Here is a 115,343-nt window from a genome sequence, read left to right as displayed (position 1 = left end):
TGGCTCGATGTCGGGACTGGCTGCCTACGCCGCCAGCAAAGCCGCGCTGGATGCAATGATGCGCACCGTCGCGCAAGAAGTGGGGCCGCAGCAGATCCGGGTCAATAACGTCTGCCCAGGCTTGATCGCAACGCCAATGGCCAGTGATGTCCTGGCCAACGAACGGTTGGCGTTACCTTTCATCAAGCACACGCCCCTGCAGCGCGTCGGCCAGCCGGAAGACGTCGCCGATGTCGTCGCCTGGCTATTGAGCGAGGATGCGCGCTTCGTGACAGGGCAAAGTCTGTTGGTCGACGGTGGATTCACCCTGGGCGGACTGCGGCCCTGGTTCAATCAGTTGGTGGTCGAGCACACCTGAGAGCCCGGCATTCGGTTTTCCGAACGCGACTCACCGGTCTATTCGGTTAACCGGATTAACTAATTCAAAAAAACACGCCATAAATATTTAATATCCTTATAAATCAATAATTTATCCTCAGCCGACTGGTCTGGCACGAGTCATGCTCTACACTCTTGGACGAATGCTTGTTGCGCGGACCTTGAGAAGCCGACAGACATTCGAAGCACAAAAGGGCCGATGAACTGGCTCCATAAAAAAAACAATGTCGAGGAAAATTTGATGCGCATCGTTCCCCATATCCTGGGCGCAGCCATTGCTGCCGCTCTGATTACCACTCCAGTTTTCGCTGCCGAACTCACCGGCACACTGAAGAAGATCAAAGAGTCCGGCACCATCACCCTCGGGCATCGTGACGCTTCCATTCCGTTTTCCTATATCGCGGACGCTTCCGGCAAACCGGTTGGCTACTCCCACGATCTGCAGCTGAAAATCGTTGAAGCGATCAAGAAAGACCTGGACATGCCTAACCTCCAGGTCAAATACAACCTGGTCACTTCGCAAACCCGTATCCCGCTGGTGCAGAACGGCACCGTGGATCTGGAATGCGGTTCCACCACCAACAACGTCGAGCGTCAGCAGCAAGTTGACTTCTCCGTCGGCATCTTCGAAATCGGTACTCGCCTGCTGTCCAAGAAAGGCTCGGCGTACAAGGATTTCGACGACCTGAAAGGCAAGAACGTCGTGACCACCGCGGGCACCACGTCCGAGCGCCTCCTCAAGTCGATGAACGCCGACAAGCAGATGGGCATGAACGTCATCTCCGCCAAGGACCACGGCGAATCCTTCCAGATGCTGGAATCGGGTCGTGCCGTCGCGTTCATGATGGACGACGCGTTGCTGGCCGGTGAAGCGGCCAAGGCCAAGAAGGCCGATGACTGGGCCGTCACCGGCACTCCACAGTCCTACGAAATCTACGGTTGCATGGTCCGCAAGGGCGACGAGCCGTTCAAGAAGGCTGTAGACGACGCCATCGTGGCGACCTACAAGTCGGGCGAGATCAACAAGATCTACGACAAATGGTTCATGCAGCCAATCCCGCCAAAAGGCCTGAACCTGAACTTCCCGATGAGCGACGAGCTCAAGGCCCTGATCGCCAATCCGACCGATAAAGCGGCTGACGACAAGAAATCCTGATTTCTGACTAACCTTACCTCCTGAGAGGGCCACTGCCCTTTCAGGAGGTTGTCACTCCCTGCTGGCATTTTTGGAAACACTCGAACCGGTGGCTGTCGAGCCGATCGCGTGTGCCTGACCGTCAAGGTCGGGCGGGAAAGGATCTCCCCAGGCGGGCACTAGTACATCGATCGAATCCGAGGGGAGACCCTAATGAATTACAACTGGGACTGGGGCGTGTTCTTCAAGTCCACCGGCGTGGGCAGCGAAATTTATTTCGACTGGTACCTCACCGGTTTGGGCTGGACCATCGCCATCGCCATCGTGGCCTGGATCATCGCCCTGACGCTGGGCTCGATTCTGGGCGTCATGCGCACCGTACCGAATCGTATCGTGTCGGGCATCGCGACCTGCTACGTCGAACTGTTTCGTAACGTACCGCTGCTGGTGCAGCTGTTCATCTGGTACTTCCTGGTGCCCGACCTGCTGCCGCAAGACCTGCAGGACTGGTACAAGCAGGACCTGAACCCGACCACCTCGGCGTTCCTCAGCGTGGTTGTCTGCCTGGGTCTGTTCACCACGGCTCGCGTTTGCGAACAAGTGCGCACCGGTATTCAGGCGTTGCCGAAAGGCCAGGAATCCGCCGCTCGCGCCATGGGCTTCAAGCTGCCGCAGATCTACTGGAACGTGCTGCTGCCCCAGGCCTACCGGATCATCATTCCGCCGCTTACCTCGGAATTCTTGAACGTATTCAAGAACACCTCCGTCGCCTCGCTGATCGGCCTGATGGAGCTGCTCGCACAGACCAAACAGACCGCCGAGTTCTCCGCGAACCTGTTCGAAGCGTTCACCCTGGCGACCCTGATCTACTTCACCTTGAACATGAGCCTGATGCTGCTGATGCGCCTGGTCGAGAAGAAAGTGGCCGTACCGGGCCTGATCTCCGTAGGGGGTAAATGATGGAATTCGACTTCTCGGGCATCATCCCGTCCCTGCCGGGCCTGTGGAACGGCATGGTCATGACCCTGCAACTGATGGCGCTGGGCGTCGTCGGCGGGATCATCCTCGGCACCATCCTCGCGCTGATGCGCCTGTCCCACAGCAAGCTGCTGTCGAACCTCGCCGGCGCCTACGTCAACTACTTCCGTTCGATTCCACTGCTGCTGGTTATCACCTGGTTCTACCTGGCGGTGCCGTTCGTACTGCGCTGGATCACCGGCGAAGACACACCGATCGGCGCATTCGCCTCGTGCATCGTGGCGTTCATGATGTTTGAAGCGGCGTACTTCTGCGAAATCGTCCGCGCTGGCGTGCAGTCGATTCCCAAAGGTCAGATGGGCGCTGCCCAGGCCCTGGGCATGTCGTATGGCCAGATGATGCGTCTGATCATCCTGCCGCAAGCGTTCCGCAAGATGACCCCGCTGCTGCTGCAACAGAGCATCATCCTGTTTCAGGACACCTCGCTGGTCTACGCCGTCGGCCTGGTGGACTTCCTCAATGCCTCGCGTGCCAGTGGCGACATCATCGGCCGCTCGAATGAGTTCCTGATCTTCGCAGGTCTCGTGTACTTCACAATCAGCTTTGCCGCCTCGCTGCTGGTCAAGCGTCTGCAAAAAAGGTTTGCCGTATGATCTCTATCAAGAATGTCAACAAGTGGTATGGCGACTTCCAGGTACTGACTGACTGCAGCACCGAGGTCAAAAAAGGCGAAGTGATCGTGGTGTGCGGGCCGTCCGGCTCCGGCAAATCCACCCTCATCAAATGCGTCAACGCCCTGGAACCGTTCCAGAAAGGCGACATCGTGGTCGACGGCACGTCCATTGCGGACCCGAAGACCAACCTGCCGAAGCTGCGCTCTCGCGTGGGCATGGTGTTCCAGCATTTCGAGCTGTTCCCGCACCTGACCATCACCGAAAACCTGACCATCGCGCAGATCAAGGTGTTGGGCCGCAGCAAGGAAGAAGCCACCAAGAAAGGCCTGCAACTGCTGGAGCGCGTCGGTCTCTCGGCGCACGCTCACAAGCATCCGGGCCAGCTCTCCGGTGGTCAGCAACAGCGTGTGGCGATTGCCCGTGCGCTGGCGATGGACCCGATCGTCATGCTGTTCGACGAACCGACTTCGGCGCTCGACCCTGAAATGGTCAACGAAGTGCTCGACGTGATGGTGCAACTGGCCCACGAAGGCATGACCATGATGTGCGTGACCCACGAAATGGGCTTCGCCCGTAAAGTGGCGGACCGGGTGATTTTCATGGACGCCGGCAAAATCATCGAAGACTGCAAGAAAGAGGAGTTCTTCGGCGACATCAGCCACCGCGCCGAGCGTACCCAGCACTTCCTCAACAAGATTCTGCAACACTAAAAAAACACCGCTCCCCTGTAGGAGCCGGCTTGCTGGCGATCGCATCACCGCGGTTTACCTGAAACACCGCGTTATCGTTGATCGCCAGCAAGCCGGCTCCTACGGGGGTCGGTGGTGGTTTTGAGATTTGTGTTGTGGTTGACCCAAGGCATCTGTGATGAAATGCGACCCCACTCTCTATCGCGCAGCGCCGCCATCACTCGTCGTGAAACCCCGTCTGATCCGCCATTTGTTCCTGCCGCCGCTGGTCATCGCCCTGATGATCGGATTGGGTTACCTCGGCTTCTGGGTCAGCGAGCACTACGGGATCCGCAGCCTCAGCGAGAACGGCCAGCGTCAGCTCGAACTGCACGCCCGCGCCGTCGAGAGCGAGATCAGCAAGTACACCTACCTGCCCAGCCTGCTGGAACTCGAAACCAGCGTTTCGAAGCTGCTGGCCGACCCGTCGCCGGAACACCGGCAAACGGTCAATGAATACCTCGAAGGCCTGAACCGGCGCAGCCGCAGTCGGGCCATCTACGTGATGGACACCACCGGCCGCGTCATGGCCACCAGCAACTGGCGCGACGTCGACAGTTACCTCGGTGAAGACCTGTCCTTTCGCGCCTACTTCCAGAACGCCGTGCGCGGTCAGCCGGGCCGCTTCTATGGCATCGGCAGCACCAACGGCGAACCCGGTTATTACCTGGCCCATGGCCTGGAAGAACACGGCAAGATCATCGGTGTCGCGGTGGTCAAAGTCCGCCTCGAAGCCATGGAAGAACGCTGGCAGCGCGCGCGCCTGGAAGCCTTCGTCAGCGACGAAAACGGCATCATCATTCTCTCCAGCGATCCGGCGCGACGGCTGAAATCAGTCGTTCCATTGAGCGACGAAACCAAGGAAAAACTCGCCCGCAGCCTTCAGTACTACTGGTTTCCACTGAACGAGCTGCAACCGCTGGCCCGTGAAAGACTGGCCGAAGGCGAGGAAAAACTGACCTTCCCGGCCAACAGCGAAGTGGAGTCCGACCAAGAGGACATCAGTTACCTCTCGCAAACCCGTCCCTTGAGCGACACTCCGTGGAATTTCACCCTGCTCACGCCGCTGCAGGATTTGCGTCGCGAAGCGATCAATCAAGGGATTCTGGTGGCCGTGGCGTTTGCCCTGGTGGCGTTCCTGCTGATCGCGTGGAACGAGCGCCGCAAGGTGATCGCCACCCGACTCGCCGCCCGGGAGGCCTTGCAGGAAGCCAACAATCAACTGGAGCGTCGGATTACCGAACGCACCACCGACCTGCGCGCCAGCAACGAACGGCTCAAGGGCCAGATCCGCGAACGCCGTCAGGCCGAGGAGACCTTGCGCCGCGCCCAGGATGAACTGGTGCAGGCCGGAAAACTCGCAGCCATCGGCCAGATGTCCACCAGCATCGCCCACGAATTGAACCAGCCGCTGGCGGCGCTGCGCACCTTGTCCGGCAACACCGTGCGCTTTCTCGAGCGCGGGCAACTGGATGTGGCCAGCACCAACCTCAAGACCATCAACGAACTGATCGACCGCATGGGCCGGATCACCGCAAGCCTGCGCTCCTTCGCCCGGCGCGGCGACGACAAAGGCCAGGCCTGCCTCGGCAAAGCGGTGGACGCCGCGCTGCAACTGCTCGGTGGACGCGTGGAAAGTGTCCCTCTGCACTTGCATCGCGAGTTCGCCGACGTGCAGGTGCAGATTGACCAGACCCGGCTGGAGCAGATTCTGGTCAACCTGATCGGCAACGCCCTCGACGCCATGCAGTCGCAGCCCCAACCGGAATTGTGGCTCGAAGGCGAAGCGTTCGATGGCAAGTATCGCCTGCGAGTACGCGACAACGGCCACGGCATCGATGCCGAAGCGCGCAAGCATCTGTTCGAACCGTTCTTCACCACCAAACCCGGCGAGCAAGGCCTGGGCCTCGGCCTGACCCTGTCCGCCAGCCTGGCCGCCGCCACCGGCGGACACCTGGGTGTCGAACACCCGGCCAGCGGTGGTACCACCTTCGTCCTCAGTTTACCGTTGGTAAGCCCCCTTCAAGCCGAGCCAATATGAACAACGACCTTAGTGTGCTGATCGTCGAAGACGACCCTCATGTGCTGCTCGGCTGCCAACAGGCGCTGACCCTGGAAGACATTCCCTGCGTCGGCGTGGGCAGCGCCGAAGAAGCGCTGGAGCGGGTCGGCGATAACTTTGCCGGCATCGTCATCAGCGACATTCGCCTGCCGGGCATCGATGGCCTGGAATTGCTGACCCGGCTCAAGGCCCGTGATCGCAGCCTGCCGGTGGTGCTGATCACCGGCCACGGTGACATTTCCATGGCCGTCGGCGCGATGCAGAAAGGCGCCTACGACTTCATGGAGAAACCTTTCTCTCCCGAACGCCTGGTGGATGTCGCCCGTCGCGCGCTGGAGCAACGTAGCCTCGCCCGGGAAGTCTCTTCGCTGCGCCGGCAATTGGCGGAACGGGATTCCCTGGAAGGCCGGATCATCGGTCGTTCGCCAGCCATGCAGAACTTGCGGGAATTGATCGCCAACGTCGCCGATACTTCGGCCAACGTGCTGATCGAAGGCGAAACCGGCACCGGTAAAGAACTGGTCGCGCGCTGCCTGCACGACTTCAGTCGGCGTCACACCAAACAGTTCGTCGCCCTGAACTGCGGTGGCCTGCCGGAGAACCTGTTCGAAAGTGAGATCTTCGGCCACGAAGCCAACGCCTTCACCGGCGCCGGCAAGCGGCGGATCGGCAAGATCGAACACGCCGACGGCGGCACGCTGTTCCTCGACGAGGTGGAAAGCATGCCGCTGCCGTTGCAGATCAAACTGCTGCGGGTGTTGCAGGAACGCACCCTGGAACGCCTCGGCTCGAACCAGAGCGTGGCGGTGGATTGCCGGGTGATCGCGGCGACCAAGTCCGATCTCGACGAGTCGAGCAAGGCCGGCGAATTCCGCAGCGACTTGTATTACCGATTGAACGTGGTGACCCTGGAACTGCCGCCGCTGCGCGAGCGCCGCGAAGACATCCTGCAACTGTTCGAATACTTCCTGCAGCAATCGTCCTTGCGCTTTGACCGTGCCGTGCCGGAGCTGGACAACCAGACCGTGTCGAACCTGATGAGCCACGACTGGCCGGGCAACGTCCGCGAACTGCGCAACGTTGCCGAGCGGTATGCCCTCGGTCTGCCGGCCTTCAAGAAGTCCGGCGCCAGCGGCAACAATCAGGGCCTGGCCTTCGCCGAAGCAGTGGAAGCCTTCGAGCGCAACCTGCTCGGCGACGCCTTGCAACGCAGCGGCGGCAACCTGACCCAGGCCAGTCTGGAACTGGGCATGGCCAAAACCACGCTGTTCGACAAAGTGAAGAAGTACGGACTGAGCCACTGATGGACCTGATGCTCAAGGCAACCCTGGGCGCAGCGGTGGTGCTGATCCTCGCTGCCCTGGCCAAGACCAAAAACTATTACATCGCCGGCCTGGTGCCGCTGTTTCCGACCTTTGCGCTGATTGCGCACTACATCGTCGGCAAGGGCCGCTCGCTGGATGACTTGAAGACCACGATTGTGTTTGGCATGTGGTCGATCATTCCGTACTTCATCTACCTGGCGACGTTGTACGTGATGGTCGATCGGATGCGGCTGGAGGCTTCGCTCGCGGTGGCGGCGGTGGCGTGGTTGATCGCGGCGACGATCCTCGTCAGCGTCTGGGTGCGCTTCCAGACCTAAACACCCCAATCCTGTAGGAGCGAGGCTTGCCCGCGAAGGCGTCGTGTCAGTCGATATATGCATTGGCTGGTACACCGCCTTCGCGAGCAGGCTCGCTCCCACAGGGGATCACTACAGTTGCCGATGGCTGGCCCGCCCCTTGCATTTACCCCCAAAAGCCCCCTCGGCCGGCCTTCATGATGGATGGAGCCGGTGTCTGGGAGGGTCTGCCAAGGGTGAATTGCGACCTTGAACATTTTAGATCTCGACCACAGCCTGACTGCCCAGGCCCCCATCGCACGGTTGCTCGACAGCGGCCGCGCGAAACGCCTGGACCTGCTCGACCTCGGCCCGAAATTGCGACTCTGGTCCAGCGAACGCACCTGGCGCCGCTTCGTCGAACGCCTGCAACAACGTCCACGCCACAGCGGTCCGCAACCGGAAATCTTCTTCGTCGGCTCCGGTGATTACCACCACTTGACCCCGGCCTTTCTCACTGACTTGCCGGTGCCCACAAGCCTGATCCACTTCGACAATCACCCCGACTGGGTCCACTTCGCCCCGCGTCGGCATTGCGGTTCGTGGGTCAACCAGGCGCTGAAACTGCCGAACGTCCAGCGCATCGTCACCCTCGGCCCGTGCAGCGATGACCTGCAAAATCCACAGCTCAAGGGCGGCAACCTCAGCGCCCTGAAACGCGGGGTCTTGCAGCTGTTTCCGTGGCAGCATCCGCCTTCGAAAGTCTGGGGCCGGGTCGGCGATGGCGCCGGGCATCAGCAACTGGAAAACCAGCTGCACTGGCGCAACCTCGCCGAGCTGGATTGGCCGGTGTTTCTCGATCAGTTGATCACCAGCCTGCCCACCGAGGCGGTGTGGATCACCATCGACAAAGACGTCCTGGCCTGCGAAGACGCGGCGACCAACTGGGATCAGGGCGGCATGCGCCTGAGCCATCTGCTGCAAGCGATACGCGTGCTGGCCGCGAACAAGCGGATCCTCGGCATCGACATCTGCGGCGAATACGCCCGCCCCGCCTTCAGCAACGCCTTCAAACGCTGGGAAGCCAAGGCCGACCAGCCGCCGGCGGAACGCTGGAGCGCAGACGATCTGCTGCGAAACTCGGCCACCAATCAGGCACTGATCGAGCTGTTCGAGGAGCTGTTCCCATGACCATTACCGTGATTGTGCTGGTGGCGTTTTCCATCGTGCTGGACGTCATTGGCCAGCTCTGTTTCAAGCTCGGACTCGACCGTTTGCCGGAACTTGAAGGCGGTTTTCGCCTGAATGCGTTCTGGGGCCAGGTATTCAACGCGCCGCTGCTGTGGTGCGGGATCGGCGCCTACGTGATCGAGTTTTTTGTCTGGCTGGAAGCTCTCTCCCGCGCGCCGCTGAGCCTGCTGTTTCCGGCTGCGGCGCTGGCGTATTGCGGCGTGGTGCTGGCCGGCAAACTGATCCTTGGCGAAACCGTGAGTCGTCGGCGCTGGCTCGGCACCTTAGTGATTACGGCGGGCGTGATGCTCGTGTGTGTCGCCCATGCATGAGGCTCAATCGATGATCAGAGGCAAGACCGACTGGCTGCATGAGCGCCTCGGCACCATCGTGCTGTGGGCGCTGTTGATCGCTTTTGAAAGTGCCGGGCAGATCGCCACGAAGGTCGGCGGCGATCAACTGGGGCAGATGGATTTCAACCTGAAGTGGCTGATGGCCGTGGCGGTGAATCCGGGGGTGTGGCTGGCGATTGCCTGCTACATCGGGGCGTTTTTTGTTTGGATGCTGATATTGCGACGCAGCAGTCTGTCGCTGGCGTTTCCACTGAGCTCGCTGGTGTTTGTCGGGGTTTTGCTTGGGTCTTGGCTGGGGCTGGGCGAGCAGATCAGCGTGCTGCATTGGGTGGGGGTGGCGGTGATCATGGGGGGGATTGCGTTGCTGGCTGAAGGTGAAGAAACCTAGATTTCTGTGATCTCAAGGGCCCCATCGCGAGCAGGCTCACTCCTACATTGGACTGCATTCCCCTGTAGGAGTGAGCCTGCTCGCGATGGCGTCAGACAGGCCAACCAAGAACCTTCAGTTGAATTTATAGGCCACCGCAGCCTGCACCTCCCCCTGGTTGGTATCCCCAACCGCTTTGACAATGCTGCTATCCGCCGCCGACCCTGTCAGGTGAATCCAGCTCGCGCTCGTCAGCAGTGACCACTGCGGCGCCAGGGGAAATTCGAAGCTCTGGGTCAGCGCCACGTTCTGCAAGCCACCGCCGGCGTTGTACGGGCGGATCCCCGAGGATTGAGACTCGTCGGCACTGACGCCGAAGAACGTCTGGTTCTGCCGGGCATCGGCAAAATGCGCGGTCAGGTTTGAGCTGCCGATCACCCCGCCACCCAGTGGATAACCCACCTCCCCACCCAGCCGCCCCAACACCCCGCCCTGCCCGCCTCGCCCGCCAACCGCCTGGCCAACCGAGGCAAATACCCGCCAGAAGTCGGCCGGCGCGTACTGCACAAACCCGCCCACTTCGCCCATGTCCGGTACATCGCGCAAGCCTTGCAGCTCACCGTTGGAGGTCCGTCCCGGCAGGTAATTCAGGAACGGCCCGGCGCTTAAGCCGCTTGCCTTGAACGCGTCCCAGGTCAGCCCGTCATCGGTGCTCAGGCTGACATCGCCCCAGTCCAGATCGAGGTACGGCACGGGCCGGGTTTCGTAACGGCTACCGGTTGGGTCGTGCGGCTGATAGCTGAGGCCAACCCCTGCTTCGCCGGTGATGCCGTCTGCTGAAACGTTGGCCGAAAGGCACGTCAGCGCGGCGAATAGAGCAACAGTAATCCTCGACATGAGGCAATTCCTTGAACGGGACATGCGCGCATCAATCCCCGGATCGCGCTCCCGGCGCAAGCACTCATGTTGTTTGTAGCGACCTACAAAAATTGTAGCTTCGAAGACACGAACACACGCCAGAACCCCGGCCCCGCTGGGCCAAACCCGGTTGGCACAGTCCCTGCTCTACCCCCTGTGCAGCGCAGACAGCACACCCGGCGCACACTTTTTACAAGATAGGTAACGCAGATGATTGACTGGCATATCGTGTGTGATTTCGACGGGACCATCACCCGCACCGACGTGATCGACAGCATCCTCCAACGGTTCGCCGACCCGAGCTGGGAAGCGATCGAAAACGAGTGGCTGGCGGGCGACATCGGTTCCCGTGAATGCCTCAGCCGCCAGCTCTCGCTGGTCAAGGCCACACCGTCCGAGCTGCTCGGGTTCTTCGACACGGTCGAGATCGACCCGGACTTCCCCGACTTCGTCGACCACGTGATCGGCCTCGGCGCTTCCCTCGAAGTGGTCAGCGACGGCATCGAGCAAGGCATCGCACGGATCCTGGCGCGCAACTACGTCAGCCTCTTGCCGATCCTCGCCAATCGCCTGCGCCAGCTCGATCACGACAGTTGGCGCATCGACTTCCCGCATGCCAGCGACGCCTGCCGCGCCGCCTCCGGCAACTGCAAATGCAAATCCACCCCCAGCGCCAAACGGGTGCTGGTGATCGGCGACGGCCAGTCCGACATGTGCGTGGCCGCCACCGCCGATTTCGTGTTCGCCAAGGATCGCCTGGCCGAGCACTGCGAGCGCAACGGCATCGCCTATGCGCGCTTTGACAGCTTCGCCGAACTGCCTGCGTTGCTGGCGCAGCTGCCAAACGCCAGCGCCGCCAACGCCACCTCTTTCAATGTAGAAACACAGGAACTCCTCCACCATGTCTGATATTCGAATCGCCACCGCAGAAGACCAGATCCTCCTGGATAAAGAAGCCAAGTACTGCTCCTACGGCGACACCGTTCACTACATCGACCCGCCGCGTATCTTCAGCCGATGCGAAGGCTCCTACGTCTGGGACACCGAAGACCAGGCCTACCTCGATTTGCAAATGTGGTACTCGGCGGTCAACTTCGGCTACGCCAACCCGCGCCTGAACAATGCGCTGAAACAGCAGATCGATACGCTGCCGCAGATCGCCAGCCAGTACCTGCACAAAGGCAAGATCGAGCTCTCGGAAATGATCGCGGTCGACGCGAAGAAAAAATTCGGCCTCGACGGTCGCGTGCACTTCAACGTCGGCGGGTCGCAGTCCATCGAGGACTCGCTGAAAGTCGTGCGTAACGCCACCAACGGCAAGAGCCTGATGTTCGCGTTCGAGGGCGGTTACCACGGGCGTACACTCGGCGCCTCGTCGATCACCTCCAGCTACCGCTATCGCCGCCGCTACGGCCACTTCGGCGAGCGCGCCAATTTCATCCCGTTCCCATACCACTTCCGTGGCCCGAAAGGCATGACCAAGGAAGAATACGGCAGCCATTGCGTGCAGCAATTCGCCCGCCTGTTCGAGACCGAATACAACGGCGTCTGGGACCCGAAAGTCGGCCAGAGCGAATACGCCGCGTTCTACGTCGAGCCGATCCAGGGCACCGGCGGCTACGTGATTCCGCCGATGAACTTCTACAGCGAACTCAAGCATGTGCTCGACCAGCACGGCATTCTGATGGTGGTCGACGAAATCCAGATGGGCTTCTATCGCACCGGCAAGCTGTGGTCGATCGAGCACTTCGACGTCAAACCCGACGTCATCGTCTTCGGCAAAGCGCTGACCAACGGCCTCAATCCGCTGGGCGGCATCTGGGCAAAAGAAGAGCTGATCAACCCGAAAATCTTCCCGCCAGGCTCGACCCACTCGACGTTCGCCTCCAACCCGTTGGGCACGGCGGTGGGCCTGGAAATGTTCAAGATGACCAGCGAAGTCGACTACGGCGCGATGGTCATGAACAAGGGCAAGTACTTCCTCGAAGGCTTGAAAGACTTGCAGAAACGCTACCCGATCATCGGCGACGTCGACGGCCTGGGCCTGGCGCTGCGCTGCGAAATCTGCGGCCCGGACGGTTTCACGCCAGACAAGGCCACGCTCGATTTCATGGTCGATGAAGGCATGAAGGGCGACATCGAAATCGACGGCAAACGCCTGGGCCTGATTCTCGATGTAGGTGGTTACTACAAGAACGTCATCACCCTCGCGCCGTCGCTGGAAATCAGCTATCCGGAAATCGATTTGGGCATCGCCCTGCTCGACCGCTTGCTGCATCGGGCGATGACACGATGAACGAGCATGAGATCGACATGGGCGAAGGCAGCGCCGGTTTCGTTCTCGGCAACGGGGAGGTCGCGGTGCTGTTGATCCACGGCCTCACCGGCACCCCGACCGAGTTGCGTCGGGTCGCCATGGGCCTGGCCAAGGCCGGCTGCACGGTGTACGTGCCGACGCTGGCCGGGCACTGCGGAGACAACGCCGACCTGCAAGCCACCGGTTGGCGTGACTGGTACGAGAGCGCACGCAACACGTTCATCGGCGTGCGGCGCAAACACGAGCATGTGTTCGTCGGCGGTTTGTCGATGGGCGCGGTGCTGTCGATGTACCTCGCCGCCGAACATCCGGGGCAGATCGAAGGCTTGTTGCTGTATTCGACGACCCTGCGCTACGACGGCTGGAACATGCCTTGGGTGGCGAAATTAAGCGGCCTGGTCATGTCGATTCCGTTTGGCGTGCACCTGTGTCGCTTCAACGAAAAATCACCTTTTGGCATCAAGGACGAACGCTTGCGAGCGATCGTCGAGCGGCAGATGAAGGCTGGCGAGAGCAGCAATGCCGGGCTGCTGACCATGTCCGGAGTGAGTGTCCGGGAACTGCATCGACTGGTGGCGACGGTGAAAAAACGCATGCCGCAGATCACCACGCAAACGCTGGTGCTGCACTCGCGCGAAGACGACATCACCAGCCGCTGGAACGCCGATTATGTGGAACGCAAACTCGGCGGTCCGGTGGTGAAGGTTCTGCTCGACGACTGCTACCACATGATCACCGTCGACCTGCAATACCGCCGCGTGGTGGAGCTGAGCGCGGACTTCATCCAGCAACGTTTCATTCAACAGCGCCGCGCCCCCAAACCCATGCGCCAGGACTATCGGCAACTGGCCTGACCCAAGGAAACGATGTGATCACAGCCCTTGCCTTTTCGACGATCGAGGCCATCGACCGCGATGCCTGGAATGCCTGTTTCCCTGCCGAGCTGGAAGATTGGAATTACTACCGGGCGGTTGAACGGGCCGACATCGCAGACTTTCAATGGCGCTATCTGGCGCTGTACGAAGATGAGGTATTGATCGCGGCGGCCGTGGCGTTCACCACCGCTTACTCGCTGGACACCACCGTTCAGGGGCTGGGCAAACGCATCAGCGAACGGCTGCGCCGCGTGTGGCCGGGGCTGTTCGACGTGCACCTGTATGCCCTCGGTTCGCCGGTGGCCGAGCAGTGCCACGTCGGGACCGCACCGCACATCGACCCGGCCCGGCGCGTGGACCTGCTTCAGCAATTATTACGGCTGGCGCGCCACGATGCCGATCAGGCCGGGGTCGGTTTGCTGGCCGTCAAGGATGCTTCTCACCGCGACCCGCAATGGTTGCAGGTGTGTCAGGACGCGGGTCTGCAAAGCATGCCCGGCCTGCCCAGCGCCGAACTGCCGATCAGCTTTGGCTCGGTGGACGCTTACCTCGGCACGCTCGGCAAATCCACCCGCAAAGACCTGCGCCGCACCCTGCGTGGCCAGGGGCCGCGCATCGAGTGGCGGCGCTCGGTCGATGACCTGCTGCCGCGCATGATGGCGCTTTACGAGGCCACGCTGAGCCGCAGCGACCTGACCTTCGAACGCCTGCCGCCCGGCTACTTCCGCCAGGTCCTGGAACACCTCGATGAACGTGCCGCGTGCGTGCTGTATTGGGTCGGCGAAGAACTGGTGGCGTTCAACCTTGTGCTGTTCGACGAACAGCGACTGGTCGACAAGTTCTTCGCCCACGACCTGGCCCGGACCCGTGAACACAATCTCTACGTGCGCAGCTGGCTGGCCAATGTCGACTACTGTATTGAGCACGGCATCCCGATCTACGCGTGCGGCCAGGCCGGTTATGCCAGTAAGCTGCGCCTGGGTTGCTTGTTTACCGGCAACACTGTGTTTTTCCGCCATCGCAACCGCTTGCTCGATAGCCTGTTGCGTGTGGTGAAACTGTTTATCCGACCGGACCGTTCCGACCCTGCCATGGCAGCCGCCATCAGCGAGCAGCAATAAGCGAAGCACAATGACCAAAGACTCACGCACCAACGCTCGACCTTTCGCCCTCTCCGGCTGGAGCCTGCAGCGCAAACTGGTGCTGGCGTTCTGGCTGGTCAGCGTCATTCCGACGATGATCGCCGCCGAACTGGCGGCCACCACGCTGTCGCAGATTTTCGACAGCAACGTGCGCATCTGGCTGCAGGAATCGACCAAGATCGTCGAAGACGAGATCAGCGAAATCCTGCGCGACAACGCCCGGGTCGCGCAGCTGTTCCTGCGTTACACGCGCCCACCCACCGATCGGTTGGCAAACAAACACGACAAGCTGACCACCGACATCGCCGACTCCATGGGCATCGACGTCGTGGCGCTGGTGCGCGCCAGCGATCACAAAGTGGTGTTCAGCACCGCCGCCGACGACATCGTCCGCCAGATCAGCACCGCCCCCAAGGCGGTGCTGCAAACCCTGCAAGTCGGTGGCGTGGCGACCGGCACGGTGGTCTCGACCTTCGAAACGGATCAGGACGGCGTCGAGTACAAACTGGTGATTGCCACCTACCTCGACAGCAGTTTCCTCACCAGCGTGGCTGACGTGCACTCGCTGGACCTGCGCCTGTATCTGGCCAAGGCCAATGACTTCTCGGAGATTTTCTCCACCCAGCGCTTCGAGGATCACCCGGCGGCCGTGCCGGAAAAAATCGAGCAGATCCTGCGCAGCACCAAACAGCCAATCGAACAATTCACCAACCGCTACAGCGGCATCTACCGGCCGATCCTCAACGAGAACGGCGAGCTGCAAGGGGTGATTTTCAGCGGCCTGCTGCGCCACTCCAGCCTGGTCGGGCTGGTCAATCAGAGCAACCTGTTCATCCTGATTTTCCTGCTCAGCTCGGCGGCGTCCCTGGCGGTCGGCTGGCTGGTGTCGCAGCGCCTGACCAAGCCGTTGCGCGGGTTGTCCAAAGGCGTGCAAGCGGTGATCGCCGGGGATTATCGCCAACGCCTGCCAGTCACCGGCGGCGACGAACTGGCGGAACTGAGCAGCACCTTCAACCACATGAGCGAACGCCTCGGCGAGTTGCAGCATCTGGAATCGCAACTGCGTCGGCGTGACCGCCTGCATGCGCTGGGCGAAGTCGCGATGGGCCTGGCCCACGAAATCCGCAACCCGCTGGGCATCATCAAAACCGCCACGCAACTGCTGCACCGGCGCGCCGATTTGCCCGAGACCGACAAGCGTCATCTGGAGTACGTGGTCAGCGAAGTCAGCCGGATCAACGACCTGATCACCGACTTTCTCGACTTCGCCAAACCCAGCGCGCCGATGCGCTCGACCCAACTGGCACGCCCGCTGGTGGATGAACTGGTCGGCTTCTGCGCGCCGGAACTGGCCAGCCACAACATTGATGTGCAAATCGATGATCAATCGCCCACCGCGACGCTTTACGCCGACGCGCGGCAAATCAAGCAGGCCGGCCTGAACCTGATCGTCAACGCCATCGACGCCATGCCCGACGGCGGCCGATTGACCCTGGGAATCAGCAGCGACCGGCACTTCACAGTGATCAGCATCAGCGACACCGGCCAAGGCATCGAACCGGACATGCTCGAACGGATCTTCACACCGTTCGTCACCACCAAGGCCTCGGGCACCGGGCTGGGTCTGGCCAAGGTGTTCTCGATCATGGAGAGTCATGACGGGCGCATAGAATGCGTCAGCGAAAAAGATGCCGGGGCCACATTCACCCTGTACATTCCGGCCAACGGTGAAGACTTCGACGAGGGCAGCGATGACACATAACGTACTGGTGGTCGACGACGAGCCCAAGCTCTGCGACCTGCTGGCCTCGGCGCTCAGTCAGAACGACATTGTGGTGTTCACCGCCGGCAACGGCCTGCACGCACTCAAGGTGCTGGAGGCTGAAGACATCGACCTGGTGATCAGCGACTGGCGCATGCCCGGCATGGACGGCCCGCAACTGCTGGCGGAAATCAAAAGCCGTTTTCCGCAGTTGCCGGTGATCGTCATGACGGCCTACAGCACGGTGAAAAACGCCGTGCAGTCGATGCGCAACGGCGCCTTCGACTACATCGCCAAGCCGTTCGACATCGATGAGCTGGACATCACTGTCAACAAGGCCCTGCAATTTCGCGACATCCTCAAAGACAACCAGCGCATGCGCGCCGAGCTCGACGAACACCGGCAGATCGACAGCCTGATCGGCGACAGCCCAAGCTTTCGGCGGGTGCTGCACGCCATCGACTCAGTGCGCGAAAGCAACGCGACCATTCTACTGACCGGCGAAAGCGGGACCGGCAAGGAAATGGTCGCCCGGGCGATCCACACCCACGGCAATCGCGCCGACAAGCCTTTCGTCGCGGTGAACTGCGCGGCAATCCCCGAAGGGCTGCTGGAAAGCGAAATGTTCGGCCACCGCAAAGGCGCGTTTACCGGCGCGGTGGCGGATCGCGTCGGGCGCTTCCAGCAGGCCGACAAGGGCACGCTGTTTCTCGATGAAATCGGCGAAATGCCGCTGGCCTTGCAGGCAAAAATCCTTCGGGCCTTACAGGAGCGAGTGATCGAACCGGTGGGCGATCCCCGCGAGCGCAAGGTCGATGTGCGGGTGATCGCGGCGACCAACAAAAACCTGCTGGACGCGGTGGCCAACAAGGAGTTTCGCGAAGACCTTTACTACCGCCTGAACGTCTTCCCGATTCCGCTGCCGGCCCTGCGCGAACGGGTTGAAGACATTGCGCCGCTGGCCCGGCATTTCGCCCACACGCTGGGGGCTGCGGCCGGTAAACGTTTCAGCGGTTTCAGCCCGCAGGCGTTGCAGGCCATGGCCCGGTATTCGTGGCCCGGGAATATTCGCGAACTGCAGAACTGCGTGGAACGGGCGACCATTGTCGCCTCGGGCGCGGTGATTGAAGAGGAAGACCTGCCGGCGTATCTGTTTGCTTCAAGTGCCAACGGCGGCGGCACTTTGATCGCTGAGGGCAGCGTGCCGGCGGACCTGGAAGCGGCGCTGGCGGAGGTGGAAAAAACCTACATTCTGGCGGCGCTGGCACAGAGCAACGGCGTGCAGGCAGCCGCAGCGCAGCTGATCGGGATTTCTGAGCGCAGCTTCTGGTATCGGCTGAAGAAGCTGGGGATTCATGTGGACAAAATTGTCCGCTAATCCCTGCTTGTGGGAGCGCAATGCTGTTCACTTGGGCGCTAACCGTGGGTTTTGAATGGGGCATATCCGTTGCTGCGGTAACGGCGGCTATTGGTTTCGCCCTTACGGCGAGTCACTTTCGAAAAGCGCGAAAGTAACCAAAGCGCTCTTGCCCCTTTCGTTCGGTGGCTCGCTAATGCTCGCCATGCCCTCGCTCCGGTCCTGCTCCGTGGGCCCGCCGCCATCGGCCATCCATGGCCGGGGGCGGCTAACCCGGCATCCATGCCGGGTTGCCCACTGCGCAGAACCTCCACTCGGCCTCTCGAGGGGGCGTGTACCGCCACAGCCGCCGAGGCGGCCTGAAAGCCGACCTGGCTCTTTGGTCGTGCGCGCGCTCCCACACTGTGGTGGCCCCACCCATTTTGGATGTTTGCACATTCCCCTGTAGGAGCCGGCTTGCTGGCGATAGCGGTGGGTCAGACACCTGCTTGTTGACTGAACGGACGCCATCGCCAGCAAGCCGGCTCCTACACGGGATCGGGTTTACAGGGTTCAAAATTGTAGGAGCTGGCTTGCCGGCGATGGACGTCAACGAAAACGCGGGCTGTCTGAATGAACGCGTTGCCCAGACGATTTTCGCCAGCAAGCCGGCTCCTACAGGGAATCGCATACGCTTTTGCTTTTCACCACTCATCAGGCCGAGCGTTAGCTCGCCTTCAGCTTTTGATCTGAGCGCCCCCTCGAGAGGCCGAGCGCAGGTTCTGCGCAGTGGGCAACCCGGCATGGATGCCGGGTTAGCCGCCCCCGGCCATGGATGGCCGATGGCGGCGGGCCCACGGAGCAGGACCGGAGCGAGGGTATGCCGAGCCACAGCGAGGCACCGAACGAAAGGGGCAAGAGCGCTTGGTTACTTGGCGCTCTTCCAAGTGACTCGCTGTAAAAGCGAAACCAATAGCCGCCATTACCGCAGCAACGGATATGCCCCCAATCCAATCCAAAAAAATTCTTAATTGAACAGCATTACCTGTGGGAGCAGGCTCGCTCCCACAGTAATTCGGCGACCCCGCGATCAGCTTACGGTCCCGCCTTTTGTTTCGCTCATGATCTGCCGAATCGCTCCCACGAACGTCTCCACCGGCTGCCCGCCACTGACCGCATATTGCCCGTTGAACACCACCGTCGGCACCGAACTCACCCCGCGCGACAGCCACAACTGCTCTTCCTCGCGTACCTCTTTAGCGAACGCGTCCGAGGCCAGAATCGCCTCAGCCCGCTCCCGGTCCAGACCAACGCTTTGCGCGATCTGCGCCAACTGAACATGGTCGGACGGATTGCCGCCCTCCGTGAAATACGCCTTGAACAACGCCTCTTTCAGATTGAACTGCAACCCTTCCAACCCCGCCCAGAACAACAACCGATGCGCATCAAAAGTGTTGTAGATGCGACTGTTGCCGTCGGTGCGAAAGGCGAACCCGACTTCGGCGCCACGCGCACGGATCATTTCGCGATTCTTCTGCGACTGCTCGGGGGTCGAGCCGTATTTCTCGGTGATGTGTTCGGTGATGTTCTGCCCTTCCGGGCTCATCTTCGGGTTCAGCTCGAACGGCTGGAAACGGATCTCGGCCTGGACCTCGTCCCCCAGCAGATCCAGGGCACGGGTCAGGCCGTACAGACCGACAACGCACCAGGGGCAGGACACGTCGCTGACGAAATCGATTTTCAGGGGGGTACTCATCACTCACCTCGCAGGCTGGATACGGCCGGAAAGGTTGAACGATACACCTGTGGAACTGGGTATATCTGCCAGAAATTGGTCGGCTGTCAGACCGTCATCGCTGGCAAGCCAGCTCCTACAAGGTTCGGCGTATCAACCCGGTCTGTAGGAGCCGGCTTGCTGGCGATGGGGCCTTCAATCCCTGCGTCGTTGTCGAGGCCGCCTTCGCGGGCAAGTCGGATCGCCGCACCGCTCGCTCCTACAAGGGTTGGGGGTTACAGGAGGTTGTGTTCGACCACCGGATCGATCTGCGCCCAATGCGAAGTGTCCTCGCGGTGAGCCTGCAAATAGGGCAGCACGGCCGCGAGCAATGGCGCTTTGAAGGCTTCCTGAAAACGATGGGCCAGCCCCGGAATCAGCTTCAACTGGCTGCCACGAATATGCGCCGCCAGGTGCACGCCATGCATTACCGGCAACAGCGGATCGGCAGTGCCATGTACCACCAGCGTCGGCACCCGCAGTTGATTGAGCAATGCCACCCGGCTCGGCTCGGCGAGGATCGCCATGATCTGGCGCTTCACGCCCTCGGGGTTAAACGCACGGTCATAGGACAGCGCCGCCTGATGCAACAGCGCCTGCCGATCATCACTCACCGACGGGCTACCCAGCGCCGCCAACAAATCAGCCTGCTGCTCCAGCGCCACTTCACGATTCGGCGCGCCACGCCGCGAAAGCAGTTGCACCAGCGCCGCGTTCGGCGCCGGCAAGCCTTCGGCGCCGGAGCTGGTCATGATCAGCGTCAAGCTCTCGACCCGCTGCGGCGCCATAGCCGCCATGTGCTGGGCGATCATCCCGCCCATGCTCGCGCCCAGCACGTGGAATTGCTCGACGTGCAAGGCATCCATCAAACCCAGCGCATCGTCGGCCATGTCGGTCAGGGAATACGGCGCCGATACCGGCAAGCCGAGTTTGTAGCGCAGCACTTCGAAGGTCAGATTGGCGTCGGCAGGCGATTGCCGCCAGGTGGACAGGCCGACATCGCGATTGTCATACCGAATGACCCGAAAACCCTGCTGACACAGCGCGACCACCACCTCGTCCGGCCAGTGAATCAACTGCCCGCCCAAGCCCATCACCAACAGCAACGCCGGATCGGAGGCACGGCCGATGCTCTGGTACGCCAGGCTCACCTGCGCCAGATCGACCCGTTCGGTCGGAACATTGACATCGCATCGAGACGCCGCAAAGGACGGAAGGCCAAAGAACAACGCGGCCAGGAAGACCGCCGTTGATAAAAATCGTGCACGCATGAAAAACACCGAAACGCAGAACCCCAGTAGAGCGCGAGTCTGATGAAGTTTGTTCAAGCGCGCTGCCACAGTTACGTGACAGTTTGATGAAGAGTGCTGAACGGTCGTATTCGTCGCGGCAGGCAACGATCTGTAGGAGCCGGCTTGCCGGCGATGAACGATAACGCGGTGAGTGCGAATCATCGCGGTGCGGCCATCGCCGGCAAGCCGGCTCCTACAAGGACGGTGTCAGGCCAACTGACTGCGCAGTTGCCGCGCCGCCGCCACCATGTTCACCAATGCCGCTTCAGTTTCCGGCCACGCCCGGGTCTTCAATCCGCAATCCGGATTCACCCACAACCGCTCTGCCGGAATGCGCTTCACGGCCTTGCTCATCAACTTGACCATCTCGGCCGTGTCCGGCACGCGTGGCGAGTGAATGTCGTAGACGCCCGGACCGATGTCATTCGGGTAGTCGAACGCTTCGAAGGCTTCCAGCAATTCCATGTCCGAACGCGAGGTTTCGATGGTGATTACATCGGCATCCATGTCGGCAATCGCCTTGATCACGTCATTAAATTCGCTGTAGCACATGTGCGTGTGGATCTGGGTTTCATCGCGCACGCCGGAGGCGCTCAAGCGGAACGCTTCCACCGCCCAGTCGAGGTATTCCTGCCATTGCGCCCGACGCAGTGGCAAGCCTTCGCGGAACGCGGCTTCGTCGATCTGCACGATCTTGATGCCGGCGTTTTCCAGGTCGACCACTTCGTCACGCAGGGCCAACGCCAACTGCTGCGCCTGGACTTTGCGCGAAACGTCTTCACGCGGGAACGACCACATCAGCATGGTCACGGGACCGGTGAGCATGCCTTTCATAACCTTGTCGGTCTGGCTCTGCGCGTAGCTGATCCAGTCGACCGTCATGGCTTTCGGACGGCTCAGGTCGCCATAGATGACTGCCGGTTTCACGCAGCGCGAGCCGTAGCTCTGGACCCAGCCGAAGCGGGTGAACAGGTAGCCGTCCAGTTGCTCGGCGAAGTATTCGACCATGTCGTTGCGTTCGGCTTCACCGTGTACCAGCACATCCAGCCCCAGACGTTCCTGGACCTGCACGGCGTGGCGAATTTCGTGGTGCATGGCGTCGGTGTAGTCGTTGGCAGACAGCTTGCCTTGCTTGTAGGCCTGTCGCGCCAGACGGATCGAACCGGTCTGCGGGAACGAACCGATGGTGGTGGTCGGGAACGCCGGCAGTTTCAAGCGCGCACGTTGTTGCTCGATGCGTTTGGCGAACGGCGATTGGCGTTGGCTGTCCGCTGCACTGATGGCATTGATGCGTGCCTGCACTTCGGTTTTATGAATACGCGGCGACTCGGCACGGCTGGCCTGGATCGCTCGGCTTTGCGCCAGCGCGGTTTGCACTTTGGGCGATTGCGGATCGTTGAGGGCATCGCGCAGCACGGCGATTTCGCCACACTTCTGCACCGCAAACGCCAGCCAGCTTTTCAGTTCCGGATCGAGTTTGTCTTCGCGTTCCAGGTCTACCGGGCTGTGCAGCAGCGAGCAGGAACTGCTGACCCACAGGTTGTCGCCGAAACGTTCCTGGGCCAATTGCAGTTGTGCGAGCACCGGTTCCAGTTCGCAGCGCCAGACGTTGCGGCCGTTGACCAGGCCCACCGAGAGAATCTTGTAGGTCGGTAGACGGTCGAGCACGTGCAGCAGTTGGTCAGGGGCGCGCACCGCATCGATGTGCAAGCCTTGTACGGGCAAGCCAACGGCCAGGCCGAGGTTGTCTTGCAGGCCGCTGAAGTAGGTCGCCACCAGCTTTTTCAGCGGCGAATACTGGAGGATGTGGTAGGCGCGTTCGAAGGCGTTTTTCCATTCTTGCGGCAGGTCGAGAGTCAGGATCGGTTCGTCGATCTGCACCCACTCCACACCTTGTGCCGCGAGGCGACCGAGGATTTCACCGTAGATCGGCAGCAGGCGTTCCAGCAGGTCGAGCTTGTCGAAGTCGTTGCCTTTGGCCTTGCCCAGCCACAGGTAAGTCAGCGGGCCGATGATCACCGGTTTGACGTTGTGGCCGAGGGCCTTGGCTTCGTCGACTTCGTCGAACAGCTGTTCCCAGCTCAGCTTGAACTGCTGGTCAGCGCTGAATTCCGGGACCAGGTAGTGGTAGTTGGTGTCGAACCACTTGGTCAGTTCCTGGGCGTATTGCGCTTTGCTGTGTTCGCCACCGCAGCAAGTGGTGGTGGCACCACGGGCCATGGCGAACAGCGTGTCGAGCGTCGACAGGCCCCTGGCATCCTTGGTGCTGTCGAAACGCTCCGGGATCACACCGAAGGTCAGGGAATGCGTCAGGACCTGGTCGTACCAGGCGAAATCGCCAACCGGCAGCAGGTCGATGCCGGCGTCTTTCTGTAATTGCCAGTGGGTGGCGCGCAATTGGCGGCCGACGCTTTTCAGCGCGTCCTGATCGAGATCGCCCTTCCAGTAGGATTCGAGGGCTTTTTTCAGTTCGCGGTCAGCGCCGATGCGCGGAAAACCAAGTGTGTGGGCCAGAGCCATGGTGAGTTCCTCCTTGTAAAAGATGGCGCTATTGTCGACAGCCAACCCAACATGAGACAAACTCAACCTTTTCGTGTTGATCACAAGTTTTCCTCATGGAGCCCTCCGGTGCTTGAAATCCGTCACTTGAAGACCCTGCACGCCTTGCGCGAAGCCGATAGCCTGGTCGATGCCGCCGACCGCCTGCACCTGACGCAGTCGGCGCTGTCCCACCAGTTCAAGGAGCTGGAAGAGCGCATGGGCATGCCGCTGTTCGTGCGCAAGACCAAACCGGTGCGCTTCACCAGTGCCGGTTTGCGCCTGCTGCAACTGGCCGACGCCACCCTGCCGCTGCTGCGCGGCGCCGAGCGTGATATCGCGCGGCTGGCCGGTGGCACCGCCGGGCGTTTGCACATGGCGATCGAGTGCCACAGCTGTTTTCAGTGGCTGATGCCGACCATCGACCAGTTCCGCGATGCCTGGCCGGAAGTCGAGCTGGACCTGGCCTCGGGCTTCTCTTTCGCACCGCTGCCGGCGTTGGCCCGTGGTGATCTGGATCTGGTGGTGACCTCCGATCCGCTGGAACTGGCCGGGATCACGTATGTGCCTTTGTTCACTTATGAAGCCATGCTCGCGGTTGCCAATCAGCACCGTTTGGCGAACAAGGCGTACATCGTTCCGGAGGATTTGCTCACGGAAACCCTGATCACTTACCCGGTGGAACGTGACCGGCTGGACATCTTCACCCGCTTCCTGGAGCCGGCCGACATCGAACCGGCCCAGGTCCGCACCTCGGAACTGACGGTGATGATGATGCAGTTGGTCGCCAGCGGTCGTGGCGTGTGTGGCATGCCGCACTGGGCGCTGCATGAATACAGTTCACGGGGTTACGTGAAGGCCAAGCGGCTGGGCGAGAAGGGATTGTTTGCGACGTTGTACGCGGCGGTTCGTACGGACATGCTGGATGCGCCGTATATGCGCGACTTCCTGCTGACGGCCAAGGACACGTCGTTCTCGACACTCGATGGTGTCAGCGCCGTCCGTTAGCACAACACGGACTTGTAGGAGCGAGGCTTGCCCGCGAAAGGAACGATGCGGTTATTTGGACAGACCGCGTTATCGTTCTTCGCGGGCAAGCCTCGCTCCTACAGGGGATTCGGTGATCTTTAGATTTCGCGCCACATATGAATCTTGTCGAAGTAGTCCTCGCCCACCCGTACCGCCAGCGGTTCGAGGCCGAACTGGATGAAGCCGCAACGCTGGTACAGGTTGAACGCCGCGTCATTGCCGGCGGTAACGGTCAGTTGAATCAGCCTCAAGCCCGGATGGGTTTGCGCTTCGGCCAACACCGCCTGCACCAGTTGATAACCGAGCCCGCGCTGGCGGACCTGACCGGATACGTACATGCCAAACAGCGTCGCCTTGTGCCGGGCCTTTTCCCGAGGATCGAAAGCAAGGCCGACGATGCCCGCCAACTTCCCTTCCTCAAACGCCCCGAACACCACATCGAGTTTGTTGTTCAGACGCGATTCCCACCAGCTCAGCGGCATCGTGGCGCGTTCGCGCACGGTGGAGGTAAACGCCTGCGGATGCAGGTCGTAGGCTTCGAGCATCAACGCCCGATAGTCCAAGGCATGGCTGGCATCAAGCCGTTCAATCCACATGTTCACGCCGTCCGCCGTTGCTCAAGCATCAGCCGCACGGCCAGCGCAGCCAACACAAACCCCATGAAGTAGCGCTGCACCGCCAGCCAGGTCGGGTTGTTGACGAACCACGACGCGATGCCGGCGGCGAACAGCGCGATCAACAGGTTGACGCAAAAACTGACGCTGATCTGGGTCAAGCCGAGGATGACACTTTGGGTGAACACCGAACCGTGTTCAGGGGTGATGAATTGCGGAAACACCGAGAGGTAAAACACCGCGATTTTAGGGTTCAGGGCACTGGTCAAAAAGCCCATGGTGATCAGTTTGCGCGAGGAATCCGGCGGCAACTGCTGTGCTTCGAACGGCGAACGCGCGCCCGGTTTGACCGCCTGCCAGGCCAGCCAAACCAGGTACAGCGCACCGGCCCACTTCAACACTTCATAAGCCATCGGCACCGCGAGGAACACCGCGGTCAAACCCGCTGCCGCGGCGAACAGGTGCACAAAAAAACCCGCCACCACACCGAGCAACGAAGTGACTCCGGCCTTGCGCCCCTGGCAGATCGAACGAGAGATCAGGTAGATCATGTTCGGCCCCGGCGTCAGTACCATCAGCAACGCGGCAGCGGCGAAGATCAGCAAGTCTTGAAGCGGGATCATGGCGGTTCCTTGGCATGAATGATCAGGCGATTGCGTTCAGCGAGGCTCGATAAAACGGCAGGATCAGGTCGCGTGTCAATGGCGCCAGCGTCACATCGCCATCGGTGGCGGGGTCAATCCAGCGCACCTCTTCGATTTCCGCCGCAGGCGATACGTCTGAATCGATGGTCAGTTGAAAGAGTTCAGCCTGTACGACAAATCCCGGCTCGTTGGCGGCCGGTGCCGAAAACTGCCCCAGATAAGTGGCGTGCGCCGGATCGATGGCCAATCCCAATTCTTCTTCCAGCTCACGCGCCAGGGCGTGAACCGGTTGTTCATGGGCTTCGATCTTGCCGCCCGGTTGCATGAAAGCTTCAGTGTCGCGCTTGCGCACCAGCAGCGTACGACCGTCGGGGCCGATCAACAGGGCGGCGGCGATGTGGAGGATGCGGGGGGAAGTGGCGGATGCAGGCGTCATGGGTGAGGCGTGGCCTTGGCTAAAAGGTGCAAGCATCACATGTGTATCGGTAGGTCGTCACGCCGAAAAATTCTCTGCAAAACACAGCCCCCTGTGGGAGCGGGCTTGCTCGCGAAGCTGTGTGTCAGTCGCCTCTATGTCGGATGTGACGCCGCCTTCGCGAGCAAGCCCGCTCCCACAGGGGGATCAGTGCTGAGCCTGGGGAATCTGCTCCATCTCGAGAATCGCGCCGTTCACTTCTTCCGGCACCTTCACGAAAATGCTGTATTTCGCGCCCTCCATGGCCTCGAAAGCGATCAGCTTTTCCACCAGCGGTCCGTTCAGCTCCTTGCCGGCGTTGAGCAACAGCATGCCGTTGTCGGCGTTGAGGTTGCGCGCCAGGACCATCCCCGCTGCCAATTCCCGGGTGGTCATGACCTTGACCATCGGATCGGCCAGGGACACATCACTCAGGTACGCGGCGCACACCTTGATGAAATCCTCCACCATCTCGGGGTCGTAGAGTTTTCCGGCATAGCTGCGGATATACACCAGCGCCTCATCACTGTTCATCTGCCGTTCCAGGATCAACCCGCGCTGCAACTCGATGAAATCCACTGCCAGTTTCAACAGCCGGGAACCGACCGGTATCGCCTCGCCCTTGAGCCGGTCGGGAAAACCGCTGCCGTCCCAACGCTCCTGATGGTGAAGAATCAGACGGGCGGCGTCCTTCATCGGATCGAGCGTCATCAACAGGGATTCGCTCTGCTTCGGGTAATTGCGATAACGCTCGCGATCATTGTGATGCAACAGGTCCGCGGGGGCGGTCATCATGCTGTCGGTCCAGCTCAGCTTGCCGATGTTGTAGAGCGCCGCCGCCATGGTCAGGTCGCGGCTGGTGCCTTCGTCCAGGTCATGAAGTTTGCAGTACACCCGCACCAGCTCGATGATCTGGCGGTTGGTCTGCTTGGCCGGCGGCATGCGCAGGTTGGCCAGCAGCGAGAACATTTCGGTGCCGGTGACGTAGCTGTGCTTGAGCTCTTCGTAGGCCAGGTCGAGCATGTCGGCGGTTTGCTGCAGCTCAGCGGTACGGGAGGCGACGCGTTTGTCCAGGGTGATGTTGAGCAGCTTCAATTCCTGGTTCTGATCCCACGTTTCCTGGACCAGACGCAACCGTTCACGTTCGGAATGCTGATACGCGAGTGATTGTCGCAGTACCAGCAGCATTTCCTCATCGTGCCAGGGTTTGCTGATGTAACGGTGAATCTGCCCGTCATTGATGGCTTTGATAATGGCTGACGGATCGGCATAACCGGTCAGCATGATGCGCACGGTGTCGGGATAACGCTGGTGGATGAGGGCCAGCAGCGTGGCGCCGTCCATGTTGGGCATGCGCGCGTCGCTCATCACCAGGTCGATGGGCTGCTGCGCCATGATTTCCAGGGCCTGGGCGCCGCTGGTGGCCAGCAACACGTCGTAGGGCTGGCCGCGCAACAGTCGACGCAGGCTGTTGAGGATGGACTCCTCATCGTCGACCAGCAGCACTTTGGGTTTATAGGTCGTGGGGAGTTGCTCTTCCATGGCATAACCTCGGGCGAAAACGGTTACAGCGATATGTCGGGAACCGGGCAAACATCCCCTATTGCCGGATCCTGACCTACAGGCTAGATGATTTTCGACCCACCACTGCAATGATTCGTTTCAGTCAGTTGCGCGAAGTTTGATCAGGGCGACTATGCTCACGTCACTCGGATCCACAATCTGCACGTTCGGCCAGGTGGTCAGGGAAAGGATGCCCCTTATGAGCACGGTGAACCAAATCGCCGCCGGTCCCGGTATATGGCGATGAATACGCTCCTGTCGCGGACCAATCGTCGGATTCTTATCGTCGACGACACCGCTTCAATCCACGAGGATTTCATCAAGATCCTCAGCCCGCCTTCGTTTGACGACGACAGCCTGACCAGCGCTGAAAATGCCCTGTTCGGCACCACGGCGGCCGTCACGTTGCAGAGTTTCATCCTTGACTCGGCGTTTCAGGGCCTTGAAGCGCTGAACAAGGTCGAGGCGGCCCTGGCCAACGACCTGCCTTATGCGATGGCCTTCATCGACATGCGCATGCCGCCGGGCTGGGACGGCCTGGAAACCATCGAACGGCTGTGGCAGGTCGATCCGAAGCTGCAAGTGGCGCTTTGCACCGCCTACTCCGATTACTCCTGGGAGGACATCGACGAGCGCCTGGTATTGGGCGATCGCCTGCTGATTCTGAAGAAACCTTTCGACGCCATCGAAATCCGTCAGATGGCCAGCGCCCTGACCGCCAAGTGGCAAATGACCGAAGACGCGGCGCTGAAGATGTCGCTGCTCGAACAAGCGGTCGAGGAGCGTACACGGGAACTGTCCGATGCCAACATCATCGTGCAGAACAGCCCGACCATTCTCTATCGGCTGCGGGGCGAGCCGTCGTTTCCACTGATGTATATCTCGCACAACATCACCAAATACGGGCATGTCGCGGCGAAACTGGTGGCCTCGGCCAACTGGGCCCGGGAGCTGATTCATCCCGACGATCAAGCGAAAGTCGACACGGCGATGGCGCGGGTGCTGGACCGTCATGCCGCCGGTGCTTCCATCGAGTTTCGGATGCGCACTGGCGAAGGTGCCTGGCGCTGGGTGGAAAACCGTTACATCCCGGTGCGCGACGATGAAGGCCGCCTGCTGGAAGTCGAAGGCATCATCATCGACATCACCGAGCGCAAACTGGCCGAGGAGAAAATCTTCCTGCTGGCGCGCACCGACGGGCTGACCGGACTGGTCAACCGCGCGACGCTGATCGAACGGCTGCACCAGGCCTTCGCCGCTGCGCGTCGCGGCGCGACCCCGTTTGCCATCTTTTATCTGGACCTGGATCACTTCAAACGCATCAACGATACCCTCGGGCACCCGGTGGGCGATCTGTTGCTGCAAGAAGTCGCCCGGCGGATCAAGGCTTGCGTTCGTGAGAACGATATCGTCGCTCGTCTTGGCGGCGACGAGTTCGCGATCCTGCAACTGGATGTCAGCGAACCGACCCACTCCGCAGCCCTGGCCACCAAGGTCCGCGACGCGCTGGTGCTCCCCTACTCCCTGGCCGGTAACGATGTCCGGGTGTCGGTCAGCATCGGCATCAGCAGCTACAGCCCGGCCAGCACCAGCGCCGACGGCCTTCTGAACCAGGCCGACATGGCGCTCTATCGCTCCAAGGAAAAGGGCCGCAACCAGTACCACTTCCACTCCGAAGAGATCAATCAGGAGATGGTCGAGCGCATGACCATCGCCAGCGAGTTGAGAGAGGCCATCGAGCACGATGAACTCGAACTGCGTTACTGGCCGGAAGTGGACCTGAGCAGCGGCAAGATCCTCGGGATGGAAGCGCAGGTCACCTGGAATCACCCCGGGCGCGGCTTGCTGGAAGCCCCCGCGTTCCTGCCCGCCGCCGAAAAGACCGGCACCATAATCGCCCTCGGTCACTGGGTGCTCAATCGCGCCTGCCAGCAAATGCGCCAGTGGCGGGATGAAGGTGTCGCGCCACCGGTGATTGCGATCAAGCTGTCCCTGGCCCAGCTCAAGAGCGGCCCGGAGCTGATTTATGACGTGCTGCGCACCACCGCGCGCTGGGAGCTCTGCGCCTGGGACCTGCGCTTCGACGTCACCGAGGCGACGCTGGCCCAGACCAAATGGACCCACAACGATGTGCTGCCGCGCCTGCGGGAGCTGGGGGTGAAGATTGCCATCGACGACTTCGGCACCGAGTATTCGTCGTTCGATTACCTCAAGACCTACCAGGTCAATCACCTGAAGCTCGCTCAACCTTTCATCGATACCGCCGCCCGCGACCCGGCCAGTGCCAACACCTTGCGCGCCATTATCAATTTTGCTCGGGACGTAGGGATCGGAATCATCGCCGAAGGTGTCGAAACCCAGGAACAGCGCAGTTCATTGATGGCCACCGGGTCGCCAATGAACGCCCAGGGTTACTTCTTCAGCAAAGCGGTCAGCAGCCAGCAGGCCGCCGAGTTGCTGAAAGCCGGAAGCATCGTGCCGACAAGGCACGACATCGGGCCGATCCGGGACAACCCGAACCGGTCCACGGAGGACAAAGGATGAAAGTGCCTTTCGTGCGGACCAACCGGCGCATTCTGATCGTCGACGACACGCCTTCGATTCATGATGATTTTCGCAAGATCCTCGGCCCCGAAACCGACGATGAACAGACACTGGCCGGCACGGAGGCCGCACTGTTCGGCACGCCGCAGATGGGTCGGCTGACCTTTCAGCTGGACTCGGCGTACCAGGGGCAGGAAGCCCTCGAACTGGTCAAACGCGCATTGGCCGAAGGTCGCCCCTATGCGCTGGTGTTCACCGACATGCGCATGCCGCCCGGCTGGGACGGCCTGGAAACCATCGAGCAACTGTGGCAGGCCGACCCGCACCTGGAAATCGCGCTGTGCACCGCTTTTTCGGATTACACCTGGGAAGCCATGACCGAACGACTGGAGTTCGGCGACCAGATGCTGGTGCTGAAAAAACCCTTCGACAGCCTGGAAATCCGCCAGATGGCCAGTGCCCTGACCTGGAAGTGGCAGATGGCGCAGGACGCGGCGATGAAAGTGCTGAGCCTGGAGCAAACCATCGAGGCGCGGGTTCACGAGCTGCTCAAGGTGTCGCATCTGCTGCAGTACGACGTGTTGACCGAGTTGCCCAACAGCACGTTGCTGGGTGACCGGTTGAACCAGTCGCTGGCCCTTTCGCGACGCAATGACAAACAACTGGCGGTGATGTTTCTGGGGCTCGACCGCTTCAAGCGCATCAACAATGCGCTCGGCCATCCGGCCGGTGACGAGATGTTGAAACAGGTCAGCCGCAATCTGGTGGCCACTGTGCGCGAGTCGGATTCGGTGTTTCGCTATGGCTCCGACGAATTCGTGGTCATCCTCGCCGACATTCGCCACCCCCAACAGACCAGGGGCATCGCCGAAAAACTCTTGAACGCCGTTCGCACACCCCTGCATATCGCTGGCCACGACTTGAGCGTGACCGCGAGCCTGGGCATCAGCATTTATCCCGATGACGGCTTCGAAGCCATCGAGCTGATCAAAAAAGCCGAGACCGCGATGCGCAACATCAAGGAAAGCGGCCCGAATGATTTTAGCTTTTTCATCGATGAAATGAACCAGCGTGCCAGGGATCAGCAAAGTATCGAAACCGGTATTCGCCTGGCGCTGGAGCGCAAAGAGTTTGTCCTGCACTACCAACCCAAACTGGACCTGAACAGCGGTCAGGTGGTTGGCGCCGAGGCGTTGATCCGCTGGCAGAAACCGGGGCACGGGTTGATCTACCCCTCGGAGTTCATCGGTGTGGCCGAAGACAGCGGTCTGATCGTGCCGCTGAGCAAATGGGTGCTGGCCGAGGCCTGCCGACAGGCCTGCGCCTGGCAAGCCGAAGGGCTGCCAAAAATATGCATGTCGGTGAATATGTCGGCCATCGATTTCCGCCAGCGCGACTTTGTCGACGGCATCGGACAGACCCTCGAGCAAACCGGCCTGGAACCGGCGTTGCTGGAACTGGAAATCACCGAAGGCGTGTTGATGCAAAACATCGACACCACCGTCACCGCCCTGACCCGACTCAAGGTCATGGGTATTCGGCTGGCCATCGATGACTTCGGCACCGGCTTCTCCAGCCTCAGCTACTTAAGGCGTTTTCCCATCGACGTGCTGAAAATCGACCAGTCGTTCATTCGCGGCTTAAGCACCGACAGCAACGACGCCGCCCTGGTCAGCGCCATCATCAGCCTGGGCCGCAGCCTCAAGCTGACCATCATCGCCGAAGGGGTGGAAACCCTCGAACAGCTGGATTTCCTCAAGGCCCATCAATGTGAAGAAGGCCAGGGTTACTACTTCAGCAAAGCCGTCGAACCGGACGCCTTCGCCCGATACCTTGAGTCGGTGAAACCTGCTCCATTTACCGCCACGTGAACGATGCGCAACGACACATGGGCTATCAGCCAAGGAATCATCAGATGTCGCCGTCCATTCACTACCTGCTCCTGGTGCCGCTGCTCGGGTTTTGTCTGAGCACCATCGCCGCGCCGCTCGATGAACCGCTCAAGCCACTGCCTGAGGCGCCTGCACAGAATCCTCTGCGCGTCGAACTCGGTCGCCAGTTGTTCAATGAAACGCGGTTGTCGGTCAACAACACGCTGTCCTGCGCCAGTTGCCATCGCCTGGAAAACGGTGGGGCCGATACCCAGGCGTTTTCCATCGGCTTCGCCGGTCAGCCAGTGACGATCAACACCCCCAGCGTGTTCAACGCCACCCTGAACTTCCGGCAGTTCTGGAACGGGCGCGCCGACACCCTGGAATCCCAGGTCCATGAAGTGGTGAAAAGCCCCAGCGAAATGGGCAGCAACTGGGAGCACGTGGTGCAAGTGCTGTCCGCAGACACGGGTTACCGCAGCGCATTTACTGACGCCTACCCGGACGGCGTGACCATGAACAATGTGCAAAACGCCCTGGCCACCTACGAACGTACGCTGCTCAGCCGCAACTCAAGATTTGATCAATACCTGCTGGGTGACACCGACATCCTCACGACCGAGGAAAAGTACGGCTACCAACGCTTCAAGGATTATGGCTGTATCGCCTGTCACCAGGGCGTGAACATCGGCGGCAACATGTTCCAGAAGTTCGGCGTCATGGGGGATTACTTCAAGGTTCGCGGCAACCCGACCGACTCCGACCTGGGTCGCTATCTGGTGACCAAGGATGAAGAGGACCGCAACGTGTTCAAGGTACCGAGCCTGCGCAATGTCGCGGTGACTGCACCGTATTTTCACGACGGCTCGGCCAACACGCTGGAAGAGGCGGTGGACGTGATGTTCAAGTTCCAGCTCGGCCGCATTCCTTCCGCCGAGGACAAAACCCTGATCATCAAATTCCTCAAGACCCTGACCGGTGAATGGGGAGGCAAACCCTTATGAAAATGTCCCACCGTCGCAGCCTCGCACTGCTGGGCGCCGTCGCTTTGTTACTGGCCTCGACGCTGTTGTTCCTGTACCTCAAATCGAATTCGAACGAGACGTCGACCTACGCCGAATCCCGGGACCTGATCGGCCGGATCAAACAGCTCAACGCGCAATGGGAAACCGAGATTCTCAAGGCCAGGATCGCCACCAACCACAACTACGATCCGTTGGTCACGCCGCTGACCGAGATAACACAGCTGTGGGAGCGGTTCGACACGATGGAGTCGAACCACGGCCGCAACGACTCGCCGATCTGGCGCGCCAGCCATGATGCGTACCTGGCTGCCATCGAGGAAAAGACCCGGCTGGTGGAGCAGTTCAAGTCCCACAACGCACTGCTGCGCAACTCACTGGCGTTCCTGCCCACTGCCGAGGACGACATTCAGGAGCAATTGGCCCGGTTGGTCGATGGCGACAAACTGCAACTGCAGAACATCGCCACCGACACTTACGATTTGCTGCTCAGCAGCCTGGAATTCGCCCAGGTCACTTCCGACGACAGAGCCGCCGACATTCTGCTCGGGCTGAACAAGCTAGCGGTAAACAAGCTGCGCCTGCCCGAGCAGTTTCACAGCCCGATCGATATTCTGAGCACCCACATTTCACTGATTCTGCGCGAACAACCGGTGGTCAACCGCTTGCTGGGAAATATCGAAGCGATTCCCGTCGCCAAGCGTCTGGACGACATCACCAGCCTGTTGAACAAGGACCAGCAACAGGCCGATGCGGTCGAGCAGCGCTATCACTTTTACATGCTGGTGTTCTCTGTGCTGCTGGTCCTGTTGCTGGTGTACCTGGCCATTCACTTGATGCGCAGTTTCACCATCATCAATCGCGTCAACAAAGCCCTGAAAACCGCCAATGACGACCTGGAATTGCGCGTAGAAGAACGCACCCGTGAACTCAAGGATACCCAGAGCGAGCTGCTCGACACTGCGCGCCAGGCCGGCATGGCCGAGATCGCTACCAACGTGCTGCACAACGTCGGCAACGTGCTCAACAGCGTCAACATCTCGGCCGACCTGGTCAGCCGCAAACTGCGCGCCAGCAAGGCCCAAGGGTTGGGCAAAGCCATGCAACTGATCAACGAACACCCCGGCGACCTCGGCACCTTCCTGACCCAGGACGAGAAAGGCAAGTTGCTGCCCGGCTACCTCAACCAACTGGTCGAGGCCATCGCCCTCGAACAGCAAGGCATGAGCGACGAACTGGCCCAACTGACCAAAAGTGTCGACCACATCAAGGACATCGTCGCCACCCAGCAATCCTACGCGGGCGCCAACAGCCTGATGGAGCCGCTGCACATCAGCGAATTGCTGGAGGATGCCCTGCGCATGAATTCCGGCGCGCTGACCCGGCATCACGTCACGGTGGTCAAGGAGTACGGCGAGGTGCCGCAGGTCATGGGCGACAAGCACCGGTTGCTGCTGATCCTGATCAACCTGATCAGCAACGCCAAGTACGCGATGTCCGACCTCAGCAACCGCCCGCGACAGATGACCCTCGGGGTCAAAGTCGTCGACGACGCCACGCTGCAAGTCAGCGTCAAGGATGACGGCGAAGGCATCGCCCCGGAAAACATGACGCGCATCTTTGCCCACGGTTTCACCACCCGCAAAGAAGGTCACGGCTTTGGTCTGCACAGTTGCGCACTGGCGGCCATCGAGATGAACGGCCACCTCACCGCCCACAGCGACGGGCCGGGCAAGGGCGCACTGTTCACCCTGCAGATCCCGCTGAAAACCGTCATGGAGGAGGCATGAGCGAACTGTCGAACCGTCGCATTTTGCTGATCGATGACACGCCGTCCATTCATGTGGATTTCCGCAAGATCCTCACGCCGACGCCCGTGCAGACCGTCGAACTGGACGAGATGGAGGCCGCGCTGTTCGGCAGTGAAGTGAAATCCACCCGCGCGCTGTTCGAGCTGGATTCGGCGTATGGCGGCCAAGAGGGTCTGGGCAAACTCAAGGAAGCCTTGCAGCAAAACCTGCCCTACGCGCTGGCCTTCGTCGACATGCGCATGCCCGAAGGCTGGGACGGCGCACAAACCATCGAGCATCTGTGGCAGGAAGACCCGCGCCTGCAAGTGGTGGTGTGTACCGCCTACTCCGACTATTCCTGGGATGAACTGCTGGACCGTTTGCAGGCGCACGACCGCCTGCTGATTCTGAAAAAGCCGTTCGACAACATTGAAGTCCAGCAGATGGCCAATACCCTGCTGACCAAATGGGACATGACCGAACGGGCCCTTGTGCAGATGAGCCATCTGGAGCATCTGGTGGACCAGAGAACGACACAGTTCAAACAGGCCAGTGAGGCATTGCAACGGGAAATCGACGAACGCAAACAGCTTGAGTCGCAACTGGTGCAGTCGGAAAAACTGGCGTCACTGGGGCAACTGGCGGCCGGCGTCGCCCATGAAATCAACAACCCCATCGGTTTCATTTCTTCCAACCTCGGCACCCTCGATGGTTATTTCAAACAGCTGCAGGAAATGCTCGACGCTTATCGGGATGCGGAAGAGGCGATCGGTTCCGGCGAGCTGGTCGAACGCTTGCAACAGCTGCGTGACCGGATCGAACTGGAATTCCTGCGCGACGACATCCCGTTGCTGATCAAGGAATCCAAGGACGGCATCAGCCGCGTCGGGCAGATCGTCAAAGACCTGAAGGACTTCTCGCGAGTGGACTCCAATCAGGAATGGCAGTGGGCGAATCTGCAGCAAGGCATCGAATCGACGCTGAACATCGTGGCCAATGAACTGAAGTACAAGGCCGATGTGGTGAAGGACTATCAGCCCCTGCCCGACATCGAATGCCTGCCCTCGCAGATCAACCAGGTGATCATGAACCTCATCGTCAACGCCTCGCAGGCCATCGGCCCGGAACGCGGCACCCTCACCCTGCGCACGGGGACCGACGGTGAAACGGCGTGGATCGAAGTCGCCGACACCGGCACCGGCATCCCGCCGGACAGCCTGCAGAAAATTTTCGACCCGTTTTTCACCACCAAACCGGTGGGCCAGGGGACCGGGCTGGGGTTGTCCCTGTCCTATGGCATCGTGAAGAAACACCGGGGGGATATTTCGGTGGTGAGTGAAGTCGGCGTTGGCAGCACTTTCCGCGTCGAATTGCCGATCCACCAATCAAAACCCGCAGCCTGAACACAGCCCCCTGTAGGAGCCGGCTTGCCGGCTCCTACAAAGGTGTTCGGTATGCGTTACGTGGCTTCCTGGAAATCCATCTCCGGCGGCTGGCGACGGAATCCGCCGGTCAGCACCGCCAGGTACACCACGCCAATCGCCAGCCAGCTCAGGCCCAGGTAAATCGCCAGGTGATCGAGGCTGACCATCAGCCACAAATCTGCTGCCAGGCCAATGAACGGGAAGATCAGGAACAGCACCAACTCACGCAGCCCCTTTTTCTCGCCGCCAATCCAGTAATGAAAGATCACCGACAGGTTCACCAGGCTGAACGCCAGGAACGCGCCGAAGTTGATGAACGAGGTCGAGGTGGTGACGTCCAGTTTCAGCGCCAGCAACGCCACCACTGCGCACAGCAGGATGCTGTTGATCGGCGTCCCGAAGCGCTCATGCAACGTACCGAAGAAGGATTTCGGCAGCACACCATCGCGGCCCATGGCGTAGAGCAGGCGCGAACCGCTGGCCTGAGCCGACAGCCCCGAGGCAAATTGACCGACGATCAAGCCGATCAGGAAGATCGACACGAACAGGTCGCCACCGATGTTGCGGGCAATTTCATAGGCCGCCGAATCGACGCTGTCGAACTGGAACGACGGGTGCGCGATCTGCACGAAGTACGACACGCCGACGAAGATCAGCCCGCCGATCAGGGTGATCAGCATGATCGCCCGCGGGATGGTGCGGCGCGGGTCGCGGGTTTCTTCGGTCAGGGTACTGACCGCGTCGAAACCGAGGAACGAGTAACAGGCGATGGCGGCACCGCTCATGATCAGTGGCATCTGCATGTCGCCGTTGAAGAACGGTTTCACCGACCACAATGGCGTGCTCGCATCGCCACCGACGTAATGCACGCACAGCGCCACGAAGGCAATCAGCACCAGAAACTGCACCAGCATCAGCAAGGCGTTGATGCCGTTGGCCAGTTTCAGGCCGACGATGTTGATCGCGCTGGTGATGCCTATGAACGCCAGCACCCAGATCCATTGCGGCACCGCCGGGAATGCGGAGTTGAGGTAAGCCGCGCCGATCAGCCAGATTGCCATCGGCAGGAACAGGTAATCGAGCAGCACCGCCCATCCGGCGATGAAGCCGAGTTTCGGGCTGATCGCCTTGCGCACGTAGCTATAGGCCGAGCCAGCGACAGGGAATGCCGAGGCCATCCGGCCGTAACTCATGGCGGTGAAGAACATCGCCACCAGCGCCGCGAGGTACGCGGCCGGTACCATGCCAGCGGTGGATTGAGCGAGGATGCCGAAAGTGCCGAGCACAATGATCGGCGTCATGTAGGCGATGCCAAACAGCACCACCGACCCCAATGACAGGGTGCGTTGCAAACGAGCCATGAGCGACTACTCCGAATTTTATTGGATTTATGGCAGAGCCGAGTTCGGCGCAAATTACGGGTGTTGCGTTTGTTGTTTTGGGTGAATCGTCAAACAGTTATGTTGTTTGCAATGGCCTCTTCGCGAGCAGGCTCGCTCCCACATTTGATTTTTGTCGTTCACAAATTCTGTGTTCGCCGACGATCCCCTGTGGGAGCGAGCCTGCTCGCGAAGGCGTCAGCCCGAACGACACATAAAACGGATCAGCCCTGAGGAATCAGCAGCTCCCGCAATCCAGAAGCATGCTCAACCATCTCCCCCGGCAACTTCAGCCGCTGATCATCCAGGTACCGATAATCCTGCCGTGCGGAGGTCAGCTGATTCAGATCCAGCTCAACCGCAAACTGCCCTTCCTCCCGCCCGGCCTCGAACAACAGCGTGCCCAGCGGATTGACCAGCGCACTGCCGCCGGCAAACAACAACCCGCCATCGCCCTCTTCCACTCGGTTGACCATCAGCGCAAACGCCTGGTTTTCCTGGGCGCGGGCCATGATCGCGGTGCGGTGCGTCGGGCCGTACGGGTCCATGTTGCCGTTGGTGACGATCAGCAGTTCGGCGCCCAGTTGCGCCAGGGCGCGGGCGGTTTCCGGGAATTCGATGTCGTAGCAGATCAGCAGGCCGACCCGCACGCCGCTCCACAGGCACGTGGCGTAGCGGTCGCCCGGCTCGTACACGCCACGGTCCGACGCCCACAGGTGCGTCTTGCGGTATTTCAACGCGATGCCTTCGGGGGTGATCAGCAGCGTGGTGTTGAAAAAACGACCGTTGTCGTTTTCCGCCGTACCGATCACCACGGCGATGTTGCGCTCGCGGGCCGCGGCGACGATTGCGCTGACGGTCGGACCGTTCAGCGGTTCGGCAACCGCTGCCACGGTCTCGGCCGACGGGAAGCCCATCAAGTGGCTTTCGGGAAACATGATCAGCTGCGTGTCGGCGGCGCAGGCCGCAATCGCCGCCAGCGCGCGTTCGAGGTTGTAAGCCGTGTCGTTGTCACGGCCCGCCAGTTGGGCGAGTTCGACCTTCATGGGTAGTCCTTGTTCTAGTGGCCGGGCGGCAGAAAGATTGCCCGGTCGTTGTCTGTGCGCCAGTATGCGCAGCAAGCAACCGGCCAGGGAATCACGCGGCTGGGGTAACCCGATAGGGGTAGATGCATGACACTTTCGTTAGACGACATCGCCTGGCACCGTTCGGTCGGGCAACTGATCGACGCCCTCGACAAGCCGAATTTCTGGACGCAGCTTGTCCGGTTATTGGATCAATACGTCACCTTCGACAGTTGGGTGGCGCTGCTTTTCAGCGCCGATCAGCATCCCCAAGTGTTCGCCGAATGCCCGGGTGAAGACGGCAGTCCGGATCAGTTGTTCCAGGATTACCTGCGCGGTTTGTACCTGCTCGACCCGTTCTACATTGCCTGCCGCGAGCAATCGCGCACCGGGCTGTATCGCCTGTCGGAAGTGGCGCCGGAGCACTTTGAGCTGACCGAGTATTACCAGCGCTACTTTCGTCTGAATGTGGTGGCCGATGAAATCCAGTTCAATTGTCAGCTCGAAGGCGACCGCACGTTGTGCCTGTCGCTGGGCAGCAAACAGCGTTTCAGCGGCCAGCAGATCGCGTTGCTGTCGTTGATCCAGCCGTGGGTGCTGGGTTTGTTGCGTCAGCGCCTGCCCTACGAAATCAACGAAGTCGTGGCTCTCGCGCCGGCACCGGTCCAAGGTGACTGGCGCGTTCAGCTGGAAGCCTCGGTGCAACAACTCAAAGGCGCGCAACTGACCGCCCGGGAGCTGGATGTCGGGCGTTTGATGCTCAGCGGTTGCTCCAGTAAAGAAATCGCCCGTAAGCTGGAAATCTCTGTCGAAACCGTGAAAGTCCATAAGAAACACATGTACAGCAAGCTGGGGATCAAGTCCCAGTCCGAGCTGTTTTCGATTTTCCTCCAGGCGCAGAATGCCTGACATAGCACGGTCCCGTAGGAGCGAAGCTTGCCCGCGAAGAGGCCATCACATTCAACATTGATGTTGGCTGAAACGTTGCTTTCGCGAGCAAGCTTCGCTCCTACAGGGATAGGTGTGCCGAACACAACCGAGTCCGAACCCAAGGAAACCGTATGAGCCTGTCACTCCTGAGCCGCTACGCCTTCTTTGCCGTCTGTGTGATTTTCACCCTCGCCAGTCTGCCGTTCCTGGAACACGACTGGCTCTGGCCGATCACCGCAGTCACCGGCGTCCTGAGCCTCGTGGGCCTGTTTGATCTGCTGCAAAGCCCTCACGCCGTACGCCGCAACTACCCGATCCTCGGCAACATCCGCTATCTGGTGGAGGGCATCCGTCCGGAAATCCGCCAGTACCTGCTCGAATCCGACAGCGACGCCCTGCCCTTCTCCCGGGCCCAGCGTTCGCTGGTCTATTCCCGCGCCAAGAACGAAAGCGCCGATAAACCCTTCGGCACGTTGATCGATGTGTATCAATCGGGTTTCGAATTCATCGGCCACTCGATGCGCCCGGCACCGTTGAGCGATCCGGGCAGTTTCCGAACCCTGGTCGGCGGCCCGCAGTGCACCCAGCCGTACTCGGCATCGGTGTTCAACATCTCGGCCATGAGTTTCGGCTCCCTCAGCGCCAACGCCATTCGCGCCTTGAACCAGGGCGCCAAGCTTGGCAACTTCGCCCACGACACCGGTGAAGGCAGCATCAGCGCGTATCACCGGGAAAACGGTGGCGACCTGACCTGGGAGCTCGGCAGCGGCTACTTCGGTTGCCGCACCGCAGACGGTCGCTTCGACCCGGAACGCTTCGCCGCCCAAGCGCAAACCCCGCAGGTGCGGATGATCGAAATCAAGATGTCGCAAGGCGCCAAACCCGGCCACGGCGGCATCCTGCCCAAGCACAAGGTCACCAAGGAAATCGCCGAAACCCGCGGCATTTTGATGGGCGAAGACTGCATCTCGCCGTCGCGGCACAGTGCGTTTTCCACACCGATCGAACTGATGCACTTCATCCAGCAATTGCGTGAACTGTCCGGCGGCAAACCGGTGGGCTTCAAGTTCTGCCTCGGCCATCCGTGGGAATTCATGGGCATCGCCAAGGCCATGCTGGAAACCGGCATCCTCCCGGACTTCATCGTCGTCGATGGCAAGGAAGGCGGCACGGGGGCCGCGCCTGTGGAGTTCACCGACCACATCGGCGTACCGATGCGCGAAGGTCTGCTGTTCGTGCACAACACGCTGGTGGGCCTGAACCTGCGGGACAAAATCAAACTCGGCGCCAGCGGCAAGATTGTCAGCGCCTTCGACATCGCCAGCGTGCTGGCCATCGGCGCCGACTGGGCCAACTCGGCGCGCGGCTTCATGTTCGCCATCGGCTGCATCCAGTCGCAGTCATGCCACACCAACAAATGCCCGACCGGCGTCGCCACGCAGGACACCCTGCGCCAGCGCGCCCTCGTCGTCCCGGACAAGGCTCAGCGGGTGTTCAACTTCCACCGCAACACCCTCAAGGCACTCGCGGAAATGCTCGCCGCCGCTGGCCTGGAACACCCGTCGCAGTTGTCGGCCAAGCACCTGGTGCGGCGCATGTCGGCAACCGAGATCAAGCTGTTCTCGCAGTTGCATGTGTTTTTGAAACCGGGGGAATTGCTCACCGGCGAGGTCAACGGCGAGTTTTACTCACGCATGTGGCAGATGGCGCGGGCGGACAGCTTTGAGCCAAATGAGTTGGCTGTGGCGTAAACACTGTTTGAACGCCAGTCTCATAGGAAGGCTGGCTTTACATCAAGGAAGAACATCATGCTGAAAGTAATCGCTCAGGACTTCATCAAACCCGAATACATTGAAACGGTTCGCCCGTGGTACACCGAACTGGTCGAGAAGACTCGACTGGAGCCCGATTGCATCGCTTACGACCTGTTCATCGATCAAAAAGACCCCGGCCACTTTATCTTCGTCGAACAATGGCCGAATCAGGCGGCACTGGATGCTCATTGCCAGTCTGAGCACTTTCGGCGGTTGGTGCCGCAGATCAACCGTTTCCAGGCCCGGGATTGCATTATCGTGCTGATGGATGCGTTCTGACGCCCATCGTCACCAGCGAAGCGCCTTGATCGGGGCCGGCTCTTTGATGACGATAAAGCCGTAGTCCCCCAGCAAGTAAATCCGGTAGTGCGGGCGCTCCAGCAGCGCCGGATACCCCAGATAACCCACCCGCGTCGCATTGCGGCGCTCCTTTTCCGCAACCACGTTGGTGATGCCGAGCTTCGGCAGATTCTCGGCCAGCATGAAAAAGTCGATGTTCAGCAGATAGTGCAACACCGGCATCTGCTTGAACGTACCTGCGGCCCCTGACAACCAGTGATCGGAATACGTCACCGACATGTAAATCCGCTTGGCCTCGCGCAATTCTCGATGCGTCGAAATGTCGTGCTCAAGGCTGAACAGCGCGCTGGTGCTGAAGGCTTTCTGCACCGTCAGCACCCGACCGTAAGCGAACGACAGCGACAGCATCGCCAGCAGCGGAACCGCCAACAACAGCGGCAGTCGCTGATGGATCCGCGCCAGCGCCAGATGGCTCAAGTAGAACAACAGCATCAGTAAAACCGCGAAGCCCATCAGGGTTCGAGCGCCCTCGTTGAAGTCGCGGAAAAACAGCGCGACGCCGGACACCAGCAGCGTCACGACCGGCAAGGTCAGCAGACACAACAGGCCGATCAACGCTTTCGTCGGCCCGCTGTCCTGACGCTTCCACACCTTCAGCCCCAATTGCACAGCGCCGGCGAGGGCGCACAGCAGCAGCGTGGCGAACACCCAGGTCAATCCGCCATGAAACAGCAGCACGACTTTTTCCAGCACTCTGCCGATGTTGATCTGCAGTTGCAGCAGCGGCGCGGCGGTCCAGTTCAACAGCAGCGCGCGATCCTGCGCCATGAACATTACGGCGCTGACGCAATACATCAACCAGCCCATGGTGACCTGCGCCAGTTTCCAGCCGATCAACCCGTACAACTGCGGCCAGGTCCATCTCTCATTTGCGCCTCGCAGCAGTTCCAGGCAACACAAGCCCACAAACACATTGAGGCTGATCTGATACAGCCCCAGCGCCAGTGCAATCAGGAGCGAAGGCACCAGCCATTGCAGGCTGCGCGAAGGATGACGAAAGGTGATCGCGTAGATCACCGCCACCAGGCTCAGGGCCATGGCGGGACCGTCATATTGATAAGACAGGTTTTGCAGAAAAAACGGGTTGTACCAGAGTGGCAAGGGCACCAGGCAACAGGCGAGCGTCGGTTGCGTAAAGTAATGAAACGTCAGCCGGGTCAGTGCCGAGGCCATGGCCAGCGTGGCGATCAATAGCGGCAATGGAAAGATGTTCGGCGCCGCGTTGCCGAAGGTCAGCAGGTTGTAGAACAGCTGGGTAAACAGGCGCCCCTGCTCCGCCCAGGCCATGCCCGCCGACAGGGATCGCCAGTTGTCATCGATGTACGGGTAGTCCGCGATAATCAGCGGCAGCACATACAGCAACGTCGCGAGCAGAAAAAACAGCCAGACCTGTCGGCCGCCGAGTTCCTTGCCGAGCACATCGCTGAATCGGCCCATGCTAAAGCCCGAGCCGGTCTTTGCCGCCGACGATGTCTTTGACCACGTAGCGCGGCCGGTGCTTGGCCTCGATGTAGATCCGGCCGACGTACTCACCGAGGATGCCGATGCCAATCAGCTGCACGCCGCCGAGAAACAGAATGGCGGTCATCAACGACGGATAACCGGGTACGCTGTTGCCGAAGAAAATCTTGTCCAGCACCATGTACACCGCGTAAAGCACCGCGAAAATCGAAATGCCGCCGCCGACGTACGTCCACAAACGCAACGGCACGGTGCTGAACGACGTCACCCCTTCGAGTGCCAGGTTCCACAGTTTCCAGCCATTGAACTTGCTGCTGCCGGCCACGCGCCCGGCGCGTTCGTACTCCACCACCGCGGTGGTGAACCCGGCCCACGACAACACGCCTTTCATGAACAATTGATGCTCGGGCAGTGCGCGGATCACGTTGACCACCTTGCGATCCATCAACCGGAAATCACCGACGTTCTCTTCGATCCGGGTGTACGCGATACGGTTCAGCACGTGGTAGAACAGCGCCGCGCTGTGGCGTTTGAGGTAACCGTCGGTGGCCCGGTTGCGGCGTTTGGCGAGCACCACGTCTGCGCCCTTTTGCCACTCGTCAATCAACAGTGGAATGACGCTGATCGGGTCCTGCAAATCGACGTCCATGGGGATCACCGCATCGCCAGAAGCGTATTCCAGGCCGGCGAACAACGCCGGTTCCTTGCCGAAGTTGCGCGAAAAGTTGATCAGCAACACACGCTCGTCGACCTGCGCCAGTGCCTTGACCTGCTCGGCCGTCCGGTCGGAGCTGCCATCGTTGATGAATACGATCTCGACTTCGTCGCCGCCCAGCCTCAACTCGCGCTGCACCGCCTGATAAAACAGGCTGATCGCTTGCTCTTCGTTGAAGACCGGAACGATCAGCGAAACCTTCACGTTTCACGCTCCTGAAGCATGCTCGGTAAAGATTCGACAGCTGCCGTGCACCATTATTCGGGCGCGCCATCGAGCTGGCAGACCAGTGGATGGTTTCTTTCAGCCAGTCACATCTGAGACATTCAGTAATAGCGTGTTTTTTGCAATTGTCGTCGAATCGCGCCACCCTGCGCGCCGCCGATGCGCGGCGCGCACCTTTTGCCGCGCTGACCACTCTTTATTCAACACCCGTTCACGAGCCCGCTGTCATGACGTTTGAACGCGATCACCGAATCGACTTTTTTCGAGGCCTGGCGCTGATCTTCATCTTCTGGGATCACGTGCCTCACAACCCCCTCGGTCAAATCACCCCGCGTAACTTCGGTTTCAGCGATGCCGCGGAAATTTTCGTGTTTCTCGCCGGTTACGCGGCCGTCCTGGCCTACGGGAAAATCTTCCGACGGGACGGTTATCTGATTGCCTGCGTGAAGATTCTGCGCCGCGCCTGGGTGCTCTACGTGGTGCATATTTTCTTGCTGGCGATGCTGATGGGCATCGTGTTCTTCGCCAACAGCCACGTGGAAACGAGGGATCTGGTGGAGGAAATGGGCATGCACCATTTCATCACCAACCCGCAGCAAGCCCTGGTCGATGAACTGCTGCTGCGCTTCAAACCGAACCTCATGGACCCGCTGCCGCTGTACATCGTGCTGCTGGCCGGCTTGCCGCTGGCGCTGCCGATGCTGGTGCGCAAACCGTGGGCGGTGGTGGCCGTGTCATTGACCGTGTACCTGTTGGCGCCGTGGTTCGGCTGGAACCTGGCGGCCATCAAGGATGGCGTTTGGTACTTCAATCCCGTGGTCTGGCAACTGTTGTTTGTGCTGGGCGGCGCGGCGGCGACTTACGGGCAGCGCCCCCGGTTACCTGACGCGCGCCCGTTGCTGCGCCGGCCGTTGTTTGTCAGTGCCGTGGTGTATGTGGTGGTTACTGGCGTGCTGACCGTTTCCTGGCGATGGCCGGAAATTCATGATGCGCTGATGCCCGCGTGGCTGAGCAACCTGTTGTACCCGATCAGCAAGACTGACTTGTCGCCAGTGCGGTTGCTGCACTTCCTGGCGCTGGCGTATGTCACGGCGAAGCTGTTGCCCGATACCGGCTGGACGCAAAACTGGCTGGCGCAGCAAAGTTGTCGCATGGGGCGTTATTCGCTGGAAATCTTCTGCCTCGGCGTGTTGTTGGCGCCGTTGGCGGACATGGTCAATGCCATGACCGACGATGCGTTTGCCATGCAGATATTCACAGCCTTGGTGGGTGCGGGGTTGATGGCGTTGCTGGGGGCTTGGCTGGAGCTCAATAAACGGTTGAACCAGCCGATCAACAGGTCGCAGCGTTCGGCAGCTGAACGGATCCCACTGTAGGGGCTGGTTTGTCGGCGATAGCGGTCTATCTGGCGACCATTTTCTTTCAGGTGTACATATCCGTTGCTGCGGTAACGGCGGCTATTGGTTTCGCCCTTACGGCGAGTCACTTGGAAGAGCCCCAAGTAACCAAGGGCTCTTGCCCCTTTCGTTCGGTGCCTCGCCTAGGCTCGGCATGCCCTCGCTCCGGTCCTGCTCCGTGGGCCCGCCGCCATCGGCCATCCCTGGCCGGGGGCGGCTAACCCGGCATCCATGCCGGGTTGCCCACTACGCAGAACCTGCGCTCGGCCTCTCGAGGGGGCGCTCAGATCAAAAGCTGAAGGCGAGCTAACGCTCGGCCTGATGAGTGGTGAAAATCAAAAGCGTACGCAGATCCCTGTAGGAGCCGGCTTGCTGGCGATAGCGGTGGGTCAGTCAACGTATGTATTGGCTGGACAGACGCAATCGTCGGAACGCCGCCCGCAGCAAGCCGGCTCCTACAGGGGAATGCGTACGATCAAAGAGACAGGTCGGCTGGCAGGCCGCCTCGTTTTTGCTTTGCTTTGCTTTGGCTTTTGATTTTGATCTGCCCCGTCGGGAGGCCGAGCGCAGGTTCTGCGCAGTGGGCAACCCGGCATGGATGCCGGGTTAGCCGCCCCCGGCCAGGGATGGCCGATGGCGGCGGGCCCACGGAGCAGGACCGGAGCGAGGGCATGGCGAGCATTAGCGAGCCACCGTACGTCAGGGGCGCAAGCGCTTGGTTACTTGGCGCTTCTCCAAGTGACTCGCCGTAAGGGCGAAACCATAAGCAGCCGTCACCGCAGCAACGGATATGCCCCCCATCCAACCCCTAAGACGCCGAGCGCACCGCACCTTGCGACACACCAGTCGGCTGCAGCTTGAACACATAAAACAACACCGTCAGCAACACCAGGAACGCCGGCCCCACATACAGCGCCACCCGAGTGTCCGGGAAGTACGCCATCAAACCAACCACCAACACCAGAAACGCCAGTGCCAGATACGAACTCACCGGGTACAACCACATCTTGTATTTCAACCCGGCCCGTTCGCTGGCGCTCAGGCCTTTGCGGAACTTGAGCTGGGCCAGCAGGATCATCACCCAAGTCCAGATCGCGCCGAAAGTAGCGATGGCCGTCACCCAGACGAAGACCTTTTCCGGCACCAGGTAATTGAGCAGCACCCCCAGCAACAAGGCGAAAATCGACAGCAGCAGCGCGCGACGCGGTACCCCGTTGTTCGACGTTTTGGCAAAACCGGCCGGAGCCTGACCATTCTGCGCCAGGCTATAGAGCATGCGCCCCGTACTGAAAATGCCGCCGTTGCAGGACGACAGTGCAGCGGTGATCACCACGAAGTTGATGATGCCAGCGGCGGTCTTGATACCCAGACGCTCGAAGGTCATCACGAACGGACTGCCCTGGGTGCCGATTTCATTCCACGGGTAGATCGACAGAATCACGAACAACGCGCCGACGTAGAACAGCAAAATCCGCCAGAACACCGATCCGATCGCGTTGGGAATGGTCTTCTGCGGGTTCTTCGCTTCACCGGCGGTCAGGCCGATCATCTCGACGCCGAGGTAGGCGAACATCACCATTTGCAGGGACATCAACACGCCTTGCACGCCGTTCGGCATGAAGCCGCCGTGAGCCCAGAGATTGGAAATCCCCAACGCCACGCCGTCGTTGCCGAAACCGAACGCAATCACGCCGACACCGCCGATCACCATCGCAATGATGGTGACGATCTTGATCAGGGCGAACCAGAATTCGAATTCACCGAAGGCTTTTACTGCGATCAGGTTGATCGAGCCCATGCTGACCAATGCGGCGAGTGCCCAGATCCAGCGTGGCACCTCGGGAAACCAGACGCCCATGTACACCGCCACTGCGGTGATTTCCGCAACACAGGTCACCAGCCACAGGAACCAATAGTTCCAGCCCGTCAGGAACCCCGCCAACGGGCCAAGGTAGTCCTGGGCATAACGGCTGAAGGAGCCGGCGACCGGGTTGTGCACAGCCATTTCGCCGAGGGCGCGCATGATCACCAGGATCGCCAGACCGCCGATGATGTAGGACAGCATGATGGCGGGGCCGGCCATTTCGATGGCCTTGGCCGAACCGAGAAACAGACCGACACCGATACAGGCACCGAGTGCCATCAAGCGAATATGCCGTTCGCCGAGTTCGCGTTTAAGCGGGCCGCCCTGAGCGGTCTCGCCGTGGGGCAGGTGATTGCCGACTGGCATAGGGGTACAACCTCGTCTTGTTATTGGATATGACCACCGAGTGTCGAAGCGCTGACCGATAAGCCATTGCTTGCCTGAAACCGGACCTGCTTCGTGGGCAGAACCATCCTGCAGGGCAAAACCCTCCAAGATCAGCGGGGCGTGCAGTCTAAAAACCTTCCAGCAGGATATTTCACTCTACAACCCACAATATTCAGCGAGAACTCTCGGCAAAAGCGCGGTTTTTGGAGGTGCATTACCTGACTTTTTGTAGGAATTTTTACCGCTAAAACGCCGCGGAGTATTGCACAGCATTGGTGCATCGTCATGCCCCTACCTAGGCCGCATTTACGCGGCGATGGCTCTAGTACGGCCATCTTGCAGGAACTGGCTTGCCGGCGATGGCGTCCATGAAATCGCCATCGCCGGCAAGCCGGCTCCTACGGATCGGGGCGCTGTCCAAATATCGGGCACACCTCAACCCTGTAGGAGCTGGCTTGCCGGCGAAGGCGCCCGTGAAATCGCCATCGCCGGCAAGCCGGCCCCTACGGATCGGGGGCGCGGTCCAAATATCGGGCTCACCTCAACCCTGTAGGAGCCGGCTTGCCGGCGATGGCGTCCATGAAATCGCCATCGCCAGCAAGCCAGCCCCTACGGATCGGGGCGCTGTCCAAATATCGGGCTCACCTCCCCCCTGTAGGAGCCGGCTTGCTGGCGATGGCGTCCATGAAACCGCCATCGCCAACAAGCCAGCCCCCTGCAAAGAGACCATTCGCTCATCCCCCGTCAGGGTGAATATTCGATATCCGGGTGTTCACAATTTTTTCACCGGCAGCATCCACCGTCTAAGCTTCAAACAAGTCCGATCAATCTGCGTGAATGGATCAGTCGACTATGGGCGCGTTATGGCAAACCGATACGAGTAAAAATGTGGTCCCGACTGAACGTGTGGATGAAGCGCCTATCCCCGAAAAACCCCGTCGTAGTCGTACCAAACACGGGTGGAAGGCGTTTTGGTTACTGGTGTTGATTATCCTGATTGCTCTGGGGTTGGCCGCTGCCAGGGAAATGCGTACCTCGAAGTTCCAATCCCGGGAAGCCAGCAAATATGCCGCGACCCTGAGTTACGAACTGAAGCCTGGCCCAAGCGATTCCATTCGCTATCCAGGGGCCGGCCCTTTTGACTTGCGTCTGGGCTACAGCTCTCTGGGTGAGTTCCTGCCACGCCTGATCAAGCGCGACTACGTCGTTGCGGCACAAACCCGCTTTTCCCAACCGTTGATGGACTACACCGACAAGGGCTTTTTCGTGCCCTATGCGGAGAAGATCCAGGCAGGATTGTCGATCACCGATTGCCGTGCGGCGCCGCTGTATCAGTACAAATATCCACAGCAACTCTATTCAAGCTTTGACGCGATTCCGCCGGTGGTGGTCAGCAGTTTGCTGTTCATCGAAAACCGCTTCCTGCTCGACCCTCGTCAGCCCCGGGCCAACCCCGCCGTGGATTGGCCACGCTTCGGCATGGCGGCTTGGTCGCAGGTCGCCAAAATGCTGCACATGCCTGGCCAATCGGCGGGCGGCAGTACCCTCGCGACGCAACTCGAGAAGTATCGACACTCGCCCGACGGCTTGACCGTGTCCGGCGGGGAAAAAATCCGCCAGATGATTTCCGCCAGCGTGCGCGCCTACCAGGCCGGGCCGGAAACGCTTGTGGCTCGCCAGAACGTGGTGCGTGATTACCTCAACAGCGTGCCCCTGTCCGCCGTGCCGGGCCATGGGGAAGTGCACGGCATGGCCGAAGGTTTGCGCGTCTGGTACGGCGCCGATTTCAACAAGGCCAACGAAACTCTGGCCAGTACCGACACGGATCCAAAGACCCTGGCGGAAAAAGGCCTGGCCCTGCGTGAGATGCTCTCATTGATGATTGCCCAGCGCCGCCCTTCCCACTACCTGACCAAGGGCCACGATGAACTGGCCGACCTCACCGACAGTCACATTCGCCTGCTGGCGCAAAACTTTGTGATCGATGCGCCGTTCGCCGCCGCCGCACTGGCCAGCAAAGTGACCTATCGCGACTGGCAGACCCAGCCGACCATTCAACCGATCGAAACCAACAAAGGCATCAGCGTGGCGCGCAGTCGCCTGGGTGGGTTGCTCAATCGTCCGCTGTACGACCTCGATCGCCTGGATCTCTCGGCCACCAGCACCCTGCAAGGCGATCTGCAAACCCAGGTCACCGAGTACCTCAAGCACTTGGCCGACCCGGCGTTTGCAACGCAGATCGGTTTGATGGGCGAACGCCTGCTCACCCCCACCAGCACCACGCAAGTGCGCTACAGCTTCACATTGTTCGAACTGACCCCGGACGGTTCGCGGGTGCGCGTGCAAACCGACAGCACCGATCAGCCATTCGATATCAATGAAGGCAGCAAACTGGAATTGGGCTCCACCGCGAAAATGCGGGTGCTGACGACTTATCTGCAAATCATCGCCGAGCTGCACGACAAGTACGCCGAAATGACCGTCCCGGAACTGAAGAAAGTCGACGTCCCGGATCAGGATCGCCTGAGCCGCTGGGCCGTCGATTACCTGATCGAGAACAAGGACCGCAACCTGGCGGCGATGCTCAGCGCCGCGCTGGACCGCAAATACTCGGCCAGCCCCGGCGAAGCCTTTTTTACCGGCGGCGGGCTGCATACCTTCGTCAACTTCCGCAAGGAAGATAACGGTCGCATACCGACCTTGCGCGACGCCCTGCGCGAATCGATCAACCTGCCGTTCATTCGGCTGATGCGTGATCTGGTGCGCTACACCACCTACTCCGGCCCGAACAACAGCGCTGCACTGCTCGGGGACGACCGCGATCCTCGGCGTCAGGAATACCTGGCCGAGTTCGCCGACCGCGAGGGCACTTCGTTCCTGCTGAAGTTCTGGAAGCGATACAAAAACAAGGACACTCAGGAACGGCTCGAAACCTTCCTCGACAGCATGCGCCCAACACCGATTCGCATGGCCGCGGTGCATCGCTATCTTTTGCCGCAAGCCAGTCAGGAAAGCTTCAACACCTTCGTACGCTCGCACCTCTCAGGCGCCAAGCTCACCGAAAAACTCACGGACGAACGCCTGCAACGGCTTTACGAAAATTACAGCCCCGGCATCTACGACTTGCCGGATCAGGGCTTCATCGCCAAGGTCCATCCGCTGGATTTGTGGCTGATCGGTTATTTGTTGAATCACCCCGACGCCAAATGGAGCGAAATCGTCAAGGCCAGCCAGTTTGAACGCCAGGAAGTCTATAGCTGGCTATTCAAAAGCAAACATAAGGGTGCCCGTGATGGCCGCATCCGCACCATGCTGGAGATCGAGGCGTTTCTCGAAATTCACGCGCGCTGGCAGAAAGTCGGCTATCCGTTCGATCATCTGGTGCCTTCGCTGGCCACCGCCATCGGCAGTTCCGGCGACCGCCCGGCCGCGTTGGCGGAACTGATCGGCACCATCCTCAACGACGGCGTGCGCATGCCGACACTGCGCATCGACAGCCTGCACTTTGCGGCGAATACGCCCTATGAAACCAAGCTGATCAACGACCCGGATGTGGGTAAACGGGTGATGCCGTCCGAAGTGGCCGCGGCCATGCGTGAGGCCTTGTCGCACGTGGTGGACGCGGGTACGGCCAAACGTGTTTCCGGCAGTTTCATCACCCCCGATGGCAAACCTCTGGCCATGGGCGGCAAGACCGGGACCGGCGACAACCGCATCGAAGCCATTGGTTCCGGTGGGCGAATCTTGAGTTCGAAGTCGATCAACCGCACGGCCACCTTTGTGTTTTACATCGGTGATAGCCACTTTGGTACGTTGACCGCATTCGTACCCGGTCGCACGGCCGAAGCCTTCAAGTTCACCTCGGCCTTACCGGTGCAAGTGCTCAAGGGCATGGCACCGATTCTCACGCCGTATCTGCAACCGGGCACGCATACGCAATGCCTGCCCGTGGAGGTAGTGCGACGCTGAAAAACGGTGGCGGTAATTAATTATTTTCGGCATTGAAAATTCCAATGCGTTACCGGGAAGAACACTTCTCAAACAGCGGGAATTCAGACTTTTACTTTGAACCTCGGGCGTTAGGCTGGTCACTCCACTTAATGCTCAAGGTTTATTGAAAGCATGACTGACTTACACGGACGTATATCAGCGCTACCGTCACCCGTGGCCAACGACAATAAAGGTCACCATTACGCGTTCATCAAGAACCGTATCCACCCCGTTTTCAAAGGCGCTTCAGTGCGACGGGTTCATGAACTGAGCCTCACACAAACGGCGTCAGGGCAATGGATACAGAGCGCCAGAGATTTCGACCACACGCCGTTACAAGAAGCCAATCTTGAACTCTGGTCCACGCAGAACGCAGTCGACCGGTTCATGGATGAGGTGCAGGACGTTTACACGTTCGCCGAACCGTTACTCACCGACGCGCTACAGAAAAAATTCAATGTCGAAGTCGATGTCACCAGCACGTTCCTGCATCTGTACTTGCCCAAAGCACGCCCGTGGTATGTCTTCGACGTCTCCGGCGGTGTTGTTACCCGAACCGTCTCATTGCTGGACGCCGCCCTGCACAACTTCGCACGTCACGAAACCTGCGAACCGGACTCGGACTTCATCAGCCAACCCGATGCACGTGGGCACTTTGACGTCCTGCCGATCAAACGCAAAATGTCCATTGCCCAGTTCCAGAACCTCTGCCGCGAACTGGACATCGGCGCGCGCTACACGAAATACCTCGAAGAACAGTTGCTGCCCAGCGACGGTCTCGCCCAAGGTTTTTTGAAGTTCAAAATCGTCGAGAGCGAGAAAGCCGCGTTCAAAGCTGCCGTCCAATTGGCTGTCCTGACGGGCGACATCGACGCCGAGGCCAGTGACCTGATCCTGAACATGCTCGCCGGCCAGCGCAACCTCACCCGTAAAGGCCGGGTGATGCAATTCGCCGAGCTGTCGATTCTCGACAGTCCGCTGAGCGGAATCGTGTTGATCACACCCAGGCCGGAACAACACATCCGTGAGGTGACGCCGGTGATTGTTTACGTCCCGCAGGACCCTGAGCATCCGCTGAAAGAGTACCCCTCGACCGTCGCCTTCATGAATGAACTGACGCGCCAACTGCGCGCCAACGATGTCGTTTCGTCCACCGGCATGACCTACCAACAGTATTTCAGCCGGTTCGTCGATCAATCGGAGCGCGGGCATTTTTTCGGTGGGCTTCAGCAGCGTCTGTTCAGGGTGAAATGGCATCAGAAAGCGCCGCTGGACCAAGGACCTAGCTGGCGGGAAGTACCAATCGACAACCCCAATCTGCATTTCAAGGCGGCACCGATCCCCGGCGAACTCTGGGAATACCTCTTCCAGCAGAAGCTCAACAAGGTGCTGAACGACGCCCGACACATTGCCGTGTCCACCGCCGATAGCGATAGCAATGCCCGATGGGCCTGGTGGGAAAACTTCAAGAAAATAGTCTCGGACATCTTCAACGTCGCGCTGATGGTCGTCACGCCGTTCGTTCCGGGGCTGGGTGAATTGATGATGGTCTACACGGCGTATCAGATGGCCAGTGACGTCATCGAAGGCATCGTCGATATGACCATGGGGTTGTGGACCGAAGCTGCCGAACACATCGTCGGCGTGGTGACCGACTTCATTCAGTTGGTGGCGTTCGCCGCCGGGGTGAAGATTGGCAACGTTGCGCGCCTGAAGCTTTCGCCGCTGATCGAAGGCATGAAACCGGTGGCTCTGCCCAATGGCGAACCACGGCTTTGGCATCCCGATCTCAAGCCTTATGAGAGGCCGGATGTAAAACTACCCGCTGAAGCCAAACCTGACGCATTGGGTCTCCATGCCCACGAAGGCCAGGACATTTTGCCGCTGGATGACAAACACTATGCCGTGCAAAAGGACCCGCAAACCGGCAACTACCGCGTCAAGCACCCGCACCGCGACAACGCCTATTTACCCGAGTTGAAACATAACGGCCAGGGCGCCTGGACCCACGAGGCCGAGAACCCGCGAGCGTGGCAACACCCGACGTTGATGCGTCGCCTCGGCCATTCCGTGGACGGCTTCAGCGACGCAGAACTGAACAACGTGCGCATCGCCAGCGGCACCAACGACGCTGCGCTACGCCGGATGTACGTCGACAACACGGCCCCGCCACCGCTGCTGGACGACAGCCTCATACGCTTGAAAATCCAGCACCGCACCCGCCAGGCCATTGAACGGGTTCGAACCGGTCAGCCCCTGGACCCTGCCTCCTGGTGGTTTGAACCCCTGGCGACTTATCTGGACGGCTGGCCTGTGGATAAAGCCCTGAAGGTTTACGAAGACGCCGACATGACGGGGCGCTTTCGCCAGTACGGCAATCCCGAAGCGACCGAGGCACAGACGCTGTCCACCAGCCAGTCGCAGCTCATGAGCGAACAGTTTGCACCGAGGCTTGTCGAGTTTCTCAGTGAAGAAGAGCTGCAAGCGATGCTCGGTCGGTCAACCGCCAAAAGTGAACAGGTGCAAGCCCTGCGCAATCGACTGGCGGACGAAGCCAATCGACTGAACGCTGACATCGTCAATCAGCTTTACCAAGGTGCAGAAGCGTCCGACGACCCGCAGGTCCGACTCATTCGCCAGACATTCCCCGAGCTGCCGACCCGCGCGGCACAGGCGCTGCTGAACAGTTCCGACGCGGCCGACCTCACGCGCATGAATCAGGAGCAACGCCTGCCGTTGAGCCTCAAGAGCCGCGCCCGTGAAGCCGCCTTCGAAGCCCGGGCCAACCATGCGTACGAGGGTTTTCACGACGGCGCGCAGTGGGTGGCGCAAACCGAAAGCCTGGTGCTGAACGCGCTCAGGATTCATACCGACACCTTCGCGCAATTGCGTATCGAGGTGCGTGAAGGCAGCGATGCCGGACCACTGCGCAGCAGCGTGGGGGCACATGATGCGGCGACGGTCCGGGTGCTGGTCAAGGACGAGGCCAACCGGTTCGAAGTCTGGGACGCCGACAACCACAAACTGCACGACGCCGCTGATTTTTTCGAAGCAGTGCTCACGGCGTTGCCGAAAAACAAACAGGCGCAGTTGGGTTATCGGCCGGGCCAAGGGGCGTTTTTCAAGCAGTGGGTCATGGCCAGGACCGATACTCCCGCCGAACGCCGCACCGCGCTCGCCGCCCCGCCGATCCGCCCGATGGCGAACCACGAAGACATGATGCTGTTGCGTGGTCCTGTCTTGTCCACCACTGCCGCCACACTCCCTGAACGGGTGCAGGACTTGTACCCGCACTTCAACGAACGAGAGGTCGATGCCTTCGTTCGGTCCCTGGGCTCGCAAGAGCAAGGGCATCAGACACTGACGAGGCTTGACCGAGAGCGGTATGACCTTCGCAAGCTGCTCAACCGGTGGCAATACCAGCGACCCGATACGTGGGGACCTGACCGACAAGGGTTCGTGCGCGGTGGCGGGCTGCACATTGCCGAGCGGCTCATCGATTGTTTCTCAAGAAAACCCACCGTGTTCGGTGAGCGCAGTACCACGGTCGACGGCGGTTATGCGCTGGACCTGTCCGTTGAGTTCGATGTGCCCGACCTCGAACGCTGGTGGAAGGAACTGCCTTCGGATATCAAACATTACGTCGATCAGATCAGCACCTTGAATCTGGATCGCACAAACTTCTCCGAAAACGCCTCCGGCCTGTTAAGCGACTTCCCTCACCTTCGGCAACTGAGCGCCCGCAACTGCGGATTGACGCGACTCCCCGACACCATCGGCAAGATGCACTACCTGCGGACGTTGCGGCTGATGAACAATGACATCACATTAACGCCGTCGGCCGTTGAGCAACTGCGAAACCTGACCCACCTGGAAACAATCAGGCTCGATGACAATAGGCAGTTGGGCATGCTTCCGAACGTCGGACGCATGCCCAAACTGAGAATCCTTAGTTTGAGCAACACAGGGGCAACCACTTGGCCCGATGGCCTGTTCGGGCCCTTCAGCAAACGTCGACCAAGGGGCTTCTTTCTGGATTTGCAGGAGAACCCGATCAGCGTCATTCCAACGGTCGTGCCTGGCTCGGAGGAGGCCTTCCTCGTGGCGCGGACCCGCTTGTTTCCAAAGAGTCTTTCGGAGGCAAACCTGATTACGTTCAAGGCCTATCGGCGCTCGGTCGGCCTCGCTCCCGAGCAGCCGTATATCGACGCCGCCGCCGACACGATGCTCCAATGGCCGACGAAGGACGACTCTGTCTGGTGGAGTGCCGAGGTCGGGGGGCTGGGTACTTTCCGTGAGGACGCCTGGCACGATTTGATGACCGAGCCTGGCTCCGAAGATTTTTTTGCCCTGATCCAGAAACAGACACGCTCGGCCGATTACCGGGCCGGCGGTGAATTGCGCCAACAATTGAGCAGCCGGGTATGGCGCATGGTCGAAGCCATCGACCTGGACACCCCATTGCGCAATGAACTGTTCGAAATGGCCAAGGCCCCCACCTCCTGCGCCGATGCCGGGGCTCAGGTGTTCAACCACATGGGCATCAAGGTGCTCGCCTCTGAAGCCTATGCCTTGTCAACGTCCAACGCCGTCCTCGAAAACAAACTGGTGAACCTGGCAAAAGGTGCCGCTCGCCTCGCGCGCGTGGATGACATCGCCCGTGCCGATTTTGGCAGTCGTGAAGGCAATCCTGATGAAGTGGAGGTGTACCTCGCCTACGAAACCGGCCTGGCTCAACGCCTCGGTTTACCATGGCAATCGGAATCGATGTTGTATCGCCCGTTGGCCGGTGTGAGCGCCCAAACCCTCGACACCGCCTTCGATACGGTGATGTCGATGGAGGCAGGCGACGGTTTGATCAACGACATGATCCAACAGTCGTTCTGGGAGAAATACTTACTGGACACTTACCCGAACGAATTCCGGCGCAATAGCCGACTGTTCGACACCAAGAGCGACCTGATGGGTGAATTGCGCCAAGTACAACATACCTGGGCTAACTCGAAAGGCCTGGAGATTGCACAGCGACGAGCCCTCAAACAGCGCCTGCAAGACCTCGCCCGGCGACTGAATGTCGATGACAGTGTGGTGCTCACCGATGAAGAGATGTCCGATGAGGTTTACAGCGGATTGCTTGACGACATGGGCTACGAAAGAAAAGAGCTGAGCAGACAGCTGACCCGCGTAGCGCTGCAAAAGGCCGCAGAGCAGTAATCGGAAAGCCCTGATGCATCGGTTGATGCATCAGGGTTTAACCCTTAACCCACTTCCGAGTCCCAGATCACCGTGACAAGGCCTGAGTAGGATCGGGCGACGCCGGGCTTGAGCATTTCGCCGACTTCGTCCTGGGCAATCTCGAAGTGCAACGTTCCCGGTTTGCGATCGACATAAAAGCGCGGCTGGAACAGCTCGGTGCCACTGCCGTCGCGCCGCAATGGCCGGCGATTGACCGGTTGTGCGGTGGCATCCACCAGGCCATTGGGCAGCGTCACGCTGACGTCGAGCGGCACGACATGACCTGAAGCCGGGTCGCGCACCGAGCAGCGTTGACCGTCCATGCTGTACTGGCAGTCCAGGTTCATCTTGAAACGGCTCGATGAAGAGACATTGAACGTCTGATCCCGAAACAGCCGTGTCGGCTTGCGCCCCTGTGTCAGCCAGGCTTGCCAGCCGCCCTGCGGGACCAGTTCGACGCGATTGCCGCCCGGTGGAATTTCCACCTTGAGCGTGTGCTGCACATCCAAAGAGAAATTGAGGGTCAGCTGGTTGTCATTCGGAATCATCACATCACCCATGTCGAAATCCTGATTGGGGCCGACCGTGTAGGTGATGAAACCGGTGTAGTGACCCGCCTTCATGTTCAACGGGTCTGGCGTGCGCAGCTCATAGGCAAATACAAAGTACTGATAGACGAACGACATCGGAATGTCGAAAAGCGCTTTCTTGCTGCATACCCCCGCGCCTACCGGGACTCTCCAGAAGCTGTTGTAGCCTTGCCTGCCAACCGTATAAGTACCAACACCTAGACAAGGAACAGGTGCATAAACCCATCCCCCACCGCCCCACAGCTGGTCCCACCACCCTCCGTTGGTTATTGCGTCGACATAGCGTGGGAGTTGCGCTTCGTGACCAATCCCGGCAATCCGAATCGAAAGATCTGTCGAATCGCCCGATTCATGAGTGACGCGCACGGTCCTCCACTCCGAGGGCACCCGAGCCATGCCGCCCTGGCGAGGGTCCGTATGATTGGCCAGGATCGGCGCGTTGGCGGTGAATCGAATAAGCGCGCGCAAGCTGGAAAACTTATACGCTTCGCAGGCCGCCGGCACCTGCTCACAGAACCCCTGGGGCGGCGTCTGATTGACGAACTCGTTCTTTTGCGGGTTGCTCGAGTCAGGTTTGAAGCTGGCCTCGACATCCAGGTCAAATGCTTGCACCGAGAGAGTAAAAACGGCGCACAGCAGGCCGGTCAAACAGCCAATCAGTGTCCGGGCAATTCGTCTGTTCAATTCATTTACCATGTCGGCAACACCGCATTAAAAACCATAATGACGCTGCCAAAGTAAATGCCGGGCTTGTACACCCCATCGACAGGCGGCACCGGCACAATCTCCAGCAACACACGTTTACCCGGCGCTGCCTCGCTCATCGACACCACCTCGCTACTCTCCAGCTCACTCAATAACTTGCCGTTGAACAGCACACGCAAACCAATGTCATGGGCCGGCGTCCCGTTGGACAGGTAAGGCCGGCCCTCAAGCCGGGCTTCGATGGAGCCGGCTTCATTCTTCACATCGAAATACTTGCGCAAGCCACCCAGGGTCGAGGTCGCCAGATTCCACGGCAACTGCTGTTCGCGGTGAATCCAGCCGGTGTCTGCGGGAATGACATAGAACGCCTGGCTCGGAATCGTCACGAACACTTCGAAGTGCTGCACTTCGCGAGCGGCAAATGCTGAATGGCATGCCATTGCCGACACCATCAGAACCGTCAGTTTTCTGAACATAGTCATCAACCCTTCACATCGAGCTTCTTGCTGCTCTCGCCTTCAACCAGCGTGAAGCGGTACTCGCGACCGGCCTGCTTTTCAAACTCGAAACTGCGACCCGCCAGAATGTGATGCTTGGTGGTCGGCATACAGTCCTGCTCGTTGTTGACCGAGCAATCCTTGAACTCATCGATCACCACCACGGTGTTGCCGTTATTGCGGATGCGGTAATCCTTCGCGCCGTTCTCGATCACGCTGGCGTAACGCGTGTCCTTGGGACGGACGAAAAACACCGCGCCATACCCGGCCAGCACCGTGACCCCGGCGGACAGGGTTTTCTTGTATTCCTCACGCTCTTCACCCGAGACCGCGAACTCGTCTTCTTTCTCTGGCACCACTGGCACGAAACGCACGCGGAAATAGCGCTCGCGGTCACGCTCGCCCATGTACAGCAACCGCGTACCTTGCATGCCACTGGCAGGCACGATCAGCCGCGCCGGGCTGGCCATCAAACCGTCCCGGGCGCTGCCGTCGGCACTGGATTTGAGCGGCACTTCCTGCGACTTGCCGTCAGCGTCGTAAAGGATTTCCAGGATGTTGACCTTGACGAAAGCGGTGCTGTCGCCGCCATTGAAGACGCGTTTCAGGTAAGTACTTTTATCGCCGTCCAAATAGTCGTAAACCGTGCCGATATTGATGCTCGGCCCGGCGTGTGCCGTCTGCGTGAACAAACAAAAACCAATCAGTGCCAACCGACGTTTCATCGTCATTTACCTCGTAGATAAAGTGCGTTTTGCCGGGCATCAGCCTGCCGTCGGCGTCCCTGTCGCTGCGTCCGCCAACGTATCCGGCGTGCAACGCAGGTCGCCGATCATCAGCACATTGTTTTCCGTGCGGCCGCGGCTCGGGTCGAGGCGGAACTGGCACAGCAACTGGTTGCCGTGGCGCACTTCAAGGGTTGGTGAACCGGCGTTCATTTCCATGGAGAAGAAGCCGTCCACTTCACTGACCCCGCGACTGGCGTGGTTGATGATGTGGTGGCCTTTGAGCGGGCTGCCCTGGAAGTCCACCAGGCGACCGAGCACGGTGAGGGTTTTCATCACGCGAATCTGGCGATACTCGACGCCGCCCTTGTTCAGGTGATAGCTGGAACGGGCCGGCTGGATGGTCGCGGCCGGTACGTGATTGCCCTCGAAATCGAAACTGACCGAGCTGCTTTTGTAGGCGGTGATCGGCACGAAATTGCGCCCCGGCCTGAGCACCGCGCTGCCACCGCTCAAATCGTCGGCGCGCAGGGCGATGTCATCGATGTCCGATTCGACATCGATGATCATGCCGGCACCGTTGCGGTGGTACTGGCTGGTCACGACCATTTTTTGCCCGCCGACGGCGACGGTGCTGTCGAGGTTCAGGCCACCGGTGAAATCGTTGTTGAATGAGGAGCGCTGGATAAAACCGTCAGCGTTGACCCGCTCCGATTGCATCGTCGCCATCGCGTTCATGCCGATGCCATAGGTGTCGGTGATGGCCGTGGCGGAAACGCTTTGCAGCAGGTGATCCTGCAAGTCTTTGCGGTAGGTGACCGAGGCATTGTTATCGCGTCCGCCGTCTCGATCGGTGCGGGTGCCGATGCTGCCGGAGATCTGTTCGCCCGGCCCGCCCAAGGCGATGTTGACGCTCAGGTCGACGCCACGATTGCGGTCATTGCCCGAGTTGAAACTGCCCGGCCTGTCGAACAGCGACAAACGCCAGTTGGCGTCGCTGCCGAACAATCGGCCGCGCTGGCTCCACCCCAGATCCACACCGACGCCTTCGGTGTTGCCCTCGCTGTGGGACACCCTGGCATTGACCGAACTTTTGCTGGTGAGCCGATGGTTCAGCGACAACGACGAGTTGCTGGTCTGGCCGATAAACACGTTGCGCTGTCGCACCCGCGTGCCGTCCGGCAGCGTGTCGTAGAGCCGGGTGGTGTCGAGCCAGCTGCGGTTGTGGCTGGCGACGATGCTGCCGCTGCCATAGGAATAAAGCCCCTGCACATCGAGTCCGGTGCCGTAGTCCTCGGTCTGGTAGACGTTGGCATAGACGCTGGCATTGTTGACGACGGCCCAATCGACCGAGGTGCCGTATTGCAGGCTGTCACGCACCTGTCGACCCGACAGGCCGAGGATGACACGCGGATGCAGCAGAAAGTTGAAGGCGGCACCGGCCGTCATGTCGCCGTCGTTCTGATCGTCCCAGTTGCTGAGCAATTTGGACTCACGTCCGGCGAACAGGTTGTAGCGCCATTGCTCGTCGTGGTTGCGCCAGTTGTTCGGTTTGTAGACCAGTTCCTGGGTGCTGGAGGTGATCTGGCCGTCTTCGATCAGGCGCACTTCCACTTCATAGATACCGCCGGGCAACGGCCGCGTGTCGAGGGTTTGCAGGCCTGCGGGCATCGCCTGCGTATTGATCAGCAAACCGTCGCGGTAGATCTCGACCGAGCCCTGGCGATTGGCGGTGACGTAGATTGGGTAGACCGCCGGTGTCGGCTGATTGATGGCCAGGCTGTCGGAGCTGCCGTACATCACACCCAGCGCCGTGTCGGGAGCCGCGCCGAAGGAACGCGGCTGGCGAGTCAGCCCTTCGGAGGTGGGGGTGAAATAGCCCAGGCGCACAAAGCTGCCTTCCAGTTCACGCTGGGTATAGAGCTCATGCACGGCGTGATAGGTCTGGTTATCCACACCGCCCAGTCGCGACAGTTGCAGGTTCACCGCTTGAGTCCAGTTGCCGAGGCTGCTGCTGGCTTCAAGACCATAGCGCCCACCCAGGTCCTGGTTTTGCCCGCCGTTGAGGTTCAACTGGTTGCGCACGATCAACCCGGTGCTGCCGCCTTCGGGCTGGTTGTAATAACGCTGGACCTGATCGTCGCGCTCGGCGTTTTCCGTGAGGATCGACACCAGCGAATTTTCCAGGCTGTAGTGCACGGCCAATAGCCGCTCGGGGCATTTCGCCTCGCAGTTGCCCAGCGCCACGCCTTGCTTCAAATAGTTAGACCAGGTGTCGCGTTCACTGGCTTTGATCGTGCTGTCGCTGACATCGGTGAAGTCAACGAGGGTGATGCGGTCGTCGCGGGTTAACACGACCATCGCCTCCCCCAGAAATTGTTGGTCAAGTTCCACGCGCACCGCCAACGGTACATCGAAGAAGTGCTCTTCGAATTCGCTCGGCAAACCCTTGGCCTGCGCCAGCAAACTTCGAGGTGTATGGCCGTTGTCCGCTGGCGCGGCCAGGGCAGTTGCGCAAAAACACAAGGCAAGCGCCGTCGCGATGGGAGTCATCGGGAACATGAAAGAAATACTCTGTGGATAAAGACGGTGAAACCCGATCGACAGGGATTACGGCCCTATCGATCGGTGAGCGTTATCAAGCAAGAACTTGCTGACAGAACGCTGTCATTCAGATGCGCGGAATGGCATCAAACATGACGACGGGATTGGCGGTGTAAGTACCGACCTGATTGTTACCCGGCTTGTCGGCCGTAATCACCAGGTCGGCGCGCATGCCACCGTTGGACTCGACGTCGCCGACCACTTCCTTCGAATCGGCAGTCAGTACGGTGCCGTTGAAGGTGTAGGTCAGCGGAATGTTCAAGGTCGCATTACCGTTGAACAGCGGCGTCGGGCCGCCGACGACGTATGCGCCCACCGAGCCGTTGGTGTGCTGGATGTCATAAGTGCCACGGACCTCCGACAGGGTGCCGGCGCCAATGATGTATTGCATTTTTTCGTCTTTACCGAAGTTCAGGTCCACGGGTTGAGCGTGAAACACTTTGCTCGGGATTTCCGCGGTGATGTTGATGGAGGTGCGCGACTCATCGGCAGCGAACGCCATCGAAGCACTCAGGGCCAGGAGGGTCATCGGAGCGGCGATTGCAAACTTCTTGAACATTGTTTAGTACCTGTCTTTTTCAAAGGATTGGTCCGTGGAAAGCGTGAATCGTCCCTATCGCCGGTTTAAATAGTGGCAATTTGGCTCAACTTTCGACGGAGAGAATGATCGGCCAATTACCTGAGAAAGTAAGTACGTAACTTCCGAAGAACTTGTAGTAACAACCGTCCACGAGCAAGTAGAAAAAACCTGATAAATCAATAATTAAACCATTCACCCGACAGAAACATACTACAAACAGTTTTAACAAAAAAAGCACACAGTGAAACTAAATACAGTCTCTGTAAGACAAAGACTACTTAGGCTTAATTATTAATAATCACTCTCTGTTAGTTACGCACAATTAGATCAATCACTCTAAAACAGCAAGCTGCAAAACGGCTTTTTCCCGCCCCTGCACTGAAATCCGCTACGGCGTCCTTCGGCGGCGACCGTTGGTCCTGTTCGCTTGCCTTCTCAATAAGATATATCTTAAGTTGTATCTAAACACGACAGAGAGAAGGAAAAATGAGAGACCATCATTCCCCCCACCGCGAACACGGTGACGGCCGCGACGGCTTCGAGAAACGTCCCAGTCGCGAACGCGGCGGTCGCGGCCCGCGGGTGTTTGCCCCCGGAGATCTGAAATTGCTGCTGCTGGCGCTCATCGCCGAACAGCCCTGCCACGGCTACGACTTGATCCGCCAGATCGAAGGCATGTTCGACGGCGCCTACAGCCCCAGCCCCGGCGTGATCTACCCGACCCTGACCTTTCTGGAAGAAAGCGAAATGATCCAGGGCGATGCCGAAGGTGGAAAAAAACGCTACAGCGTGACCGACGCCGGTCGTCTGTCTTTAAGTGAGCAAGCGGTTGCACTGGACGGCGTGCGCATGCGCATCGATGTCAGCAAGCGCTCATTGCGCGGCCATGACCGTCCGCCCGAGATCCACGAAGCGGTGCATAACCTGCGTCATGCGTTGCAACTGCACCACGGTCGCTGGAGCGCGGAAGAAATCATTCGGGTCGCCGCCCTGCTCAACAACACCGCCAAAGCCATCGTCGATGGCCCCATCATTCAACCCGCTCAGGAGAAAGCTGAATGACTGAAGTGATCGAGCACACCATTCACCGTGTCATGCATGAAATCAAACGCCGTCGCCTGCAAGTGCTGCGCGTGGTTGACCTGACACCGCGCATGCGCCGGATTACCCTGGGCGGCCCTGAACTGGCAGGCTTCATCAGCCTCGGTACCGACGACCACGTCAAACTGCTGTTCCCGCAGAACGCGGCAGAACAAGCGGCGCTGGAAACCCTGGTGCTCGGTGCCGGCAAGGACAACGGCCCGATGCCGGCGATGCGCGACTACACGCCGCGTCGCTACGACCTCGACACGCTGGAACTGGACATCGACTTTGTGTTGCACGGCGACGGCCCTGCTTCGACCTGGGCGGAACAGGCAAAACCGGGACAGTTCCTGCACATTGGCGGGCCACGGGGATCGATGATCGTGCCGGACATGTTCGACAGCTATTTGCTGATCGGTGACGAGACGGCGATCCCCGCAATTGCGCGGCGTCTGGAGGGTTTGGCGGCCAATCGCCAGGCGCTGGTGATCATTGAAGTGGAGAACGGCGCGGAACAGCAAAAGCTCGAAAGCCCGGCGCAGGTCAATGTGATCTGGGTGTTGCGCGAGGGTGGCAAAAACAACTTGCTGACCACCGTTAAACAGCTGCAAGTGCCTAGCGGCAATCTATACGCGTGGGTGGCGACCGAAACCAAAGTGTCGCGGCAGATTCGTCGGGTGCTGCTGGACGAGCACGGGCTGAACGAGCAGTTCGTCAAAGCCGTCGGCTATTGGCGACTGGACGACACCGACGAAGAATAAACACAGACCTTGTAGGAGCCAGCTTGCTGGCGATGGGGCCCTTGAATTTTGCATCGATCTCGAGGCCGCCATCGCCGGCAAGCCGGCGCCTACAGGTCCGTGTGATTCAGGCGTATCGCCGCCACCGATCCAACGCGATCACCAACAACGCAATCACCACAAACCCCGCCAACAATCCGCCCGCATTCACAAACACCTGTGGATAACCCAGCTTGTCGACATCAATGAACGGATAGGGATAAACCGCCAGCAGATGCCCGCGCAGCAGCGCATAGGCGAAGTACAGCAACGGGTAAATCACCCACAGCGCAATGTGCCGCAGACGCAAGGTGCCTTTGGGCACACACAACCACCACCAGGCCAGAAACAGCAACGGCATGACGTCGTGCAGCAGTTCATCGGCCAGCCATTGCCAGCCTTCGGGATGCCACAGATGGCGCAACAGAATGTTGTAGGCGAGGCCAACCACGGCGATGCTCACGGCAACCCCGCTGCTGACCGACGGCTGCAAAAACCAGCGTCGCGCAGCCGACTCGCGGGACGTCAGTGTGCAGGTCAGCACGGTCGCCACCAGCGTGTTGCTGAGCACGGTGAAGTAGCTGAAAAAACTCAGCAGTCCGCCCAGCAGACTGGCGCCCAGCGTCCAGCGCGAATAGAAAATCAGGTACAGCTGAATGCTCAATCCCGCCCAACCGAGGACAGCAGCCACGGCCACAAAACGACGGCGCACGGCAGGTTGCATGATCATGTTCAGAGCGGTCGCTTGGTACGCATCAACTTGACGTACAGGCGTTCGACCTTCTCCCGCGCCCACGGGGTCTTGCGCAGGAAGGTCAGGCTCGACTTGATGCTCGGATCACTCTTGAAGCAGCGGATATCGATGCGCTCGGCCAGCCCCGACCATTCGTAATGTTCAACCAGCGCGTTGAGGATTTGCTCCAGTGTCACGCCGTGCAGCGGGTTGTTGTTCTGTTCGGTCATGCCGGGCCTTCGAGCGATGTGTGAATTGGAAGCCGCGCACCTTAGCCGAGGGGGTGTTCGGGTGGAAGGGTTCTGTGCGCTATCTGTTGAATGTAGGCGAAACGGGACAAAACATTTGAATGCGATCACGCAATCCCTTGTAGGAGCTGGCTTGCCAGCGATGGGGCCATTGAATCTTGCATAGAACGTGAGACCGCCATCGCCGGCAAGCCGGCTCCTACAGGGTGTTGTGGTGTGCTGACTGTTACCGAATCAACAAAAATTCATCTCGGCAAAAGGCCTTTCTCTATTTGTAACAGAACATTATCCTTACGCCCGAACCTGCTGAAACGCTTCCGCTAGCCGCTTCGCCCCTCACTTCCCAGAAAAAGACCAAGAATTCCCTCTCTATGCCTTATGTTCAATTTTTGCGAGACAGCGCTGTCTTCGCGCCTGTTTCCCAGCGAAAAGTCCTTAACCTGATCGGCGGATTCACCGCGTTGGGGCTCGCCACCTGCGCTCAGGCCGCCCCGGCCTTCGATAGCGAATCGCCGTGGATGCTCGGCGACTGGAACGGCACGCGCACCGAACTTTCTGAAAAAGGCTACGACTTCAAAGTCGATTACACCGGTGAAATGGGCAGTAATCTGCACGGCGGCTACGACCACGATCGCACCGCGCGCTACAGCGATCAGTTCGGCCTCGGCACGCATCTCGATCTGCAGAAAATTCTGGGTTGGGACGACGCGGAATTTCAGCTGACCATCACCGAACGCAACGGCAACAACATCAGCAATGACCGGATCAACGATCCGCGGGTCGGCGGTTTCACTTCAGCGCAGGAAGTCTGGGGTCGCGGGCAAACCTGGCGCCTGACGCAGATGTGGTATCAGCAGAAATTCTTCGATCAGAAGCTCGACATCAAGGTCGGCCGTTTTGGCGAAGGCGAGGATTTCAACAGCTTCCCCTGCGACTTCCAGAACCTGGCGTTCTGCGGCTCCCAGGTCGGTAACTGGGTCGGGGGCATCTGGTACAACTGGCCGGTCAGCCAGTGGGCGATGCGAGTCAAGTACCACCTGACGCCAGAGCTGTACGCGCAGGTCGGCGCGTATGAGCAGAACCCGTCGAACCTCGATCGCGGCAATGGTTTCAAGCTCAGCGGCAGCGGCACCCAGGGCGCAATTTTGCCGGTGGAGCTGGTGTGGACGCCGAAGCTCAACGGCCTGCCGGGCGAATACCGCGCCGGTTATTACTACAGCAACGCCAACGCCACCGATGCCTACAAGGACAGCAATGGCCAGCCCGCCGCCCTGAGTGGCGAGGCCTATCGCAGCGCGTCGAGCAAGCACGGCGTTTGGCTCGGTGTGCAGCAGCAGATCACCAGCCGTGCGAGCGACAACTCTCGTGGTTTGAGCGTGTTCGCCAACGGCACGATGCACGACAAGAAGACCAACGCCATCGACAACTATGTCCAGGCGGGCGTCGTCTACAAAGGCTTGTTCGATGCGCGCGCCAAGGACGACATCGGTTTCGCCCTCGCCCGGGTTCACGTCAACCCGGCCTATCGCAAAAATGCCGAGGCGAGCAATCAGGCCCATGCGGTCTCCGACTTCGACGATCCGTCCTTCCTGCCGCCGCAGGACACCGAATACAGCGCCGAACTCTATTACGGCGTGCACGTCACGAACTGGCTGACGGTGCGCCCGAACCTGCAATACATCCGCCACCCCGGTGGCGTGGACAAGGTCGATGACGCGCTGATTGGCGGGATCAAGATCCAGTCGCAGTTCTAACAAACACCGCAAAACCTGTAGGAGCCGGCTTGCCGGCGATGGCGGTGTATCAGCCAATACAGATGTCGACTGACACACCGCTATCGCCGGCAAGCCGGCTCCTACAGGGACCGCATCAACCGAACTTCTTTATATGAACCCTGCCCGCGCCGGATCGTCATCTACAGTGAACTTGCGCGGGACTACTTGAAACGTCACGGAGAACCACACTATGAGCACTGATGGTGCTTTGAGTCGAAGCCGTCTATTGCCGACCCTGCTCGGCATTCTGCTTCTGCTAATGGGCCTGGCCATGCTGGCCGGGGGGATCAAGCTGAGCATGCTCGGCGGCTCGCTGTATTACCTGCTGGCCGGTATCGGCCTGGCGCTGACCGGCGTGCTGCTGATTGTCGCTCGCCGCGCAGCCTTGGGCCTGTACGCGTTGGTGCTGTTCGCCAGCACCGTTTGGGCCTTGTGGGAAGTCGGCCTCGACTGGTGGCAACTGGTGCCGCGTCTGGCGCTGCTGTTTGCGCTGGGCATCGTCATGTTGCTGCCGTGGTTCCGTCGTCCGCTGCTGCGCGAAGGCGCCGCACCGAAAGGCACCGGCGCGCTGAGCGTGGCCGTGGTGCTCGCTGGCGTGGCCGCACTGGCCAGCCAATTCACCAACCCTGGTGAAATCAAAGGCCAACTGGACCGCGACAGCGTACCGGGCATGACCAACACCGCCCCGGCCATGCCCGACGGTGACTGGAACTCCTACGGCCGCAGCGCTCACGGTGATCGTTACTCGCCACTGGCGCAGATCACCCCGCAGAACGTCAACAAGCTCGTTCCGGCCTGGACCTACCGCACCGGCGACCTGCCGGGGCCGAACGATCCGGGTGAAACCACCGCTGAAAACACCCCGCTGAAAGCCAACGGCATGCTCTACGTGTGCACGCCGCACAGCCAGGTGATCGCGCTGGACCCGGACACCGGCAAGGAAATCTGGCGTTTCGATCCGAAGCTCTCCACGCAAAACGCGGCGAACTTCAAGGGTTGGGCGCACATGACCTGCCGTGGCGTGACGTATCACGATGACGCCGCTTACGCCTCCGAGCAGAGCCCGACCGGCAGCGCCAGTGCGCCTGTCGCCAGCGTCTGCCCACGCCGTATTTTCCTGCCGACCGCCGACACCCGCCTGATCGCCCTGAACGCCGACACCGGCAAGATGTGCGAAGACTTCGGCGACAAAGGCCAGGTCGACCTGCGCGCCAACATCGGTGGTTTCACCGCCGGCGGCTACTACTCCACTTCGCCTCCAGCGGTCACCAAGGACCTGGTGGTGATTGGCGGTCACGTCACCGACAACGTCTCCACCGACGAGCCGAGCGGCGTGATCCGTGCGTTCGACGTGCACACCGGCAAACTGGTGTGGAACTGGGACAGCGGCAACCCGGACGACACCACGCCGATTGCCGAAGGCAAGGTCTACACCCGTAACTCGCCGAACATGTGGTCCATGTTCGCCGTCGACGAAAAACTCGGCATGCTGTACCTGCCGATGGGCAACCAGACGCCGGACCAGTTCGGTGGCGCTCGCACCCCGGAATCGGAACTGCACGCCGCCGGCCTGACCGCCCTCGACATCGGCACCGGCAAAGTGCGCTGGCACTTCCAGTTCACCCACCATGACCTGTGGGACATGGACGTCGGTGGCCAGCCAACCCTGATGGACCTGAAAACCGCAGACGGCGTGAAGCCGGCGGTACTCGCGTCCACCAAGCAAGGCAGCATCTACGTACTCGACCGCAGCACTGGCCACGCGATTGTGCCAATCAACGAAGTGCCGGTTCCGCAAGGCGCTGTCGAAGGTGATCACACTTCGCCGACCCAACCGAAATCCGACCTCAACCTCATGCCACCGCCGCTGCAAGAGCGCGACATGTGGGGCGTGACGCCGTTCGACCAACTGATCTGCCGGATCGACTTCAAGTCCATGCGCTACGACGGCCCGTTCACCCCGCCGTCGCTGCAGGGTTCGATCGTGTATCCAGGCAACTTCGGCGTGTTTGACTGGGGCGGCATCTCGGTTGACCCGGTGCGTCAGATCGCTTTCGTGAACCCGAGCTACATGGCGTTCAAATCGAAACTGATCCCGGCCGCCGAAATCGCAGCCCAAGGCCCGCGTAAAAGCGAAACCGAAGGCGTGCAGCCCAACAAAGGCGCGCCGTACGGCGTAGTCCTCGAAGCATTGCTGTCGCCAATGGGCCTGCCGTGCCAGGCGCCGGCATGGGGTTATGTAGCGGCGGTTGACCTGACCACCGCCAAAGTCCTGTGGAAACACAAGAACGGCACCGTGCGCGACAGCTCGCCGGTTCCGATCCCGCTGAGCATGGGCGTGCCTAGCCTGGGCGGCACCTTCACCACCGCTGGTGGCGTTGGTTTCCTGAGCGGCACCCTCGACCAGTACCTGCGTGCCTACGACGTGAAAAACGGCAAGCAACTGTGGGAAGGTCGCCTGCCTGCGGGCGCGCAAACCACACCGATGACCTACACCGGCAAGGACGGCAAGCAATACGTGCTCGTCGTGGCGGGCGGTCATGGATCGCTGGGCACCAAGCAAGGTGACTATGTGATTGCGTACAAACTGTCCGAGTAAGTTTTAGCGGCGGTTAAAGCAAAGGCGACTCCCGCGAGGGGGTCGCCTTTTTTGTGATCGCCCCCCTGTAGGAGCCGGCTTGCTGGCGATCGCTGACGTACAGCCAACATCAACGTTGAATGTTAAACCGCTATCGCCAGCAAGCCGGCTCCTACAAGGGTGGTGCAGGTCCGTTAAATTGTGGGCAACAAAAAACCCGCCGTAGCGGGTTTTTTGTTGCAGCGGTCAGCGGATCAGAAATCCTCCAGCCGCCACACTTCATAAGCCGGTGTCTCGTAGGGATGGCTCTGCTTCAAAGCCACCACCACCGAACGGATCAACTCATCCGCCACCACCAGCTCAACTTTCCATTCCTCAACCTGTTCGACCTGCCCTGCTTCGCCAATGAACGGCTGACTGCCCTCCATCGGACGAAACTGACCCAGGCCCAACACCTGCCATGCGCAGTGCTCGTAAGCACCGATCCGCCCGCCACCGGCAGCGAACACAGCGCTTTTGACCACCTCGACATGGCTGGCCGGAACAAAGAAGCTGAGCTTGTACACGGCGCTTAGTTCACCCACACGCGAGCGTTACGGAACATGCGCATCCATGGCGCGTCTTCGTTCCACTCTTCCGAACGCCACGAGTTCTGCACAGCGCGGAACACACGTTCCGGGTGCGGCATCATGATCGTCACGCGACCGTCGCGGCTGGTCAAACCGGTGATCCCGCGCGGCGAGCCGTTCGGGTTGGCCGGGTACTTCTCGGTGACCTTGCCATGGTTGTCGACGAAACGCATCGCCACGCAACCCGACAGATCAGCTTCCAGCAACGCTTCTTCACTGGAGAACTCGGCATGACCTTCACCGTGTGCGATGGCGATCGGCATGCGCGAACCGGCCATGCCTTGCAGGAAGATCGAGTTCGACTCCTGGACCTGAACCATCGCCACACGGGCTTCGAACTGCTCGGAACGGTTACGCACGAAGTGCGGCCAGAACTCGCTGCCCGGGATCAGCTCGTGCAGGTTGGACATCATCTGGCAACCGTTGCACACGCCAAGGGTGAAGCTGTCGTTACGTTCGAAGAAACCCTGGAACGCATCGCGGGCGCGGCTGTTGAACAGCGCGGACTTGGCCCAGCCTTCACCGGCGCCCAGTACGTCGCCGTAGGAGAAGCCGCCGCAAGCGACCATGCCCTTGAAGTCGTTCAGGTCGACACGGCCGGCCAGAATGTCGCTCATGTGCACGTCGATCGCGTTGAAACCGGCGCGGTCGAACGCGGCCGCCATTTCCACCTGACCGTTGACGCCCTGCTCACGCAGCACGGCAACCTGTGGGCGGATGTTTTTCTTGATGTAAGGCGCGGCGACGTCCAGGTTGACGTCGTAGCTCAGCTTGACGCTCAGGCCCGGGTTGTCTTCTTCCAGCAGCACGTCGAACTCTTGCTCGGCGCAGTCGGCGTTGTCACGCAGACGCTGGATCTGGTAGCTGGTTTCAGCCCATGTACGCTGCAGCAGACGACGCTGACCTTCGAACACGGTTTCGCCGTTGAAGGTGATGCTGATCTCGCCGTTGTTCATCGGCTGACCGATCACCGACACGCAGTCGCCCAGGCCAGCAGCGCTGAACTGCGCGAGGATGTCCGGGGTGGCGTCCTGGCGAACCTGGATCACGGCGCCCAGTTCTTCGTTGAACAGGATCGCCGCGATGTCGGCGGAGGTTTCCGCCAGGCCGTCGAGGTTCAGGCTCAGGCCGCAGTGACCGGCGAAGGCCATTTCCACGGCGCTGGTCAGCAGACCACCGTCGGAACGGTCGTGGTAGGCCAGCAGGTGACCATCGGCGTTGAGGCCCTGGATCACCGCGAAGAAGGCTTTCAGGTCTTCGGCATCATCGACGTCCGGCGCTTGCGAGCCGAGCTTGCCGTGAACCTGGGCCAGGATCGAGGCGCCCATGCGGTTCTGGCCACGGCCCAGATCGATCAGGATCAGGTCGGTAGTGCCCTTGTCCATGCGCAGTTCCGGGGTCAGGGTCTGACGGATGTCAGCCACTGGCGCGAAACCGGTCACGATCAGGGACATTGGCGAGGTGACGGTCTTGTCTTCGCCGTTGTCGTTCCAGCGCGTGGCCATGGACATGGAGTCCTTGCCCACCGGAATGGTAATGCCCAGCTCAGGGCACAGTTCCATGCCGACCGCTTTCACGGTGTCGTACAGACGCGCGTCTTCACCCGGGTGACCGGCTGCGGACATCCAGTTCGCCGACAGTTTGATGTCGGAGATCTTGTTGATGCGCGAAGCGGCAATGTTGGTCAGCGTTTCGCCGATGGCCATGCGGCCCGACGCCGGAGCGTTCAGCAGAGCCAGCGGAGTACGCTCGCCCATGGCCATGGCTTCACCGGTGTAGACGTCGAAGCTGGTGGCGGTGACGGCAACGTCGGCCACCGGAACCTGCCACGGGCCGACCATCTGGTCACGGGCCACGAGGCCGGTGATGGTGCGGTCGCCGATGGTGATCAGGAAGCTTTTGCTCGCCACGGCCGGGTGATGCAGAACGCGATCGACGCAGTCTGCAATCTCAAGGGTCGACGGATCGAAATCGTCGCCCAGCTCGTTTTCACGAACGGCCGAACGGTGCATGCGCGGGGCTTTGCCCAGCAGCACTTCCAGTGGCATGTCCACCGGGCTGTTACCGAAGTGGCTGTCGGTGACCGTCAGTTGCGGCTCGGCGGTGGCTTCGCCGACCACGGCGAACGGGCAACGCTCGCGCTCGCAGATCGCCTGGAAGCGTTCGAAGTCAGCAGGGCCGACGGCCAGAACGTAGCGTTCCTGGGATTCGTTACTCCAGATTTCGTGCGGGGCCATGCCCGGCTCGTCGTTTGGAATGTTGCGCAGTTCGAAGCGGCCACCACGGTTGCCGTCGTTGACCAGTTCCGGGAAGGCGTTGGACAGACCGCCCGCACCCACGTCGTGGATGAAGCTGATCGGGTTCTTGTCACCCAGTTGCCAGCAACGGTCGATAACTTCCTGGCAGCGACGTTCCATCTCAGGGTTTTCGCGCTGTACGGAAGCGAAGTCCAGGTCAGCCGAGCTGGTGCCGGTGGCCATGGAGGAAGCTGCGCCGCCGCCCAGACCGATCAGCATCGCCGGGCCGCCGAGCACGATCAGCTTGGAGCCGACGGTGATCTCGCCTTTCTGTACGTGTTCGGCACGGATGTTACCCATGCCGCCGGCCAGCATGATCGGCTTGTGGTAACCGCGAACTTCGTCGCCACGCGGGGTGGTGATCGACTGTTCGAAGGTACGGAAGTAACCGGTCAGGGCCGGACGACCGAATTCGTTGTTGAACGCGGCGCCACCCAGTGGGCCTTCGATCATGATGTCCAGCGCGGTGACGATGCGCTCAGGCTTGCCGTACGGCACTTCCCACGGCTGTTCGAAGCCAGGGATCTGCAGGTTCGACACGGTGAAACCGGTCAGGCCGGCCTTTGGCTTGGCGCCACGACCGGTAGCGCCTTCGTCGCGGATCTCGCCACCGGAACCGGTGGACGCACCCGGGAACGGGGCAATCGCGGTCGGGTGGTTGTGCGTTTCGACTTTCATCAAAATGTGCACCGGCTCCTGCACCGCACCGTATTGGCGGGTTTCAGGATCCGGGAAGAAACGGCCGGCGACATTACCGACGATCACCGAAGCGTTGTCCTTATAAGCGGACAGAACGCCTTCGCTGTGCATCTGGTAAGTGTTCTTGATCATGCCGAACAGGCTTTTTTCCTGGCTCTGACCGTCGATGTCCCAACTGGCGTTGAAGATCTTGTGACGGCAGTGCTCGGAGTTCGCCTGGGCGAACATCATCAGTTCGATGTCGTGCGGGTTGCGCTTCAAACCAACGAAGGCGTTGACCAGGTAGTCGATCTCGTCTTCGGCCAGGGCCAGGCCCAGCTCGGTGTTGGCTTTTTCCAGCGCGGCGCGGCCGCCACCCAACACGTCGATCGCGGTCAGCGGCTTCGGTTCGGCGTGGCTGAACAGGCCGGCGGCCTGTTCAAGGTTAGCGAGCACGATCTGGGTCATGCGGTCATGCAGAACATCGGAGATCAGCTGCGCTTCGGCGTCGCTGAACTGGCCGGCGACGTAGAACGCGATACCGCGCTCCAGGCGCTGGATCTTACTCAGGCCGCAATTGCGAGCGATGTCGCTGGCCTTGCTGGACCATGGCGAAATGGTGCCGAAACGCGGCAACACCAGGAACAGGCGACCGGTCGGTTCTTGAACCGGTACGCTTGGACCGTACTTCAGAAGGCGCGCGAGCACCTGCTGTTCGTCGCCGGTCAGGACGCCGGTAACTTCGGCGAAGTGAGCGAATTCAGCATACAAGCCGCTGACAGCCGAAACCTTCTGGCTCAGTTGCTCAAGGAGTTTGCTGTGGCGAAAGGCAGAAAGGGCAGGAGCGCCGCGCAGGATCAACATCTTCGGGACAGCCTCGGGAAGGGGTGTGCTTTGAGGCCGTGCATTCTAGCCTAAACCGCCCGCGACATCACCCGAAACGGTACGGGCGGCGTCACCCAGACGTCGGGCCGGGTATCCGGGGCTGAAACAGCGGTCGGCCAGGTGTTATTTTTTGTGTCACAAAAAGCCATTCGAGCCCATTCCTGCGGGCTCCAGAGCGGTTTTCCGCTCTCTAGCAGACAAGGCCTTCGCTGTCGAGATATGGCGCTCGTGGTCCTTTGCGTATACTGCGCAGATGTTTTCCCCAACGGCTTTGCGTCCGCGGTACGCCAAATGGCTGATCGCAACCGGACTCTTCCTGATGCTCAGTGGCTGTGTTGATAAACCCAACACGCTGGAGCGCGTAAAGGAGGATGGCGTGCTGCGGGTGGTTACCCGAAACAGCCCCGCTACCTACTTTCAGGATCGCAACGGTGAAACCGGCTTCGAATACGAGCTGGTGAAGCGCTTCGCCGACGATCTGGGGGTCGAACTTAAAATCGAAACCGCCGACAACCTTGACGACCTGTACAGCCAGGTGGGCAAGCCCAACGGTCCGGTGATCGCTGCGGCCGGCCTGGTCAGCAGCGAAGCGCGCAAACAGCAGGTTCGGTTTTCCCACTCTTATCTGGAAGTCACCCCGCAGATCATCTATCGCAACGGCCAGTCGCGGCCGACCGAGGCAAAGGATCTGGTCGGCAAGAAGATCATGGTGCTCAAGGGCAGCACCCACGCCGGGCAACTGGCGGAGTTGAAGCAGAAGTTTCCCGGCATTGAATACGAAGAGTCCGACGCGGTTGAAGTCGTCGACCTGTTGCGCATGGTCGATGAAGGCCAAATCGATCTGACCCTGGTCGACTCCAACGAAGTGGCGATGAACCAGGTCTACTTCACCAATATTCGGGTCGCCTTCGACCTCGGAGACGCCAGCGACCAGAGCTGGGCCGTGGCCGCCGGCGACGACAACAGCCTGCTCAACGAGATCAACGCCTACCTCGACAAGGTGAAGAAGAACGGCACGCTGCAACGCCTGAAGGACCGTTATTACGGGCACGTCGACGTACTCGGCTACATGGGCGCCACCACCTTCGCCCAGCATTTGCAGCAACGACTGCCCAAGTACGAGCAACACTTCAAGACCTACGCCAAGAAAGAGAAGGTCGACTGGCGCCTGCTGGCGGCGGTCGGTTATCAGGAATCCCTGTGGCAAGCGGCCGTCACGTCGAAGACTGGCGTGCGTGGCCTGATGATGCTGACCCAGAACACCGCGCAAGCCATGGGCGTGTCCAATCGCCTCGATCCGAAACAGAGCATCATGGGCGGCGCCAAGTACCTGGCCTACATGAAGGAACAGCTGGATGAGTCGATCCAGGAACCGGACCGTACCTGGTTTGCGCTGGCGGCCTACAACGTCGGCAGCGGTCACCTGGATGACGCGCGCAAACTGGCGGCCAAGGAAGGGCTGAACCCGGACAAGTGGCTGGACGTGAAGAAAATCCTGCCGCGCCTGTCCGAGAAGAAGTGGTACAGCAAAACCCGTTACGGCTACGCCCGCGGCGGCGAGCCGGTGCATTTCGTGGCGAACATCCGTCGCTACTACGACATCCTGACCTGGGTGACGCAGCCTCAGCTGGAAGGCAATCAGGTGGCCGAAGGCAATCTGCATGTGCCGGGGGTCGACAAGACCAAGCCGCCCCAGGAAACCCCGCAGCTTTAGATTTGTGTGATGTTTGAGGACGCTATCGCCGGCAAGCCGGCTCCTACAGGATCGTGTTCAACACATAATTTACGCAACGACACGGTCTTGTAGGAGCTGGCTTGCCGGCGATAGCAGCGCCGCGGTCTTAGCCTTTTAGCGCTGCGGCCAGAATCAACGCCTTCATTTCAGCCACCGCCGACTTGAACCCGACAAACAACGCATGCGCCACCAGCGCATGGCCGATGTTCAGTTCGTTGATGCCCTTGATCGCCGCGACCGCTTCGACGTTGTGATAGTGCAAACCGTGACCGGCGTTGACGATCAAACCCTGCGCCAGACCAAACGCCACGCCATCGGCCACGCGCTTCAGCTCTTCAGCCACGTCCGTCGGTGTCTCGGCATCGGCATAACGACCGGTGTGCAATTCAATCGCCGGAGCACCGACACGACGGGACGCTTCGATCTGACGCTCGTCCGCATCGATGAACAGCGACACTTCGCAACCGATCTTCGCCAGGCGATCCACCGCAGCCTTGATCCGCGCTTCCTGCCCCGCTACGTCCAGGCCACCTTCGGTGGTCAGTTCCTGGCGGGTTTCCGGCACCAGGCAAATGTGCGCCGGACGGATACGCTCGGCGAACACCATCATTTCTTCGGTGACGCCCATTTCGAAGTTCATGCGGGTTTGCAGCACATCCTTGAGCACCAGCACGTCACGTTCCTGGATGTGCCGACGGTCTTCACGCAGGTGCACGGTGATGCCGTCAGCGCCCGCCTCTTCCGCGTCCAGTGCGGCCTTGACCGGATCGGGATAGCGAGTGCCCCGGGCCTGGCGCAGGGTGGCAACGTGGTCGATGTTCACGCCAAGAAGAATGCGATTGCTGGTGGTCACGGAAGCGCTCCAGAAGAAGAGAAAGTTCGGTGCACAGCATACACGGGGCAACAGGGTCTGTTGATCCTTGGTGGGAGCGAGCCTGCTCGCGAAGAGGATGTAACATTCAGCATTGATGCTGGCTGTCACAGCGCTTTCGCGAGCAGGCTCGCTCCCACCAGGAGCAAAGATCAAGACCCTACGGCTTTCGAAACAACTCTCGGGAAACCAGGGGACGACCGCCCAGGTGAACGGCCAATGCCTGGCGCATCAAACGCTTGGCGGCGGACAACGCGCCGGGAGCCGACCAGTCGGCGTCGGCCATGGCCAGCAACTCGGTGCCGTTGAACAGACCGGGTTGCAGCAGATAGACCTGCTCCAGGCCGGCATCCACCTGTAGACGATACAGACCGTCCGGCGCGATGGGTTCGCCGTGAATGTCGGTGTTCAGCGCGAAGCCGTAACCGAGATCGTCGAGCAAGCGCCATTCGAAGGAACGCAGCAGCGGCTCCAGCGGGCGGCCTTCGGCCAGCGCAAGCAAAGTCGCGGCGTAGTGATCGAAGACAGCGGGATGGGGATCCTCTGATGGCAACAGGCGAATCAATAGTTCATTGAGGTAAAGACCGCTGAACAACGCTTCGCCGATGAGCCATGTCGACGTACCGGCACTTTCCATGCGTCCGACATTCTTCAATTCACCACGTCCCCGGAACTCGACTTCCAGCGGCACGAACGGCCGCGCCAACGTCCCGGCCTTGCCCCGCGCACTGCGCAACACCGCCCGCAGCCGACCTTGCGGCGTGAGGAAATCCACCAGTGCGCTGTTTTCGCGGTAGGCGCGGGAGTGGAGGACGTAGGCGGGTTGGCCGATGGGCTGGGACATGGAGCTCTCAATGACGGATCGCGATTTTACTAACACCCCAAAACCACTGTGGGAGCGAGCCTGCTCGCGATGAGGGACTGACATTCAACAAAATTGTTGACTGACCGACCGCTATCGCGAGCAGGCTCGCTCCCACAGTTTTATCACCTGGGCTCAGGTTTACAGGTCGCCGTAACCCAGCGAACGCAATGCGCGCTCATCGTCGGACCAGCCGCCTTTCACTTTGACCCAAAGGTTGAGCATGATCTTGGAGTCGAACAGCAGCTCCATATCCTTGCGCGCCTCGGTGCCGATGCGCTTGATGCGCTCGCCCTTGTCGCCAATGATGATTTTCTTCTGGCCGTCACGTTCGACGAGGATCAACGCATGAATGTGCAGGGTTTTCCCCTGCTGCTTGAACTCTTCGATTTCCACGGTGATCTGGTACGGCAGCTCGGCGCCCAGCTGACGCATGATTTTCTCACGCACCAGTTCAGCGGCGAGGAAGCGGCTGCTGCGGTCGGTGATCTGGTCTTCCGGGAAGAAGTGATCGTTTTCCGGCAGGTGCTCGGCGATCACTCGCTCCAGCGTGTCGAGGTTATGCCCGTGCTGGGCCGAGATCGGCATGATCTGCGCGTTCGGCAGCTGTTCCTGCAACCAGGTCAGGTGCGGCATCAGCTCGGCTTTGTCTTCGATGCGGTCGGTCTTGTTCAGCGCCACGATCAGCGGGCCGGTCACGTACTGGACACGCTCGAGCACCATCTGGTCTTCGTCGGTCCACTTGGTGCGATCCACCACGAAGATCACCACGTCGACGTCTTTCAACGCCGCCGAAGCAGTCTTGTTCATGTAGCGGTTCAAGGCCTTTTCGCCGCCCTTGTGCATGCCCGGGGTGTCGACGTAGATCGCCTGGACGGCGCCTTCGGTCTTGATGCCCAGCATGTTGTGGCGGGTGGTCTGAGGCTTGCGCGAAGTGATCGCGAGCTTCTGGCCGAGGATGTGGTTCAGCAGCGTGGACTTGCCCACGTTGGGACGGCCGACGATGGCAACATAGCCACAGCGTGTTGCGGTTGAATCAGTCATTGCCATTCTCCACACCCAGGGCTATCAGTGCTGCGGCGGCCGCTACCTGTTCGGCAATACGACGACTCACACCCTGACCTCGGCTTTTTTCATTCAGTAAGGTGATTTCGCATTCGACGAAGAACGTCCGGCAATGCGGCTCACCCTGGATATCCACCACTTCGTAACGCGGCAGCTCACAACCACGGGACTGCAGGAATTCCTGCAGGCGGGTTTTTGGATCTTTGTTGGTGTCGACCAGTGTCAGGCCTTCGAACTCACCGGCCAGCCAGGCCAGCACGCGCTCGCGTGCCATGTCCATGCCGGCATCCAGGTAGATCGCACCGATCAGCGCTTCCAGGGCATCGGCCAGAATCGACTCGCGACGGAAACCGCCGCTTTTCAACTCGCCGGAACCCAGACGCAGGTAATCGCCCAGATCGAAACCGCGGGCCAGTACAGCCAGAGTCTCACCTTTCACCAGGCGTGCGCGCAAACGCGACAACTGGCCTTCGCGAGCCAGCGGGAAGCGATCGAACAGCGCCTCGCCAGCGACGAAGTTGAGGATGGCATCACCGAGGAATTCCAGGCGTTCGTTGTTACGCCCGGCAAAGCTGCGGTGAGTCAGGGCCAGGACCATCAGTTCCTGATCCTTGAAGGTGTAGCCGAGCTGACGCTCTAGACGGCTTAAGGAGACGCTCACGGTTTACCCACGCTGAGTTCGTGGCTGGATTCCACCGCCATCGCCGTGGTGCGGCGCAGGCTTGGGACAATTAACGCTGTGTTCAAAAATTACGTCCTGAATATCATTGTTTTCATGCGTCTGGCGCCGATTGTGGCAGTTCCAGAAATGCATTCGGCGCTGTGTTCAACAGCGCCGTATGTGATTACTTGATCAGGCCAACCCGCGAGAAATTCGGCAGGTGACTGAGTTTGGGTTCCGGCCAGCTCATCCAGACTGCGAAGGCCTTGCCGACAATATTCTTGTCGGGAACCATGCCCAGCAGATCCTTGGGAATAGTCGGATCATCCCAGTAACGACTGTCGTTCGAGTTGTCGCGGTTGTCGCCCATCATGAAGTAGTGCCCGGCAGGCACGGTCCACGTATGGTCAGGCGATGCGCGATAACGGCTCATTTCCTTGCGGATCAAGTGCTCGGCGGCGCCGAGTTTTTCCTTGTAGAGCTCGGCGCTGCCCAGCGTGCCCGGCTCGGAGCCGACCAGTTGCTCGGCAATCGACTCGCCGTTGACGAACAGGCGCTTGTCGGCGGTGTAGCGAACCTGGTCGCCCGGCAGGCCGACCACACGCTTGATGTAGTTGACGTTCGGATCACTCGGGTAACGGAACACCATCACATCGCCGCGCTGCGGATCACCGACTTCGATGACTTTCTTGTCGATCACCGGCAGGCGGATCCCGTAAGAAAACTTGCTCACCAGAATGAAGTCGCCGACATCCAGCGTCGGTTTCATCGAGCCGGAAGGAATCTGGAACGGCTCCACCAGGAACGAACGCAGGACCAGCACGATGAACAACACCGGGAAGAACGACTTGCCGTATTCGACCAGCAGCGGCTCTTTGTTCAGCTTCTCGACCACCACCACATCTGGCTGGCTGACGCTGCCCTGATAGGAGGCGATGGCGGCACGCCGACGCGGCGCCAGGAAAACCAGATCAAGCAACGCCAACAGGCCGCAGACGAACACGGCGATGACCAGCAACAGCGGGAAATTTAGTGACATAGGACCTAACTATCCAACCTGAGCACTGCAAGGAAGGCTTCTTGTGGAATTTCCACGTTGCCGACTTGCTTCATGCGTTTCTTACCGGCCTTTTGCTTTTCCAGCAGCTTTTTCTTACGGCTGACGTCACCACCGTAGCATTTGGCCAATACGTTCTTTCTGAGTGCCTTGACGGTTGTCCGCGCCACAATCTGACCGCCAATGGCGGCCTGGATTGCCACGTCGAACATCTGCCGTGGAATCAGTTCTTTCATCTTCTCGGTCAACTGGCGACCTTTGTAGTTCGCATTGTCACGGTGCACGATCAGCGCCAGGGCGTCGACCTTGTCACCGTTGATCAGCACATCCAGTTTCACCAGACTAGCCGATTGATAACGATCGAAATGGTAATCCAGCGAAGCATAGCCACGGCTGGTGGATTTCAGACGGTCGAAGAAGTCCAGGACCACTTCGTTCATCGGCAAATCGTAGGTCACCTGGACCTGAGAACCGAGGAACAGCATGTCGTGCTGCACGCCACGCTTCTCGATGCACAGGGTAATGACGTTGCCCAGGTGCTCTTGCGGCACAAGGATGTTGGCCCGCACGATCGGCTCGCGCATGTCTTCGATCGTAGACAGGTCCGGCAGCTTCGACGGGTTATCGACGTAAATCGTTTCACCGGTTTTCAGCAACAGCTCGAAAATTACCGTCGGCGCCGTGGTGATCAGGTCCAGGTCGTACTCGCGCTCCAGGCGCTCCTGGATGATTTCCATGTGCAGCATGCCGAGGAACCCGCAACGGAAGCCGAAGCCCAGGGCGTCGGAGCTTTCCGGGGTGTACTGCAGGGACGAGTCGTTGAGCGTGAGCTTTTGCAGGGCTTCACGGAAATCTTCGAAGTCATCGGAGCTGACCGGGAACAGGCCGGCGTAAACCTGCGGCTGAATGCGCTTGAACCCTGGCAGCACGTCGACGTCCGGCGTCGAGTTCAAGGTCAGGGTGTCGCCCACTGGCGCACCGTGAATATCCTTGATGCTGGCGATGATGAAGCCCACTTCACCGGCCTTCAGGTCGGCGGTAGGGGTGTGTTTCGGGTTGAATACACCAACGCTGTCCACCAGGTGGATCTTGCCGGTGGACTTGACCAGAATCTTGTCGCCCTTCTTCACACGACCGTGGCGCACGCGTACCAGGGAAACAACGCCCAGGTAGTTGTCGAACCAGGAATCGATGATCAACGCCTGCAGCGGATCTTCGATGTTGCCGGTCGGCGCAGGAATGGTGGTCACCAGGCGCTCGAGCACTTCAACGACGCCCAGACCGGTCTTGGCCGAGCACTCGACCGCGTCGGTGGCATCGATGCCGATGATTTTTTCGATTTCTTCCTTCACGCGCTCCGGATCGGCCTGTGGCAGGTCGATCTTGTTCAGGACCGGCATGACTTCCAGGCCCTGCTCGATCGCCGTGTAGCAGTTGGCAACCGACTGCGCTTCAACGCCCTGACCGGCATCGACCACCAGCAAGGCACCTTCACAGGCCGCCAGCGACCGGCTGACTTCGTAGGTGAAGTCAACGTGGCCCGGGGTGTCAATGAAGTTCAGCTGGTACTTGATGCCATCGCGAGCGGTGTAATAGAGGGTGACGCTGTGGGCCTTGATGGTGATCCCGCGTTCACGCTCCAGGTCCATGGAGTCCAGCACCTGGGCTTCCATTTCGCGCTCGGCAAGGCCGCCGCACATCTGGATGAAGCGATCGGCCAGCGTCGACTTGCCATGGTCAATGTGGGCGATGATGGAGAAATTGCGGATATGACTCAAATCACTCACGGATCAACACTCAAAAAGGCTGCAGGCATAGCCCGCCGAAAAATAGCCGGGAATTGTACCTGATCCACGGCGCAAGCGTCACGTTCGCAGGTCAGACGGCACCTACAAAAAACGCCCCGGTCTTGCGACAGGGGCGTTTTTGAAGGCTTTTGTAGGAGCCGGCTTGCTGGCGATACGGGCGTCGCGGTAGGCCTGGATGACCGCGGTGATGCGCTATCGCCAGCAAGCCGGCTCCTACAGGTTCGTGTGTTTCAACCGGCTCGGCGCAGGAGGTAGACACCTGCCAGGGCGCACACACCCGCCGGCACCAGCACCGCAAACAGCGGCGAGAACCCGAACACCAGGCTCGAAGGCCCCAGCAGATCCTGGACGATGCGGAAGGTGAAGCCCACCAGCACACCGGTGAATACCCGCTGACCGAGGGTGACCGAGCGCAACGGACCGAAGATGAAGGAGATCGCCATCAGTACCAGGGCCGCAGTGACCAGCGGTTGCAACACCTTGACCCAAAATGCCAGCCAGTAACGGCCATTGTTCAGCCCCTGATCCGCCAGGTAGTGGATGTAACCCCACAGACCGGTGATCGACAACGAATCCGGCGACATCACCACAGTGCTCAGCAGTTGCGGGCTCAGCGCCACGTTCCAGCGCTCGACCGGGGCCGTGACCACTTCGGTGCTCTTGTCATGGAACAGCGTGGTCGTGACATCGCTCAACTGCCAGTGATCCTTGTCGAACTTCGCGCGCTTGGCGAAGCTCGAGGACAGCATGTGCCGCTGATCGTCGAAGCGATAACGGGTCACGCCGTACAGCACGCCGTTGGGTTGTACCGAGTTGACGTGGATGAACTCCTCGCCCTGACGGTGCCACAGGCCATGCTTGGCGCTTTGCGCATCACCACTGCCTTGAGCCAGCGAGCGGTTGGCCTGCGCGGTGCTTTCGGTCGCCGGCGCGATGTACTCGCCAATCAACACGCCCACCACCATCAGGATCAGCATCGGCTTCATTACGGCCCAGACGATCCGGCCGACCGACACACCCGCCGCGCGCATGATGGTCAGCTCGCTGTGGCTGGCCAGACTGCCAAGGCCGATCAGGCAGCCGATCAGTGCCGCCATCGGCAACATGTCGTAAAGACGGCGCGGCGCGGTCAGCAAGACGTAACTCAAGACATCGGCCAAGGTGTAGGTATCGCTGACTTCACTCATCTCGTCGATGAAAGCGAACAGCGTGGCCAGACCGAGAATGATCCCCAGTACCGCCAGGATCGCGATGAAGACGCTGCTACCGATGTAGCGATCGAGCTTAACCACGGGCCACCTCCAGCGCGCTGCGGCGACTTGCCCGCTTCAACTGCCAGGGTTCCCAATAGAGCAAGCCAAGGCCGATGGCCAGGAAGATCGCGTGAACCCACCACAAACCCAGCGCGGGCGGGATCTTGCCCTTTTCGAGGGCGCCGCGAGCGGCAATCAGGATGCTCAGGTAAGCCATATAAAGAAGAATCGCCGGCAGCAGCTTGAGGAAACGGCCCTGGCGCGGATTGACCCGCGACAGCGGCACCGCCATCAAGGTCACGATGAAGACCAGCAAGGGCAAGGACAGGCGCCATTGCAGCTCGGTGCGCGAACGCAGGTCATCACTGCCGAGCAACGAACTGGTGGGCATTGCATCACGGTCGGTGACTTCGTCGCTGACGTCCGGTTTAGGCAGCAATACACCGTACTCTTCGTACTTGATCGCACGATAGTCGGCCTGCCCTGGATTACCGTCGTAACGATAACCGTTGTCGAGAATCAGGTAGCGGTTACCGTCCGGGCGGATTTCCTGACGGCCCTTCTCGGCTACCAGCACGGAAATCCCGCGGTCCTTCTTGTCCGACGAGACGTTCTTTTGCGAAATGAACACGCCGCCGAGGTGGATGCGGTCATCCGACAGGGTTTCGGTGTAGGTCACCCGGGTGCCGTCACGCAAGGCCTGGAAGCGGCCTGGCTCGAGGGTATCGAACTCGGTCAGCGCGTCTTGCTTGTTCAGCAGCAACTGAAACTGATTGGCCCCTTGTGGCGCCAGGCTCAGGCTCAACCATGCCACCACCAGTGCCACCAGGGTGGCCGGAAACAGGGTCATGGTGAACAGGCGCTGCTGGCTCATGCCCGTGGCAGAGAGCACGGTCATTTCACTTTCAAGGTACAGGCGACCGTAGGCCAGCAGGATCCCGAGGAACAGGCCCAGCGGCAGGATCAGTTGCAGAAAGCCTGGCAGGCGAAAGCCCATGATCAGGAACAGCGAGCCCGGATCCAGAAGGCCAGCCGCCGCCTGGGCGAGGTATTTGATGAAGCGTCCGCTCATAATGATGACCAGCAGCACGGCACTGACGGCGCTCAAGGTCAACAGGACTTCGCGGGATAGGTAACGGAAGACAATCAAACCAGACACTCCAGGGTTGTCAGGCTAAGGCGGCCAAACAAGCAAACGTATCAGGCAGCCCGCAAGACAGAGCTGCCGAAAAAAGTTGGCGCATTATCCTGTGATTGGACGCGCCTGTCACTGCGCATGGTTACGCAGGCGGCCAAAGCGCAGAAGATCGTACAACCGAGGGTTGTCAGGCGCCGGTAGCGAGGTTCAAACTGCGGCCTTTGTCGCAAGCCGTGACTTGCGTCTTTCACTCTATAAATAAGCAGGCTCGAACGTCTGTCGTCGAGCACTTGCGTGTTGACCCATCATTCAGGGACCCGGACATGGAACTGGTTGTAAAAAGCGTTAACCCAGAAACGTTGAAAACCTCCACCCTGGTGGTCGCCGTCGGCGAAGGCCGCAAGCTCGGCGCCGTTGCCAAACAACTCGACGAGCTGAGCGGCGGCGCGATCAGCGCTGTGCTCAAGCGTGGCGACCTGGCCGGCAAGGTTGGCCAGAGCCTGTTGCTGCACAGCCTGCCGAACCTCAAGGCCGAGCGCGTGTTGCTGGTCGGCGTGGGCAAGGACGAAGAACTGGGTGACCGCCCGTTCCGTAAAATCATCGCCGGCGTCCTCAACACCCTTAAAGGCCTGGGCGGCAGCGATGCTGTGCTGGCGCTTGACGAAGTGATCGTCAAGGGTCGCGACAGCTACGGCAAAACCCGCCTGCTGGCCGAAACCCTGGTGGACGGCGAATACACCTTCGATCAGTTCAAGAGCCAGAAAGCCGAACCTCGCGCCCTGAAGAAAGTCACCCTGGTGACCATCAAGGCGGCCCAGGCTGAAGTCGAGCGCGCCGTGGCCCACGCCACCGCGATCGCCAACGGCATGGCGTTCACCCGCGACCTGGGCAACCTGCCGCCGAACATCTGCCACCCGACGTTCCTCGGCGAACAAGCGAAAAACCTCGGTAAAGAATTCAAAAGCCTGAAAGTCGAAGTCCTTGACGAGAAGAAAATCAAGGAACTGGGCATGGGCTCGTTCTACGCCGTCGGCCAGGGCAGCGCCCAGCCGCCGCGCCTGATCGTCATGCAATACAACGGCGGCAAGAAATCCGAGAAGCCGTACGCACTGGTCGGCAAGGGCATCACCTTCGACACCGGCGGCATCAGCCTGAAGCCGGGCGCCGGCATGGATGAAATGAAGTACGACATGGGCGGCGCTGCCAGCGTCTTCGGCACCCTGCGCGCCGTGCTCGAACTGAAGCTGCCGATCAACCTGGTGTGCATCCTCGCCTGCGCCGAAAACATGCCGAGCGGCAACGCTTCGCGTCCGGGCGACATCGTCACCACCATGAGCGGCCAGACCGTGGAAATCCTCAACACCGACGCCGAAGGCCGTCTGGTGCTGTGCGATGCCCTGACCTACTCCGAGCGCTTCAAGCCGCAAGCCGTGATCGACATCGCAACCCTGACCGGCGCTTGCGTCGTAGCATTGGGTGCGCACACCTCCGGCCTGCTGGGCAACAACGACGAACTGATCGGCCAACTGCTGAGCGCCGGCCAATCGGCTGACGACCGCGCCTGGCAACTGCCGTTGTTCGACGAGTATCAGGAGCAACTGGACAGCCCGTTCGCCGACATCGCCAACATTGGCGGCCCGAAAGCCGGCACCATCACCGCTGCCTGCTTCCTGTCGCGCTTCACCAAGAACCTGAACTGGGCGCACCTGGACATCGCCGGCACCGCCTGGACCAGCGGCGGCAAGGACAAGGGCGCCACTGGCCGTCCGGTTCCATTGCTGACCCAGTACCTGCTGGACCGCGCCAAAGCCTGAAACCGATGACCTCGGGCGGCGTTGCTTTCGGGCGACGCCGCCTGGGGCTCAGGAACCGCAATGACCAAAGTCGACTTCTATATCCTGCCCAGCGCTGATCCTTCGGCACGGCTGGATTTCGCCTGCAAGCTCACCGATAAAGCCTGGCGCATGGGCCATCGCATCTACCTGCATTGCAGCGATGCCGCCCAGCGTGACGATCTCGATGCGCGCCTGTGGGCCTTCAAGGGCGAAAGCTTCGTGCCCCACGGTCCCGCCGAAAGCGAGCCGGACGGTTTGATTGTGCTGGGTCTTGGCGATGACTGCGGTCAACATCAGGATTTGCTGGTCAATCTCGACCTGAAAGTCCCGGCCTTTGCCAACAAATTCGCCCGGGTGGCGGAAGTCGTGGTGGAGGATCCGGCGATACGCACGGCTGCGCGGGAGAGTTTCCGTTTCTACCGCGAACAGGGCTATCCTCTGCAAGATCACCGTTTACAGCGACTCTGAGCATTCCGATGGACACTCCAAAACCGCTGCAAAAGTCCGCGCACCTGCTGGACGACCTTGAGTCGATCCGCCAATTGCTCGGCGATGACAACCTGCAACCACCGCTGCTGACCGACACGGTCGAGGACGGAGAGCAGGAACAGATTCCGATGTTGTTCGACACGGTCAGCGCCAGTCAGCCCACCGTCGCACCGACGCCAGTCGCCGCTGCCGCGCAACCGGCACCCGCCGCAACCAAAGGTCCCGATGACCTGCTGCACCTGGACAGCGAACTGCGTGCCGCCGCGCAATTGATCATGCAAGACGTGATCGACGACTTCGCCCCGCACATCGAAACCGAAATCAAACGCCGCCTCAGCGCGCGCCTTGAGCGGTTATTGAGCCAGTACAACGACTGAACCTCCCCCCCTGTAGGAGCGAGGCTTGCCCGCGAAGGCGGTGTGTCTGCCGCCATCAATGCTGGACATGATGGCCTCTTCGCGGGCAAGCCTCGCTCCTACAAGGGTATGCGCGGTTTTTAACACTGCGCCCTGTCTGCACCTGCTCGCCCTATCCATGCTGCCCCGCTATACTCGTCGGCTTTTCCTGAATTAATGCCAATAGGGTCCCGCCGCGCATGGATAAGACCTACCAGCCGCACGCCATTGAAACTTCCTGGTACAACACCTGGGAGTCTGAGAATTACTTCGCCCCGCAAGGCGCGGGCGAGTCCTACACCATCATGATCCCGCCGCCGAACGTCACCGGCAGCCTGCACATGGGTCACGGCTTCAACAACGCGATCATGGACGCCCTGATCCGTTTCCGCCGCATGCAGGGTCGCAACACCCTGTGGCAGCCGGGCACCGACCACGCCGGTATCGCCACGCAAATGCTGGTGGAACGCCAACTCGAAGCCCAGGGCCAGAATCGCCACGACCTGGGCCGTGAGAAGTTCCTCGAGAAAGTCTGGGAATGGAAGGATCAGTCCGGCGGCAACATCAGCCGTCAGATCCGCCGTCTCGGCTCGTCCGTGGACTGGGGCCGCGAGCGCTTCACCATGGACGACGGTCTCTCGGAAGCGGTGAAAGAAGCGTTCGTGCGCCTGCACGAAGACGGCCTGATCTATCGCGGCAAGCGTCTGGTCAACTGGGACACCAAGTTGCACACGGCGATTTCCGACCTCGAAGTGGAAAACCACGACGAGAAAGGCTTCCTGTGGAACCTGAAATACCCGCTGGCCGACGGTGCCAAGACTGCTGAAGGCAATGATTACCTGATCGTCGCGACCACTCGCCCGGAAACCATGCTCGGCGACTCCGCCGTCGCGGTTAACCCGAACGATGAACGCTACAAAGCCCTGATCGGCAAATTTGTCGAGCTGCCGCTGGTCGGCCGCCGCATCCCGATCATCGCCGACGATTACTGCGACCCTGAATTCGGCACCGGTTGCGTGAAAATCACCCCGGCCCACGATTTCAACGACTACGAAGTCGGCAAGCGCCACAACCTGCCGCTGCTGAACATCTTCGACAAGAATGCTGCCGTACTGCCGGCCTGCCAGGTGTTCAACCTCGACGGCACGCTGAACGAAAGCATCGACGGCAAGATCCCGGCTGAATATGTCGGCCTCGACCGCTTCGAAGCGCGCAAACAAATCGTTGCTGCGTTCGACGCTGCCGACCTGTTGGTCAGCGTCAACGATCACGCGTTGAAAGTGCCGAAAGGCGACCGTTCCGGCACCATCATCGAGCCGTGGCTGACCGACCAGTGGTACGTGTCCACCAAGCCTTTGGCTGAACCGGCGATTGCTGCTGTTGAAGACGGCCGTATCCAGTTCGTGCCTAAACAGTACGAAAACATGTACTTCTCGTGGATGCGCGACATCCAGGATTGGTGCATCAGCCGTCAACTGTGGTGGGGCCACCGGATTCCGGCCTGGTACGACGAGTCGGGCAAAGTCTACGTCGGTCGCGACGAAGCCGAAGTGCGTGCCAAGCACAACCTCGGTCCGGACGTTGCGCTGCAACAGGACAACGACGTTCTCGACACATGGTTCAGTTCGGGCCTGTGGACATTCTCGACGCTCGGCTGGCCTGAGCAGACCGAATTCCTGAAGAAATTCCACTCCACCGACGTGTTGGTGACCGGTTTCGACATCATTTTCTTCTGGGTTGCCCGGATGATCATGCTCACCATGCACCTGGTGAAAAACGAAGACGGCACGCCGCAGGTTCCGTTCAAGACCGTTTATGTTCACGGTCTGGTCCGCGATGGACAGGGCCAGAAGATGTCCAAGTCCAAGGGCAACGTCCTGGACCCGCTGGACATCATCGACGGTATCGAGCTGGAAGACCTGGTGCAGAAACGCACCTCCGGCATGATGCAGCCGAAACTGGCGAAGAAGATCGAGAAGCAGACCCGCGACGAGTTCGCCGACGGCATCGCCAGCTACGGCACCGACGCCCTGCGCTTCACCTTCTGCTCGCTGGCGTCCACCGGTCGCGACATCAAGTTCGACATGGGCCGCGTCGAAGGCTATCGCAACTTCTGCAACAAGATCTGGAACGCCGCGCGCTACGTGCTGGACAAGGGCGAAGACTGCGGCCAGAACGGCGAAGCCTACGAACTTTCGCTGGCGGATCGCTGGATCATCTCGCAGCTGCAACGCACCGAAGCCGAAGTGACCCGTCAACTCGACCAGTTCCGCTTCGACCTCGCGGCACAAGCCTTGTACGAGTTCATCTGGAACCAGTATTGCGACTGGTACCTGGAACTGTCCAAGCCTGTGCTGTGGGACGAAAACGCACCGGTCGAGCGCCAGCGCGGCACCCGTCGCACGCTGGTGCGCGTACTGGAAGTTGCGTTGCGCCTGGCGCACCCGTTCATGCCGTTCATCACCGAAGAAATCTGGCAGCGCATCGCGCCGCTGGCCGGTATCGAAGGCAAGACGATCATGCTGCAACCTTGGCCAGTGGCCAATGAAGAGCGCATCGATCCGGCGGCCGAGAATGACATCGAGTGGCTCAAGGAACTGATGCTCGGCACGCGCAACATCCGTGGCGAGATGAACATCGGTCCGGGCAAGCCGCTGAACATTTTCCTGAAAAACGTCAGCGCCGAAGACCAGCGTCGTCTCACCGAGAACGAAGCCTTGTTGAAGAAACTGGCTCGTCTCGAATCGATCACCGTGTTGGCTGCCGGCGAAGAAGCACCGCTGTCCGCCACCGCGCTGGTGGGTGAGATGGAAGTGTTGGTGCCGATGGCCGGCCTGATCGACAAGGACGCTGAACTGGCGCGTCTGGACAAGGAAATCCTGCGTCTGCAGGGCGAAGTCCAGCGCGTGGGCGGCAAGCTGTCCAACGCCGGTTTCGTCGACAAGGCTCCGGCCGAAGTCATCGAGAAGGAACGCGCCAAACTGGCTGAAGCCGAACAGGCTTTGGGCAAACTGGCCGAGCAGCATGCGCGGATTGCCAGCCTGTAACGGCAAATCGCAATGAAAAAGGGAGGCCCGCAACGGCCTCCCTTTTTTGTGCCCGCCACTTTTTGCTTTCTGTAGGAGCGAGCGATGCGGCGACCCGACTTGCCCGCGAAGAACGATAACGCGGTGTATCTGATTGACCGTGTCGCGGCCTTCGCGGGCAAGCACCGCTCCTACAGGTCCCCCGTCAGACCATTGACTGTGGGACAATACCCGCCACTTTCAGCCATACCCGAATCGACAACGCCCATGACCGCCCCCCGCACACCCCGCCCTGCGCGCAAGAAGCCTGACCCCGCCACCCCGGCCAAAGCCGTGGAACCGCGTGAAAAGGCCAGCCTGCACCCGCGCAACCGCCATCAGGGTCGTTACGACTTCCCGGCGCTGATCAAAACCACGCCGGAACTGGCGAAGTTCGTGATCATCAACCCGTACGGCAAGGAAAGCATCGACTTCGCCAGCCCGGACGCGGTGCGGGTGTTCAACCGGGCGCTGCTGAAATCGTTCTATGGCATCGCCCATTGGGACATTCCGGCCGATTACCTCTGCCCGCCAGTGCCGGGCCGTGCTGACTACGTGCACTTCCTGGCCGACCTGCTGGCCAGCGTCAATGACGGCGAAATCCCGCGTGGCGCGCCGGTCAAGGTGCTCGACATCGGCATGGGCGCCAACTGCGTCTACCCGCTGATCGGCTACAGCGACTACCGCTGGCACTTCCTCGGTTCGGAAATCGACCCGACGGCCGTGGCCGCCGCCAAAGCCATCGTCCAGTCCAACGGCCTGAACAAGGCCATCCAGTTGCGCCAGCAGACTAATCCCAAGCACATTCTGCTGGGCTTGCTCGAACCCGGCGAACGCTTCGACCTGACCATGTGCAACCCGCCGTTCCATGCTTCGATGGACGAAGCGACCAAAGGCAGCGAGCGCAAATGGCGCGCCTTGGGCCGCGCCGACCCGAAACGCAAACTGCCGGTGCTGAACTTCGGCGGCCAGTCGGCCGAATTGTGGTGTGAAGGTGGCGAAGCACGTTTTGTGACGCAACTGATCGCCGAGAGCGCGCATTTTCAACACAAAGTGCTGTGGTTCAGCACCCTGGTCTCGAAAGCCTCAAACTTGCCTTCGATCCAGACGGCGCTGAAAAAGGCCGGGGTTCTGGAAAGCCAGGTCGTGGAAATGTCCCAAGGGCAGAAGCAAAGCCGCTTCGTCGCGTGGACCTTCCAGACCAAGAGCGAACAGCAGGTCTGGCGCGAGCGTTGGGTTAAAAAAAGCTGAGTAACTGACCAACGCAGATCAACTGTAGGAGCGAGCCTGCTCGCGAAGGGGCCGTGTCAGGCGACATCGATGCTGGATGTCAGACCGCTTTCGCCGGCAAGCCGGTCTCGCTCCTACAATTGGTTTTGCGGTGTTGGCGAACAATCGCCAAATCACAGGCACAAAAAAACCGTGCCCGGATCACTCCGGAGCACGGTTTTTTTTACTGCGTCTTACTTGTTAACAGCGTCGGTCAGGCCTTTGGCCACAACCAGCTTGATAACTTTCTTGGCAGCGATTTCGATGGCAGCGCCAGTCGAAGGGTTACGGCCGGTACGGGCAGGACGCTCAGTCACTTTCAGCTTGCCGATACCTGGCAGAGTGATTTCGCCGCCGTTTTCCAGCTGATCGGCAACGATTTGGCCCAGTTGGTCCAGAGCGTTACGCGCGGTGGTTTTTGGCGCGTCGATAGCTTCAGCGATGTCGGCGATCAGTTGGTCTTTAGTAAGAGCCATGTAGTGTTCCTTCCCTATCAAATTCATATGGATTGCAGAGTGCAGTGTCAGCCATCGAGCCCGATCTTCTGGATCTGGCACCCTCGGCCAATAACCACGGGATCGGGGTTATAGATACCGAAATCAGGGTTTGGTTCGACCTGACAAATGCTGAATGCACGCTTAACGCAGTGACTTCGCGTAAGACGGGGCAAAACTAGCACAGAGACGGGGAAATATCCGCCTCTTGCTACCCATTTGGTCAGCTTTATTGCTCTAAAACAGGAAAAAACTGCATAAGGGCCGTCGGTCGGCTACGAATTGCCCTTCGCACCGCGCCAAAACCAGTGGTTGCGGTACACTTGGCACTTTTTTGGGAGCCTGCCCTGCTCTCTCCAACCAGCCGTATCAAACAGCCGAGAAGCCCATGCCGATCCGTCATTGCATCGTCCACCTGATCGACAAAAAACCCGACGGCACGCCCGCAGTTCTCCACGCCCGCGACTCTGAACTGGCGGAATCGAGCGCCATCGAGAACATGCTTGCCGACCTCAACGAGAGCTACAACGCCAAACAAGGCAAGGCCTGGGGTTTCTTCCATGCCGAATCCGGGGCGCACCCGCTCAGCGGCTGGCTGAAGGAATACCTCGACGGCGGCAAGGACTTCACCGCGTTCAGCCGTGTGGCGGTCGAGCATCTGCAGAAGCTGATGGAAGAGTCGAACCTCTCGGTGGGCGGCCACGTGCTGTTTGCGCATTACCAGCAGGCCATGACCGATTACCTGGCGATCGCGCTGCTGCACCACAGTGAAGGCGTTGCCGTGACCGATCAGCTGGACGTGACCCCGTCCCGCCACCTCGATCTGGGCCAGTTGCACCTGGCGGCGCGAATCAACGTCTCCGAGTGGCAGAACAACAAACAGTCCAAGCAGTACATTTCGTTCATCAAAGGCAAGAACGGCAAAAAGGTTTCGGAGTATTTCCGCGACTTCATCGGCTGCCAGGAAGGCGTCGACGGCCCGGGTGAAACCCGCACGTTGCTCAAAGCGTTCAGCGACTTCGTGGAAAGCGAAGACTTGCCCGAAGAGTCCGCCCGCGAAAAAACCAAGACCCTGGTGGATTACGCCAGCAGCCAGGCCAAACTCGGCGAGCCAATGGGCCTGGAAGAACTCTCCGAACTGATCGACGAAGAGCGTCCGAAAGCCTTTTACGATCACATTCGCAACAAGGACTACGGGCTTTCGCCAGAGATTCCGGCGGATAAACGCACCCTGAACCAGTTCCGCCGCTTCACCGGTCGCGCCGAAGGTCTGTCGATCAGCTTCGAAGCGCACCTGCTGGGCTCGAAGATCGAATACGACGAAGAAGCCGGCACGCTGATCATCAAAGGCCTGCCGACTCAGCTGACTGACCAGCTCAAGCGACGCAACTGATGCTAGGCAGCGTGCTGAAGAAATTCCTGCTGATACTGCTGGTGGTCATGGTTTATCAGAACTGGGGCAAGATCGAGCGGGTGTTCAACCCCTCGCAGGTGGTGTCGGAACAGACTCAGGCCAAGGCTAACGTCGTGCTCTACGCCACTGAGTGGTGTGGTTACTGCAAACTGACCCGACGGTTTCTCGATCAGAAAGGCATTCCGTACAAGGAATTCGACATCGAGAAGGACGCCGAGGCGCGCAAGACTTATGAAGCGTTGGGTGGTGGCGGGATTCCGATCATCGACGTCAACGGAACGCTGATTCGCGGGTATGACCCGGATGCGATTCTCTCTGCATTGAAATGAATGCATTCCTCTGTAGGAGCGAGGCTTGCCCGCGAAGAACGATAATGCGATGTAACTGTTGTACCGCGTCATCGTTCTTCGCGGGCAAGTCGGGTCGCCGCACCGCTCGCTCCTACGGGGATTGTATCGTTTCCGGGAACCGTGGCAGGTCTCCGGAGCGGGGTCGGTCAGCGTTTTTCGATCCGAAACCCGAACCGCGGAAAGTGCACATGCACCACCCCGCCACGTTCGTCTTCACGGCGCAGAATCAATTCCTCACGCCCGGCAAACAGCAACTCACCGGCCACCGGATCAACACCGTAATCGGTTGCTGTAATAACCACCTGCTGCCCCATCTCAAACCCGTTCGGCTCTTCGAACTGCTCATCCGGCAACGCGGCAGGCGTGGCATTACGCGCCACCGCCAGCGCGTCCTCGGATGTCATCTCGCTGAACGCACCATGCCCGAAACCCAAGACCCGTGCATGCCACGCGGCAACCGCCGGGTACGCATCGACCAGCGGCGCAGTCACCGGTGTCGCTTTCAAGAACCACAGCGAATGAGCCAGGGCGAAGTCGGCAATCGACGGTTCACCGAACAGAAAGTCGCCCTGCTCGCGCTGCAGCTGTTGCTCCAGACGCGTCATGATCGTTGGCCATTGATGCCGCGCCTGTTCGGCCGACAACTTTGTCGCACTGCCACCGCTGAAAAAACTGGCGCGATCGGCGAGGAACGCCTTGATTGCTTCCGGCGGCAAATGGCCGAAACGCACCGCGACCGACGCAGGCTGAAACACCAGGCTTACGGCATGCTGGAACACCACCGAATCCGCCCAGGCAGCGAAGCTCGCGGCAATCATTTCCTGACCTTCCGGGAAGAACGCCGGCAAGGCTTTTTCCTGCTCCAGTCGACGGGCGATCAGCGACGTGTCGCAATAAACATCCGCACCAATCTGCAACACCGGCGTCTTGCGATAGCCACCGGTCAAAGCCGTCAGATCGGGTTTTGGCATCACCGGCGAGATCTTCACCGAGCGCCAGGACAGTCCCTTGAAGCCCAGCAGCAGGCGGGCCTTTTCGGCGAAAGGGGACGTCGGGTAATGATGAAGAATCAACTCGGACATGCTCGGCTCCGCCGCACGGATAATGAATCCGCAGCTTAGCGCGCAATCCGCAAGCAGCCTACAGATCTGCCTGATGGCAACTGATCAATCAGATTGATAAGCCCGCAGCAAAGGTCGCTACCAGACATTCCTTGGCGCTTTTCTTGAGTTTTTTGATCAGCCGCTCCTGACGCAGCGCTTCGCTTTTGTCGCGGCAGACTTCGGTGTAGACCAAGGCCACCGCCGGGCTGGAAAGGAAGAACCGCGCGCCTTTGCCGCTCTGGTGAGTGGCGAAGCGGCGGACGGGATCGTCGCTGATCCCGCAGTAGAGCGAACCGTTGGCCGCGCGAACGAGGTAGACGAACCAGGGTTTGCTGACGGGCAGCGTCGGTTCGGCGGCAATGGCGGCGGGTTCGCTCGGCGTGTTCACGTGACGATCAGGGCTTGAGAGGAAACAAGCCGCGATCTTATCAGCGACTGGCCTGAAATGCCTTCAGCCCCTTCAAGGCCTGAGCGCGAACGGCGTTTCTCACCAGTGGCGTCCAGCCCAGCAGCAGGCCCTTGAACCCCAGCGCCTGACGCGACCAGGTCCACAGATCAAAACGGTCGTGGTGCTCGCAGATCTTGCCGTCGCGAAACACAAAACGGGCCTGAATATCGTTGACCACGGTATTGCCGGTCTGACTGAACAGGTACGTCGCCACCCAATGCGCGCCGCCACTGCTTTCATCGCTGCGCACGTTATCGAAGGTCAGGGAAAAATCCTTGGCCCGGGTGGTGAGCATGCGCCACATGTCACCCGCGTCGCGCCCGCGCAATTCGCCAAATGCCGGATCGCTGAACACCACGTCGTCGGTGTAGCAGGCGCTCATGGCCTCGGCATCCAGGCGCTGGAAGGCCTCATAGAACCGGGTGATCAAAGCGTTGTGGGCATCACTCATGGGCAAGCTCCCTGGTTTGAAAACTGGTTTCGTAGAATTGCCTGCACGATAGTCAACTAATGTTCGAAACACTACCGGCATTCGTGGTGGGAATACCCTCAGTTGTGCCGAAGCCTAATGCACCATGCCACTCTCACGAGCATACGAAAACAGGTCCACATCCGTGGAAATGCCCAGCCGCTGCATGGCCATGTTTTTCTGTTTGCTGATGGTCGAAACGCTGCGTTTGAAGTGGCCGGCGATTTCACTGACGGTCATTCCGCTGGCGAGCATTCTGACCACTTCGTGCTCTTTTGCTGACAGTGCAGCGCAACTCGACCGGGCCCGCGCCTCGGCCTGAAGCAGCGCCGTGCGCAACGACTCGCTGATGTAACGTCGTCCTTCAGACACGGATTTTATCGCCATCGGCAACTCCTTCGCCGACGCGCCTTTGGCGATGATCGCCACCACGCCTTGTGCGAACGCAGCCCTCAGCGTGGTGACGTTGGCAAACATCGTGACCAGAATGATCGGCATCGTCGGGTAGCCACGTCGCACCCGGCTCAGCATCTTCAGCCCGTCGGCCTGCAAGTTGCCCGGCATGCAAAAGTCGGTGATCAACAGATCACAAGGCGTCTTGCACAGCAGGCTCAACAGGCTGTCGGGACCATCGGCCTCCCCCACCACCACACATGTCCGGTTCAGATCGACGAGCATCCGCAAGCCGATACGAACGACCGGATGGTCGTCAGCAATGATTACGCGCATTGTCGGATTTATCCTGTTTGGTGACTGGAATGCGCGAAAAATAGCGCCGTCCTGTTCCTACCACAACGCCCGTTCCCGACCGTAAAACTACTTCGCCCAATGTAATCGGGGGGGTGTTCTTTCTCCTATAAAACAAAAAGAACCGCCCTACGTTTGCAAGCTACATCGGCCACACAGAAGGACTACAGACAACGCGATGCAGGAGGGCGATTTGTAGCCCGCAACACGCTTTCATACACCGGGCTGTTCGTTTTCGTATTAGTTGCATTCCGCCTGGCTGCTTCGATCGATAGATTGCGCCCTGTCCGTACAGGGCAACTCCCAACAATCGTTCATCAAGGAAGAGCCACACATGAACAAGCGTTTATCACTTCTGACTGCCGCTTTGCTGCTGACCGGTGCCTCGTCGGCGTTCGCGGCGTCCAGTACTGATCTGACCGTAACGGGCATTATCACGCCTACGGCCTGCACACCGAGCCTGGCCAACGGTGGTGTCGTCGATTACGGAAAAAGATCCGCGAAAGACCTGAATCCGACCGCCCACACACCACTCGGACGCGAGACCATTCAGCTCACAGTGAACTGCGATGCAGCAACACCGTTTGCGATCATTCCCTCCGACAACCGAACGAACACAGCAAACGGTGGTAGCTTCGGCTTGGGCATGATCAACGTGAATGAGAAATTAGGCGGGTACGACATCGAGTTTTTAAACCCGGTCGCCGACATCCCGGTGAAAGCTTTGTGGTCACCAAATAAGGGCGACACTTGGTCCGATTTAATTGATGGCGATTCAGTTCCACCAAACCAGTGGGTCGCGTTTGGCAACCGCACCGGCAGCGCTTGGACACCTGACTTCCTCCAAAACGTCACGGTAGATATTGCGGTAAATGCCCGAATCGCTCCCGCCAACAGCCTGACCCTCACCGACGAAGTCACACTCGACGGTTCCGCAACGCTCCAGATCGAGTACTTGTAACCCTCCGTCATCAACGGGCAACGCCAGCCCCGTAGCGTTGCCCGCTCACTCAAAGGACGACCCATCATGGAAAGATGCTCCCTCGCTCTATTGACGCCCCTGTTGATCGCTTGCGCTCCCATGACCTTCGCCGCCAGCAGCGCCGACCTGAGTGTCACCGGCCTGATCACCCCCAACGCCTGCACACCTAGCCTGTCCGGTGGCGGCATCGTCGACCACGGCAAAGTGACAGTGAAAGACCTGAAACCGGACCAGCCTACAGCCCTGAAAAACGGCACGCTGTACCTGGATGTGAATTGCGATGGCGCCACGCCATTTACCCTGACGACGATCGACAACCGCGAAGGCTCTTCTGCCTTTCACCCCAACAGCCACGGGCTGGGCGTCGTCAACGACGACCAGAACCTGGGCAGCGTTGCGTTCGGCCTGTTCGATGCGGTGGCCGATGGGGCGGCGGTGAGAACCATCATCTCTCTCAACGACGGAGCCACCTGGCGAGTGTCTTCCTACCTGGGGCACGCCGGCCGCACCGCGTTCGCGGCGTTGACCGACTTGAGCACACCGATCGCCATCAAGGATCTGCGTGCGCGGCTCACAGCGTTTACCACCATCGTTCGCACGAACGACTTGACGCTGACCGACGAAATCCCCATCGACGGGCACGTCACGGTGCAGCTGAACTATTGATAGGTCGGTGTTCCCGGCTCCATTTTTTCGAATATTCAACGAGACACGTCATGACGATGTTTTCCAGAGTCACCCGTCATCTGTTCCATTCCGGCCTCGGTGCATTTGCCCTGCTGCTGAGCGCACACGCTCAGGCCGACGGCATGGTGCCGAACACTTCCGTGGTCATCGTCAACGAGGCCGACGGCGAAGCGTCCGTGTCCGTGACCAACACCGATGCCAACCTGGCGTTGATGCACGTCACCCTTGAAGACATTGCCGAGGACAGCGAATCGCTGGTGTTCGTGACGCCGCCGCTGGCGCGCGTCGAAGCGGGCAAAACCCAATTGGTGCGGTTCATTCTGCAATCAGAAAAACCCCTGCTCACTCAGCGTTTGAAGCGGGTGATCTTTGAAGGCATCCCCCAGGGCAAAGCCCCCGCCGAGGCGGGTCAGGCACGTGTCGGCGTGACGGTGCGCCAGAACTTGCCGGTGATCCTGCACCCCAAAGGCCTGGCGCCCAATCGCACGCCGTGGACCGACCTGCAATGGTCGCTGAAGGACGGCCAACTGACCGTGCGCAACGACACGCCTTATGTGGTCCGCCTGGGCCAGGAAGTGCAATTGTTGCCAGCGGCGGGCAACGCGATGTTGCCGAAAACCTACGTGTTGCCCGGTGAGCACATCAGCATCAAGGTGCCCGAAGGCGCCGCCACGCAGGTGCGCTTTCAACCGGCAACGGTCTACGGTTTTGCGGTGCCGCATTACGAGGCGCCCATCCAGTCCTGAACCACCCTGACGGCATCATCACGGACGGATGAGCGCCCATGTTTCAAGGCGACGGCCATCTGGTCGTTGCCACAGGCGTGCCTGTAACCGCACGCCGCAATAACCCAAGTGAACCCGATGAACACAGTATCGATTTACCGTGATGGCGAAGCCGTGCCCGTTATTCGGGCCGTCGCTCGCCCTCATCCATGGCGGCGGCGAACCACTGCGGCATTGCTGCTGAGCAACGCGCTGATGGTGCTCGACGCCCACGGTGAGGCGTCGTTCGACAAGGACACGTTGCTGCAGCGCGGCATCGATCCGGCGCTGGCGACGTTGCTGATGCAGGCGCCGCAGTTCACGGCCGGCCGGCACCCGGTCACGCTGACGGTCAACGGTCAGCGCCATGGCCGGGTCGACGTCACGTTCAATCGCGAAGGGGCGTTGTGCTTCGATCGTGCGCTGCTTGATGCGGCGAACCTTACGGTGCCCGCGCTTACGCTGGACGATGGTCAGTGCCACGATTTTCTTGGCAGCGCGCCGCAGGCCGTCATCGAACCGGACCCCGCGAACCTTGCCCTGTCGTTGATCGTGCCCACCGACGCGATACGCCCCACGGCCCGGGATTTTTCCGGTTATCAAACCGGGGGCATTGCCGGTTTGATCAACTACGACGTCACCGGTTTGCATAGCCGTTCAGGGGACAGTTCGAGCCGCTACGCCTCGGCCAACACCGAACTCGGTTTCAATGCCGGTGACTGGATCGTGCGCAGCCGTCAGGTACAGACCTGGCAGGACGACATCTCCCGCACCACGCACATTGCGGCCTACGCCCAGCGCACTTTCGCCAGTCAGGAAGCGGTGCTGCAGGCGGGTCAGATCAACCTCTACAACCCGGTGCTCGCCGGTGCGCAGATCACCGGCGTGCAAGTGCTGAACGAGCAAGCGCTGCAGGTCGAAGGGCAAAGCGCGGTCATTGAAGGGATCGCCAACAGTCAGGCGCAGATCGAGGTTCGCCAGAACGGTTCGCTGATCCATTCCACGGTGGTGCCCGCCGGCCCGTTCGCGCTCACCAATGTGCGGCGGCTCAACACGCGTTCCGACGTGGAAGTCACGATCAAGGAGGCCGATGGCAGCGAGCGCAGTTTTACCGTGCAGGCCGCGATGCTGGGAGTCAGTTTGCCAGCGCCTGGTTACTCGCTGGGGGCCGGTCAGGTGCGCAGTGTCGGTGATGCGCAAGCGGGCGATCCTTGGGTGATCAGCGGCGGCTGGAGCGGTGCGCTCACCCCGCAAGTGTTGCTCAGCGCCGGCCTGACCGGCGCCGCCGACTATCGCGCGACAGGCGCCAGCGTCGGCCTGTTGCCCTCGCCCGCCACTCAAGTGCAAGCCACGCTGACCGGCGCGCACGCCAGCGGCAGACAAGCCAGTCAGGGACTTCAGGCGGACCTGAGCGTCTCGCACCGGTTGAACGAGCAGTGGGCGCTCAATGCCGGCAGTTCTTACCGAACCCTCGGCTACCGGGAACTCGAAGAGGCGGTGTTCGACAACACGTCCGACAACAGCAACTCCCGTTACCGCGATCAGCAGAGCGCAGCCCTGTCGTGGTCGCATCCATGGCTCGGCGCCTTCAGCAGCGGCTTCAGCCGCTCCAGTTCGTTCGACGGCCAAAGCAGCAGCCGCGCCCTCGCCTCTTGGGGCACCAGCATCGCTGGCGTGTCGGTCTCGGCGACCGCCGAATGGCAGGTCAGCGGCGCCAGCCGCAACGATGACAGCGTTTACCTGAACCTCAGCATTCCGCTGGGCGAGAACCGCCGGGCGCGCACCTGGGTGCGCAGTTCCGCCGGTGAATACCGCAGCGGCGTGGGCTTGAGTGAGCGGGTCAACGATCAACTGGGTTACCGGGTCGGCGTCGAACACGACACACGCGACAAACAGGTGCAATCCACGGCCGGCGTTTCACTGCTGCCGCGCTACGCCCAACTCGACCTCAACTACACCCGCGCCGACGACGAACGCTCCAGTTATCAGGCCAGCGCTCGCGGCGGCGCGGTGTTGCACGGCGGTGGCGTGACGCTGTCGCCGTACCCGGTGAGCGACACCTTTGCGCTGCTGTCGGTGGGCGACATGGGTTCGATCAAAGTGTCGACGCCCAGTGGTCCGGTGTGGACCGACTGGCAAGGTCAGGCGGTGATCCCGCAAGTGGCCGCGTACGGCCGCAGCCCGGTGGAAGTCGACACCAAAACCCTGCCGCGCAACGCCGACATCCACAACGGGCTGGCGGTGATTTCGGCCGGTCGCGGCGCCGTCGACACCGTTGAATTCGGCATCACGATGACCCGTCGAGCCTTGCTCAAGGCCACCACCGCCAACGGCGCGCCCTTGCCGCGCGGTGCCTCCGTGAACACCGAGGATGGCGAGTTCGTGACCCTGGTGCAGGACGGTGGCCTGGTGTTTTTGCCCAACGTCCTCGACCGCCGAGCGCTGTGGATCAGCGCGCCGGGGCTGGAACGCTGCGAACTGCGCTTCGAACTGCCCGCCGACGCCGACGCCAACGCGTACTACGAAACCGCCCCCGCCAAGTGCCGAGCCCTCTGAGGATGACTTCATGAACCTGTCACGCTATTTGCTGCTGACCCTCACGCCCCTGGCACTGAGCGGACTCACGCCACTGGCCTCGGCGTCCACCGATGACTGTCAGTTCAACCTGAGCCAGCCGGTGCTCGATTACGGCTTGATGAACCGTGCGATCCGCCCCGATGCGGCAGCGGAACGACACCTCGGCGAGCGCCCGCTCAGCCTGACCCTGAGCTGTGCGCAGCCCATCGACATGAGCCTGTTCTACCGGGCGATGGCCGCGACCGCCGAACGCTTTCACTTTGCCGAACGCGGCACTTATCAGGTACGCATTCGCGACGCCGTATTAGACGGCCAGTCGGTGGAGATCGGCTTGATTGCCGGAGCCGGTCAGCCGCCGAGCAAAACGGCATCAAACCTGATCTGGCGACCGGAACACGGGATCGTGCCGGTGCAGGCCGGCGTGCCGGTACAGGGCCGCAGTTTCTCGGCGCAGCTTGAACTGACCGCCTGGGTTCAAGAGCAAGGCATGCAGGTGCGTGACGCGGTGATCTGGGAAGCGTTTGGGGTGTTCGATGCCATCGGCGCCGGACGCACCCGCGAGGCGACCTTGCGCGCCCGCTTCGCCCCGGCGGCCTGCGAGCCGGTGTTGTCCAACGGCGGCGTGGTCGACTTCGGCACCCTGTCGAAAAAAGACCTCAACGCCGACAAGGACACGCGCCTGCCGCCCAGATCGTTGACGCTGATGGTCGGCTGCGACGCGCCGGCCTCCTTCGCCCTGATCATGCATGACAACCGCTCAGGCTCGGCGACGCTCAACAGCGAGTTTTACTACGGCCTGGGCAAGGACAGTCGCGGCAACAAGATTGGCCAGTATTCACTGAACGTGGACCCGGTTGACGCCAATGCCGACGGTTTCGCCCGCCTCTATCGAACCGACTCCAGCACCGCCGGCACGGCCTGGAGCACCGGCAGCGCCAACCCGATCCCCATCGGCCAGACCCGATACCTGGCGTTCACCGACAACGCCGGCAGCAGCGCCGGCCCGGTACTGATCCAGAACCTCAGCGCCACGGTGACCGTCGACGCGGTCATCGCCCCCACCAACAGCCTGGATTTGAGCACCGCCATCGAGCTCGATGGCGCGGGGACGATCGAGATTATTTACCTGTAACACCCAACCCGATCCTGCTGGATCCGGGGTGCGTTTGAGCGCCTCGGGGCAGTCAGGACAATAACCATAGAAGTGAGTAAGAAATGATTAAAAAGTACTTTGCAGCACTCTCCGCCATTGCGCTGATTAGCGTTGCACCTTTTGCACTGGCGGCTTCGAGCACTGATTTGACGGTGACGGGCCTTATCACCCCGAACGCATGCACGCCGACGCTGTCCGGTGGTGGGATCGTCGATCACGGCAAGTTTTCAGCCAAGGATCTACGTCCGGACAGAGAAACACCACTGCCTTCCCAAACATTGCAGCTAGCAGTGAATTGCGATGCCGCGACAACGTTCAAGCTGCGCGGGATCGATCACCGTGCGGCTTCGTCAACGGACGGTAATGGGTTCGGTCTGGGCTTTATTAATACCGATCAGAAACTTGGGTACTCCGAGCTACGATCGATAGCGCCAATGGCGGATGGTGTGAGTGTCGTCCCCTTGCACTCGCGCGATAACGGCAGCACCTGGTTCAGATCTGCCCAGATCGACGCTCTCGGCGTTTCCTCCTACGGAGCACTAGGCACAACCACTCCGATAGCCATCAAGGATTTACTCACGGACTTGAAGGTCGACACCTACATTGCCCGTGCCGACGCCCTTGACTTGACCAACGAGGTCGCTCTGGACGGCTTGGCAACCCTGGAAATTCTCTACTAACACCGAAGCCCGACCTTGCCCGAGGTCACGCTTCGGGCAAGGACTGATTCCGCTAACCACACAAAGCGAAACCTGTCCCATGAAAACAATTCCACACGCTCTGACGATGGCGCTTATCGTCCTGACTTCGCCGCTCACCTTCGCCGCCTCGTCAACGGACCTGACGGTCACAGGCCTTATTACCCCGAATGCTTGCACCCCGACGCTTTCCGGTGGCGGGATTGTTGATCATGGCAAGCTTTCAGCCAAAGACCTGAATCTGGACAAGAACACGTTCCTACCTCTCGAAACATTGCAGCTAGCCGTGAACTGTGACGCAGCGACCGCATTCAGGCTGTTACCAACCGACAACAAACTCGGCACGGTTACTGGTCCCAACGATTTCGGCCTTGGCTTTATCAATGGTGATCAGAAGCTTGGCGGTTTCACAGCGCGACTCATGACCCCCATGGCGGATGGTGTTGCTGTGCAGCCGTTGTGGTCCAGTAACAATGGCGGTACCTGGAACAGGGGCACTGATTTGAACCATGGAATCCTTTCGGCGTTCGGTGCTGTAGGGGGCCCGAACACGCCGATTGCCGTCAAGGATCTGCAGGCAGACCTTAGGGTAAGCACCGCAATTGCCCGCGCCGACTCACTGGACCTGACCAACGAAGTCGCTCTCGACGGCTCGGTCACCCTCACCATCGCCTACCCATAACTCCGTAGCCAATCTTGTCCGAGGTCATGCCTCGGGCAAGGACTGATTCCGCTCACCCGACACAGTGAAACCTGTCCCATGAAAACAATTCCACACGCGCTGACGATGGCCCTCATCGTCCTGACGTCGCCGCTAACCTTCGCCGCCTCGTCGACGGACCTGACAGTCACAGGCCTCATCACCCCGAACGCTTGTACACCAAGCCTGTCGAGCGCCGGCATCGTCGATTATGGAAAGATTCCGGCCAAAGATTTGAAACAGAACACGTCCACTCCACTCGGAGAAAAAACACTGACGCTGGACGTGAAATGCGACGGTCCCACGCCATTCGCCCTGTTCGCCAAGGACAATCGCGCCGGCTCGGCTTCGTCTGCATCCAGCTTGTATTTCGGCTTGGGCAAGATCAATGAAACCCAGAAACTGGGTGGTTATTTTCTGACGATGATACATGCCGTCGCCGATGGCGAAGCCGTACAGACCATCAAGTCCGTGGATGGAAAGAACGACTGGAGGGCCCAAGTTTTCATGTGGCCCGGACAATACATGTCAGTGGCGGCCATTGGTAATCCAAGCTTGCCGATCCCCATTCAGGACCTGACCCTGGAACTGGGAATCGCTACTTCGATTGCGCGGGCCGACGGGCTGGACCTGACCAACGAAGTCCTGATCGATGGTTCTGCAACGCTTGAGATGAACTACCTGTAAATCGGGGCGCCGCATTATCGGCAACGGTGATGCGGCACCGGTACACGGCAAACCCACGAAAAGGATTTTCATGAATGAACAAGTATTTCGCAGCCTTCTCGGCAACTTTACTCATCAGCATCACGCCCATCGCTCTTGCTGCATCGGTGGTTGACCTGAGCGTTAAAGGCACCCTCACCCCGCTCGCCTGCACACCGATGCTGTCCAACAATGGCCTCGTCGACTACGGAAAAATCTCCCGGCAGGACCTCAGCGTCGACAAACGCACGCGACTGCGCGACCAGTCGCTCGACCTCACTATTCAGTGCAACGCCCCCGCGCGTTTTGCCCTGCTGATGCGTGACAACCGCGACGGCTCGGCGATCGTCAACAGCGAGATTTACTACGGACTGAACCACGACCACAGCCACAATAAAATCGGTTTGTATTCACTGAGTTTTGATCCGGCCAGCACCGTGGTGGACGACCTGACGCAGGTCTATCGAACCGATTCCACCACGGCAGGCAGGGCCTGGAGTTCGTCGAACAGCCAGGCCATTCCGATTGGCGCCCGAAGTTATCTCGGATTCACTGACATTGCCGGGAGCAGCGCCGGCCCGATTGCCATCCGCACGCTGACCAGTCGGGTGACGGTGGAAACGGTCATCGCGCCCACCTCCGAGCTGGACCTCAGCACGGAGGTGCAGCTCGACGGTTCGGCAACGCTGGACGTTGTTTACCTGTAGTCAGACCTTTTCGCTGACCACCTGCACGTACAGCGAACGCCCGGCACCGAGGCCGGCAAGGATGGCGCCGAGGCCGATCACAGCAAAGATCCAGCCCACGGCATTCCAGCCGCCGGTCCAGTCATGCACGATGCCGACCGCGAACGGCCCCATCGATGCCAGGGTGTAACCGAAGCCCTGGGCCATGCTCGACAGGTTGGCGGCGACGTGCGAGTCCCGCGAGCGCAAGACGATCAGGGTCAACGCCAGGCTGAACGTACCGCCCTGCCCCAGGCCGAGCAGGATCGCCCAGCCCCACAGGCCTTCGATCGGTGCGTAGAGGCAACCGAACAGACCGCCGAGGGTCAGCGCCATGACGATGACGATCGCCAGGCGTTGATCCTTGCCGCGCGTCGCCAGCCACGGTGCGGCCAGCGAACTGGCAAGTTGAACGATCACCGAACCCGACAGCACCAGACCGGCCTGGGTTGGCGTCAGGCCACGACCGATCAGGATCGATGGCAACCAGCCGAACACGATGTACGCCAATGAGGATTGCAGGCCCATGTACAAGGTCACTTGCCAGGCCAACGGGTCACGCAACAGACCGCGAACCCGGTAAGCCACGTTGTGTGCGCCGTGTTTCTGACCGACTTGCGGCAACCAGAACATCGCCGCCACCAGCGCCGGAATTACCCAGAAGCCAAGGCCCAACGCCCAGCTCTTGTCGAAGTGTTCGCTCAACGGCACCGTCGCGCCCGCCGCCATCGCCGCCCCCAGGCACAGGGCCATGGTGTAGACACCGGTCATGGTCCCGGCGTGTTTGGCGAAGTCGCGTTTGACGATGCCCGGCAACAAAACGCCGATCACGCCGATGCTCGCGCCGGCCAGCACGCTGCCGCCAAACAAGCCGATTTCACCGAACGAACTGCGCAGAATGATCCCGCCAGCCAGCGTCAGCAGAATGCCCAACACCACGCGTTCAGCGCCGAATCGTCGCGCCAGAATCGGCGCCAACGGCGCAAACAGGCCGAGGCACAGCACCGGTAATGTCGTCAGCAAACCGGCCTGTGCCGCCGACAGGCCGAGACTTTTCGACACCTCGCTGAGCATCGGCGCCATGCTCGACAGCGCCGGACGCAAGTTCAGCGCGACCAGAATCAGCCCCAGCAACAACAACCACGGTCGGCGCAGGATTGGCTGACTTTGCTGGACCTGTTCGTCATCGGCCTCGGCGTCGATCAGCAGCTCTTCGAGCTCCGCCGTGCGTTTGGCTTCGGTGATCGGGCTGTGGCTGCTGGACATGGCGTTCTCGGTTTCAAGGTTCATTGATCAACTGCCTCGACAAGGCTTTCGCGCGTTCCGGGTCGCGTTGCTCGACGGCATCGAGCAGTTCGATATGCAGATCGAAGACTTCCTGGCGGCGTGGCGTGATGTTCAAGGTCTGGCGCAGTTGTGCGCCGACGACGCTGGAGAAATAGCGATACAACTCGCTGAGGGTGGGGTTGTGCGCGGCGTCTACCAAACGACGGTGAAACACCAGGTCGCAGGCGATGTAGCTGTCGAGATCGCCGTGGTAGTGATCGCCGCTGATGTTGAGCGCTTCACGCAGGGCCACGAGGTCTTCGTCGGTCCTGCGCAGTGCGGCAAGGCCAATGGCCTCGACTTCAAGGATGTGCCGGGTTTCCCTGGCCTGCTCAAGCGAGCAGCGCGACAACGCTTTCAGGGTGTCCAGCGGATCGATCACCGCCCGCAGATAACTGCCGTCGCCCTGACGGATTTCGATCAAACCGGAAAACGCCAACACGCGCATGGCTTCGCGGACGGTGTTACGGCTGATGCCCAATTCGGCAGACAGCTCAGGCTCGGTGGGCAGGCGCTGACCGACAGACCAGACGCCTTCGGTGATACGCAGGCGCAACTCGTCCAGAGCCTGATCAACCAGGGAACGTTTAATGAGTGGAGACATGTCTGACATAGGATTCGCCCTTTCATCCAATCATAGGATGAATTTTCTGACATGTTAGTCAGCATCTCCCCACAGGGCAAACGGTTTACACAAACCCTGTAGGAGCCGGCTTGCTGGCGATACGGTCTGACATCCAACATGAATATCGCCTGACCCACCGCCATCGCCAGCAAGCCGGCTCCTACAATTCCGCGCCCGGCTCACCATTTCGCACACGACGCAAACCCTGCAGGAGCCGGCTTGCTGGCGATACGGTCTGACATCCAACATGAATATCGCCTGACCCACCGCCATCGCCGGCAAGCCGGCTCCTACAATTCCGCGCCCGGCTCGTCATTTCGCACACGACACAAACCCTGCAGGAGCCGGCTTGCTGGCGATTCGGTCTGACATCCAACATGGATGTCGCCCGACCCACCGCCATCGCCGGCAAGCCGGCGCCTACAATTCCGCGCCCGGCTCGCCATTTCGCACACGACACAAACCCTGTAGGAGCCGGCTTGCCGGCGATACGGTCTGACATCCAACATGGATGTCGCCCGACCCACCGCTATCGCCAGCAAGCCGGCTCCTACAATTCCGCGCCCGGCTCACCATCTCGTGCATGACACCCCCCCTGTAGGAGCCGGCTTGCTGGCGATTACGGTCTGACATCCAACATAGGTTTCGCCTGACACACCGCCATCGCCAGCAAGCCGGCTCCTACAATTCCGCGCCCGGCTCGTCATCTCGTGCATGACACAAACCCTGTAGGAGCCGGCTTGCTGGCGATTCGGTCTGACATCCAACATGGCTATCGCCTGACACACCGCCATCGCCAGCAAGCCGGCTCCTACAATTCCGCGCCCGGCTCGCCATCTCGTGCATTGCGCAAACCCTGTAGGAGCCGGCTTGCTGGCGATTCGGTCTGACATCCAACATGGCTATCGCCTGACACACCGCCATCGCCGGCAAACCGGCTCCTACAGGGATCGTGGTGTGTTTTTTCGGGCAAAAAAAACCCGGAACAGCGTCCGGGGTTTTTTCACTGCCAGGCTTCGATCAATGCAGGATCTGGCTCAGGAACAGTTTGGTGCGTTCGTTCTGCGGATTGTCGAAGAAGTCGTTCGGCGCGGCCTGTTCAACGATTTCGCCCTTGTCCATAAAGATCACGCGGTTGGCCACGGTGCGGGCAAAGCCCATTTCGTGGGTCACACAGAGCATGGTCATGCCGTCTTCGGCCAGACCGATCATGGTGTCCAGCACCTCTTTCACCATTTCCGGGTCGAGGGCCGAAGTCGGTTCGTCGAACAGCATGATTTTCGGCTTCATGCACAAGGCACGGGCAATCGCTACACGCTGCTGTTGACCGCCGGACAGTTGCCCCGGGAATTTATGCGCCTGCTCCGGAATGCGTACGCGCTCCAGATAATGCATGGCGATTTCTTCGGCCTGGCGCTTGGGCATCTTGCGCACCCACATCGGCGCCAGCGTGCAGTTCTGCAGGATGGTCAGGTGCGGGAACAGGTTGAAGTGCTGGAACACCATGCCGACTTCACGGCGGACCGTTTCGATCTGCTTGAGGTCGTTGGTCAGCTCCACGCCATCGACCACGATGCGACCCTGCTGGTGTTCTTCCAGGCGGTTGAGGCAGCGAATGGTCGTCGACTTACCGGAACCCGACGGGCCGCACAGGACGATACGCTCGCCTTGCTTGACGTTCAGGTTGATGTCTTTCAGCACGTGGAACTGGCCATACCACTTGTTCACGCCCTGCATCTGAATAATGCCTTCAGGGCTCACAGGCTTTTTGATTGCTTCGCTCATTACAGAACTCCTAACGCTTGTGGCCAGTGTCGAGCTTGCGTTCCAGATGCATGGAATAGCGCGACATACCAAAACAGAAAATCCAGAACACCAGGGCCGCGAACACATAGCCTTCAGTGGCCATGCCCAACCATTTCGGGTCGGCGGCGGCTTGTTTGACGCTGTTGAGCAAGTCGAACAGGCCGATGATGATCACCAGGCTCGTGTCCTTGAACAGCGCAATGAAGGTGTTGACGATGCCAGGGATTACCAGCTTCAGGGCTTGCGGCAGAATCACCAGGCCCATGCTGCGCCAGTAACCGAGGCCCATCGCCGCAGCCGCTTCGTACTGACCTTTTGGAATCGCTTGCAGACCGCCGCGCACCACTTCAGCCACATAGGCCGACTGGAACAGGATCACGCCGATCAGCGCACGCAGCAATTTGTCGAAGTTCATGCCTTCAGGCAGGAACAACGGCAGCATCACCGAGGACATGAACAGCACCGTGATCAACGGCACGCCGCGCCAGAATTCGATGAAGGTCACGCAGACCACGCGAATCGCCGGCATGTTCGAACGACGGCCCAGCGCCAGCACAATGCCCAGCGGCAACGCACCGGCAATGCCGACAGTGGCGATCACCAGGGTCAGCATCAGGCCGCCCCATTGGCTGGTCGCCACTTGGGTCAGACCGAAAACGCCACCATGCAACAGGCACCAGGCAATGATCGGGTACAGCACCAGGAAGCTCAGGCCATACACGGCTTTACGGTGAAAGCGCGAGATGAACAATGGCGCCACGCCGATCACCGCCAGCCACACGGTCAGGTCTACGCGCCAGCGCAGGTCCATCGGGTAGTAGCCGTACATGAACTGGCCAAAACGCTGCTGAATGAACACCCAGCAGGCGCCTTCCTTGGTGCAGTCGGCGCGGGTGGTGCCGACCCAGTTGGCGTCGATGATTGCCCATTCCAGGATCGGCGGGACAATCAGGTAAATCAGATAGAACGCAAACAGGGTCAGCAGGGTGTTGAGCCAGCTGGAGAACATGTTTGCGCGCATCCATGCGACCACACCGATGCTGCTGCTCGGTGGAGGCATGTCAGGCTTGAAAGTATGAGTACTCATGCGCTTTTCCTTACCGCTCGATCAGCGCAATGCGCTTGTTGTACCAGTTCATCAGCAGGGAAATGCTGATACTGATCGCCAGGTACACGCTCATGGTGATGGCAATCACCTCGATCGCCTGCCCGGTCTGGTTCAGCACCGTACCGGCAAACAACGAGACCATCTCCGGATAACCGATACCGGCCGCCAGCGAAGAGTTTTTCGCCAGGTTCAGGTATTGGCTGGTCAGCGGCGGAATGATCACGCGCAGGGCTTGCGGGATGATCACTTTGCGCAGGGTCGGACCGTTACGCAGACCCAGCGAGTGTGCCGCTTCGGTCTGGCCGTGGCTGACCGACTTGATGCCCGAACGCACGATCTCGGCGATGAACGCCGCGGTGTACACGGTCAGGGCTAGGGTCAGCGCCAGCAGTTCCGGGATCAGCACCCAGCCACCGACGAAGTTGAAGCCTTGCAGCTTGGGCATTTCCCAGTGCAGTGGCGCACCGAAGATCAATGCGCACAGCGCCGGGATCACCAGGAACAGCGCCAGGCCAGTCCAGAACTTGTGGAATGGAACACCAGTGGCCTCGAATCGCTTGTTGGCCCAGCGGCACATCAGCACGATGGCGACAATGGCGATGACGACACTGACCACAAACGGCCAGAAACCGTCCGCCGTCAACGCGGCCGGCATGTTCAGGCCGCGACTGCTGACGAAGAAGGTGTCGCCGAAGTTATGGCTATTGCGTGGCCCCGGCATGGTCAGGAACACCGCGAAGTACCAGAACAGGATTTGCAGCAACGGCGGAATATTGCGGAAGACTTCCACATAAACAGTCGCCAGCTTGCTGATGATCCAGTTCTTCGACAGCCGTGACACGCCGACGATGAACCCGAGGATTGTCGCCAGGATCACGCCGATGAAGGTCACCAGCAGCGTGTTGAGCAGGCCGATGACAAACACCCGGGCATAACTGTCCGATTCGGTGTAGTCGATCAAGTGTTGAGCGATGCCGAAACCGGCACTGCGCTCCAGAAAGTCGAAACCGGAGGTAATGCCCCGGTGTTGAAGGTTGGTCTGCGTGTTGTCGAACAGGTACCAGCCCATCGAGACCACCGCCACAATGGTGATGATCTGAAATAGCCACGCACGCACTTTGGGATCGCTGAGGCTGAGCCTTTGCTTTGGTGCGCCGATTGAATTTTGCATGAAGTGCCCCGGATGTAATGGAACAGAACATCACCCGGCGGTTGGCCCACCGGGTGATAGAACCATCAGCGCACTGGTGGTGCGTATTGAATGCCGCCGTTGTTCCACAGAGCGTTCAGCCCGCGGTCGATGGCCAGCGGAGTGTCCTTGCCGAGGTTTTTCTCGAACACTTCACCGTAGTTACCGACTTGCTTGACGATCTGCACGACCCAGTCTTTCTTCACTTTCAGGTCTTTGCCGTATTCACCGTCGGTACCCAGCAGACGAGCGACGTCCGGGTTCTTGGTGCCTTTGGCTTCAGCTTCGACGTTTTTCGAAGTGATGCCGGCTTCTTCAGCGTTGAGCATGGCGTAGCCAGTCCAGCGCACGATGGCCAGCCACTCGTCGTCGCCATTACGTACGACCGGGCCCAGAGGCTCCTTGGAGATGGTTTCCGGCAGAACGGTGTAGTCGTTCGGGGTCGCCAGCTTGCTGCGTTGTGCGTAGAGCTGGGATTTGTCGGAGGTCAGCACGTCGCAACGACCGGATTCCAGCGACTTGGCGCTTTCATCGGAGGTGTCGAAAGTGATCGGGGTGTATTTCAGACCGTTGCCGCGGAAGTAGTCGGAAACGTTCAGCTCGGTGGTGGTACCGGCTTGAATGCAGATGGTGGCGCCGTCGAGCTCTTTGGCGCTTTTCACGCCCAGCGTCTTGCTGTTTACCAGGAAACCGATGCCGTCGTAGTAAGTGATGAAACCAGGGAATTTCAGACCCATGCCCGAATCACGGGAGCTGGTCATGGTGGTGTTGCGCGACAGGATGTCGATTTCGCCAGACTGCAGCGCGGTGAAGCGCTCTTTGGCGTTCAACTGACTGAACTTGACCTTGGTCGCGTCGCCGAAGACGGCAGCGGCCACAGCGCGGCAGTAGTCAGCATCGATACCGACGATCTTGCCATTGGCGTCCGGAACCGAGAAACCAGGCAGGCCATCGCTGACGCCGCACTGTACGAAACCTTTCTTCTGCACTGCATCCAGGGTTGCACCCGCCTGAGCGAACCCGCTGACACCGAGTACTGCGGCTGCAGACACGATAGCCAGGGTGGATTTCAACATCTTCATTCAAACCTCCAGTTTTGCTCTTGTTGTGTCGGAGCTTGAGTCCAGTCGCACCCTTATGAGGCGTAGTCGACCCGTGTTGGCTTTTTTTAGGGTCAACCGACGTAGGACCTGCGCTATGAGTCTAGTAGGAGAAAATCCAAATCATGGACCGCTCACTTCTCACCAATCGGCCGAACGGGCTGTAGCCCTTTCACGTTCGCGAAGCCCGTAGCGGCCACTGGCGAACATCCATCACCGGATTTTTTGCTATCCCACCACGAACAATGGCCTGATAGTGTTACCGACAGGCGTGGGATTTTTCGTACAGGCTTCCTATAGCAAAGCCCGTACCAGACCGCTTGCCAAAGCATTTAAGGGACAGGTCAATAGCAAAACTTGTAGCCTTGCGACATCTTCTTAACGGATCAACCAGACGCGCCCTCATCTCTCGCACTCAATGAGAGCGCACGCACAAAATTGGAGCAGCCATGACCGAGCCCTTGATTCTTGAACCCGTCAAGCCCGCAGACGCCTGCGTTATCTGGCTGCACGGCCTGGGCGCCGACCGTTACGACTTCCTGCCGGTGGCCGAAGCGTTACAGGAAACCCTGCTGACCACTCGTTTCGTTCTCCCGCAGGCACCGACCTGCGCCGTCACCATCAATGGTGGCTACGAGATGCCGAGCTGGTACGACATATTGGCCATGAGCCCTGCACGCGCGATCAACCGCGAGCAGCTGGAAGAGTCGTCGGACCGGATCATTAAATTGATCGAAGTGCAGCGAGCCGTTGGAATAGACGCTTCGCGGATTTTCCTGGCAGGTTTTTCCCAGGGCGGTGCCGTGGTGTTCCACACCGCATTTCTGAAATGGCAGGGGCCGCTGGGTGGCGTACTTGCCCTCTCTACTTATGCACCGACTTTCAGTGACGACCTCGAGCTATCCGCCAGCCAGCAGCGGATTCCGGTGTTGTCGTTGCACGGTCAGTACGATGACGTGGTGCAAAACTCGATGGGACGGACCGCCTACGAGTATTTAAAGCAGCATGGTGTCACCGTGACATGGCAGGAATACCCAATGGGTCACGAAGTGTTACCCGAGGAGATTCGCGACATCGGCGCCTGGCTCGGCGAGCGCTTGCGCTAACGGTTCAGCTGAAAAACAGCCCATTGATCCATCCCCCTACGCCGCGCCCGATTCTTGCATTACACTGGCCGCCGTATATTCCTTAACCAATTGATGAGATGACCGTGCTCAAAGCACTCAAGAAAATGTTCGGTAAAAGCGAGACTGAGCAGCTCGCGCCAGTCTCCAGCGCTCCGTCTCACAGCCCCAGCCACCGCACCGACGGTAATCAGCCTGGCCGGACCGCCCCCGTAGCGGCACCGAAACAAGAGCCTGTGGCGACACCGGCCGTCCAGCCTGTTGAAGAGGCTGCTGCCGAGCAACCACGCAGCGAAGCGCCGAAGCCCGCCAAACCGCGTCGTGAACCCAAGCCCAAAGCGCCGGTCATCCCCTGGAAACTCGAAGACTTCGTCGTCGAACCCCAGGAAGGCAAAACCCGTTTCCACGATTTCAAACTTGCCCCGGAACTGATGCACGCCATCCAGGACCTCGGCTTTCCGTATTGCACGCCGATCCAGGCGCAAGTGCTGGGCTTCACCCTCGCGGGCAAAGACGCCATCGGTCGCGCCCAGACCGGCACCGGCAAAACCGCGGCGTTCCTGATTTCGATCATCACCCAGCTGCTGCAAACCCCGCCGCCGAAAGAGCGCTACATGGGTGAGCCACGGGCGCTGATCATCGCGCCGACCCGTGAACTGGTGGTGCAGATTGCCAAGGACGCCGCCGACCTGACCAAGTACACCGGCCTCAACGTCATGACGTTTGTCGGCGGCATGGACTTCGACAAGCAGCTCAAGCACCTCGAAGCGCGTCACTGCGACATCCTCGTCGCCACCCCGGGCCGCCTGCTCGACTTCAACCAGCGCGGCGACGTGCACCTGGACATGGTCGAAGTCATGGTCCTGGACGAAGCCGACCGTATGCTCGACATGGGCTTCATCCCGCAAGTACGCCAAATCATTCG

93 protein-coding genes (2 of these 93 cut by a window edge) are annotated in these 115,343 nt (G+C 60.2%); 52 read left to right on the top strand and 41 right to left on the bottom strand.

What is annotated here, in order from left to right; genetic code table 11:
- From ACYZUC_RS26070 to ACYZUC_RS26020, 11 genes are all read left to right on the top strand, one after another.
- Nucleotides 1-358 carry the 3' portion of an SDR family NAD(P)-dependent oxidoreductase gene (locus ACYZUC_RS26070; RefSeq protein WP_461991309.1) on the top strand. The gene continues 455 nt to the left of window position 1, outside the view, so 358 of the gene's 813 nt are visible here — the last part of the coding sequence; its start codon lies beyond the left edge, outside the window; it ends in the stop codon at nt 356-358.
- 261 nt (nt 359-619) lie between these two features.
- Nucleotides 620-1,534 carry a glutamate/aspartate ABC transporter substrate-binding protein gene (locus ACYZUC_RS26065; RefSeq protein WP_253404830.1) on the top strand — a complete coding sequence of 305 codons (915 nt, stop codon included), beginning with the start codon at nt 620-622 and terminating at the stop codon, nt 1,532-1,534.
- 192 nt (nt 1,535-1,726) lie between these two features.
- Nucleotides 1,727-2,473, top strand: coding sequence for an amino acid ABC transporter permease (locus tag ACYZUC_RS26060; RefSeq protein ID WP_253404832.1), 747 nt, complete (start codon nt 1,727-1,729; stop codon nt 2,471-2,473).
- Complete coding sequence (locus tag ACYZUC_RS26055) at nt 2,473-3,144, top strand: amino acid ABC transporter permease (RefSeq protein ID WP_032829007.1); 672 nt, start codon at nt 2,473-2,475, stop codon at nt 3,142-3,144. The genes ACYZUC_RS26060 and ACYZUC_RS26055 overlap by 1 nt, the downstream gene beginning before the upstream one ends.
- The gene (locus ACYZUC_RS26050; protein WP_008032183.1) at nt 3,141-3,875 is read left to right on the top strand and encodes an amino acid ABC transporter ATP-binding protein; all 735 of its coding nucleotides are present in this window, start codon (nt 3,141-3,143) and stop codon (nt 3,873-3,875) included. The genes ACYZUC_RS26055 and ACYZUC_RS26050 overlap by 4 nt, the downstream gene beginning before the upstream one ends.
- A gap of 157 nt (nt 3,876-4,032) precedes the next feature.
- A complete protein-coding gene (gene aauS / locus ACYZUC_RS26045) occupies nt 4,033-5,934 on the top strand; it encodes a two-component sensor histidine kinase AauS (RefSeq protein WP_008032185.1) in 1,902 nt (633 codons plus the stop codon).
- Nucleotides 5,931-7,259: a two-component response regulator AauR gene (aauR, locus tag ACYZUC_RS26040; protein ID WP_461991305.1), complete on the top strand. Its 1,329-nt coding sequence runs from the start codon at nt 5,931-5,933 to the stop codon at nt 7,257-7,259. The genes aauS and aauR overlap by 4 nt, the downstream gene beginning before the upstream one ends.
- Nucleotides 7,260-7,267: 8 nt before the next feature.
- Nucleotides 7,268-7,597 carry a GlpM family protein gene (locus tag ACYZUC_RS26035; protein ID WP_192228627.1) on the top strand — a complete coding sequence of 110 codons (330 nt, stop codon included), beginning with the start codon at nt 7,268-7,270 and terminating at the stop codon, nt 7,595-7,597.
- Between the two features lie 228 nt (nt 7,598-7,825).
- A complete protein-coding gene (locus ACYZUC_RS26030; protein ID WP_461991303.1) occupies nt 7,826-8,746 on the top strand; it encodes an arginase family protein in 921 nt (306 codons plus the stop codon).
- Nucleotides 8,743-9,117, top strand: coding sequence for a DMT family transporter (locus ACYZUC_RS26025; protein WP_008032192.1), 375 nt, complete (start codon nt 8,743-8,745; stop codon nt 9,115-9,117). Before ACYZUC_RS26030 ends, ACYZUC_RS26025 begins: the two co-directional genes overlap by 4 nt.
- Nucleotides 9,118-9,127: 10 nt before the next feature.
- Entirely contained in the window at nt 9,128-9,526 is a 399-nt protein-coding gene (locus tag ACYZUC_RS26020) for a DMT family transporter (protein ID WP_008040850.1), read from the top strand.
- Between the two features lie 114 nt (nt 9,527-9,640).
- On the opposite strand, the gene ACYZUC_RS26015 is transcribed toward ACYZUC_RS26020, so the two are convergent.
- The gene (locus ACYZUC_RS26015) at nt 9,641-10,402 is read right to left on the bottom strand and encodes a MipA/OmpV family protein (RefSeq protein WP_461991301.1); all 762 of its coding nucleotides are present in this window, start codon (nt 10,400-10,402) and stop codon (nt 9,641-9,643) included.
- A 231-nt stretch (nt 10,403-10,633) separates the two neighbouring features.
- Here ACYZUC_RS26015 and ACYZUC_RS26010 point away from each other — a divergent pair, with 231 nt between their 5' ends.
- From ACYZUC_RS26010 to ACYZUC_RS25985, 6 genes are read left to right on the top strand one after another with little or no spacing between them, the layout of a single operon-like run.
- Nucleotides 10,634-11,332, top strand: a complete 699-nt coding sequence (locus ACYZUC_RS26010; RefSeq protein WP_461991299.1) for an MtnX-like HAD-IB family phosphatase — start codon at nt 10,634-10,636, stop codon at nt 11,330-11,332.
- Entirely contained in the window at nt 11,325-12,719 is a 1,395-nt protein-coding gene (locus ACYZUC_RS26005; protein WP_461991297.1) for an aspartate aminotransferase family protein, read from the top strand. The genes ACYZUC_RS26010 and ACYZUC_RS26005 overlap by 8 nt, the downstream gene beginning before the upstream one ends.
- The gene (locus ACYZUC_RS26000; RefSeq protein ID WP_461991295.1) at nt 12,716-13,594 is read left to right on the top strand and encodes an alpha/beta hydrolase; all 879 of its coding nucleotides are present in this window, start codon (nt 12,716-12,718) and stop codon (nt 13,592-13,594) included. The genes ACYZUC_RS26005 and ACYZUC_RS26000 overlap by 4 nt, the downstream gene beginning before the upstream one ends.
- Before the next feature lie 14 nt (nt 13,595-13,608).
- Nucleotides 13,609-14,736, top strand: coding sequence for a GNAT family N-acetyltransferase (locus tag ACYZUC_RS25995; protein ID WP_461991293.1), 1,128 nt, complete (start codon nt 13,609-13,611; stop codon nt 14,734-14,736).
- A 10-nt stretch (nt 14,737-14,746) separates the two neighbouring features.
- Nucleotides 14,747-16,519, top strand: a complete 1,773-nt coding sequence (locus ACYZUC_RS25990) for a sensor histidine kinase (protein ID WP_461991292.1) — start codon at nt 14,747-14,749, stop codon at nt 16,517-16,519.
- Entirely contained in the window at nt 16,509-17,897 is a 1,389-nt protein-coding gene (locus ACYZUC_RS25985; protein WP_461991290.1) for a sigma-54-dependent transcriptional regulator, read from the top strand. The genes ACYZUC_RS25990 and ACYZUC_RS25985 overlap by 11 nt, the downstream gene beginning before the upstream one ends.
- Nucleotides 17,898-18,945: 1,048 nt before the next feature.
- Here the strand turns inward: ACYZUC_RS25985 and ACYZUC_RS25980 are convergent.
- The 3 genes from ACYZUC_RS25980 to metE form a co-directional block, all read right to left on the bottom strand.
- Nucleotides 18,946-19,611, bottom strand: coding sequence for a DsbA family oxidoreductase (locus ACYZUC_RS25980; protein ID WP_461991288.1), 666 nt, complete (start codon nt 19,609-19,611; stop codon nt 18,946-18,948).
- A gap of 254 nt (nt 19,612-19,865) precedes the next feature.
- Complete coding sequence (locus ACYZUC_RS25975; protein ID WP_461991286.1) at nt 19,866-20,900, bottom strand: alpha/beta fold hydrolase; 1,035 nt, start codon at nt 20,898-20,900, stop codon at nt 19,866-19,868.
- Nucleotides 20,901-21,128: 228 nt separating this feature from the next.
- Nucleotides 21,129-23,441, bottom strand: coding sequence for a 5-methyltetrahydropteroyltriglutamate--homocysteine S-methyltransferase (metE, locus tag ACYZUC_RS25970; RefSeq protein ID WP_461991284.1), 2,313 nt, complete (start codon nt 23,439-23,441; stop codon nt 21,129-21,131).
- 108 nt (nt 23,442-23,549) lie between these two features.
- Here metE and metR point away from each other — a divergent pair, with 108 nt between their 5' ends.
- Complete coding sequence (gene metR, locus ACYZUC_RS25965) at nt 23,550-24,467, top strand: transcriptional regulator MetR (RefSeq protein ID WP_461991282.1); 918 nt, start codon at nt 23,550-23,552, stop codon at nt 24,465-24,467.
- Nucleotides 24,468-24,586: 119 nt separating this feature from the next.
- Here the strand turns inward: metR and ACYZUC_RS25960 are convergent, their stop codons facing one another.
- The 4 genes from ACYZUC_RS25960 to ACYZUC_RS25945 form a co-directional block, all read right to left on the bottom strand.
- Nucleotides 24,587-25,084 carry a GNAT family N-acetyltransferase gene (locus tag ACYZUC_RS25960; RefSeq protein ID WP_461996768.1) on the bottom strand — a complete coding sequence of 166 codons (498 nt, stop codon included), beginning with the start codon at nt 25,082-25,084 and terminating at the stop codon, nt 24,587-24,589.
- Nucleotides 25,085-25,086: 2 nt separating this feature from the next.
- Nucleotides 25,087-25,725: a LysE family translocator gene (locus tag ACYZUC_RS25955; RefSeq protein ID WP_461991280.1), complete on the bottom strand. Its 639-nt coding sequence runs from the start codon at nt 25,723-25,725 to the stop codon at nt 25,087-25,089.
- A 22-nt stretch (nt 25,726-25,747) separates the two neighbouring features.
- Nucleotides 25,748-26,182 (bottom strand): NUDIX hydrolase, encoded by a 435-nt coding sequence (locus ACYZUC_RS25950; RefSeq protein ID WP_461991279.1) that lies wholly within the window; start codon nt 26,180-26,182, stop codon nt 25,748-25,750.
- A gap of 186 nt (nt 26,183-26,368) precedes the next feature.
- On the bottom strand, nt 26,369-27,742 hold the full coding sequence (locus ACYZUC_RS25945) for an HD domain-containing phosphohydrolase (RefSeq protein ID WP_461991277.1): 1,374 nt from the start codon (nt 27,740-27,742) through the stop codon (nt 26,369-26,371).
- Nucleotides 27,743-28,000: 258 nt separating this feature from the next.
- Between ACYZUC_RS25945 and ACYZUC_RS25940 the strand changes: the two genes are divergently transcribed.
- Genes ACYZUC_RS25940 through ACYZUC_RS25920 form a run of 5 tightly spaced genes read left to right on the top strand, consistent with a single transcriptional unit; the run spans nt 28,001 to nt 36,393 of the window.
- Nucleotides 28,001-30,307, top strand: a complete 2,307-nt coding sequence (locus ACYZUC_RS25940) for an EAL domain-containing protein (RefSeq protein ID WP_461991276.1) — start codon at nt 28,001-28,003, stop codon at nt 30,305-30,307.
- The gene (locus tag ACYZUC_RS25935) at nt 30,304-32,178 is read left to right on the top strand and encodes a putative bifunctional diguanylate cyclase/phosphodiesterase (RefSeq protein WP_461991274.1); all 1,875 of its coding nucleotides are present in this window, start codon (nt 30,304-30,306) and stop codon (nt 32,176-32,178) included. The genes ACYZUC_RS25940 and ACYZUC_RS25935 overlap by 4 nt, the downstream gene beginning before the upstream one ends.
- A 44-nt stretch (nt 32,179-32,222) precedes the next feature.
- A complete protein-coding gene (locus tag ACYZUC_RS25930) occupies nt 32,223-33,182 on the top strand; it encodes a cytochrome-c peroxidase (RefSeq protein WP_461991272.1) in 960 nt (319 codons plus the stop codon).
- A complete protein-coding gene (locus tag ACYZUC_RS25925; protein ID WP_461991270.1) occupies nt 33,179-34,990 on the top strand; it encodes a DAHL domain-containing protein in 1,812 nt (603 codons plus the stop codon). Before ACYZUC_RS25930 ends, ACYZUC_RS25925 begins: the two co-directional genes overlap by 4 nt.
- Nucleotides 34,987-36,393 carry an ATP-binding protein gene (locus tag ACYZUC_RS25920; RefSeq protein ID WP_461991268.1) on the top strand — a complete coding sequence of 469 codons (1,407 nt, stop codon included), beginning with the start codon at nt 34,987-34,989 and terminating at the stop codon, nt 36,391-36,393. Before ACYZUC_RS25925 ends, ACYZUC_RS25920 begins: the two co-directional genes overlap by 4 nt.
- A 56-nt stretch (nt 36,394-36,449) precedes the next feature.
- Here the strand turns inward: ACYZUC_RS25920 and ACYZUC_RS25915 are convergent, their stop codons facing one another.
- Together ACYZUC_RS25915 and ACYZUC_RS25910 are read right to left on the bottom strand one after the other, a co-directional pair.
- Entirely contained in the window at nt 36,450-37,775 is a 1,326-nt protein-coding gene (locus ACYZUC_RS25915; protein ID WP_008032234.1) for an APC family permease, read from the bottom strand.
- 242 nt (nt 37,776-38,017) lie between these two features.
- The gene (locus ACYZUC_RS25910; RefSeq protein ID WP_461991266.1) at nt 38,018-38,839 is read right to left on the bottom strand and encodes a carbon-nitrogen hydrolase family protein; all 822 of its coding nucleotides are present in this window, start codon (nt 38,837-38,839) and stop codon (nt 38,018-38,020) included.
- 126 nt (nt 38,840-38,965) lie between these two features.
- On the opposite strand from ACYZUC_RS25910, the gene ACYZUC_RS25905 reads away from it, so the two are divergent.
- The 3 genes from ACYZUC_RS25905 (at nt 38,966) to ACYZUC_RS25895 (ending at nt 41,880) form a co-directional block, all read left to right on the top strand.
- Entirely contained in the window at nt 38,966-39,766 is an 801-nt protein-coding gene (locus ACYZUC_RS25905) for a helix-turn-helix transcriptional regulator (protein ID WP_008032237.1), read from the top strand.
- 152 nt (nt 39,767-39,918) lie between these two features.
- On the top strand, nt 39,919-41,538 hold the full coding sequence (locus tag ACYZUC_RS25900) for an FMN-binding glutamate synthase family protein (protein ID WP_461991264.1): 1,620 nt from the start codon (nt 39,919-39,921) through the stop codon (nt 41,536-41,538).
- A gap of 57 nt (nt 41,539-41,595) precedes the next feature.
- On the top strand, nt 41,596-41,880 hold the full coding sequence (locus ACYZUC_RS25895) for a putative quinol monooxygenase (protein WP_192228554.1): 285 nt from the start codon (nt 41,596-41,598) through the stop codon (nt 41,878-41,880).
- Between the two features lie 9 nt (nt 41,881-41,889).
- On the opposite strand, the gene ACYZUC_RS25890 is transcribed toward ACYZUC_RS25895, so the two are convergent.
- On the bottom strand, nt 41,890-43,398 hold the full coding sequence (locus ACYZUC_RS25890) for a glucosyltransferase domain-containing protein (RefSeq protein ID WP_461991262.1): 1,509 nt from the start codon (nt 43,396-43,398) through the stop codon (nt 41,890-41,892).
- Nucleotide 43,399: 1 nt separating this feature from the next.
- On the bottom strand, nt 43,400-44,341 hold the full coding sequence (locus tag ACYZUC_RS25885) for a glycosyltransferase family 2 protein (RefSeq protein WP_461991260.1): 942 nt from the start codon (nt 44,339-44,341) through the stop codon (nt 43,400-43,402).
- Between the two features lie 248 nt (nt 44,342-44,589).
- Between ACYZUC_RS25885 and ACYZUC_RS25880 the strand changes: the two genes are divergently transcribed.
- On the top strand, nt 44,590-45,738 hold the full coding sequence (locus tag ACYZUC_RS25880; protein ID WP_461991258.1) for an OpgC family protein: 1,149 nt from the start codon (nt 44,590-44,592) through the stop codon (nt 45,736-45,738).
- 829 nt (nt 45,739-46,567) lie between these two features.
- On the opposite strand, the gene ACYZUC_RS25875 is transcribed toward ACYZUC_RS25880, so the two are convergent.
- The gene (locus ACYZUC_RS25875; protein WP_008044175.1) at nt 46,568-47,989 is read right to left on the bottom strand and encodes an amino acid permease; all 1,422 of its coding nucleotides are present in this window, start codon (nt 47,987-47,989) and stop codon (nt 46,568-46,570) included.
- Between the two features lie 873 nt (nt 47,990-48,862).
- Here ACYZUC_RS25875 and ACYZUC_RS25870 point away from each other — a divergent pair.
- On the top strand, nt 48,863-51,979 hold the full coding sequence (locus ACYZUC_RS25870) for a transglycosylase domain-containing protein (RefSeq protein WP_461996767.1): 3,117 nt from the start codon (nt 48,863-48,865) through the stop codon (nt 51,977-51,979).
- Between the two features lie 153 nt (nt 51,980-52,132).
- The gene (locus ACYZUC_RS25865) at nt 52,133-57,214 is read left to right on the top strand and encodes an NEL-type E3 ubiquitin ligase domain-containing protein (RefSeq protein ID WP_461991256.1); all 5,082 of its coding nucleotides are present in this window, start codon (nt 52,133-52,135) and stop codon (nt 57,212-57,214) included.
- A gap of 44 nt (nt 57,215-57,258) precedes the next feature.
- Here ACYZUC_RS25865 and ACYZUC_RS25860 read toward each other — a convergent pair whose 3' ends face one another.
- The 5 genes from ACYZUC_RS25860 to ACYZUC_RS25840 form a co-directional block, all read right to left on the bottom strand.
- Nucleotides 57,259-58,521 carry a hypothetical protein gene (locus ACYZUC_RS25860; RefSeq protein ID WP_461991254.1) on the bottom strand — a complete coding sequence of 421 codons (1,263 nt, stop codon included), beginning with the start codon at nt 58,519-58,521 and terminating at the stop codon, nt 57,259-57,261.
- On the bottom strand, nt 58,515-59,006 hold the full coding sequence (locus tag ACYZUC_RS25855) for a CS1 type fimbrial major subunit (protein WP_461996766.1): 492 nt from the start codon (nt 59,004-59,006) through the stop codon (nt 58,515-58,517). The genes ACYZUC_RS25860 and ACYZUC_RS25855 overlap by 7 nt, the downstream gene beginning before the upstream one ends.
- Nucleotides 59,007-59,011: 5 nt before the next feature.
- Nucleotides 59,012-59,752, bottom strand: coding sequence for a molecular chaperone (locus tag ACYZUC_RS25850; protein WP_461991252.1), 741 nt, complete (start codon nt 59,750-59,752; stop codon nt 59,012-59,014).
- A 39-nt stretch (nt 59,753-59,791) separates the two neighbouring features.
- Nucleotides 59,792-62,314: a CS1-pili formation C-terminal domain-containing protein gene (locus ACYZUC_RS25845; protein ID WP_461991250.1), complete on the bottom strand. Its 2,523-nt coding sequence runs from the start codon at nt 62,312-62,314 to the stop codon at nt 59,792-59,794.
- A gap of 109 nt (nt 62,315-62,423) precedes the next feature.
- Complete coding sequence (locus ACYZUC_RS25840; RefSeq protein ID WP_461991248.1) at nt 62,424-62,915, bottom strand: CS1 type fimbrial major subunit; 492 nt, start codon at nt 62,913-62,915, stop codon at nt 62,424-62,426.
- Between the two features lie 507 nt (nt 62,916-63,422).
- Between ACYZUC_RS25840 and ACYZUC_RS25835 the strand changes: the two genes are divergently transcribed.
- Together ACYZUC_RS25835 and ACYZUC_RS25830 are read left to right on the top strand one after the other, a co-directional pair.
- Entirely contained in the window at nt 63,423-63,998 is a 576-nt protein-coding gene (locus ACYZUC_RS25835) for a PadR family transcriptional regulator (RefSeq protein ID WP_461991246.1), read from the top strand.
- Nucleotides 63,995-64,780, top strand: coding sequence for a siderophore-interacting protein (locus ACYZUC_RS25830; RefSeq protein ID WP_008043265.1), 786 nt, complete (start codon nt 63,995-63,997; stop codon nt 64,778-64,780). Before ACYZUC_RS25835 ends, ACYZUC_RS25830 begins: the two co-directional genes overlap by 4 nt.
- 106 nt (nt 64,781-64,886) lie before the next feature.
- Here the strand turns inward: ACYZUC_RS25830 and ACYZUC_RS25825 are convergent, their stop codons facing one another.
- Both ACYZUC_RS25825 and ACYZUC_RS25820 read right to left on the bottom strand, forming a co-directional pair.
- Nucleotides 64,887-65,522 (bottom strand): Pr6Pr family membrane protein, encoded by a 636-nt coding sequence (locus ACYZUC_RS25825; RefSeq protein ID WP_461996765.1) that lies wholly within the window; start codon nt 65,520-65,522, stop codon nt 64,887-64,889.
- Between the two features lie 8 nt (nt 65,523-65,530).
- Nucleotides 65,531-65,761, bottom strand: a complete 231-nt coding sequence (locus ACYZUC_RS25820) for a VF530 family protein (RefSeq protein WP_007903672.1) — start codon at nt 65,759-65,761, stop codon at nt 65,531-65,533.
- Between the two features lie 389 nt (nt 65,762-66,150).
- Here ACYZUC_RS25820 and ACYZUC_RS25815 point away from each other — a divergent pair, with 389 nt between their 5' ends.
- Together ACYZUC_RS25815 and ACYZUC_RS25810 are read left to right on the top strand one after the other, a co-directional pair.
- Complete coding sequence (locus tag ACYZUC_RS25815) at nt 66,151-67,533, top strand: carbohydrate porin (RefSeq protein ID WP_461991243.1); 1,383 nt, start codon at nt 66,151-66,153, stop codon at nt 67,531-67,533.
- A gap of 211 nt (nt 67,534-67,744) precedes the next feature.
- The gene (locus ACYZUC_RS25810) at nt 67,745-70,153 is read left to right on the top strand and encodes a glucose/quinate/shikimate family membrane-bound PQQ-dependent dehydrogenase (protein WP_461991241.1); all 2,409 of its coding nucleotides are present in this window, start codon (nt 67,745-67,747) and stop codon (nt 70,151-70,153) included.
- A gap of 233 nt (nt 70,154-70,386) precedes the next feature.
- Here ACYZUC_RS25810 and ACYZUC_RS25805 read toward each other — a convergent pair whose 3' ends face one another.
- Both ACYZUC_RS25805 and purL read right to left on the bottom strand, forming a co-directional pair.
- Nucleotides 70,387-70,698 carry an NGG1p interacting factor NIF3 gene (locus ACYZUC_RS25805; protein ID WP_461991239.1) on the bottom strand — a complete coding sequence of 104 codons (312 nt, stop codon included), beginning with the start codon at nt 70,696-70,698 and terminating at the stop codon, nt 70,387-70,389.
- Between the two features lie 5 nt (nt 70,699-70,703).
- The gene (gene purL / locus ACYZUC_RS25800; RefSeq protein ID WP_461991237.1) at nt 70,704-74,600 is read right to left on the bottom strand and encodes a phosphoribosylformylglycinamidine synthase; all 3,897 of its coding nucleotides are present in this window, start codon (nt 74,598-74,600) and stop codon (nt 70,704-70,706) included.
- A 274-nt stretch (nt 74,601-74,874) separates the two neighbouring features.
- Between purL and mltF the strand changes: the two genes are divergently transcribed.
- Nucleotides 74,875-76,335, top strand: coding sequence for a membrane-bound lytic murein transglycosylase MltF (gene mltF, locus ACYZUC_RS25795; protein ID WP_461991235.1), 1,461 nt, complete (start codon nt 74,875-74,877; stop codon nt 76,333-76,335).
- Nucleotides 76,336-76,462: 127 nt separating this feature from the next.
- Here mltF and pdxJ read toward each other — a convergent pair whose 3' ends face one another.
- The 8 genes from pdxJ to lptF form a co-directional block, all read right to left on the bottom strand.
- Entirely contained in the window at nt 76,463-77,209 is a 747-nt protein-coding gene (gene pdxJ / locus ACYZUC_RS25790) for a pyridoxine 5'-phosphate synthase (protein WP_223437192.1), read from the bottom strand.
- A 178-nt stretch (nt 77,210-77,387) separates the two neighbouring features.
- Complete coding sequence (recO, locus tag ACYZUC_RS25785; protein WP_461991232.1) at nt 77,388-78,071, bottom strand: DNA repair protein RecO; 684 nt, start codon at nt 78,069-78,071, stop codon at nt 77,388-77,390.
- Nucleotides 78,072-78,230: 159 nt separating this feature from the next.
- Entirely contained in the window at nt 78,231-79,133 is a 903-nt protein-coding gene (era, locus tag ACYZUC_RS25780; protein WP_008026691.1) for a GTPase Era, read from the bottom strand.
- Nucleotides 79,126-79,815 (bottom strand): ribonuclease III, encoded by a 690-nt coding sequence (rnc, locus tag ACYZUC_RS25775; RefSeq protein ID WP_027924885.1) that lies wholly within the window; start codon nt 79,813-79,815, stop codon nt 79,126-79,128. Before rnc ends, era begins: the two co-directional genes overlap by 8 nt.
- A gap of 184 nt (nt 79,816-79,999) precedes the next feature.
- Nucleotides 80,000-80,854, bottom strand: a complete 855-nt coding sequence (gene lepB, locus ACYZUC_RS25770; protein WP_461991230.1) for a signal peptidase I — start codon at nt 80,852-80,854, stop codon at nt 80,000-80,002.
- Between the two features lie 5 nt (nt 80,855-80,859).
- Nucleotides 80,860-82,659 (bottom strand): translation elongation factor 4, encoded by a 1,800-nt coding sequence (lepA, locus tag ACYZUC_RS25765; protein WP_461991228.1) that lies wholly within the window; start codon nt 82,657-82,659, stop codon nt 80,860-80,862.
- A 251-nt stretch (nt 82,660-82,910) separates the two neighbouring features.
- On the bottom strand, nt 82,911-83,972 hold the full coding sequence (gene lptG, locus ACYZUC_RS25760; RefSeq protein ID WP_461991226.1) for an LPS export ABC transporter permease LptG: 1,062 nt from the start codon (nt 83,970-83,972) through the stop codon (nt 82,911-82,913).
- Entirely contained in the window at nt 83,965-85,083 is a 1,119-nt protein-coding gene (gene lptF / locus ACYZUC_RS25755) for an LPS export ABC transporter permease LptF (protein WP_008042482.1), read from the bottom strand. Before lptF ends, lptG begins: the two co-directional genes overlap by 8 nt.
- Before the next feature lie 311 nt (nt 85,084-85,394).
- Between lptF and ACYZUC_RS25750 the strand changes: the two genes are divergently transcribed.
- The 5 genes from ACYZUC_RS25750 (at nt 85,395) to rlmF (ending at nt 92,106) form a co-directional block, all read left to right on the top strand.
- Entirely contained in the window at nt 85,395-86,885 is a 1,491-nt protein-coding gene (locus ACYZUC_RS25750) for a leucyl aminopeptidase (RefSeq protein WP_461991224.1), read from the top strand.
- Nucleotides 86,886-86,945: 60 nt separating this feature from the next.
- Nucleotides 86,946-87,374 (top strand): DNA polymerase III subunit chi, encoded by a 429-nt coding sequence (locus ACYZUC_RS25745; protein WP_008026678.1) that lies wholly within the window; start codon nt 86,946-86,948, stop codon nt 87,372-87,374.
- Between the two features lie 8 nt (nt 87,375-87,382).
- Nucleotides 87,383-87,772, top strand: a complete 390-nt coding sequence (locus ACYZUC_RS25740; protein ID WP_461991222.1) for a DNA polymerase III subunit chi — start codon at nt 87,383-87,385, stop codon at nt 87,770-87,772.
- A gap of 218 nt (nt 87,773-87,990) precedes the next feature.
- A complete protein-coding gene (locus ACYZUC_RS25735; protein WP_461991220.1) occupies nt 87,991-90,837 on the top strand; it encodes a valine--tRNA ligase in 2,847 nt (948 codons plus the stop codon).
- 246 nt (nt 90,838-91,083) lie between these two features.
- Complete coding sequence (gene rlmF, locus ACYZUC_RS25730; protein WP_461991218.1) at nt 91,084-92,106, top strand: 23S rRNA (adenine(1618)-N(6))-methyltransferase RlmF; 1,023 nt, start codon at nt 91,084-91,086, stop codon at nt 92,104-92,106.
- Nucleotides 92,107-92,318: 212 nt separating this feature from the next.
- On the opposite strand, the gene ACYZUC_RS25725 is transcribed toward rlmF, so the two are convergent.
- Nucleotides 92,319-92,600 carry an HU family DNA-binding protein gene (locus ACYZUC_RS25725; RefSeq protein WP_007905514.1) on the bottom strand — a complete coding sequence of 94 codons (282 nt, stop codon included), beginning with the start codon at nt 92,598-92,600 and terminating at the stop codon, nt 92,319-92,321.
- Nucleotides 92,601-93,006: 406 nt separating this feature from the next.
- On the opposite strand from ACYZUC_RS25725, the gene yejK reads away from it, so the two are divergent.
- Together yejK and ACYZUC_RS25715 are read left to right on the top strand one after the other, a co-directional pair.
- Nucleotides 93,007-94,011: a nucleoid-associated protein YejK gene (gene yejK, locus ACYZUC_RS25720; RefSeq protein WP_461991216.1), complete on the top strand. Its 1,005-nt coding sequence runs from the start codon at nt 93,007-93,009 to the stop codon at nt 94,009-94,011.
- Nucleotides 94,011-94,361 (top strand): glutaredoxin family protein, encoded by a 351-nt coding sequence (locus ACYZUC_RS25715; protein WP_461991215.1) that lies wholly within the window; start codon nt 94,011-94,013, stop codon nt 94,359-94,361. Before yejK ends, ACYZUC_RS25715 begins: the two co-directional genes overlap by 1 nt.
- Before the next feature lie 167 nt (nt 94,362-94,528).
- Here the strand turns inward: ACYZUC_RS25715 and ACYZUC_RS25710 are convergent, their stop codons facing one another.
- The 4 genes from ACYZUC_RS25710 to ACYZUC_RS25695 form a co-directional block, all read right to left on the bottom strand.
- Nucleotides 94,529-95,464, bottom strand: coding sequence for a glutathione S-transferase family protein (locus tag ACYZUC_RS25710; RefSeq protein ID WP_461991213.1), 936 nt, complete (start codon nt 95,462-95,464; stop codon nt 94,529-94,531).
- Between the two features lie 88 nt (nt 95,465-95,552).
- Nucleotides 95,553-95,873 carry a GIY-YIG nuclease family protein gene (locus ACYZUC_RS25705; protein ID WP_008042467.1) on the bottom strand — a complete coding sequence of 107 codons (321 nt, stop codon included), beginning with the start codon at nt 95,871-95,873 and terminating at the stop codon, nt 95,553-95,555.
- Between the two features lie 40 nt (nt 95,874-95,913).
- The gene (locus ACYZUC_RS25700) at nt 95,914-96,384 is read right to left on the bottom strand and encodes a nuclear transport factor 2 family protein (protein ID WP_461991211.1); all 471 of its coding nucleotides are present in this window, start codon (nt 96,382-96,384) and stop codon (nt 95,914-95,916) included.
- Nucleotides 96,385-96,498: 114 nt separating this feature from the next.
- Complete coding sequence (locus ACYZUC_RS25695; RefSeq protein WP_461991209.1) at nt 96,499-97,131, bottom strand: response regulator; 633 nt, start codon at nt 97,129-97,131, stop codon at nt 96,499-96,501.
- A 352-nt stretch (nt 97,132-97,483) separates the two neighbouring features.
- Between ACYZUC_RS25695 and ACYZUC_RS25690 the strand changes: the two genes are divergently transcribed.
- From ACYZUC_RS25690 to ACYZUC_RS25650, 9 genes are all read left to right on the top strand, one after another.
- Entirely contained in the window at nt 97,484-98,110 is a 627-nt protein-coding gene (locus ACYZUC_RS25690) for a DUF1120 domain-containing protein (protein ID WP_461991207.1), read from the top strand.
- A 66-nt stretch (nt 98,111-98,176) separates the two neighbouring features.
- Entirely contained in the window at nt 98,177-98,797 is a 621-nt protein-coding gene (locus tag ACYZUC_RS25685; protein ID WP_461991205.1) for a DUF1120 domain-containing protein, read from the top strand.
- A 50-nt stretch (nt 98,798-98,847) separates the two neighbouring features.
- The gene (locus tag ACYZUC_RS25680) at nt 98,848-99,564 is read left to right on the top strand and encodes a fimbria/pilus chaperone family protein (protein ID WP_461991203.1); all 717 of its coding nucleotides are present in this window, start codon (nt 98,848-98,850) and stop codon (nt 99,562-99,564) included.
- A 117-nt stretch (nt 99,565-99,681) separates the two neighbouring features.
- Entirely contained in the window at nt 99,682-102,138 is a 2,457-nt protein-coding gene (locus ACYZUC_RS25675; RefSeq protein ID WP_461991201.1) for a fimbria/pilus outer membrane usher protein, read from the top strand.
- Nucleotides 102,139-102,148: 10 nt separating this feature from the next.
- Entirely contained in the window at nt 102,149-103,291 is a 1,143-nt protein-coding gene (locus ACYZUC_RS25670) for a DUF1120 domain-containing protein (protein ID WP_461991199.1), read from the top strand.
- 83 nt (nt 103,292-103,374) lie between these two features.
- Nucleotides 103,375-103,992 carry a DUF1120 domain-containing protein gene (locus ACYZUC_RS25665; protein WP_461991197.1) on the top strand — a complete coding sequence of 206 codons (618 nt, stop codon included), beginning with the start codon at nt 103,375-103,377 and terminating at the stop codon, nt 103,990-103,992.
- Between the two features lie 79 nt (nt 103,993-104,071).
- Nucleotides 104,072-104,692: a DUF1120 domain-containing protein gene (locus ACYZUC_RS25660; RefSeq protein ID WP_461991195.1), complete on the top strand. Its 621-nt coding sequence runs from the start codon at nt 104,072-104,074 to the stop codon at nt 104,690-104,692.
- Nucleotides 104,693-104,770: 78 nt separating this feature from the next.
- Entirely contained in the window at nt 104,771-105,397 is a 627-nt protein-coding gene (locus ACYZUC_RS25655) for a DUF1120 domain-containing protein (RefSeq protein WP_461991193.1), read from the top strand.
- Nucleotides 105,398-105,471: 74 nt separating this feature from the next.
- On the top strand, nt 105,472-106,122 hold the full coding sequence (locus ACYZUC_RS25650; RefSeq protein WP_461991191.1) for a DUF1120 domain-containing protein: 651 nt from the start codon (nt 105,472-105,474) through the stop codon (nt 106,120-106,122).
- Here ACYZUC_RS25650 and ACYZUC_RS25645 read toward each other — a convergent pair whose 3' ends face one another.
- From ACYZUC_RS25645 to ACYZUC_RS25620, 6 genes are all read right to left on the bottom strand, one after another.
- On the bottom strand, nt 106,123-107,430 hold the full coding sequence (locus ACYZUC_RS25645) for a CynX/NimT family MFS transporter (RefSeq protein WP_461991189.1): 1,308 nt from the start codon (nt 107,428-107,430) through the stop codon (nt 106,123-106,125).
- Nucleotides 107,420-108,079: a FadR/GntR family transcriptional regulator gene (locus ACYZUC_RS25640; protein WP_461991187.1), complete on the bottom strand. Its 660-nt coding sequence runs from the start codon at nt 108,077-108,079 to the stop codon at nt 107,420-107,422. Before ACYZUC_RS25640 ends, ACYZUC_RS25645 begins: the two co-directional genes overlap by 11 nt.
- A 1,032-nt stretch (nt 108,080-109,111) precedes the next feature.
- Nucleotides 109,112-109,876, bottom strand: a complete 765-nt coding sequence (locus tag ACYZUC_RS25635) for an amino acid ABC transporter ATP-binding protein (protein WP_008026633.1) — start codon at nt 109,874-109,876, stop codon at nt 109,112-109,114.
- A 10-nt stretch (nt 109,877-109,886) separates the two neighbouring features.
- The gene (locus tag ACYZUC_RS25630; RefSeq protein WP_008037316.1) at nt 109,887-110,984 is read right to left on the bottom strand and encodes an amino acid ABC transporter permease; all 1,098 of its coding nucleotides are present in this window, start codon (nt 110,982-110,984) and stop codon (nt 109,887-109,889) included.
- Nucleotides 110,985-110,994: 10 nt separating this feature from the next.
- A complete protein-coding gene (locus ACYZUC_RS25625; protein WP_461991185.1) occupies nt 110,995-112,176 on the bottom strand; it encodes an amino acid ABC transporter permease in 1,182 nt (393 codons plus the stop codon).
- 65 nt (nt 112,177-112,241) lie between these two features.
- A complete protein-coding gene (locus ACYZUC_RS25620) occupies nt 112,242-113,276 on the bottom strand; it encodes an amino acid ABC transporter substrate-binding protein (RefSeq protein WP_008026630.1) in 1,035 nt (344 codons plus the stop codon).
- Between the two features lie 467 nt (nt 113,277-113,743).
- On the opposite strand from ACYZUC_RS25620, the gene ACYZUC_RS25615 reads away from it, so the two are divergent.
- Both ACYZUC_RS25615 and rhlB read left to right on the top strand, forming a co-directional pair.
- Nucleotides 113,744-114,400, top strand: coding sequence for an alpha/beta hydrolase (locus tag ACYZUC_RS25615; RefSeq protein ID WP_461991183.1), 657 nt, complete (start codon nt 113,744-113,746; stop codon nt 114,398-114,400).
- A gap of 98 nt (nt 114,401-114,498) precedes the next feature.
- On the top strand, nt 114,499-115,343 hold the 5' portion of the coding sequence (rhlB, locus tag ACYZUC_RS25610; RefSeq protein WP_461991182.1) for an ATP-dependent RNA helicase RhlB. It continues 643 nt past the right edge of the window; the window shows 845 of its 1,488 coding nt (coding positions 1-845); the start codon lies at nt 114,499-114,501; its stop codon lies off the right edge, out of view.

The sequence above is a fragment of the Pseudomonas sp. GT1P32 genome (genome assembly GCF_054897805.1).
Note: the sequence above shows the minus strand (reverse complement) of the source record. Positions and strands in the feature narration are given on the sequence as shown.

Excerpts from the sequence above, each read along its gene's own strand:
- ACYZUC_RS26065 (WP_253404830.1), top strand. The coding sequence starts at position 620 with ATGCGCATCGTTCCCCATATCCTGGGCGCAGCCATTGCTGCCGCTCTG.
- ACYZUC_RS26060 (WP_253404832.1), top strand. The coding sequence starts at position 1,727 with ATGAATTACAACTGGGACTGGGGCGTGTTCTTCAAGTCCACCGGCGTG.
- ACYZUC_RS26055 (WP_032829007.1), top strand. The coding sequence starts at position 2,473 with ATGGAATTCGACTTCTCGGGCATCATCCCGTCCCTGCCGGGCCTGTGG.
- ACYZUC_RS26050 (WP_008032183.1), top strand. The coding sequence starts at position 3,141 with ATGATCTCTATCAAGAATGTCAACAAGTGGTATGGCGACTTCCAGGTA.
- aauS (WP_008032185.1), top strand. The coding sequence starts at position 4,033 with ATGAAATGCGACCCCACTCTCTATCGCGCAGCGCCGCCATCACTCGTC.
- aauR (WP_461991305.1), top strand. The coding sequence starts at position 5,931 with ATGAACAACGACCTTAGTGTGCTGATCGTCGAAGACGACCCTCATGTG.
- ACYZUC_RS26035 (WP_192228627.1), top strand. The coding sequence starts at position 7,268 with ATGCTCAAGGCAACCCTGGGCGCAGCGGTGGTGCTGATCCTCGCTGCC.
- ACYZUC_RS26025 (WP_008032192.1), top strand. The coding sequence starts at position 8,743 with ATGACCATTACCGTGATTGTGCTGGTGGCGTTTTCCATCGTGCTGGAC.
- ACYZUC_RS26020 (WP_008040850.1), top strand. The coding sequence starts at position 9,128 with ATGATCAGAGGCAAGACCGACTGGCTGCATGAGCGCCTCGGCACCATC.
- ACYZUC_RS26015 (WP_461991301.1), bottom strand. The coding sequence starts at position 10,402 with ATGTCGAGGATTACTGTTGCTCTATTCGCCGCGCTGACGTGCCTTTCG.
- ACYZUC_RS26010 (WP_461991299.1), top strand. The coding sequence starts at position 10,634 with ATGATTGACTGGCATATCGTGTGTGATTTCGACGGGACCATCACCCGC.
- ACYZUC_RS26005 (WP_461991297.1), top strand. The coding sequence starts at position 11,325 with ATGTCTGATATTCGAATCGCCACCGCAGAAGACCAGATCCTCCTGGAT.
- ACYZUC_RS26000 (WP_461991295.1), top strand. The coding sequence starts at position 12,716 with ATGAACGAGCATGAGATCGACATGGGCGAAGGCAGCGCCGGTTTCGTT.
- ACYZUC_RS25990 (WP_461991292.1), top strand. The coding sequence starts at position 14,747 with ATGACCAAAGACTCACGCACCAACGCTCGACCTTTCGCCCTCTCCGGC.
- ACYZUC_RS25985 (WP_461991290.1), top strand. The coding sequence starts at position 16,509 with ATGACACATAACGTACTGGTGGTCGACGACGAGCCCAAGCTCTGCGAC.
- ACYZUC_RS25980 (WP_461991288.1), bottom strand. The coding sequence starts at position 19,611 with ATGAGTACCCCCCTGAAAATCGATTTCGTCAGCGACGTGTCCTGCCCC.
- ACYZUC_RS25975 (WP_461991286.1), bottom strand. The coding sequence starts at position 20,900 with ATGCGTGCACGATTTTTATCAACGGCGGTCTTCCTGGCCGCGTTGTTC.
- metE (WP_461991284.1), bottom strand. The coding sequence starts at position 23,441 with ATGGCTCTGGCCCACACACTTGGTTTTCCGCGCATCGGCGCTGACCGC.
- ACYZUC_RS25960 (WP_461996768.1), bottom strand. The coding sequence starts at position 25,084 with ATGTGGATTGAACGGCTTGATGCCAGCCATGCCTTGGACTATCGGGCG.
- ACYZUC_RS25955 (WP_461991280.1), bottom strand. The coding sequence starts at position 25,725 with ATGATCCCGCTTCAAGACTTGCTGATCTTCGCCGCTGCCGCGTTGCTG.
- ACYZUC_RS25950 (WP_461991279.1), bottom strand. The coding sequence starts at position 26,182 with ATGACGCCTGCATCCGCCACTTCCCCCCGCATCCTCCACATCGCCGCC.
- ACYZUC_RS25945 (WP_461991277.1), bottom strand. The coding sequence starts at position 27,742 with ATGGAAGAGCAACTCCCCACGACCTATAAACCCAAAGTGCTGCTGGTC.
- ACYZUC_RS25940 (WP_461991276.1), top strand. The coding sequence starts at position 28,001 with ATGGCGATGAATACGCTCCTGTCGCGGACCAATCGTCGGATTCTTATC.
- ACYZUC_RS25935 (WP_461991274.1), top strand. The coding sequence starts at position 30,304 with ATGAAAGTGCCTTTCGTGCGGACCAACCGGCGCATTCTGATCGTCGAC.
- ACYZUC_RS25930 (WP_461991272.1), top strand. The coding sequence starts at position 32,223 with ATGTCGCCGTCCATTCACTACCTGCTCCTGGTGCCGCTGCTCGGGTTT.
- ACYZUC_RS25925 (WP_461991270.1), top strand. The coding sequence starts at position 33,179 with ATGAAAATGTCCCACCGTCGCAGCCTCGCACTGCTGGGCGCCGTCGCT.
- ACYZUC_RS25920 (WP_461991268.1), top strand. The coding sequence starts at position 34,987 with ATGAGCGAACTGTCGAACCGTCGCATTTTGCTGATCGATGACACGCCG.
- ACYZUC_RS25915 (WP_008032234.1), bottom strand. The coding sequence starts at position 37,775 with ATGGCTCGTTTGCAACGCACCCTGTCATTGGGGTCGGTGGTGCTGTTT.
- ACYZUC_RS25910 (WP_461991266.1), bottom strand. The coding sequence starts at position 38,839 with ATGAAGGTCGAACTCGCCCAACTGGCGGGCCGTGACAACGACACGGCT.
- ACYZUC_RS25905 (WP_008032237.1), top strand. The coding sequence starts at position 38,966 with ATGACACTTTCGTTAGACGACATCGCCTGGCACCGTTCGGTCGGGCAA.
- ACYZUC_RS25900 (WP_461991264.1), top strand. The coding sequence starts at position 39,919 with ATGAGCCTGTCACTCCTGAGCCGCTACGCCTTCTTTGCCGTCTGTGTG.
- ACYZUC_RS25895 (WP_192228554.1), top strand. The coding sequence starts at position 41,596 with ATGCTGAAAGTAATCGCTCAGGACTTCATCAAACCCGAATACATTGAA.
- ACYZUC_RS25890 (WP_461991262.1), bottom strand. The coding sequence starts at position 43,398 with ATGGGCCGATTCAGCGATGTGCTCGGCAAGGAACTCGGCGGCCGACAG.
- ACYZUC_RS25880 (WP_461991258.1), top strand. The coding sequence starts at position 44,590 with ATGACGTTTGAACGCGATCACCGAATCGACTTTTTTCGAGGCCTGGCG.
- ACYZUC_RS25875 (WP_008044175.1), bottom strand. The coding sequence starts at position 47,989 with ATGCCAGTCGGCAATCACCTGCCCCACGGCGAGACCGCTCAGGGCGGC.
- ACYZUC_RS25870 (WP_461996767.1), top strand. The coding sequence starts at position 48,863 with ATGGGCGCGTTATGGCAAACCGATACGAGTAAAAATGTGGTCCCGACT.
- ACYZUC_RS25865 (WP_461991256.1), top strand. The coding sequence starts at position 52,133 with ATGACTGACTTACACGGACGTATATCAGCGCTACCGTCACCCGTGGCC.
- ACYZUC_RS25860 (WP_461991254.1), bottom strand. The coding sequence starts at position 58,521 with ATGGTAAATGAATTGAACAGACGAATTGCCCGGACACTGATTGGCTGT.
- ACYZUC_RS25855 (WP_461996766.1), bottom strand. The coding sequence starts at position 59,006 with ATGTTCAGAAAACTGACGGTTCTGATGGTGTCGGCAATGGCATGCCAT.
- ACYZUC_RS25850 (WP_461991252.1), bottom strand. The coding sequence starts at position 59,752 with ATGAAACGTCGGTTGGCACTGATTGGTTTTTGTTTGTTCACGCAGACG.
- ACYZUC_RS25845 (WP_461991250.1), bottom strand. The coding sequence starts at position 62,314 with ATGTTCCCGATGACTCCCATCGCGACGGCGCTTGCCTTGTGTTTTTGC.
- ACYZUC_RS25840 (WP_461991248.1), bottom strand. The coding sequence starts at position 62,915 with ATGTTCAAGAAGTTTGCAATCGCCGCTCCGATGACCCTCCTGGCCCTG.
- ACYZUC_RS25835 (WP_461991246.1), top strand. The coding sequence starts at position 63,423 with ATGAGAGACCATCATTCCCCCCACCGCGAACACGGTGACGGCCGCGAC.
- ACYZUC_RS25830 (WP_008043265.1), top strand. The coding sequence starts at position 63,995 with ATGACTGAAGTGATCGAGCACACCATTCACCGTGTCATGCATGAAATC.
- ACYZUC_RS25825 (WP_461996765.1), bottom strand. The coding sequence starts at position 65,522 with ATGCAACCTGCCGTGCGCCGTCGTTTTGTGGCCGTGGCTGCTGTCCTC.
- ACYZUC_RS25820 (WP_007903672.1), bottom strand. The coding sequence starts at position 65,761 with ATGACCGAACAGAACAACAACCCGCTGCACGGCGTGACACTGGAGCAA.
- ACYZUC_RS25815 (WP_461991243.1), top strand. The coding sequence starts at position 66,151 with ATGCCTTATGTTCAATTTTTGCGAGACAGCGCTGTCTTCGCGCCTGTT.
- ACYZUC_RS25810 (WP_461991241.1), top strand. The coding sequence starts at position 67,745 with ATGAGCACTGATGGTGCTTTGAGTCGAAGCCGTCTATTGCCGACCCTG.
- purL (WP_461991237.1), bottom strand. The coding sequence starts at position 74,600 with ATGTTGATCCTGCGCGGCGCTCCTGCCCTTTCTGCCTTTCGCCACAGC.
- mltF (WP_461991235.1), top strand. The coding sequence starts at position 74,875 with ATGTTTTCCCCAACGGCTTTGCGTCCGCGGTACGCCAAATGGCTGATC.
- recO (WP_461991232.1), bottom strand. The coding sequence starts at position 78,071 with ATGTCCCAGCCCATCGGCCAACCCGCCTACGTCCTCCACTCCCGCGCC.
- era (WP_008026691.1), bottom strand. The coding sequence starts at position 79,133 with ATGACTGATTCAACCGCAACACGCTGTGGCTATGTTGCCATCGTCGGC.
- lepB (WP_461991230.1), bottom strand. The coding sequence starts at position 80,854 with ATGTCACTAAATTTCCCGCTGTTGCTGGTCATCGCCGTGTTCGTCTGC.
- ACYZUC_RS25750 (WP_461991224.1), top strand. The coding sequence starts at position 85,395 with ATGGAACTGGTTGTAAAAAGCGTTAACCCAGAAACGTTGAAAACCTCC.
- ACYZUC_RS25745 (WP_008026678.1), top strand. The coding sequence starts at position 86,946 with ATGACCAAAGTCGACTTCTATATCCTGCCCAGCGCTGATCCTTCGGCA.
- ACYZUC_RS25740 (WP_461991222.1), top strand. The coding sequence starts at position 87,383 with ATGGACACTCCAAAACCGCTGCAAAAGTCCGCGCACCTGCTGGACGAC.
- ACYZUC_RS25735 (WP_461991220.1), top strand. The coding sequence starts at position 87,991 with ATGGATAAGACCTACCAGCCGCACGCCATTGAAACTTCCTGGTACAAC.
- rlmF (WP_461991218.1), top strand. The coding sequence starts at position 91,084 with ATGACCGCCCCCCGCACACCCCGCCCTGCGCGCAAGAAGCCTGACCCC.
- ACYZUC_RS25725 (WP_007905514.1), bottom strand. The coding sequence starts at position 92,600 with ATGGCTCTTACTAAAGACCAACTGATCGCCGACATCGCTGAAGCTATC.
- yejK (WP_461991216.1), top strand. The coding sequence starts at position 93,007 with ATGCCGATCCGTCATTGCATCGTCCACCTGATCGACAAAAAACCCGAC.
- ACYZUC_RS25715 (WP_461991215.1), top strand. The coding sequence starts at position 94,011 with ATGCTAGGCAGCGTGCTGAAGAAATTCCTGCTGATACTGCTGGTGGTC.
- ACYZUC_RS25710 (WP_461991213.1), bottom strand. The coding sequence starts at position 95,464 with ATGTCCGAGTTGATTCTTCATCATTACCCGACGTCCCCTTTCGCCGAA.
- ACYZUC_RS25700 (WP_461991211.1), bottom strand. The coding sequence starts at position 96,384 with ATGAGTGATGCCCACAACGCTTTGATCACCCGGTTCTATGAGGCCTTC.
- ACYZUC_RS25695 (WP_461991209.1), bottom strand. The coding sequence starts at position 97,131 with ATGCGCGTAATCATTGCTGACGACCATCCGGTCGTTCGTATCGGCTTG.
- ACYZUC_RS25690 (WP_461991207.1), top strand. The coding sequence starts at position 97,484 with ATGAACAAGCGTTTATCACTTCTGACTGCCGCTTTGCTGCTGACCGGT.
- ACYZUC_RS25685 (WP_461991205.1), top strand. The coding sequence starts at position 98,177 with ATGGAAAGATGCTCCCTCGCTCTATTGACGCCCCTGTTGATCGCTTGC.
- ACYZUC_RS25680 (WP_461991203.1), top strand. The coding sequence starts at position 98,848 with ATGACGATGTTTTCCAGAGTCACCCGTCATCTGTTCCATTCCGGCCTC.
- ACYZUC_RS25675 (WP_461991201.1), top strand. The coding sequence starts at position 99,682 with ATGAACACAGTATCGATTTACCGTGATGGCGAAGCCGTGCCCGTTATT.
- ACYZUC_RS25670 (WP_461991199.1), top strand. The coding sequence starts at position 102,149 with ATGAACCTGTCACGCTATTTGCTGCTGACCCTCACGCCCCTGGCACTG.
- ACYZUC_RS25665 (WP_461991197.1), top strand. The coding sequence starts at position 103,375 with ATGATTAAAAAGTACTTTGCAGCACTCTCCGCCATTGCGCTGATTAGC.
- ACYZUC_RS25660 (WP_461991195.1), top strand. The coding sequence starts at position 104,072 with ATGAAAACAATTCCACACGCTCTGACGATGGCGCTTATCGTCCTGACT.
- ACYZUC_RS25655 (WP_461991193.1), top strand. The coding sequence starts at position 104,771 with ATGAAAACAATTCCACACGCGCTGACGATGGCCCTCATCGTCCTGACG.
- ACYZUC_RS25650 (WP_461991191.1), top strand. The coding sequence starts at position 105,472 with ATGAACAAGTATTTCGCAGCCTTCTCGGCAACTTTACTCATCAGCATC.
- ACYZUC_RS25645 (WP_461991189.1), bottom strand. The coding sequence starts at position 107,430 with ATGAACCTTGAAACCGAGAACGCCATGTCCAGCAGCCACAGCCCGATC.
- ACYZUC_RS25640 (WP_461991187.1), bottom strand. The coding sequence starts at position 108,079 with ATGTCAGACATGTCTCCACTCATTAAACGTTCCCTGGTTGATCAGGCT.
- ACYZUC_RS25635 (WP_008026633.1), bottom strand. The coding sequence starts at position 109,876 with ATGAGCGAAGCAATCAAAAAGCCTGTGAGCCCTGAAGGCATTATTCAG.
- ACYZUC_RS25630 (WP_008037316.1), bottom strand. The coding sequence starts at position 110,984 with ATGAGTACTCATACTTTCAAGCCTGACATGCCTCCACCGAGCAGCAGC.
- ACYZUC_RS25625 (WP_461991185.1), bottom strand. The coding sequence starts at position 112,176 with ATGCAAAATTCAATCGGCGCACCAAAGCAAAGGCTCAGCCTCAGCGAT.
- ACYZUC_RS25620 (WP_008026630.1), bottom strand. The coding sequence starts at position 113,276 with ATGAAGATGTTGAAATCCACCCTGGCTATCGTGTCTGCAGCCGCAGTA.
- ACYZUC_RS25615 (WP_461991183.1), top strand. The coding sequence starts at position 113,744 with ATGACCGAGCCCTTGATTCTTGAACCCGTCAAGCCCGCAGACGCCTGC.